83 protein-coding genes and 6 tRNA genes are annotated in these 115,343 nt (G+C 52.0%); 34 read left to right on the forward strand and 55 right to left on the reverse strand.

Translation table 11 applies throughout. From position 1 onward, the window contains the following. Positions 1–411: 411 nt before the first annotated feature. From nifJ to NW747_RS00885, 7 genes are all read left to right on the forward strand, one after another. Positions 412–3,939, forward strand: a complete 3,528-nt coding sequence (gene nifJ / locus NW747_RS00855; RefSeq protein WP_273188265.1) for a pyruvate:ferredoxin (flavodoxin) oxidoreductase — start codon at positions 412–414, stop codon at positions 3,937–3,939. Between the two features lie 164 nt (positions 3,940–4,103). Continuing rightward, the gene (locus tag NW747_RS00860; RefSeq protein WP_273187561.1) at positions 4,104–4,721 is read left to right on the forward strand and encodes a GTP pyrophosphokinase; all 618 of its coding nucleotides are present in this window, start codon (positions 4,104–4,106) and stop codon (positions 4,719–4,721) included. A gap of 16 nt (positions 4,722–4,737) precedes the next feature. Next, entirely contained in the window at positions 4,738–5,415 is a 678-nt protein-coding gene (locus tag NW747_RS00865; RefSeq protein WP_273187563.1) for a response regulator transcription factor, read from the forward strand. Further along, the gene (locus tag NW747_RS00870; protein WP_273187565.1) at positions 5,412–6,695 is read left to right on the forward strand and encodes a sensor histidine kinase; all 1,284 of its coding nucleotides are present in this window, start codon (positions 5,412–5,414) and stop codon (positions 6,693–6,695) included. The genes NW747_RS00865 and NW747_RS00870 overlap by 4 nt, the downstream gene beginning before the upstream one ends. Before the next feature lie 1,114 nt (positions 6,696–7,809). Continuing rightward, entirely contained in the window at positions 7,810–8,766 is a 957-nt protein-coding gene (gene panC / locus NW747_RS00875) for a pantoate--beta-alanine ligase (protein WP_273187566.1), read from the forward strand. A gap of 2 nt (positions 8,767–8,768) precedes the next feature. Then, on the forward strand, positions 8,769–9,152 hold the full coding sequence (gene panD / locus NW747_RS00880) for an aspartate 1-decarboxylase (RefSeq protein ID WP_273187568.1): 384 nt from the start codon (positions 8,769–8,771) through the stop codon (positions 9,150–9,152). Between the two features lie 134 nt (positions 9,153–9,286). Then, positions 9,287–10,249, forward strand: coding sequence for a bile acid:sodium symporter family protein (locus NW747_RS00885; RefSeq protein ID WP_273187570.1), 963 nt, complete (start codon positions 9,287–9,289; stop codon positions 10,247–10,249). A 553-nt stretch (positions 10,250–10,802) separates the two neighbouring features. Here the strand turns inward: NW747_RS00885 and NW747_RS00890 are convergent. The 17 genes from NW747_RS00890 to NW747_RS00970 form a co-directional block, all read right to left on the reverse strand. Next, positions 10,803–11,669, reverse strand: a complete 867-nt coding sequence (locus tag NW747_RS00890) for a YihY/virulence factor BrkB family protein (RefSeq protein ID WP_273187572.1) — start codon at positions 11,667–11,669, stop codon at positions 10,803–10,805. A 160-nt stretch (positions 11,670–11,829) separates the two neighbouring features. Beyond that, positions 11,830–12,639: a DAPG hydrolase family protein gene (locus NW747_RS00895; RefSeq protein WP_273187574.1), complete on the reverse strand. Its 810-nt coding sequence runs from the start codon at positions 12,637–12,639 to the stop codon at positions 11,830–11,832. A gap of 169 nt (positions 12,640–12,808) precedes the next feature. Next, positions 12,809–16,552: a phosphoribosylformylglycinamidine synthase gene (locus NW747_RS00900; protein ID WP_273187575.1), complete on the reverse strand. Its 3,744-nt coding sequence runs from the start codon at positions 16,550–16,552 to the stop codon at positions 12,809–12,811. 1,746 nt (positions 16,553–18,298) lie between these two features. Next, positions 18,299–19,591, reverse strand: coding sequence for an IS110 family RNA-guided transposase (locus NW747_RS00905; RefSeq protein WP_273186860.1), 1,293 nt, complete (start codon positions 19,589–19,591; stop codon positions 18,299–18,301). A 379-nt stretch (positions 19,592–19,970) separates the two neighbouring features. Beyond that, a complete protein-coding gene (locus NW747_RS00910) occupies positions 19,971–20,717 on the reverse strand; it encodes a hypothetical protein (protein WP_273187577.1) in 747 nt (248 codons plus the stop codon). After that, positions 20,714–21,496 (reverse strand): hypothetical protein, encoded by a 783-nt coding sequence (locus NW747_RS00915; protein ID WP_273187578.1) that lies wholly within the window; start codon positions 21,494–21,496, stop codon positions 20,714–20,716. Before NW747_RS00915 ends, NW747_RS00910 begins: the two co-directional genes overlap by 4 nt. 163 nt (positions 21,497–21,659) lie before the next feature. Continuing rightward, on the reverse strand, positions 21,660–23,123 hold the full coding sequence (locus NW747_RS00920; RefSeq protein WP_273185646.1) for an ISLre2 family transposase: 1,464 nt from the start codon (positions 23,121–23,123) through the stop codon (positions 21,660–21,662). Positions 23,124–24,629: 1,506 nt separating this feature from the next. Beyond that, positions 24,630–28,772, reverse strand: a complete 4,143-nt coding sequence (gene rpoC, locus NW747_RS00925) for a DNA-directed RNA polymerase subunit beta' (RefSeq protein ID WP_273187581.1) — start codon at positions 28,770–28,772, stop codon at positions 24,630–24,632. A gap of 23 nt (positions 28,773–28,795) precedes the next feature. After that, positions 28,796–32,605 (reverse strand): DNA-directed RNA polymerase subunit beta, encoded by a 3,810-nt coding sequence (gene rpoB, locus NW747_RS00930; protein WP_273188266.1) that lies wholly within the window; start codon positions 32,603–32,605, stop codon positions 28,796–28,798. Positions 32,606–33,480: 875 nt separating this feature from the next. Continuing rightward, complete coding sequence (gene recO, locus NW747_RS00935) at positions 33,481–34,146, reverse strand: DNA repair protein RecO (protein WP_273187583.1); 666 nt, start codon at positions 34,144–34,146, stop codon at positions 33,481–33,483. Beyond that, on the reverse strand, positions 34,130–35,494 hold the full coding sequence (locus NW747_RS00940; protein ID WP_273187585.1) for a hemolysin family protein: 1,365 nt from the start codon (positions 35,492–35,494) through the stop codon (positions 34,130–34,132). Before NW747_RS00940 ends, recO begins: the two co-directional genes overlap by 17 nt. Positions 35,495–36,583: 1,089 nt before the next feature. Then, complete coding sequence (gene era / locus NW747_RS00945) at positions 36,584–37,492, reverse strand: GTPase Era (protein ID WP_273187587.1); 909 nt, start codon at positions 37,490–37,492, stop codon at positions 36,584–36,586. A 17-nt stretch (positions 37,493–37,509) separates the two neighbouring features. After that, positions 37,510–37,911, reverse strand: a complete 402-nt coding sequence (locus NW747_RS00950; RefSeq protein ID WP_273187589.1) for a cytidine deaminase — start codon at positions 37,909–37,911, stop codon at positions 37,510–37,512. Beyond that, positions 37,901–38,392, reverse strand: coding sequence for an rRNA maturation RNase YbeY (ybeY, locus tag NW747_RS00955; protein WP_273187591.1), 492 nt, complete (start codon positions 38,390–38,392; stop codon positions 37,901–37,903). The genes NW747_RS00950 and ybeY overlap by 11 nt, the downstream gene beginning before the upstream one ends. After that, positions 38,376–39,377 carry a PhoH family protein gene (locus NW747_RS00960; RefSeq protein ID WP_273187593.1) on the reverse strand — a complete coding sequence of 334 codons (1,002 nt, stop codon included), beginning with the start codon at positions 39,375–39,377 and terminating at the stop codon, positions 38,376–38,378. Before NW747_RS00960 ends, ybeY begins: the two co-directional genes overlap by 17 nt. A gap of 19 nt (positions 39,378–39,396) precedes the next feature. After that, positions 39,397–40,347: a tRNA modification radical SAM protein MnmL/YtqA gene (gene mnmL, locus NW747_RS00965; protein ID WP_273187595.1), complete on the reverse strand. Its 951-nt coding sequence runs from the start codon at positions 40,345–40,347 to the stop codon at positions 39,397–39,399. Positions 40,348–40,500: 153 nt separating this feature from the next. Further along, on the reverse strand, positions 40,501–41,964 hold the full coding sequence (locus tag NW747_RS00970; RefSeq protein ID WP_273187597.1) for an ISLre2 family transposase: 1,464 nt from the start codon (positions 41,962–41,964) through the stop codon (positions 40,501–40,503). An 853-nt stretch (positions 41,965–42,817) separates the two neighbouring features. On the opposite strand from NW747_RS00970, the gene NW747_RS00975 reads away from it, so the two are divergent. The 3 genes from NW747_RS00975 to NW747_RS00985 all read left to right on the forward strand — a co-directional run bounded on the left by NW747_RS00975 (position 42,818) and on the right by NW747_RS00985 (position 44,653). Further along, positions 42,818–43,102 (forward strand): type II toxin-antitoxin system RelE/ParE family toxin, encoded by a 285-nt coding sequence (locus tag NW747_RS00975; protein WP_273187598.1) that lies wholly within the window; start codon positions 42,818–42,820, stop codon positions 43,100–43,102. 14 nt (positions 43,103–43,116) lie between these two features. Continuing rightward, entirely contained in the window at positions 43,117–43,413 is a 297-nt protein-coding gene (locus tag NW747_RS00980; protein WP_273187600.1) for a HigA family addiction module antitoxin, read from the forward strand. A 787-nt stretch (positions 43,414–44,200) separates the two neighbouring features. Next, positions 44,201–44,653, forward strand: a complete 453-nt coding sequence (locus tag NW747_RS00985; RefSeq protein WP_008860014.1) for a hypothetical protein — start codon at positions 44,201–44,203, stop codon at positions 44,651–44,653. A 231-nt stretch (positions 44,654–44,884) separates the two neighbouring features. Here NW747_RS00985 and NW747_RS00990 read toward each other — a convergent pair whose 3' ends face one another. The 10 genes from NW747_RS00990 to mtaB form a co-directional block, all read right to left on the reverse strand. Further along, positions 44,885–45,595: a hypothetical protein gene (locus NW747_RS00990; RefSeq protein ID WP_273187602.1), complete on the reverse strand. Its 711-nt coding sequence runs from the start codon at positions 45,593–45,595 to the stop codon at positions 44,885–44,887. A gap of 30 nt (positions 45,596–45,625) precedes the next feature. Then, the gene (locus NW747_RS00995) at positions 45,626–46,099 is read right to left on the reverse strand and encodes a hypothetical protein (protein ID WP_273187604.1); all 474 of its coding nucleotides are present in this window, start codon (positions 46,097–46,099) and stop codon (positions 45,626–45,628) included. 155 nt (positions 46,100–46,254) lie between these two features. Then, entirely contained in the window at positions 46,255–49,515 is a 3,261-nt protein-coding gene (locus tag NW747_RS01000) for a type III restriction-modification system endonuclease (RefSeq protein WP_273187606.1), read from the reverse strand. 14 nt (positions 49,516–49,529) lie between these two features. After that, positions 49,530–51,344, reverse strand: coding sequence for a site-specific DNA-methyltransferase (locus tag NW747_RS01005; RefSeq protein ID WP_273187607.1), 1,815 nt, complete (start codon positions 51,342–51,344; stop codon positions 49,530–49,532). After that, the gene (locus NW747_RS01010; RefSeq protein WP_273187608.1) at positions 51,304–51,444 is read right to left on the reverse strand and encodes a hypothetical protein; all 141 of its coding nucleotides are present in this window, start codon (positions 51,442–51,444) and stop codon (positions 51,304–51,306) included. Before NW747_RS01010 ends, NW747_RS01005 begins: the two co-directional genes overlap by 41 nt. A 2-nt stretch (positions 51,445–51,446) precedes the next feature. Next, positions 51,447–52,166, reverse strand: a complete 720-nt coding sequence (locus NW747_RS01015; RefSeq protein ID WP_273187610.1) for a DUF4391 domain-containing protein — start codon at positions 52,164–52,166, stop codon at positions 51,447–51,449. Continuing rightward, positions 52,166–55,441, reverse strand: coding sequence for a helicase-related protein (locus NW747_RS01020; protein WP_273187611.1), 3,276 nt, complete (start codon positions 55,439–55,441; stop codon positions 52,166–52,168). The genes NW747_RS01015 and NW747_RS01020 overlap by 1 nt, the downstream gene beginning before the upstream one ends. A 494-nt stretch (positions 55,442–55,935) precedes the next feature. Further along, a complete protein-coding gene (locus NW747_RS01025; RefSeq protein ID WP_273187613.1) occupies positions 55,936–56,157 on the reverse strand; it encodes a hypothetical protein in 222 nt (73 codons plus the stop codon). A gap of 3,121 nt (positions 56,158–59,278) precedes the next feature. Then, on the reverse strand, positions 59,279–59,635 hold the full coding sequence (locus NW747_RS01030) for a histidine triad nucleotide-binding protein (RefSeq protein WP_273187614.1): 357 nt from the start codon (positions 59,633–59,635) through the stop codon (positions 59,279–59,281). A gap of 2 nt (positions 59,636–59,637) precedes the next feature. Continuing rightward, positions 59,638–60,960 carry a tRNA (N(6)-L-threonylcarbamoyladenosine(37)-C(2))-methylthiotransferase MtaB gene (mtaB, locus tag NW747_RS01035; RefSeq protein WP_232217339.1) on the reverse strand — a complete coding sequence of 441 codons (1,323 nt, stop codon included), beginning with the start codon at positions 60,958–60,960 and terminating at the stop codon, positions 59,638–59,640. A gap of 894 nt (positions 60,961–61,854) precedes the next feature. Between mtaB and NW747_RS01040 the strand changes: the two genes are divergently transcribed. After that, positions 61,855–63,297 (forward strand): ATP-binding protein, encoded by a 1,443-nt coding sequence (locus NW747_RS01040; RefSeq protein ID WP_273187615.1) that lies wholly within the window; start codon positions 61,855–61,857, stop codon positions 63,295–63,297. Positions 63,298–64,187: 890 nt separating this feature from the next. Here NW747_RS01040 and NW747_RS01045 read toward each other — a convergent pair. Further along, a complete protein-coding gene (locus NW747_RS01045; RefSeq protein WP_273187616.1) occupies positions 64,188–65,735 on the reverse strand; it encodes an autotransporter outer membrane beta-barrel domain-containing protein in 1,548 nt (515 codons plus the stop codon). A 1,302-nt stretch (positions 65,736–67,037) separates the two neighbouring features. Between NW747_RS01045 and upp the strand changes: the two genes are divergently transcribed. Then, positions 67,038–67,661 (forward strand): uracil phosphoribosyltransferase, encoded by a 624-nt coding sequence (upp, locus tag NW747_RS01050; RefSeq protein WP_008860004.1) that lies wholly within the window; start codon positions 67,038–67,040, stop codon positions 67,659–67,661. Between the two features lie 71 nt (positions 67,662–67,732). After that, entirely contained in the window at positions 67,733–68,791 is a 1,059-nt protein-coding gene (locus tag NW747_RS01055; RefSeq protein ID WP_273187618.1) for a macro domain-containing protein, read from the forward strand. 459 nt (positions 68,792–69,250) lie between these two features. Here NW747_RS01055 and NW747_RS01060 read toward each other — a convergent pair whose 3' ends face one another. Both NW747_RS01060 and NW747_RS01065 read right to left on the reverse strand, forming a co-directional pair. Next, positions 69,251–69,841, reverse strand: coding sequence for a vWA domain-containing protein (locus tag NW747_RS01060; protein ID WP_008860002.1), 591 nt, complete (start codon positions 69,839–69,841; stop codon positions 69,251–69,253). A gap of 192 nt (positions 69,842–70,033) precedes the next feature. Further along, complete coding sequence (locus tag NW747_RS01065) at positions 70,034–71,458, reverse strand: hypothetical protein (protein ID WP_273187619.1); 1,425 nt, start codon at positions 71,456–71,458, stop codon at positions 70,034–70,036. A gap of 109 nt (positions 71,459–71,567) precedes the next feature. Here NW747_RS01065 and rarD point away from each other — a divergent pair, with 109 nt between their 5' ends. After that, on the forward strand, positions 71,568–72,464 hold the full coding sequence (gene rarD, locus NW747_RS01070) for an EamA family transporter RarD (RefSeq protein WP_273187621.1): 897 nt from the start codon (positions 71,568–71,570) through the stop codon (positions 72,462–72,464). Between the two features lie 1,011 nt (positions 72,465–73,475). Then, entirely contained in the window at positions 73,476–74,036 is a 561-nt protein-coding gene (locus NW747_RS01075) for an NAD(P)H-dependent oxidoreductase (RefSeq protein ID WP_273097186.1), read from the forward strand. A gap of 70 nt (positions 74,037–74,106) precedes the next feature. Here the strand turns inward: NW747_RS01075 and tuf are convergent, their stop codons facing one another. From tuf to truA, 18 genes are all read right to left on the reverse strand, one after another. Beyond that, a complete protein-coding gene (tuf, locus tag NW747_RS01080) occupies positions 74,107–75,294 on the reverse strand; it encodes an elongation factor Tu (RefSeq protein WP_273187623.1) in 1,188 nt (395 codons plus the stop codon). A gap of 199 nt (positions 75,295–75,493) precedes the next feature. Then, a tRNA-Met gene (locus NW747_RS01085) sits at positions 75,494–75,570 on the reverse strand. A gap of 1 nt (position 75,571) precedes the next feature. Then, positions 75,572–75,647: transfer RNA gene (locus tag NW747_RS01090), tRNA-Thr, on the reverse strand. A 27-nt stretch (positions 75,648–75,674) separates the two neighbouring features. Next, positions 75,675–75,750: transfer RNA gene (locus NW747_RS01095), tRNA-Met, on the reverse strand. Positions 75,751–75,755: 5 nt separating this feature from the next. Further along, a tRNA-Tyr gene (locus NW747_RS01100) sits at positions 75,756–75,840 on the reverse strand. A gap of 3 nt (positions 75,841–75,843) precedes the next feature. Further along, positions 75,844–75,919: transfer RNA gene (locus NW747_RS01105), tRNA-Thr, on the reverse strand. A 336-nt stretch (positions 75,920–76,255) separates the two neighbouring features. Further along, a complete protein-coding gene (locus NW747_RS01110) occupies positions 76,256–76,498 on the reverse strand; it encodes a DUF951 domain-containing protein (RefSeq protein WP_008859997.1) in 243 nt (80 codons plus the stop codon). A 47-nt stretch (positions 76,499–76,545) separates the two neighbouring features. Then, positions 76,546–77,616 (reverse strand): hypothetical protein, encoded by a 1,071-nt coding sequence (locus NW747_RS01115; RefSeq protein WP_273187625.1) that lies wholly within the window; start codon positions 77,614–77,616, stop codon positions 76,546–76,548. A 136-nt stretch (positions 77,617–77,752) separates the two neighbouring features. After that, complete coding sequence (whiA, locus tag NW747_RS01120) at positions 77,753–78,685, reverse strand: DNA-binding protein WhiA (protein WP_273187626.1); 933 nt, start codon at positions 78,683–78,685, stop codon at positions 77,753–77,755. Beyond that, positions 78,685–80,037 carry a gluconeogenesis factor YvcK family protein gene (locus NW747_RS01125; protein ID WP_273187628.1) on the reverse strand — a complete coding sequence of 451 codons (1,353 nt, stop codon included), beginning with the start codon at positions 80,035–80,037 and terminating at the stop codon, positions 78,685–78,687. The genes whiA and NW747_RS01125 overlap by 1 nt, the downstream gene beginning before the upstream one ends. A 6-nt stretch (positions 80,038–80,043) precedes the next feature. After that, on the reverse strand, positions 80,044–80,949 hold the full coding sequence (gene rapZ / locus NW747_RS01130; protein ID WP_008859993.1) for an RNase adapter RapZ: 906 nt from the start codon (positions 80,947–80,949) through the stop codon (positions 80,044–80,046). Positions 80,950–80,952: 3 nt separating this feature from the next. Beyond that, the gene (locus tag NW747_RS01135) at positions 80,953–81,762 is read right to left on the reverse strand and encodes an HAD family hydrolase (protein WP_273187629.1); all 810 of its coding nucleotides are present in this window, start codon (positions 81,760–81,762) and stop codon (positions 80,953–80,955) included. Between the two features lie 583 nt (positions 81,763–82,345). After that, positions 82,346–83,374, reverse strand: a complete 1,029-nt coding sequence (locus NW747_RS01140) for a threonine aldolase family protein (RefSeq protein WP_273187630.1) — start codon at positions 83,372–83,374, stop codon at positions 82,346–82,348. Between the two features lie 172 nt (positions 83,375–83,546). Further along, on the reverse strand, positions 83,547–84,743 hold the full coding sequence (locus tag NW747_RS01145) for a pyridoxal phosphate-dependent aminotransferase (RefSeq protein ID WP_008859990.1): 1,197 nt from the start codon (positions 84,741–84,743) through the stop codon (positions 83,547–83,549). Between the two features lie 307 nt (positions 84,744–85,050). Then, a tRNA-Ser gene (locus NW747_RS01150) sits at positions 85,051–85,142 on the reverse strand. Positions 85,143–85,520: 378 nt separating this feature from the next. Continuing rightward, a complete protein-coding gene (locus NW747_RS01155) occupies positions 85,521–86,732 on the reverse strand; it encodes an MFS transporter (protein WP_040380191.1) in 1,212 nt (403 codons plus the stop codon). Positions 86,733–86,895: 163 nt separating this feature from the next. Continuing rightward, positions 86,896–87,819 (reverse strand): LysR family transcriptional regulator, encoded by a 924-nt coding sequence (locus tag NW747_RS01160; protein WP_273187632.1) that lies wholly within the window; start codon positions 87,817–87,819, stop codon positions 86,896–86,898. Positions 87,820–87,855: 36 nt separating this feature from the next. Beyond that, on the reverse strand, positions 87,856–88,590 hold the full coding sequence (truA, locus tag NW747_RS01165) for a tRNA pseudouridine(38-40) synthase TruA (RefSeq protein ID WP_273187633.1): 735 nt from the start codon (positions 88,588–88,590) through the stop codon (positions 87,856–87,858). 282 nt (positions 88,591–88,872) lie between these two features. Here truA and NW747_RS01170 point away from each other — a divergent pair, with 282 nt between their 5' ends. The 5 genes from NW747_RS01170 (at position 88,873) to NW747_RS01190 (ending at position 92,916) form a co-directional block, all read left to right on the forward strand. Continuing rightward, positions 88,873–89,256: a hypothetical protein gene (locus tag NW747_RS01170; protein WP_008859986.1), complete on the forward strand. Its 384-nt coding sequence runs from the start codon at positions 88,873–88,875 to the stop codon at positions 89,254–89,256. Continuing rightward, entirely contained in the window at positions 89,256–90,542 is a 1,287-nt protein-coding gene (locus NW747_RS01175; RefSeq protein ID WP_273187634.1) for a M18 family aminopeptidase, read from the forward strand. The genes NW747_RS01170 and NW747_RS01175 overlap by 1 nt, the downstream gene beginning before the upstream one ends. Positions 90,543–90,722: 180 nt before the next feature. After that, entirely contained in the window at positions 90,723–91,517 is a 795-nt protein-coding gene (locus NW747_RS01180) for a carbon-nitrogen family hydrolase (RefSeq protein ID WP_273187636.1), read from the forward strand. Between the two features lie 36 nt (positions 91,518–91,553). Next, positions 91,554–92,189, forward strand: coding sequence for a hypothetical protein (locus NW747_RS01185; RefSeq protein WP_273187637.1), 636 nt, complete (start codon positions 91,554–91,556; stop codon positions 92,187–92,189). 67 nt (positions 92,190–92,256) lie between these two features. Beyond that, entirely contained in the window at positions 92,257–92,916 is a 660-nt protein-coding gene (locus NW747_RS01190) for a Flp family type IVb pilin (RefSeq protein ID WP_273187639.1), read from the forward strand. A 48-nt stretch (positions 92,917–92,964) separates the two neighbouring features. Here NW747_RS01190 and NW747_RS01195 read toward each other — a convergent pair whose 3' ends face one another. From NW747_RS01195 to NW747_RS01205, 3 genes are all read right to left on the reverse strand, one after another. Further along, on the reverse strand, positions 92,965–93,468 hold the full coding sequence (locus tag NW747_RS01195) for a transporter (RefSeq protein ID WP_273187641.1): 504 nt from the start codon (positions 93,466–93,468) through the stop codon (positions 92,965–92,967). Between the two features lie 634 nt (positions 93,469–94,102). Next, a complete protein-coding gene (gene typA / locus NW747_RS01200; RefSeq protein WP_008859980.1) occupies positions 94,103–95,923 on the reverse strand; it encodes a translational GTPase TypA in 1,821 nt (606 codons plus the stop codon). A gap of 257 nt (positions 95,924–96,180) precedes the next feature. After that, on the reverse strand, positions 96,181–97,281 hold the full coding sequence (locus NW747_RS01205) for an MBL fold metallo-hydrolase (RefSeq protein ID WP_273187643.1): 1,101 nt from the start codon (positions 97,279–97,281) through the stop codon (positions 96,181–96,183). 196 nt (positions 97,282–97,477) lie between these two features. On the opposite strand from NW747_RS01205, the gene nadE reads away from it, so the two are divergent. Continuing rightward, positions 97,478–99,364 (forward strand): NAD(+) synthase, encoded by a 1,887-nt coding sequence (gene nadE, locus NW747_RS01210; RefSeq protein ID WP_273187645.1) that lies wholly within the window; start codon positions 97,478–97,480, stop codon positions 99,362–99,364. A gap of 212 nt (positions 99,365–99,576) precedes the next feature. Here nadE and NW747_RS01215 read toward each other — a convergent pair whose 3' ends face one another. Next, positions 99,577–100,296, reverse strand: a complete 720-nt coding sequence (locus tag NW747_RS01215) for a class I SAM-dependent methyltransferase (protein ID WP_273187647.1) — start codon at positions 100,294–100,296, stop codon at positions 99,577–99,579. A gap of 830 nt (positions 100,297–101,126) precedes the next feature. Here NW747_RS01215 and tet(W) point away from each other — a divergent pair. The 11 genes from tet(W) to NW747_RS01265 all read left to right on the forward strand — a co-directional run bounded on the left by tet(W) (position 101,127) and on the right by NW747_RS01265 (position 109,446). Continuing rightward, entirely contained in the window at positions 101,127–103,046 is a 1,920-nt protein-coding gene (gene tet(W), locus NW747_RS01220) for a tetracycline resistance ribosomal protection protein Tet(W) (RefSeq protein ID WP_033126273.1), read from the forward strand. A 50-nt stretch (positions 103,047–103,096) separates the two neighbouring features. Next, complete coding sequence (locus NW747_RS01225) at positions 103,097–103,864, forward strand: class I SAM-dependent methyltransferase (protein ID WP_002586626.1); 768 nt, start codon at positions 103,097–103,099, stop codon at positions 103,862–103,864. Between the two features lie 171 nt (positions 103,865–104,035). Next, entirely contained in the window at positions 104,036–104,458 is a 423-nt protein-coding gene (locus tag NW747_RS01230) for a sigma-70 RNA polymerase sigma factor region 4 domain-containing protein (protein ID WP_002586616.1), read from the forward strand. Continuing rightward, positions 104,451–104,663 (forward strand): helix-turn-helix domain-containing protein, encoded by a 213-nt coding sequence (locus NW747_RS01235; protein WP_002586615.1) that lies wholly within the window; start codon positions 104,451–104,453, stop codon positions 104,661–104,663. Before NW747_RS01230 ends, NW747_RS01235 begins: the two co-directional genes overlap by 8 nt. Positions 104,664–105,160: 497 nt before the next feature. Beyond that, on the forward strand, positions 105,161–105,559 hold the full coding sequence (locus NW747_RS01240) for a plasmid mobilization protein (RefSeq protein ID WP_002596229.1): 399 nt from the start codon (positions 105,161–105,163) through the stop codon (positions 105,557–105,559). Then, positions 105,531–106,202, forward strand: coding sequence for a relaxase/mobilization nuclease domain-containing protein (locus tag NW747_RS10350; protein ID WP_472924490.1), 672 nt, complete (start codon positions 105,531–105,533; stop codon positions 106,200–106,202). Before NW747_RS01240 ends, NW747_RS10350 begins: the two co-directional genes overlap by 29 nt. After that, on the forward strand, positions 106,151–107,155 hold the full coding sequence (locus NW747_RS10355; protein ID WP_472924491.1) for a relaxase/mobilization nuclease: 1,005 nt from the start codon (positions 106,151–106,153) through the stop codon (positions 107,153–107,155). The genes NW747_RS10350 and NW747_RS10355 overlap by 52 nt, the downstream gene beginning before the upstream one ends. Before the next feature lie 10 nt (positions 107,156–107,165). Then, a complete protein-coding gene (locus NW747_RS01250; protein WP_425386754.1) occupies positions 107,166–107,531 on the forward strand; it encodes a cysteine-rich VLP domain-containing protein in 366 nt (121 codons plus the stop codon). Positions 107,532–107,603: 72 nt separating this feature from the next. Further along, positions 107,604–108,398, forward strand: a complete 795-nt coding sequence (locus NW747_RS01255) for a replication initiator protein A (protein ID WP_006356266.1) — start codon at positions 107,604–107,606, stop codon at positions 108,396–108,398. After that, positions 108,395–109,237, forward strand: a complete 843-nt coding sequence (locus NW747_RS01260) for an ATP-binding protein (RefSeq protein ID WP_002596233.1) — start codon at positions 108,395–108,397, stop codon at positions 109,235–109,237. Before NW747_RS01255 ends, NW747_RS01260 begins: the two co-directional genes overlap by 4 nt. A gap of 14 nt (positions 109,238–109,251) precedes the next feature. Then, complete coding sequence (locus NW747_RS01265; RefSeq protein WP_002596234.1) at positions 109,252–109,446, forward strand: transposon-encoded TnpW family protein; 195 nt, start codon at positions 109,252–109,254, stop codon at positions 109,444–109,446. 64 nt (positions 109,447–109,510) lie between these two features. Here the strand turns inward: NW747_RS01265 and NW747_RS01270 are convergent, their stop codons facing one another. Next, on the reverse strand, positions 109,511–109,711 hold the full coding sequence (locus NW747_RS01270; RefSeq protein WP_002596235.1) for a hypothetical protein: 201 nt from the start codon (positions 109,709–109,711) through the stop codon (positions 109,511–109,513). 225 nt (positions 109,712–109,936) lie between these two features. Here NW747_RS01270 and NW747_RS01275 point away from each other — a divergent pair, with 225 nt between their 5' ends. Next, positions 109,937–111,553, forward strand: a complete 1,617-nt coding sequence (locus NW747_RS01275; RefSeq protein ID WP_002596236.1) for a recombinase family protein — start codon at positions 109,937–109,939, stop codon at positions 111,551–111,553. A gap of 77 nt (positions 111,554–111,630) precedes the next feature. On the opposite strand, the gene NW747_RS01280 is transcribed toward NW747_RS01275, so the two are convergent. Further along, a complete protein-coding gene (locus NW747_RS01280; protein ID WP_273187658.1) occupies positions 111,631–111,828 on the reverse strand; it encodes a thioredoxin domain-containing protein in 198 nt (65 codons plus the stop codon). Between the two features lie 182 nt (positions 111,829–112,010). After that, the gene (cshA, locus tag NW747_RS01285; protein ID WP_273095204.1) at positions 112,011–113,525 is read right to left on the reverse strand and encodes a degradosome RNA helicase CshA; all 1,515 of its coding nucleotides are present in this window, start codon (positions 113,523–113,525) and stop codon (positions 112,011–112,013) included. A 586-nt stretch (positions 113,526–114,111) separates the two neighbouring features. Between cshA and NW747_RS01290 the strand changes: the two genes are divergently transcribed. Beyond that, positions 114,112–115,290, forward strand: coding sequence for a M20 metallopeptidase family protein (locus tag NW747_RS01290; RefSeq protein WP_273187660.1), 1,179 nt, complete (start codon positions 114,112–114,114; stop codon positions 115,288–115,290). Positions 115,291–115,343: the final 53 nt, after the last annotated feature.

Raw genomic sequence — 115,343 nt, forward strand, 5'->3', positions numbered from 1 at the left:
GTTTTGACAGAAAGGCGATTTCTGTCATGAATTCCGGGAATCATTCATAAAATCCTGTTTCGCAGAAATGAGAATTCTGTCAACGAATCCGCTTCCCTTGTGAAAAGATTGACTTTATCCTATAATAGTGATGTGTCTATCAGGGCGCAGCCTGCATGTACAGTGCTTCTTGATTTGTATAGAACGAAGTCCGGACATCTATGCATATTTATCATAGAACTATTGTACATAATTTCCAGGCATCTTGCAAGAGAACGTGATGAAAAAGGGATGTCCCTTCCGGATTTCTGCCTTACCTGCTTCGGCAGCAGGAGCCTTCCTTCTTCCATATCCTGCAGGTATTTTCAAAGAAAAGCAGAACCCTGTTTTTCGCAAAAAGGAGTTGTTGATTCTGTGAGAAAAGTAAAAACAATGGATGGGAATACAGCTGCAGCGTATATTTCATACGCTTTCACTGAAGTAGCTGCTATTTACCCGATTACCCCTTCCTCCCCCATGGCGGAATCGGTAGATGAATGGGCCGCCCACGGAAAGAAGAACATTTTCGGCGATACGGTTCACGTTGTGGAAATGCAGGCCGAAGGCGGCGCTGCCGGCGCTTTTCACGGCTCTCTCCAGAGCGGTGCTCTGACCACCACCTATACCGCATCCCAGGGCATGCTCCTCATGATTCCGAACATGTATAAAGTAGCAGGGGAACTGCTGCCGGGCGTATTCCACATCGCTGCCCGTGCACTGGCCAACCATGCCCTCTCCATTTTCGGCGATCACCAGGACGTCATGAGTGCCCGTGCCACCGGCTGCGCCATGCTGGCAGAAGCCAATGCCCAGGAAATCATGGACCTGGCCGGCATTGCCCATCTGGCTGCCATCAAAGGACGGGTACCTTTCATCAACTTCTTCGACGGCTTCCGTACAAGCCATGAAATCCAGAAGGTGGAAGTCCTGGACTATGATGAACTGGCTCCTCTCATTGACCAGAAGGCTCTGGCCGAATTCCGTGCCCGCGCCCTCAATCCGGACCATCCGGTCATCCGCGGCACTGCAGAAAACCCGGATGTCTATTTCCAGCACTGCGAAGCAGCCAACCCCTTCTACAATGCACTGCCTGACATTGTCCAGGACTACATGGACAAAATCAGCAAACTCACCGGCAGAAGCTACCACCTCTTTGACTACTACGGTGCTCCCGATGCTGACCGCATCGTCATCGCCATCGGCTCTGTCACCGATATCTGCAAAGATGTCACCGATGCCCTGAACGCTCATGGCGAAAAGGTAGGCGTTCTCAATGTCCATCTCTATCGCCCCTTCTCTGTGAAACATTTCCTCTCCCAGATTCCGGAAACCGTGAAGAAAATCGCTGTTCTTGACCGTACCCGTGAACCCGGTGCCATCGGCGAACCGCTCTATCTGGATGTGGTTTCCGCCATCGCTTCCTCCGGCCGCTCCATCAAAGTATGCGGCGGACGCTACGGCCTTGGTTCCAAGGACGTGATTCCGGAAGATATTATGGCCGTCTATGAACACCTGAAAGAAGAAACACCGCGCCATAACTTCACCCTGTCCATCAACGACGACGTAACCGGCCTTTCCCTTGCGCCGGTGCCGGTACCGGAAATGCCGGGCAAGCTCGTTTCCTGCAAATTCTGGGGCTTTGGCAGTGACGGCACCGTAGGCGCCAACAAGAGCGCCATCAAAATCATCGGCGACCACACAAACCTCTATGCCCAGGGCTACTTCGCCTATGACTCCAAGAAATCCGGCGGCGTCACCATTTCCCACCTCCGCTTCGGCGAAGACCCCATCAGGAAACCATACCTTATCCGCAAGGCTGACTACATTGCCTGCCACCGTCCGTCCTACATTTATAAATACGACCTTCTCCGCGGCTTCAAGCCCGGCGGCATTTTCCTTCTGAACTCCCCCTGGAGAAAAGAAGACCTGGAACGGGTACTCCCCGCTGCCATGAAACGGAAACTGGCTGCCCTCCACGCCAGATTCTACATTATCGATGCCTTTGAAATCGCCAAGAAAATCGGTCTTGGCGGCCGTATCAACATGATCATGCAGGCTGCCTTCTTCCACCTCACCCACATCATTCCCGACGAAGATGCAGTGAAGTACCTGAAGGAATCCAATGAAAAATCCTACGGCAGAAAAGGCCAGAACGTGGTAGACATGAACAATGCCGCCGTAGATGCAGGCATGACAGGCATGGAAGAAGTGGAAGTACCGGCTTCCTGGGAACATGCCACCACCGGCGGCTCCATTGCCAGAGTGGCCCGTCCTGATTTCGTCAAGAACGTGTGCGACGTCATGAACCGCCAGGAAGGGGACGATCTCCCTGTTTCCACCTGGAAAGGTCTGGAAGACGGCACATTCCCCTCGGGCACTTCCAAGTACGAACGCCCTGCTGCTGCCATCAATATTCCTGAATGGATTCCGGAAAACTGTATCGAATGCAACCAGTGCTCCGTGGTATGCCCCCATGCCACCATCCGTCCGGTTCTGGTAACAGAAGAAGAAGCAGAAAAAGCACCGGAAGGATTCATTGTGAAGGAATTCAGAGGCCCCGTAAAAGGCCTGAAATTCCGCATCATCATCGATCCGGAAGACTGCTATGGCTGCGGCATCTGCGCCAACACCTGCCCGGCTCCCAAGAAGGCTCTCGTCATGAAGCCTGCGGAAACCCAGCTGTCCAAGCAGAACCTCTGGGACTACGCCATGAAGCTGCCGGCCCGCAAGAACCCGCTGGGCAAAGGCAACCTCCGGAGCGCCCAGTTCGAACCGACCTACTTCGAATTCTCCGGCGCCTGCGCAGGCTGCGGCGAAACACCCTACATCAACATGGTAACCCGCCTCTTCGGCGACCGCATGATGATTGCCAATGCCACCGGCTGCTCCTCCATTTACGGAGCCAGCTCCCCCTCCATGCCTTACACAAAGAATGCCAAAGGCCAGGGACCGGCATGGGCCAACTCCCTCTTTGAAGATAACGCAGAATACGGTCTGGGCATGCATCTGGGCGAAGCCAAACTTCGGGACCGCCTCACCGGCAAACTGAAAGAAGCTCTCCCATCTGCCGATGACACCGTAAAGAGTGCCATCGAAGAATGGCTGGACAAGAAGGACGTCGGAAACGGCACCAGAGACAGAGCAGACAAACTGGAAGAAGCCCTCACCGCAGAAGTGGCCGCTCATCCGGAATACAAAGAACTGCTGGACCTGAAAGACCACTTCGTCAAGAAATCCCAGTGGATCTTCGGCGGCGACGGCTGGGCCTATGATATCGGCTTCGGCGGTCTGGACCAGGTACTGGCTTCCGGCGAAGACGTGAACGTCCTCGTACTGGATACCGAAGTGTATTCCAATACCGGCGGACAGTCCAGTAAATCCACCCCGGCTGCTGCCATTGCCAAATTTGCAGCTTCCGGCAAGAAGACCAAGAAGAAAGACCTGGGCATGATCGCCGTTTCCTACGGCTACATCTACGTAGCCCAGATCGCCCTGGGTGCTGATATGAACCAGGCCTTCAAAGCCATCAGCGAAGCAGAAGCCTATCCGGGACCGTCCCTCATTATCGCCTATGCACCCTGCATCAACCACGGTTTGAAAGCAGGCATGGGCAAATCTTCGGAAGAAGAAAAGAGAGCGGTGGAATGCGGTTACTGGTGCAACTGGCGCTACAACCCCACCCTTTTGGAACAGGGAAAGAACCCCTTCCATCTGGACAGCAGGGAACCGAAAGGAAACTTCCGGGACTACCTCATGGGCGAAGTCCGTTTCGCATCCCTTGCCAAACTCTTCCCTGACAAAGCAGAAGAACTCTTCGAAAAGACAGAAAGAGACGCAAAACAGCGCCGCGAAAACTACGTCCGTATCCAGAAATCCTACGATATGGAAATCGAAGCAAGAAAAGCAGCTGAAAAGAAATAAACAGCTCAGTGAAAAAGCCATGGCTCCGGCCATGGCTTTTTTGCGTGCCCTGCTGACTGCCTAAATAACGCCAGTTTGGAATTGACCACAGACCGAAATTTATAAAATTCCTGTTCTTTTCATGGTATAATATAGAATATTATTTTTAAGAAAGAGACATTCCCATGAACGAATCCATATACGGCGCCTGGAAGGACGCGCTGCCCCAAGTCCTTCACTCCCTGGTTTCCCAGATTGAAGATTTCAACGAAAAACGAAAGGAAGAAACAGGAGAAGCAGCCTATGAACACCTGATTTACCGCATCAAATCGGAAGAAAGCATGCGGGACAAGTGCCGGAGGAAAAACCTTCCCGAAACTCCCTCTTCCGCCCTCTATGACATTCACGATGCCATCGGCATCCGCATCGTATGCTGCTTCCTCAATGACATTTACGAAAATATCGATTTCATCCGCTCCCTCCCCGGCTGCACCATTGTGAAGGGAAAAGACTACATCAAAAACGCCAAACCCAACGGCTACCGCAGCTACCACCTCATCGCCCGGCTGGAAGCGCCCCTGGAAGACGTGAAAGGCAACAATCCCGGCCATTTCTTTGTGGAAATCCAGCTTCGCACCATTGCCATGGATTCCTGGGCCAGTCTGGAACACCAGATGAAGTACAAGAAAAACATCAAAAATCCGGAAATGATTACGCGGGAACTGAAGCGCTGCGCCGATGAACTGGCATCCTGCGACCTGTCCATGCAGACCATCCGGAACCTTATCCGTCAGGAACATTAAGAATAAAGGAGAACCTATGCGTATACTGCTTGCTGAAGATGAAAAAGATATGGCCGACGTGCTGATAGCCATTATGAAACACCAGGGCTTCGATGTGGACTGGGCAGAAAACGGGGCGGTGGCCGTGGATCTGGCCTCCCGCACCAACTATGACTGCATGGTCTTTGACATTATGATGCCCGTGAAAGACGGCATCACCGCCCTGAAGGAAGTCCGCGCAGCCGGTGATGTGACACCGGTGATTATGCTCACCGCCAAATCCGAAGTGGATGACCGCATTACCGGCCTGGACGCCGGTGCCGACGATTACCTTACCAAACCTTTTGCCATCGGAGAACTGCTGGCCCGTATCCGTTCCCTCACCAGAAGAGGAAAAGACTTCACCCCCTCCACCCTTTCCGCCGGCTCCACCAGTCTGGACACGGAAGAGCAGGAACTTTCCGCCCATAATTCCATCCGCCTTTCCGGCAAGGAAACGAAACTGATGAAACTCCTCATGCTCCATCACGGCAAACCTCTCTCCACCTCCTACATCTTCCAGAAAATCTGGAGCGGAGAAGAAGGGGTCGATGAAAGCGTGGTGTGGATTTACATTTCCTACCTGAGAGAAAAACTGTCTGCCATCAACTCAGACCTGGCCATTACCGGGGAAGAAGGAAAAGATTTCAAGCTGACCCTTCGGGAGGAGCCATGAACCTCATCAAAAAACTGCGCCGCCAGTTCATCCTTCTGGCCACCCTGGCCATATTCATTATCGTGGCCGGCGCCCTGGGCCTCATCAACATGATGGGTTTCTACGCCGTGCGGGAGCACTGCCTGGACACCATGACCTATATCACCCAGAACGGAGGCACCATGCCCTCCCGCTACCATCCTGCCGATACCGCCTCCTGGGGAAAAGACTTCTTCCCCGGCATCACCTGGCCGGAAGATACACCGGAATTTGCCTACCAGACCCGCTACTTCTCCCTTCGCCTTGACAGCAGCGGCCGCATCACCGCAGTCAACGTAAAAAACATTGTAGCCTTCTCTGAAGAACAGGCCGTGGAATTTGCCAGAATCGCCCTTGCTTCCCCCTCGAACAGCGGCTTTCTGCAGAAAAATAAAGCCCGCTACGGCTTCATGAAAACCACCCTCGAAGACGGCTCCACCCTGCTTGTCATTCTGGACTGCACCCGTGAATTCTCCGACGTGCACACCTTCCTCTCCTACTCCGTATGGTTCGGCTTCTTCTGCATCATCCTCTATGTCCTGATTTTCGCCTTCCTCTCCAAGCGGGCCATCGCCCCCTTCGTCAAGAACCTGGAAAACCAGAAACGATTCATCACCAACGCCAGCCACGAGCTGAAAACACCGCTGGCAATTATTTCTGTCAATGCAGAAGCCATGGAAATGATGAACGGCAAAAACCAGTGGACCGAGGGCATTATCAAACAGGTGCGCCGCATGTCCGGCCTCATCAGCCACCTCATCCTCCTCTCCAAAGCCGGCGAAGCCACCAGGGCCCAGCTCCAGTTCCTCTCCTTCCCTGTAAAGGATATGTTTGCCCGCCTGAAAGAGGACTTCGACCTTCTGGCCAAAGACCAGGGAAAGAAACTGACCCTTTCCGCAGAAGAAGGGCTGACCGTCAAAAGCGATGAAAAATATCTCTCCGAAATCCTCCACATCCTTCTGGACAATGCAGTGAAATACTGCGACGACGGCGGCACCATCCTCCTTTCGGCAGAAAAGGGAAAAAAGAAAGACACCCTCCGCCTCTCCGTATCCAACGACTACAAAGACGGCAAAGACGTGGACTACAGCCGCTTCTTTGAACGGTTCTACCGAAACGACGAATCCCACAACAGCAAAAAGACAGGCTACGGCATAGGCCTTTCCATAGCCCGGGAACTCTCCTCCCTCCTCTCCATTCCCCTCACTGTAGAATATAAAGATGGAAGGATCGCCTTCGTCATGGTAGTAAAGACGAAATAGTACGGGAGTGTTCAGAGGGTTGCGGATTACCCTTGGACACACCTTCGATGTGAGGGTTCTTAAGATGGACCGGCCTGACGGCCGGAAGGTTCTTAAGTTTGACGGAGCCTTTGGCCCCGAGGGTTGTGGTGGCGGCTTCGCCGCAGATTTTAAAAAGGGGCGCGGCTCCGCCGCGGGTTGTATAGAAAGGTTGCATCGCTTCGCTCAGGGGGCGACAGCGGCTCTGCCGCTGAGGGTGGCGGATTGCCCTTCGGGCAATGCTTATAAAATCAGCGTTACGGGATTGGCTTTATGGGTCATATAGCTTGATACGCATTACGATGATGAGCCACCTCCGGTGGCTTTCCCCCCTTTGGTGCCTTACGGCACCACCTTCCCCCCGCTGAGCGGTGGGACAATAAAGCTCTGAAAAACAATCCTTTCATAAGTCGCTCACAGCATAACGGAGCTTTATAGTCCCCTGTGGAGGTCCTGCATAGGACCTCCAAGTGGGGCGAAGTAAGGCGCCTAGCCTGCCCATTAAGGCGCTTTCATTTTGCCGCCCCACCGAACTGCGGGGGAAAGGTGGTGTCGCCAGCCACCAAAGGGGGAATGCATTTCCGACGCCCGCAGGGTGGTTGTATGGTTTTCGCTGCCCCAGGCAGCGGCATATAAAACTCCCCTCTGAACCAGCCTGCTCTGTGGGCTGAACCCATCGTTCGGTGCGCAGCACACGAACGATAGAACCTGGTCGCCGAGAGGCGCCTGAACCCTCACGTCCCATAGGGACGTGTCCCTCCTTGACAATTTCTCTGGAAGGTAGTATCCTTTCTTTTGGAACATATACCTGTATCGGGCGCATAGGGGCATCTCCCTGGGGAGAGCTTAAAATGACATGGACAGGCTCGCAGTTGATACCTGTTTCCTGATTATGACTGCACAGTATCTTCGGAGCTGCAGCGGTTTTCCGGAAAGGACACGGGTTTGCGGATATGGTTCCACAAAATTCATATCGCTTGGATTGTAATAACCGAGACGAATGCAGAGATTTCAAAACAGCGGGCATCCTTTTCGGATGCCCCTTTTCTTTTCCCGGGGACACGGACTTGAAAGCCAGCCGTTTTCTGGAGAAATCATGTCACAAAGCGCATTCTTTTTGGAGTGCGCCTTTTTTATTGAAATCCTGTCCCGTTGTTGCAGAAAAGCAGTTGGGAAATTTTCCCGGGAAGGACGGCAGAACATGATTCTTTGCCACAAAATCAGCGAATTGAAGGAATTTGTACACCAGTGTAAGAAAGAGGGAAAAACCATTGGTCTGGTCACCACCATGGGCGCCCTTCATGAAGGCCACGCTTCTTTAATCAAAGCGGCCCATGCAGAAAATGATGTCACCATTACCACCGTTTTCGTAAACCCCACCCAGTTTGGTCCCAATGAAGACTATGCCAAGTACCCCAGAACCCTCCCCCATGACATGAAAATCGCAGAAGCTGCCGGTGCAGACCTTCTTTTTGCCCCCAGTCCGGAAGAAATGTATCCTCATAAGGATCCCACCTGGGTAGAAGTATGCGGTCCCATTACCAAAGTTCTCTGCGGACGCACCCGCCCAATCCATTTCCGCGGCGTAGCTACGGTATGCACCAAGTTCTTCAACCTCACCGAATGCGACCGCGCCTACTACGGTCTGAAAGATGCCCAGCAGACCCAGGTCCTCCAGCGTATGGTGGAAGATCTTTTCATGAATGTAACCCTCCGCATGATGCCTATCGTCCGTGAAGCAGACGGTCTGGCCAAAAGTTCCCGGAACGTTTACCTTTCCCCGGAAGAACACAAGGCAGCCCTGGTGCTCTCCAGAAGTTTGAAACATGCCAAGGAAGCCTTTGACAAAGGCGAAAGAAGCAAGGCAAAGCTCATTGCCCAGGTTACTGATGAAATCAAATCGGAACCCATGAGTGACATTGACTACGTAGAAATGTACGGCATGCCCGGTCTCACAGAACTGGACGATACCTTGACGGGGAAAGCCCTTCTGGCAGTAGCTGTGAAATTTGGCAAAACAAGACTGATTGATAACGTAGTACTGGAGGCATAATCATGATGTATACAATGATGCACGGAAAAATCCATAGAGCCACGGTAACCGAAGCCAATCTGGAATACATGGGAAGCATTACCATCGATGAGGACCTTATGGATGCCGCCGGCATCCTGCCCGGTGAAAGGGTGCAGATCTGCAATAACAACAACGGCGCCCGTCTGGAAACCTACACCATTCCCGGCAAACGGGGAAGCGGCGTCATCTGTCTGAACGGCGCTGCCGCCCGCTGCACCGCCATCGGCGATATTGTCATTATCATCGCCTATGCCCAGATGGACGAAAAAGAAGCCCGCACTCTGGTACCCAAAGTCGTGATGGTAGACGAAAAGAACCATCCCATCAAAACAAGGGGTTCTGAAAAAGAAAGGGAAATCGGCTGATTTCCTTTTCCCTTCCTCCATTCCTTCGCATCAGAAGAAATGCATCTCCAAATCCATTCATTGATACATCTTCCTTCCGGACCTGTCCGCGAAGGCATACTCCCGGAAGGAATTCATCCATAAAGGAGTTTCCCATGATTGATAAAATCATTCGTATCTGTACCCGCTACATGGCAGTAGGCGTGATACTGGCCGGCATCTTCGGCATATTCTTCCCATCTGTCATGAAGCCTCTTTCCCCTTATATTCCCATCATGCTGGGCATCATCATGTTCGGCATGGGCATGAGCCTCACCCCCGGCGATTTCCGCAACGTGTTCAAACAGCCGAAAAATGTGGCTCTGGGAAGCCTTCTCCAATTCGTCATCATGCCGGCCCTGGCAGCGGTCCTCATTAAAATTTTCGCCCTGCCTCCGGCTATCGCCATCGGTGTGGTACTGGTAGGCTGCTGCCCCGGCGGCACGGCATCCAATGTGATTTCCTACATTGCCCATGCTGACGTGGCCCTCTCCGTTTCCATGACCATGGTAAACACCATACTGGCCCCCTTCGTGACCCCTTTCCTCATCTGGCTCATCGCCGGCGCCTGGGTGGATATCAGCTTCACCGCCATGATGATTTCCATCATCAAAATGGTGCTCCTCCCCCTGCTGGCAGGCGTAGGATTCAACTACTTCTTCCCGAGACAGGTCGCTAAGGTGACAAAGGTCATGCCCATGCTCTCCGCCCTGGTCATCATCTTCACCGTAGGCTGCGTAGTATCCCTCTCGGGCCGCACCATTCTGGATAACGGCCTCATCATCCTGGCCGTCGTCATCCTCCACAACCTGGGCGGCATGGCCCTGGGCTTCTTCTGCGCCCGGAAATTCGGCATGACCAAGGCCCAGATCCGGGCCATGGCCATCGAAGTAGGCATGCAGAACTCCGGCCTCGCCTCCACCCTGGCCCTCATGTACTTCACCGCCGCCGGCGGCATCGCCGGTGCCATCTTCTCCGTATGGCACAACGTGTCCGGCTCCCTCTTCGCTTCCTGGTGCGTAGGACGGGACGAAGAAGAAATGGAAACAAAGACCGCTGTCCAGATGCAGGTGAAATAGTCATAAACGCTGGTAAAAAAACAGTGCTCCCCTTTTTTCGGGAAGCACTGTCTTTTTTTTGGACACGCTTTTTGGACACGCCTGCGGCGTGAGGGTTCTTAAGATGGACCGGCCGTTGGCCGGAAGGTTCTTAAGTTTGACGGCCTTTCAGGCCGAGGGTTGTGGTATCGCCCTTCGGGCGATGAGTATAAAGTCAGCGTTACGGGATTTGCTTTCAGTGTCATATGACATGATAAGCATTACGTCGATCAGCCACCTTCGGTGGCTTTTCCCCCCTTTGGTGCCTTACGGCACCACCTTCCCCCCGCGGAGCGGTGGGACAATAAAGCTCCGCGGAGGGAAGCCGTTACACGAGCGGAGCGAGGTTGGCCTGTTTTCCGACGCCCGCAGGGCGGTTGTAAAGGTTTTGTACAAACTGGCGCCTTCTATAAATTTAGAGGCGCCCTCCACAACCCTCAGCGGCATAGCCGCTGTCAAACTTAAGAACCCTCGGGGCCACAGCCCCGTCAAACTTTAGAACCCTCAAGCCCGTCAGGGCTTGTCCATCGCCCTATCAACCCTTAAGCCCGTCAGGGCGCTCTCTTTCCACTGTTTCTCCCCAGGTTTCTATGAGTTCGCCGCCGGCAATAATGACCATGGCGGCCAGGTGGAACCAGATGAAGAGGACCACCAGGCCGATGAGGGAGCCGTAGGTCAGGCCCATGGAGGATACGTGGAGGATATAGTAGCCGTAGGCGGCGGTGAGGCCGATCCAGATGAGGGTGACAAGGAAGGCGGTGGGAATGACACGGTTCCAGTCGGACCGTCTGCCCGCCGGTGCGTATTCGTAGAAGGCGGCCAGGGAGAAGGCGATGATGACGAAGGGAATGGCAAATTTGGCCACTGTCCAGAGCTGGAGCAGCATGTCGGGGACGTGGAAGTAGTAGGCAATGGCATAGACCACGGCATTACCGAAGACGATGAGCCCCAGGGACAGGATCATGGCGAAGGAAATGAAGAGGGTGAAGATAATGGATTTGGCGTTTACCCGCAGGTAGGACTGCTTGTTCCGGTCGCCGTACACCGCCAGGTCTGTGGAGCGGATCAGGGTGTCCACTCCCTGGGAGGAGGTCCACAGGGCACCGGCAAGACCGATGAACAGCCATATGGAGCTTCGAGCCTGGATGATACGGAGGATGTTCGTTTCCATAGCGGCTGCCACATCGGCGGGCAGGTAGGAAAGGAGATTCAGTATCACATGGATCTGGGGCGCCGCAAAGAAGAGCATACTGTTCACCAGAAAGATGAGGAACGGAATGAGGCCCAGGATGAAATAATAGGTAGCTTCTGCGGCCAGGGCCGTTACGTTGTCATCGTTAAACCGCTGAATGAAGCGCTTGATAAAAAACATGGCGCTGCTGTCCGTGCTTTTCGGTTCCATGGTATGCCTCCTTTCCGTCCTTGAATGACATGGGAAAAATGAGGGCCTCACCGGTGTGCCCCGGATTTTATAGAGCCTTTCCCTGATGCCTTTTAATAACAGGTTTATAAGCCTTTCTTACCTGTATTGTAACAGTTCCATCCGTTCTTTCCTATGGGATTTAAAAATTATCCCTGTTTTCCCGATACACATCGGGCAGTATGGCAGCCAGATTGGTAAATTCTTCAATGCTGTGGTGATAGAGTCCGCGGGCTGCTTCTGCCGGGATTTCTGCGCCTTCCGGCAGGGTTTTCACAATGCGGCCGTCCACCCAGCCGAAGCCGATCCAGAAGCGGGAGCAGAAAAGGATGCCTTCCTTATAGGGATACCATTTGTGGGTCATGGCGGCGGCTATCCGGCTTTTGCCGATGGCGCACACCAGGGAAGCGCATTTCCCCTTTCCCACCAGTGATTCGTCATAGCCGAAGTCAGAGGGTCTTTTGAAGCAGAGCTGCAGAAATTCGGGGCCTGCGCCGGTATCTTCCATAATGTAATGGTCCACGCCCCAGGTCTTTTCTTTCATGGGAACCCGGGGGTCCAGCACATAGGCTGCCCTGTCTGCTCTGGCGAAGTAATGGTCTTTGGGGTCCCAGATTTTGTATCTGAGGTCGCTTCCCACACTATGCCAGAGAAACCACCAGTCCATCATGTCCACCGTCACACCGGGCATATAGGTCCTGTTGGCCACAAAACCGGTACCGTCAGGACATACGCCATATCCCGTCTGGCAGTAACCTTCTGCTTCATCTTCTCCGGTAAGAAACAGATTCTTTTTGTCAAAAGGCACCACCCGGTGCTGCACTTTGTCCAGAAGGGCCCGCTTTTCCGCAGGAACCGGGGCCATGTCTCTTTCGAAATACTTGAAATAGGGTAAATCCCGTTCTTCTTTTGTGACGGCTGCTTTTTCGCCATATTTTAAAATTCTGCTCATTTCTCTATGTTCACTCCCTGTCTTTTCCCTTTCTTCTTTCAATATATCACAATGCAAATGACAGTCAAATTCTTTATCCGCTGCTGGAGGAAAACTTCCTGTCCCTGCAAAGAGCCATGAAAAAACTGTGGCAGAAGGGACCCTTTGCCACAGCTTTTCATGTCGTCAATCAGCCTTTGAAATATTTCACGCCGGCCTCGAAGAGGGGCTGGTATTTATTTCCGCAGATATTTTTGGCAATGTTCTCGCCGCGCCGTTCGGTGTGGCCCATCTTGCCCAGCACTCTGCCGTCGGGACTGGTGATGCCTTCCACAGCCCAGGAGGAGCCGTTGGGGTTGAAGCGGCTGTCATAGGTGGGATGGCCTTCAAAGTCGGTATACTGGGTCGCAATCTGGCCATTGGCGGCAAGGGCTTTGATCTGTTCATCGGAAGCGATGAAGCGGCCTTCGCCGTGGCTGATGGCGATGCTGTAGAGGTCTCCCGGCTTGCAGAGGGAAAGCCAGGGGGACTTGGTGGATACCACTTTGGTAGTAACGAAGCGGGACAGGTGGCGGCCGATGGTGTTGAAGGTCAGCGTAGGCGCGTCACTGGTGAGAGGCTTGAATTCGCCGTAAGGTACAAGGCCCAGTTTGATGAGAGCCTGGAAGCCGTTGCAGATGCCCAGGGCCAGGCCGTCTCTTTCATGGAGGAGCTTGTCCATGGCTTCTTTCAGCATGTCGTTGCGGAATACGGCGGCAATGAATTTACCGCTGCCGTCCGGTTCGTCGCCGGCAGAGAAGCCGCCGGGGAACATGACGATCTGGGCATGGCTGATGCGCTCTGCCATTTCTTCTACCGATGCCTTCAGTTCTGCAGAGTCCCGATTTCTAAAGATGAAAATATCGGAAACGGCGCCGGCCCGTTCAAAGGCCCTGGCACTGTCCACTTCGCAGTTGTTGCCGGGCATGGTGGGGATGAAGACCCGGGGCCGGGGCAGGTTGGTATGCACGTAGAACTGGGGAATGGCGGATACTTCCGGAAGAACAGGAGCCGGCTTTTCGATGCTTGCCGCCCTTCTTGGGAAAATGGAATCCAGCGGTTTTTCATAGGCAGTAAGGAGATCGGCAAGGGAAATAGTTTCGCCGTAGGCTTCCATGGTCTTTCCGCCCACAGTACCAAGAATCTTGGTATGCGGTTCTTTAGCAAAGCGCTCCGCTTCTTCCGGCGTGGTTTCTACAATGATGGCACCATAGAAGTTGCCGAAGAATTTGGGAAGCGGCAGATTTTCCGTAAAGCGGATGCCCAGGCCGTTGCCGAAGGCCATCTTCGCTGCTGTCACAGCCACGCCACCATGGTCCACAGCCTTCATGGCAGCCACATGGCCTGCCTTCACTTCCTGATAGAGGAAGTCAGCGTGTTTCTTGAATACATCAAGGTCCGGCATGCCTTCCTTGTCCTTAGGCATACCGAAGAGGACCAGCACGTCCCCTTCCTTCTTCAGTTCCTGGCTCACTGCTTCCGATGCTTTGCCGGGAGCAATAGCAAAGGATACCAGCGTCGGAGGTACGTGGATATCATTGAAGGTGCCGCTCATGGAATCCTTGCCGCCGATGGCACCAAGACCCAGGGCTTCCTGCATGTGGAAGGCTCCCAGAAGAGCTGCTGCCGGCTTGCCCCAGCTTGTTTTATCTGTCAGTTTTTCGAAATATTCCTGCAGTGTGAGGTAAGCCTTTCTCCAGTCAGCCCCCATGGCCACCAGACGGGTGACGGAAAGAAGGACCGCATAGACAGCCCCGTGGAAAGGACTCCAGGTGGCCAGATCCGGGTCAAACCCGTGGGCCATGAAGCTGGCGCTGTCGGTTTCTCCCTTTCTCACCGGGAACTTGGCTGCCATGCCGTCGGCCGGCGTCTTCTGGTACTTTCCGCCGAAAGGCATGAGCACCGTGCCGGCGCCGACAGTGGAATCGAACCGTTCAGACAGTCCCTGCTGGGAGCAGTTGTTCAGATCCCCCATGGCGGAAATCCAGGCATCCTTTACGGAAGGAACAGCTTTGGGATGGAAATACCCTTTGTCATCGGGCTTTGCAATATGGGCAGCTCTCACCTGCTGGGCGCCGTTGGTATCCAGAAAGGCTCTGGAAATATTGACAATAGGCACCCCTCTCCACTTCATCACCAGCCGTTTCGTATCGGTTACATCGGCAATGACTGTGGCTTCCAGGTTCTCTTCTGCTGCATAGCGGATAAACTGGTCCGCATCTTCCTTCTTCACCACCACTGCCATTCGTTCCTGGGATTCAGAAATAGCCAGTTCCGTGCCGTCAAGGCCTTCATATTTTTTCGGCACCTTGTCCAGGTTGATATCCAGTCCGTCAGTGAGTTCCCCCACTGCCACAGATACGCCGCCGGCACCGAAATCATTGCACCGCTTAATGAGACGGGTCACCTCGCCCCGGCGGAAGAGGCACTGAATCTTTCTTTCTGTCAGAGGATTGCCCTTCTGCACTTCTGCGCCGCAGGTTTCAATGGATTCCGTATTCAGTTCCTTGGAAGAACCGGTGGCGCCGCCCATGCCGTCACGGCCGGTCCGTCCGCCTACCAGAATCACCACATCTCCCGGCTGGGGCGTCAGGCGGATCACATGGTCCGCAGGAGCTGCGGCCACCACCGCACCGATTTCCATACGCTTTGCAATAAATCCCGGATGGTAGTATTCCTTCACTTCCCCTGTAGCCAGACCGATCTGGTTGCCATAGGAACTGTACCCTTTGGCTGCTTCAATGGTAATCTTCCGCTGGGGGAGCTTGCCCGGCAGAGTCTCGGAAAGAGGCGTCCTGGGGTCGCCGGCACCGGTGACGCGCATGGCCTGGTATACATAGGAACGGCCCGAAAGCGGATCCCTGATGCAGCCGCCAAGGCAGGTGGCAGCGCCGCCGAAAGGTTCGATTTCCGTAGGATGGTTATGAGTTTCATTCTTGAACAGAAGAAGCCAGTCCTCGCTGCCGTTTACCGTATCGATTTTCACCTTGATGGTGCAGGCATTCACTTCCTCCGAAGCATCCAGATTATCCAGCTTTCCTTCCTTCCGGAGAGCCTTCACAGCCGCCGTGGCCATATCCATAAGGGTCACCGGGCGCTTCGTATCTTTTCCGTAAATATGGATCCTCGTCTCTTCGTATTCCCTGAGCGCTTTGGAAATAGGAGCGGTAAAAGCACCTTCCTCCACATCAATGTCGGTGAGCTTCGTGGAGAACGTGGTATGACGGCAGTGGTCGGACCAGTAGGTGTCCAATACCCGGATTTCCGTCACCGTGGGATCCCGTTTTTCCTCATCCCGGAAATAATCGCGGATCATGGCCAGATCCTCATGGCTCATGGCAAGACCCATGGAAGAAATCAGATCATCCATCCCCTTATCATCCAGATTTCTAAGGCCTTCCACCACCGGCACCGGCTTGGGGTCCTCAATGGGAAGATCCAGCGTTTCCGCAGGAGCCAGAGAAGCCTCCCTGGATTCCACCGGGTTCACCAGGAACTTCACGATCTTCTCCCGGTCCCCTTTTTCAAAATGGCCGTGGAACGCATACACCAGAGCGCAGCGCACCCGGGCGCCATCCTTTCCCGTCACAATAGCAAGGCACTGCTCAGCCGAGTCCGCCCGCTGATCATACTGCCCCGGCAGGAACTCCACGCCCAGCACCAGGTCCCCCTTCGGAAGAGCTGTCTCTGTATCATCCACCGGAGGTTCGGAGAACACCGTAGCCACTGCCTTCTCATAATCCTCATCCGTGAGGCCGTCCACATCGTAACGATGGTAAATGGCGGAATCAGAAATCCGATCCCCCAGCACCTCCCGAAGCTGGCGAGTCAGACTTTCCTCCCCCTGGCGGAACCCTTCCTTCTTTCTTACATACAAACGTCTGATATCAGACAAGTTCAACACTCCTTCCCCTGATTCCCAAAGACGCAGACCCTGCGCCCTGTGAAATGAATGCATACGTTAGAGCCTGTAAATACATCATTATATTACCACAATTCCCACGGCTTCGCACCGAAAAAGCAAGAAAAGGGCCGCTCTGCGGCCCCGGGTTCAGAAGGTTCAGAGGGTTCGGCCTGCCTTTGGCAGGCTAGTTCAAAAGGGTTCAGAGGGGAAGGTTCTTAAGATGGATGGGCCTTCGGCCCAAGGGTTCTTAGGTTTGACGGGGCCTTTGGCCCCGAGGGTTGTGGTATCGCCCTCTCGGGCGATGAGTATAAAGTCAGCGTTACGGGATTTGTTTTTCTGTATCATATGACATGAAAACAATTCTGTTGACTGGCTCGCTGCGCTCGCCACCAAAGGGGGAAACTGCGGAATGGTACATGAAATATATGACTCTCTGTTTTTTCCCTCATATCTCTCGTTTCCCCTTGAGGGGAAGTCCCGCGAAGCGGGAAAGGGTGTACGGGGCAGAGCACCGGTAGGATGCTCCATCGCGGTCCTGACCGCCAATCGGCGGCCCCCCGAGCGAAGCGATGCACAGCGAACACATTTTGCACTAGCGAACTGGATTTGTAGGGGAGCATCAGCGACCTGAAAATCCAGTGAGTCAGTGACAGCAGTGGGTGAGGGAGCGCTAGCAACGCGCAAAATGTAGTGAGTCGTTTCCCCTTTAGGGGGGCGATAAGACATAGAATAAGAATACCATAATCATTCTTACCACCGTCCACCCCTTCGCCACTTCGTGGCCCTCTTCCCCTAAAGGGGACGCAAGAACGTTACGGGATTTACCTTTCTGCATCATATGGCAAAATAAGCATTCTGCTGACTGGCTCGCTGCGCTCGTCACCCCCTATCCGGCTGCGCTGGACTTCCCCCTGTTCAGGGGGCAGAATAAAACACCGCGAAGCAATCCTTTCATAAGTCGCTCACAGCATAACGGAGCTTTATAGTGCCCCCGCTTGCGGGGGAAAGGTGGTGGCACCAGCCACCAAAGGGGGCTCTCCCTCGCCCGAAAGGGCGGTTGGCCTGTTTTTCCACGGGCGAAGCCCGGTTGTAAAGGTTTTATCATAAGAGGGCGCCTTCCATAAATTTAGAGGCGCCCCACCACAACCCTCGCGCCAAAGGCGCGTCAAACTTAAGCCCCTTAAGAACCTTCAGCCCATCGGGCCTGAACCCTCAAGCCCAACAGGGCATGTCCATAAGCCGCCAAAGGCGGCATAAAAAATGGCGCCCGAAAGGGCGCCCACCTCGCCAGCGCAGCGATACTATATACCTCCCGAGGGCGGAGCCCTCAACCCGCCTGTAAGGCGTCAGCCGATCACAGGCAGAACCCTGGCAGCCCAGGGCCAAAGGCCCGGCGGCTGGCTCAACCCTCACGCCCGTAAGGGCGTGTCAACCTTCGGGAATACCGGCAAGCGCCGCCCCGCCGACTGGTATTTATCGAGAGATGATTCACTACCGGCGTATACTGCGCGTATTCTGCATAGAATGCGCGAGTCGGCCAAAGTTGGCCCTTAGCCTGCCCATAAAAGGGCCTTCCTTTTAATTGGTCGACCGACGATCCTTCGTTTCACTCAGGATTCTGGTCATAGGTCAAGTCTTTTTTTTGAAGAAATTTATTATTTTTTCTTAAAAAAGTGTAACCTTAACACACCACCGGGTAAATTGATTTTTTCGAATATATTCCGGCGTTCGATCTTTCTATTCCAACGTTACCATTACTTTGTTATCGGAATACAGCTGATGTTTATCCAGTAATGTAAAGATCAGCCGGACGATCTTTCGAGCAACGAGATTGAGTGCGGCCCTGTATGGAAATAGGGTCTTACGACTGCGAATACGTTCATATGCCTCGCGATATTTAGCGCTGTAGTTTATGATCTGTCCTGTAGCTAAGAGCACATAATAGCGGAGATACACATCACCGGCTTTTGACAGATGCTTAACCGGGCTTTCTGATTGACCGGATTGCTTTCCTCTCCAGGTTAATCCTATGTATTTAGCTAGGGCATCATCGGTTTTGAACCGCTTGATATCGCCAATTTCCGCTAGGAGCCCTCCGGCTATGACTGGTCCGACGCCGTCGATTGACAGCAGGATCTGATATGAGTCGCTTGAAAAACTTTTGGCCATTGTCTCAATGGACTTGTCCAATTTCTTTATTGCAGCCTCAAGAGAGTGTATAATGAAAAAGGACACGGATAATCCCGAAGTCAGTGGCTCATAAACCCTTTTGTCCAACCGATAGGAATTGCGGGCTGCCTTCTTCACTTTTTCGACGACATCTAAAGGATGGGAAAATCTTCCGTGTCCTTTTTCTGTGATGAAATTGAGCAGTTCCTCATCGGACAGACTGAGGATTTCATCAGGGCCCTGAAAGGTTGTCAGCAGCTCCTGGCAGGTGGTGGTCCATACATTACAAAAGGGATTCTCTCCTGTCATAAGTCCGCTGCATTCAAGGTAGATGCTGTTTCCGGTCGAGTTCTTCACTATTCCCATGAGTTTGGCGATGCGGAATCTCAAACGTGTAAGTACCCGCAAGCCAAGCAGTTCTGGCCCTTTCCAAGGGCGTGACCGGATTTTGTTGGAACGCGCATAATCGGCAATAACCATGGCATCGACATAGTCGTCTTTCCCTACATCCGTAAAAGTTTTCTTGTAAGCATGAATCTCTTTGGGATTAACGGAATAGACGATGGCTGGGATGTGTCCGTTAAAATGTGCAACGGACAGAAATGTTGCCAGGTGAAAAGAATAAACCGAAGTAGCCTCTAACGCAATGACAACCTGTATGACATCAGGATAGAATTTCAAGAAGTCACTGACTTTTTCGACAATTCCTACAGATCCAGCAGGAGTGTTAGGAGCGGAAAAACGCAGATGCGCGTGCCCAGGATGGTCCTCAGGGGAAAAAGGCATCGCATGCACAACGTTCTCTTTCATCGAAACGTCTATACCAACAAACAAAGAATGGAGTAATTCATATTGTTTCATAATCGCACCTCCTTCCTGGCAACATTCATGAAATAGGAGAAGGAATCCTGATCTCAAACTCCCTCTAAAATCTCGTTAATAGGCAATCACCCGTGGAGGTAAATCGTTTACTGGAAGAAGCTCCGCCCGGGGCCGCAAATTCTGAAGTAGGCAGAATGGGAGAAAGAGCCAGGCGAGAATACTGAGCTGGCGGTAGAACCGCAGGATGACTTGGTCGTCTTCTGAGCTATTCCATGTTACTTTCATCGTAGCACCAGGATTCCCTACCCATCAAGATGGGCAATGGAAGTATTTGACTTCATGCCCTACACATACTATACGAGGATGACGAGTGGGAGGCGGGGCTCCCCAGCCACTAGCCACCAGCCACCAGCAACCCTCAATCCCCAAAGGGGCTTGTCTTCCCCAGTATCACTCCCAGGTCTCTGTATCCTCCTGCGCCGAGGAGTTCTTCTTTGGCCGCTTCTTTGGCCAGGTCGTCGATGGCGTAGACCAGGGGGCCTTTGCCTTCGTCAGGAGTGAAAAGCATGAGGACGTCCAGTTTTTTTCCGTCGGCGCTGGGGAAGAAGTAGGCCCGGCTGTACATGGGGAGGATGAGGCCTCCAGCATTGTAGGTAATATGGGCGCCGGCGGTGAAGACGTAGGCTTCATCGGCAGTGAGGCGGCGGAAGGGTTCGATTTCCGAGATGTCCGCACTCACGTTCTGCTCTGCCACTTCCCCCAGGGCATTGACGGCCAGGCTCATCACTGTTTTTTCCATGTTCACCCGAAGGGGCGATGCAGGATTCAGCAGGGCCCGGTTCAACCGGGTCAGTCCTTCCCACTGCTCTTCTCCCAGATTCATGCGGAAATAGGGGCGCATCTCTTCCGCCAGCTGCCGGGGCAGTTTGGCCTGCACGATATAGCCGGAGGAAAATTTCTGGGACCGTTTTCTGATAATGGAGAGCTGTCCCATGTGGTAGGGAATCTCTCCGCCCCCAAAGCTTAAGCTCTGGGTCTCTGGAATGTCTTTATAGATGAAATTTTTAGAAAGAGTCTTCCCTGTCAGGGAGGCTATGTCATAGGCTGAGGCACTGCCGCCGGCCAGAATCAGGGCTGCCAGGATCCATGGTACCAATCTTTTCATTTGCTGCTCCTTTTCAACTGATACAGTCCGTAAACCAGGGAATCGCCCAGGGCATCCGCCGCTTCGTGACTGCCATTGACTTCAATCAGGTAGTACCGATTTCCTTCTTTATAGAGGGAGGTGTAAACCCAGAGCGGATAGGACAGACCTTTTTCATTGGTAATAATCACCTTGGCCTCCTGGGACCAGTGATAGGTGCCATCGCCGTCCCGGAAAGCATGCCAGGGATTGAAGGTCAGTATCTTCACCGCCCGGCTGCCGTCTCCCTTTTCTTTCATCATTTCATCCAGAAATCCCTGAAATTCGGCAGTGGAAATCTTGGGCATGCCGAAGAGAGAGGTAGGGCGGCCGGCATCTTCCCGGAAAGCATCCCGCCAGAAAAGGGCGGCCTTCCTGCCTCCTTCATGGAAGAAATCGTCCTCGGTGCCGGAAAAGACAAATACCGCCGCCGTATAAGTGCCGGAAACGGTCCGTTTCACCAGCTGGTACAGATGAAGAGAGTCGTAGGGATAAGGCGCCTTCTCAGGATAAAGATTCATGCCTGGCGGCACGGCAAGCATGCTCCACATGAGTGCTCTTGCCGTCTTTCCGTAGCCCTTCTTCTTCGTTTCTTTTTTAAACAAATCCATCATCACATTATCTTTCCCGTCGGTAATGGAAATCCGGCTGTCCAAAGGCAGCGTGCCCAGACCGGCAATGGTCAGGTCCTCCGCCATGGCCGCCTGCCATCCGCCCATGAGCAGCGATGCCGCCAGGACTATATTCCTAAGCTTTTTCATAGAAGCTCCTTCTCTATCAATAGAGGCGTCGCGCCTGTTTTCTTTTTATTGTAGAGAAAAACAGGGAAATTCTCAAGAGGGAGTTGGACACGCGTAAGTGTCAAGTTTTCCTCGGTAATTCATTTGACTGTCGATAATTACTATCTCCGTGGCTTCGGTTTTATCAGTATTTCTGTATAGCTCTGGCCAGTCTCCCCATTGGTGAAGAAGAAGCTCCATAAACGCCTATACGCCCCTCCAGGCATCCTGGCCTATAGTTTCTCATTTTGCGCTTCTGCACCTCACTCCGGACATTCTGGGCGATTTTACGCTCTGCCTGCACCGCAGCCTTGTGCATGGCTCTATCCATCTTTTTGTAGCTTTTCCCATTAGCATGGTACAGGAGAGCTGCTGTAAGTGTTTTATTCTTCCGGGCGGTTAATACCCAAACCATACACTCCATTCCCTCGCTGGACCAGCTCCGTCCCTGCCGCTTCATGCGATAGCTGTAGAACCGGTGATTTGTTTCTGCAGTCCCCAGATGAATCTCTGTATGGATGCCGCGCTGACTTAGGCTGGGGATATAGGGGGCATTTCTCTCCAGATAGCTCTGCAGCTTGTCTACCTCCTCTAAATCCGCCTCTGTTCGGGCGCAGCTCCGGGCAGTATCCATCCATACGGGAATCTGTTTCATAATATCGTCGGTCTGGTGAAGTTCTCGGATAATACGGTCTATCAGTTTCCTGTTGCAGAAGCTGAGCCGGGTCCGGATCTTTTCATGCACATGATAGCAGTCGCGGAAGTGCTGGTGATCTAGGCAGCCTTCTACTATTCGCTCAAAGTCCTGAAACTGGTATCCGGACCCTCCATCCCCATTCGACAGCACTGTGGTCTTAGACAGGTCATAGTGCCCAAGCAGATAGCTTCTTACCATTGCAAAAAGTTCTTTTCTGCTGGTAGATGCAAAGCAGCGAAGTCCTACCAGTTCTGTCCTGTTGCCATTTTTCCTGACTCCCTCATATACCTGGAGGCGGTGCACTTCCGAAACGCCGCCTTTCTCCTTGTTCTTGAGTACAATTCCATCTCCTTCAATCGCTATAATTTCCGGCTGTGTCGGCTTTTCAACCTTTTCCTCTTCTGCCAATGTTTTTTCGTAAGCCTTTGCCTTCTTACCGGCATAATTCTTGAGTGAGATAACGGACTGATGGGAGATGGTAATCCCTGCCAGGCTTTGCAGGAGTTCGCTGGCACTTCGAGATGTGGTAATTGCGACAGCCTCGACAATCCGCTCAATCATTCCCAGGCTGTAGTGCTTTCTGGGTTCAAAGCCCATTTTGCGGTCCAGGGGATAGAAGCTCTTCCCATCTTTCTGCAGAAGTCTTCGGGTATAGGTCAGCTCTCCATAGCGACAGTAAATCGTCCGGGAGTCCCGGCGCGCTACACGCCACCTCTGTGCCTTGTAAATCTGATACAGCTCGGCATCAATACGCTCCAGAGCCATAGCTATAAGCTGACAGTTCATTTCTTCGAGCCAATGAGTTAGCTTCCTTTCAGACTCAATAGAATCATCAGATTCCTTGATGATAGAAATGACTGCTCCTATTGCATTTTCACTCCAAATTTCTCCAGTTTTTGTTATAATATCCATGAGGAAAGCCCTTTCTTTGTTTTATTCTTTGCCACGGAAATTATAACATTTCCACTCAAGGGGAGGCTTTCCTCTTTTATTGTTTCTGGAAAAATTCCCTTACCGAGTAAAATTTTACACTAAGTGGACACGCGCCTTCGGCGCGAGGGTTCATAGGGTTCAGAGGGTTCAAAAGGTTCAGAGGGGAAGGTTGACGGGGCTTCGCCCCGAGGGTTGTAGCCGCCTGACGGCGGCAGGTTGTGTTCGCTGGCGCTCAAGGGGCAACAGCGCCTGCGTCGCTGAGGGTGGTGGATTGCCCTTACGGGCAATGCTTATAAAGTCAGCGTTACGGGATTGGCTGTCTGTGTCATAGGTGACACAATATCCAGTGCCACCTATTTTCTCGTTTCCCCTTGAGGGGAAGTCCCGCGAAGCGGGAAAGGGTGTACGGGGCAGAGTACCGATAGGATGCTCCATCGCGGTCCTGACCGCCAATCGGCGGCCCCCTGATCAAAGCGATGCACAGCGAACACATTTTGCACTATGCGAACTGGATTTTTAAGGGAGCATCAGCGACCTGAAAATCCAGTGAGTCAGTGACAGCAATGGATGCAGGAGCACCAGCGACGCACAAATCATAGTGAGTCGTTTCCCCTTTAGGGCGATAAGACATAGAATAAGAATATCATAATCATTCTTACCACCGTCCACACCGACTTCGCTGGATGGCGTCTCACTGGATTCGCGGGTCGCGGGGCTCCCCTATGAATCCAGTTCGCTTGCACACCCTTCGCCACTTCGTGGCCCTCTTCCCCTAAAGGGGACGCAAGAACGTTACGGGATTGGCTTTCAGTGTCATATGGCATGAAAACAATTCTGCTGACTGGCTCGCTGCGCTCGCCACCCCCTATCCGGCTGCGCCGGACTTCCCCCTATGCAGGGGGCAGAATAAAGCTCTGAAAAGCAGTCCTTTCATAAGCAGCTTACAGCATAACGGAGCTTTATAGTCCCCTGTGGAGGTCCTGCATAGGACCTCCAAGTGGGGCGAAGTAAGGCGCCTAGCCTGCCCATTAAGGCGCTTTCCTTTTGCCGCCCCACCGAACTGCGGGGGTGGCAAAGGAACTGGATTCGTAAGGAGCCGTAGGCAACTGAGAATCCAGTGACACGCTTCCCAGCGGGGCGGAAAGGTGGTGGCGCCAGCCACCAAAGGGGGATCTCCCTCGCCCGAAAGGGCGGTTGGCCTGTTTTCCCACGGGCGAAGCCCGGTTGTAAAGGTTTTATCATAAGAGGGCGCCTTCCATAAATTTAGAGGCGCCCCACCACAACCCTCGCCCCTAAAGGGGAAACGACTCACTATGATTTGTGCGTCGCTTTGCTCCTTCAAATCATGTTCGCTGTGCACGCCAGAGGCGCGTCAAACTTTAGCCCCTTAAGAACCTTCGGCCCATCGGGCCGTCAACCCTCAAGCCCCAAAGGGGCGTGTCCATAAAAAAACAGCCCCTTGAAAGGAGCTGTTTTTTTATGATATTATTCCGCTTTTTCTTCAGCTGCCGGCGGTTCGTCGTTGTGAACCACTTTGAGCTTGCGGTAGCGGGACATGCCGGTACCGGCAGGAATGAGTTTGCCGATGATGACGTTTTCCTTGAGACCCAGGAGAGGATCTTCCTTGCCTTTGATAGCGGCTTCGGTAAGTACTCTGGTGGTTTCCTGGAAGGATGCGGCGGAGAGGAAGGAGTCGGTGGCCAGGGCTGCCTTGGTGGTGCCGAGGAGCAGGTTTTCACCAATGGCTTTCTTTCTGCCTTCGTCTTCGAGGCGTTCATTGGTGCCGCGGTATGCGACGATATCTACGGTTTCGCCGGGGAGCCAGCCGGAGTCTCCGGGATCTATGATCTTGATCTTGCGGAGCATCTGGTGAACGATGATTTCAATGTGTTTATCATTGATTTCTACGCCCTGGCTTCTATATACTTTCTGTACTTCTTTAACGATATAGTTCTGGGTAGCCTGTACGCCGAGGACTGCCAGGATATCGTGAGGGTTGACGTTACCTTCAAAGAGGCGGGTGCCTGCTTCGATGTGCTGTCCGTCCTGTACGGAAATCTTTTTGGCCACCGGAATCTTTTCACTTTCCGTTTCCTCATCGTTGGTGATGTTGATGATCTTAACGTTGGGGTTGTCTTCAGCGGAGGTAATGGATACGGTGCCGGCGATGCGGGAAATGGTAGCATTGCCTTTCGGTTTGCGTGCTTCGAACAATTCTTCGACACGAGGAAGACCCTGTGTGATATCTTCTGCGGAAGCAACGCCGCCGGTATGGAATGTACGCATGGTGAGCTGGGTACCAGGTTCGCCGATGGACTGGGCGGCGATGATGCCTACGGCTTCGCCGATTTCTACATGGCGGCCGGTAGCCAGGTTTCTGCCATAGCATTTAGCGCAGACGCCATGAGCGGAGCGGCAGGTAAGGATGGAGCGGACTTTGAGCTTGTCGTAGTGTTTTTCGATTTCAGCTGCCTGGTCATCGGTGATTTCTTCGTTTTTCTTCGCGATGATTTCGCCGGTGTCAGGGTTCACCACATCTTCCAGCGGGCAGCGGCCGGCAATGCGGTCTGCCAGGGATTCGATGGGCTGTCCGTTTTCTTCGATCTTGCTGACTTCTACGCCTTCCATCTGGTCCATACGGACTTTGATGAGAGGAATGTCGGAGGAGAGAATGGTTTCTGCAGCTTCCGGAGTGATTTCGGTGCCTTTCGGAAGAACCAGGTTTCCTTTGCGGTCATAGGCGTCTTCTTCCAGTTTCTTTCCGGCAAAGTGGACGGTGAGGTGGTGGCGCATAGCCCGGTTGTATTCGGCTACGGCGTCAGCGGTGCCCAGGTTGAAGGTCTGCTGTTTTTCAGCTTCTTCGCCTTCAGCGGAGGGGATGATGACTTTGACTTCTTCCACCAGGTGGTGGTTCAGAAGAGTCACATCGTCGGCGTCCAGGGTCTTGCCTTTCACCAGAAGGATGTCGCCGTTTCTTCTGTCAATGACGTCTTCGTCAAGGACAGCCCCCAGAAGGTGGGGCTTCAGGGTCATAATGCGGTTCTTCACTTCCGGCTGGGAAGCGATGATGCTCTGTTCTCTGTCGAAGTTCAGCACCTGTACGTCGCAGTCTTCTTCGCGGACGATGACGTCCTGGGAAACGTCGACCAGACGGCGGGTCAGGTAGCCGGAGTCTGCCGTACGGAGTGCGGTGTCGGCCAGACCTTTACGGGCGCCGTGGGAGGAGGTGAAGTAATCGAGGACGGTGAGGCCTTCGCGGAAGTTTGCCTTAACCGGCAGTTCTACGGTCTTACCGGAGGTATCGGCAATGAGGCCGCGCATGCCGGCCAGCTGTCTGATCTGGTTATCATTACCACGGGCGCCGGACTGGGCCATCATGGTCAGCGGGTTGAATTTCACCATGGAGCTCTTCATGGCAGCACCTACTTCGTCTGTCTTCTTGCTCCATACTTCAACGACTCTTCTGTATCTTTCATCGTCGGTCATGAGGCCGCGGCGGAAGAATTTCTTAATCTGTTCTACCTTGGCATCGCCGTCTGCCAGGATCTTATCCTTTTCAGGCGGTACGGCTACGTCGTAGATGCCGATGGAAATGCCGGAAACCAGGGCGTAGTGGAAGCCCAGGGCTTTGACGGAGTCCAGAAGGTCGCCGGTGGCTTTGAAGCCCAGTTTCTTGAAGCAGTCGTTTACGAGCTTGCCCATCTGCTTCTTGCCGATGGTGATGCCCAGACCGTTGTTCACTACTTCGTAGGTCTTTCCGTTTTCGTCTACTCTCTTTTCATGGCGTTTGTAGAAGAAACGGAGTTCCCTTGGAATGGCGTAGTTGAAAATCAGACGGCCAGGGGTGGTGATGACCAGGTCCTTGTCATCTTCATTGAAGCCGTCGGGACGGTCTTCTTTGGGGATGCGGACTTTGATGAAATCGTGGATGCGGATTTCATGGAGGGCATAGGCCAGCATGACTTCGTCGTATCCGGTATAGGCGTGGAGGCGGGAGGTGTCCATTTCATCTTCTGCCTTTTTCCACTGTTTCATGGGGTCAAATTTCGCATTGGGGTTGGCTGCTTTTTCTTCCGGTGTGAAATCGACTTTCGCATCGTTGGCCGTTTCCACAATGGTGAGGTAGTAGGAGCCCAGAATCATATCCTGGGAAGGAATAGCTACCGGTTTGCCATCCTTGGTGGAAAGGATGTTGTTAATGGAAAGCATGAGGGTTCTGGCTTCGGCCTGTGCTTCCACGGACAGCGGCAGATGGCAGGCCATCTGGTCGCCGTCGAAGTCGGCGTTGTAGCCCGGGCATACCAGGGGGTGCAGCTTGATGGCACGGCCTTCCCAAAGGATGGGTTCGAAGGCCTGGATGCCCAGTCTGTGCAGGGTAGGCGCACGGTTCAGGAGTACCGGATGTTCTTTGATCACATCGCCCAGTACATCCCAGACTTCGGGAGCCAGTTTATCTACTTTCTTACGGGCAGCTTTCAGGTTGTTGGCTACGCCTCTCTTGATGAGCTCATGCATAATGAAGGGCTTGAAGAGTTCGATGGCCATTTCCTTCGGCAGGCCGCACTGGTACATTTTCAGTTCAGGACCCACGACGATTACGGAACGACCGGAGTAGTCGACACGTTTACCGAGGAGGTTCTGACGGAAACGGCCCTGCTTGCCTTTCAGCATATCGGACAGGGACTTCAGGGGACGGTTGCCGGGGCCCGATACGGCTCTGCCGCGGCGGCCGTTATCGATGAGGGCATCCACTGCTTCCTGGAGCATACGTTTTTCGTTGCGGATGATGATTTCCGGAGCGCCCAGTTCCATAAGCCGTTTCAGGCGGTTGTTTCTGTTGATGACTCGGCGGTACAGGTCATTCAGGTCGGAGGTGGCAAAACGGCCGCCGTCGAGCTGGACCATCGGACGGAGGTCCGGCGGAATGACCGGAAGGACGGTGAGGATCATCCATTCCGGTTTGTTGCCGGAGTGAAGGAAGGCTTCCACTTCTTCCAGACGGCGGATGCATCTCACTTTGCGCTGGCCGCTGCCTTCTTCGATTTCCTTCTTGAGGGCTGCTTCCAGTTTCGGCAAGTCCAGTTCCTTCAGCAGTTTCTGGATGGCTTCTGCGCCCATCTGGGCCTTGAAGGAGCCGGGGCCGAATTTAGCTACAGCGTCCTGGTATTCCTGTTCGTTCAGCACCTGCTTCTTCAGAAGGTCTGTGCTGCCGGGGTCAAGGACGATATAAGCTGCGAAATAGAGGACTCTTTCCAGCTGGCGGGGGGAGATTTCAAGAATCAGGCCGATGCGGGAAGGGGTGCCTTTGAAATACCAGATATGGGATACCGGGCAGGCAAGAGCAATGTGGCCCATTCTTTCACGACGCACCTTGGAGCTGGTCACTTCTACGCCGCACTTGTCGCAGATGGTGCCTCTGTAGCGCATTTTCTTGTACTTGCCGCATTTGCATTCCCAGTCCTTGGTTGGTCCGAAAATCTTTTCACAGAAGAGACCGTCGGTTTCTGCCTTCAGGGTTCTGTAGTTGATGGTTTCCGGCTTGGTCACTTCGCCGTGGGACCATTCAAGGATCTTTTCCGGAGAGGCGATACCGATTTTCATGGAATCAAATTCGTTTACATCTAACAATTGGGTTCTTCTCCTTTCCGGGTTTATTCATCCTGGCCATCATTGTGGCCGGTTTCATTGTTCATATCCGTTTCGCCGAATCCTGCTTCTTCGTCGGTGGGAGCATTGGCTTCGGCTTCCAGGGTATCGTTGAAGGAGGCTACATCATTGTTGTCGGCAGCTGCTCCGCCGTTCATGGATGTTTCCATGGCATTTCTGGATTCAGTGACTGCACTGTCCCCTTCCATGGCTTCCTTCACTTCGTCCCGGTGCCAGCGTTCGCCGCCGCCGTAACCCTGTTCCAGATCGCTTTCGTCCAGTTCCTTCAGAACCACTTCATCCCCGTTTTCATTGAGAATCCGTACGTCCAGTCCGATGGACTGCAGTTCTTTCATGAGGACCTTGAAAGATTCCGGAACGCCGGGGCTCGGAATGTTTTCGCCCTTTACAATCTTTTCATAGGCCTTCACACGACCGATGACATCATCGGACTTCACTGTCAGGATTTCCTGCAGGGTGTAGGCTGCACCGTAGGCTTCCAGTGCCCAGACTTCCATTTCGCCGAAGCGCTGGCCGCCGAACTGTGCCTTGCCGCCCAGTGGCTGCTGGGTAACCAGGGAGTATGGACCGGTGGAGCGGGCATGAATCTTATCATCAACCAGATGATGGAGTTTCAGCATGTATTTCCAGCCGATGGTGACCTGGTTGTCCAGTTTTTCACCGGTACGGCCGTCATAGAGGTCGGTCTTGGCGTTGGCCGGAAGTCCGGCTGCCTTCAGGGTAGCTGCCAGGTCTTCATCGCGGCAGCCGTCGAAGACAGGCGTTGCAATGTGGATGCCCGATTCTGTAGGTTCAGGCATGCCGTATTTTTCAAAATCATAGCCGCAGTCGATGAGGCGCTGCTTCATTTCTTCGTACTGGTCAGAGCCCTCTCCTGCTTTCAGGGCTGCGCGGATTTCTTCGCCCAGCATATGGCAGGCCCAGGACAGATGGATTTCCAGAATCTGGCCGATATTCATTCGGGACGGTACGCCCAGGGGGTTCAGTACCAAGTCCACCGGACGGCCATCGGGAGTGAAAGGCATATCTTCCACCGGAAGGATTCTGGAGCATACGCACTTGTTGCCGTGACGGCCGGCCATCTTGTCGCCTTCGCGGATCTTACGTTTCTGGGCAATGTAGACACGCACCAGTTTGTTCACGCCGGGAGCCAGTTCGTCGCCGTTTTCACGGGTGAATACCTTCACGTCCACCACCTTGCCGAATTCGCCATGGGGCACGCGCAGGGATGTATCGCGGACTTCTCTTTCCTTGTCGCCGAAGATGGCGCGCAGAAGTCTTTCTTCCGGAGTCAGTTCGGTTTCGCCCTTCGGTGTCACCTTGCCTACCAGGATATCGCCGGGCCGTACATCAGCGCCTACCATGATAATGCCGTTTTCATCCAGATATTTCACAGCGTCTTCGGAAACGGAAGACAGCTGGCGGGTAATTTCTTCTTCGCCCAGCTTGGTATCTCTGGCGTCGCATTCGTATTCTTCAATATGGATGGAAGTGTAGAGGTCATCCTTGCAGAGACGTTCGGAAATCAGTACGGCGTCTTCGTGGTTGTACCCTTCCCAGGATACGAAGGCTACCAGTACGTTGTGGCCCAGAGCCAGTTCGCCCTGGTCCGTTGCCATGCCGTCAGCCAGGGTGTCGCCCTTTTCAACCCTTTCGCCCTTGAATACGGTGGGGCGCTGGTTGATGCAGGTGGACTGGTTGGAACGCATGAACTTAATGAGGTCATAGGTGTCAAGCTCGCCATTGTCTGCGCGGACAATGATCTGGCGGCCTGTTACTCTTTCCACGGTGCCGCCCCTCTTGGCGAGGATGCAGACGCCGGAGTCCTGGCCTGCCACCCATTCCATACCGGTGCCTACCAGAGGCGCTTCCGGACGGAGCAGCGGCACAGCCTGGCGCTGCATGTTGGCGCCCATGAGGGCACGGTTCGTATCATCGTGTTCCAGGAATGGAATGAGGGATGTACCGATGGAGACAACCTGCTTTGGAGATACGTCCATCAGGTCTACTTCTTCCGGTTCTGCTTCCAATACATCGGGGCCGCGGCGGCTTGCCACATTCTTATGGATGAAATGGCCTTCCGCATCCAGCGGTTCCGAAGCCTGGGCAATGATCTTGTCTTCTTCGATATCGGCGGTGACATACTTTGTTTCGTCGGTTACGTGGTATTCCTTAACGCCGGTCTTGGGATCTTCCGACTTTTCGATAATGCGGTACGGGGTCTCGATGAGACCGTACTTGTTGATGATACCGTAGTTGGACAGAGAGGAAATCAGGCCGATGTTAGGACCTTCAGGGGTTTCTACCGGGCACATACGGCCGTAATGGGAGTAATGTACGTCGCGGACTTCGAACCCTGCTCTTTCACGGGACAGACCGCCGGGGCCCAGAGCGGACAGACGGCGCTTATGGGTCAGTTCAGCCAGCGGGTTTGTCTGGTCCATGAACTGGGACAGCTGAGAGGATCCGAAGAATTCCTTGATAGCTGCCACTACAGGGCGGATATTCACCAGAGCCTGGGGAGTCATCTTGTCCTGGTCCTGGGTAGTCATTCTTTCACGAACCACTCGTTCCATACGGGTGAGGCCGATGCGGAACTGGTTCTGCAGAAGTTCGCCTACGCAGCGAACGCGGCGGTTGCCCAGATGGTCGATATCATCGCTTCTGCCGTAGCCCTGCATCATGTTCAGCAGGTAATCGATGCAGGCAATAATGTCGCACCGTTCCAGGATACGGTAATTATCTTCCCTGTTGCCGGAAGAGCAGATCACCTTGACCGGTGTGCCGTCATCCTTCTGCGTCATCACTTCCACCTGGTCGAAGGAAGAGAACACGCCGCTTTCCTCGATACGGGCAATAGCATCATCATCAATGAGGCTGTTGGCTTCAATCACCACTTCGCCGGTTTCCGTATTCACGATGGGGCCATCGGTCTTATGACCGCGAAGACGGTTCTTCCAGGCCAGCTTCTTGTTCAGTTTGTAGCGGCCTACCTTGGCCAGATCGTAACGACGGGGATCATAGAAGAAATTGTTAAGCAGCGTAGTACCGGATTCTTCCGTAGCCGGTTCACCGGGGCGCAGCTTGTGGTAGATTTCAATGAGAGCGGACTTGCGGTCCGTGGTATTATCCTTCTCCAGCGTCCTTTCAATGTGGATATCATGATCGAAAAGATCAAGGATTTCCTCATTGGAAGAATAGCCCAGGGCACGGACAAGAACAGTCACCGGCATCTTGCGGTTTCTGTCGATACGAACGGAAATGGAACCTGACGGATCCGATTCCAGTTCGATCCAGGCACCGCGGTTCGGAATGAGCTGGGCACTGTAGATTTCCTTATCGAAAGCGTCCCTTTCCTTCTTGTAGTACACGCCGGGAGAACGGACCAGCTGGGAAACGATGACACGTTCAGCACCGTTGATGATAAACGTGCCGGTATCGGTCATTACCGGGAAATCACCCATGAAAAGATCATGTTCCTTCAGCTCTCCGGTCTCCTTGTTTTCCAGGCGCACCTTCACATAGAGAGGAGCCGAATAATTGACATCCTTTGCCTTGCACTGTTCGATATTGTACTTGCCTTTGCCGAAATAGTAATCGCCAAAGTGAAGCGCCCACTTATGTGCGCTGTCCTCAATTGGGGAAATATCTGCAAATACATCCTTCAGCCCTTCCCTGCAGAACCATTCATAGGACTTCGTCTGCAGATCGAGCAAATGCGGCATTTTCAGAACTTCCTGTGATCTGGCATAGGTGTATCTCTTCTTCTTACCAACCTGCACAGGTCTGAACATCTTGCTTTTGGGCATTCCTCGCCTCACCCTTTCGTTTCAAAACAGGGCCTCCAGGAAAGGTTCCTCCTGTCAGCCTATATACATACCTTATAAATAAAATAAAAAGGAACGGTTGCAAAGGTAAATTTTACTACATTTAAAGACACAATGCAAGGATTCGTTCCTCATTTATACCAAAAACTTTTGAATAACACAGTTAAGATATTTTCTTTTATAGAATTTTTTATGCCTGCTATAGAAATTTTCTTGCGTAGAAATTTCCTATTGCATTTTCAGCACTTTTTGTTCCAGCCAATTCTAGCATTGCAGGAGGGAAAAAGCAATAGGGAATAGGGCCACTCTGTGGCCCGGGTTCAGAAGGTTCAGAGGGTTCAAAAGGTTCAGAGGGAAAGGTTCTTAAGATGGATGGGCCTTCGGCCCAAGGGTTCTTAAGTTTGACGGGGCCTTTGGCCCCGAGGGTTGCGGATTGCCCTTCGGGCAATACTTATAAAGTCAGCGTTACGGATTTACCTTTCTGCATCATACGTCATGAAAAGCATTACGGTGATCAGCCACCTCCGGTGGCTTTCCCCCCTTTGGTGCCTTACGGCACCACCTTCCCCCCGCGGAGCGGTGGGACAATAAAGCTCCGCAAAGCAATCCTTTCATAAGTCTCACTACAATAAGCACGAGTTATTCTGCCCCCGCTTGCGGGGGAAGTCCCGCGAAGCGGGCAAGGGGGAATGCATTTCTGACGCCCGCAGGGCGGTTGTATGGTTTTTTCATAAGAGGGCGCCTTCTATAATTTAGAGGCGCCCCACCACAACCCTCAGCGGCATAGCCGCTGTCAAACTTAAGAACCCTCGGGGCGATAGCCCCGTCAAACTTTAGAACCCTCAAGCCCCAAAGGGGCTTGTCCTCATAAACGCCCCTTTCGTATGCATCCTGATATCGCACACCCTTTCCACGAAGTTTTCCACGTAGGCTGCTGCTTCATGGAAGGTTTTTCTGTTGATGGGACGGGAGAAAGGGCCCTGCCAGCGGTAGTCCCGGAAGGCGGCAAGGAGGGAGAGGGCCTCGGGGGAGAGGTGGTTTTCTTCCGCTTCTTCCGGCGAGGCGGCGTCGAAGCCGGACTGGGCCAGGAGTTTCACCGCCGTCATGAAGCAGAGAGGAAGGCTGTTTCTTTTTCCTCCCATAGAGCCTGCCTTGAGAAGGGTATCATAGGCGCCGTCGTCTTTTTCACCCTGGGGGAAGAGTTTTTCGGACAGCTCTATGACGTAGAACCAGTAGGCCATGTCTTCATAGGGAAGTTTCATCATATCGAAAAGAAGGTGTCCCTCGTATTGGGAAAGAAGGGCGTATTCCCCTTCCACCGAGGCGGTATAGCGGATGAGGGAGAAGGGAGCGGTGAGGCCGCTGCCGCAGCGGGCCATCACGGTCCTTGGCAGGGACATGACCATGCGTCCTTTCTGCATGGTAAAAAGAGAGAGGGTCTTTCCTCCCTCTCTCCCTTCTCTGCTATGGAGCACAATGGCTTCTCCGCTCTCAATCTTCCTTGTCATGGCTTTCTTCCTTTCCCGATGGCGCCAGCTTTTCCGCCCGCACCCGGACGATGCGGAAGCCTTCCATGCGAAGCACGGAGAACCGCCAGCCTGAGAAATCCACGTGGTCCCCTACTTTGGGGATTCGTTCCAGATGGGAGAATACGAAACCGCCGATGGTGGCGTTCATATCCTCGCCGGCCAGGTCGATTTCCAGCCGGTCCGATACGTCTTCCAGAATGACGGTGCCGTCGAATTCGTAGGTGCCGTCCTTCATGCGCAGGATTTCATAGGGCGTGGTATCCACGGACTGGGGAATCTCGCCGATAAGCTCTTCCACCAGATCCTCCAGGGTCACCAGCCCCGAAGTACCGCCATACTCGTCCACCACCACCGCCAGATAAATGCGGCGGTTCTTCATGAGCTGCAGAAGAGAAGGCGCCGGCATCACCTCCGGTACCGTGAGGATTTCCCTCATAATGGTTTTAATATTGGACTGTCCATGGAGAAGGCTTTCCATGAAATCCTTCACATGGATGAACCCCAGAATCTGGTCCTTATCATCCATGCACACCGGATAACAGGTATGGTGGGCCTTGGAAATCATACGCCGCATGGTTTCTATGTCATCATTATAATAGAGCACCACCATATTGTTTCTAGGAATCATTACATCCCGTACCATGAGGTCGAAGAAATCGAAGGAATTCTTAATGAGGGTATTCTCCAGCGCATTCAGCCGGCCGCTCCTGTTGCTTTCCTCCACGATGCAGCGGATTTCATCTTCCGTATAGGTGAAATTGACTTCGTTCCTGAAAGGAATCTTGTTATGCCGGAAAATGCGGCGCACCAGGAAAAGCCCTGCCTGCACAAGGGGATGGAAAAGACGGCGGTTCCAGTGCACCACCCACCGGTGGGACGCCAGAATAGGCAGCGGCTCCACCAGGGCATGGGTACCTGGGTAAAGAATGGTGCCCGTCCAGAAAAGAAGGACCAGCACCACCACCGCTGCCGCCAGAATGAGATTCACCGCCCAGGACAGATCCTCTCCCATCAGGGCAAGAAGCAGATGGCGTCCGCTCTCCGCCATACCCAGCAGGCTGATGGCGAAAATACCGCAGTAAATGACAAATGCTACCTGGGTGCCGCCCAGAATCTGGCTGGTGCGCTGGTAAAAAGGAGCCACCTTTCGGATCAGCTCCGGATCCTGCTCATCATTGTCCTCTATGTACTTCTTCCGCATGCGGGCAAAGGAAAAATTGACCAGCGTATTCTTATAATTAAAAAATGAAGCGGCCAGCGCTGCTGCCAGAGAAAGCACCAGCCACTGTATATCGGTAGTAATAGGACATTCCTCCTTGGATAACACGCCTGCGGCGTGAGGGTTCTTAGGATTGACCGGCCTGACGGCCGGAAGGTTCTTAAGTTTGACGGCCTTTCAGGCCGAGGGTTGTGGTGGCGGCTTCGCCGCAATTTTTAAAAAAGGGACGCGGCTCCGCCGCAGGTTGTATAGAAAGGTTGTATTCGCTTCGCTCAGGGGGCGACAGCGGCTCTGCCGCTGAGGGTGGCGGATTGCCCTTCGGGCAATGCTTATAAAGTCAGCGTTACGGGATTGGCTTTATGAGTCATATGGCATGATAAGCATTCTGGTGATTGGCTCACTGCGTTCACCACCAAAGGGGGAAACAGCGGAATGGTACATGAAATATATGACTCTCTGTTTTTCCTCTCCATACTTCTCGTTTCCCCTTGAGGGGAACGCCTCGAAGAGGCAAAGGGTGTACGGGGCAGAGCACCGATAGGATGCTCCATCGCTATCCTGACCGCCAATCGGCGGACCCCTGAGCGAAGGGCGATAAGACATAAAATAAGAGTATCATAATCATTCTTACCCTCGTACATCCCTTCGCCACTTCGTGGCCCTCTTCCCCTAAAGGGGACGCAAGAACGTTACGGGATTTACTTTTCTGCGTCATAGGGCTTGAAAAGCATTACGGTAATCAGCCACCTCCGGTGGCTTTCCCCCCTTTGGTGCCTTACGGCACCACCTTCCCCCCCGCGGAGCGGTGGGACAATAAAGCTCTGAAAAGCAGTCCTTTCACTCAACGCATAGCGAAGAATAAAGTCCCCCCACCGGGGGGAAGGTGGTGGCGCCAGCCACCAAAAGGGGTGCATTTCCTCGCCCGCAGGGCGGTTGTATGGTTTTCGCCGCCAAAGGCGGCATAAGAAATGGCGCCGAAGGCGCCCACCTCGCCAGCGCAGCGGTACTATATAACTCCCGAGGGCGGAGCCCTCAACCCGCCTGTAAGGCGAAGCCGATCACAGGCAGAACCCTTGGCGCCCAGGGCCAAAGGCCCGGCGGCGCCATCAACCCTCACGCCCGTAAGGGCGTGTCAACCTTCGGGAATACCGGCAAGCACCGCCCAGGTCCCGGTCCCTCACGCCCCAAAGGGGCGTGTTACTTATGTTCCTTATATCCCAGTTCTCTCAGAATATAATCTTTATTCTTCCAGTCTTTGGTGACTTTCACCCACAGGTCCAGGAACACCGGGGCGCCGATGAGGTTCTGGATTTCTTCCCGGGCTTCCTGGCCGGCGGCTTTGAGGACGCTGCCTTTTTTGCCGATGATGATCCGTTTCTGGGAGTCCCGCTCCACGTAGATGGTGCAGCGGATGTAGACTTTGCCGTTCTCCCTTTCGGAGAATTCTTCGGTGTATACGCCGATGGCGTGGGGCACTTCGTCTCTGGTGCGGGTGAGAAGTTTTTCTCTCACGATTTCCTGGACGATATTTCGTTCCGGCTGGTCAGTCACCATGTCGTCAGGGAAGTATTTCGGTCCTTCGGGCATGTATTTCACCACGCACTTCATGAGCTCATCCAGGTTCTCCCCGGTTTTGGCGGAGAGGGGGATGATTTCAGCGAAGGGGTAGATTTTGCTGTACTGTACGATTTTCTTCAGCACTTCTTCTTTGGAAATGAGGTCCGTCTTGGAGAGGGCCAGGATGGCCGGCACTTTCCGGTCCTTCAGAAGGGAGAGGATGTAGCGGTCGCCGGCGCCCAGGGGATCGTTCACGGCGCAGAGGAAGACGATCATGTCCACCTCGTCCAGGGCGTCCATGGTGCTCTGGCGGATGGCTTCGCCCAGTTTGCTCTGGGGCTTGTGCATGCCCGGGGTATCCAGGAACACTACCTGGGCATTGTCGCCGTTCCACACGCCGGTGATTTTATTTCTCGTAGTCTGGGCGTGGGCGGAGACGATGGAAATCTTTTCTCCCAGAAGGGCATTCATGAGTGTGGATTTTCCCACATTGGGCCGGCCCAGCAGGGCAGCGAAGCCGGAATGAAATTTAGTTTCTTTGTCTGTCATGGATTCTCCTTATTGAGTCAGTGTTTCAGTTCTTCAGCCCTGAAGGAAGAAGGAAACAGTTCTTCCAGGGTATAGGTGCGATAGTCTTCAGGTGACTTTCCGCAGATGATGAGGGGCACATGAAATTCGGACAGCACCTGGCGGCAGATGCCGCAGGGCATGGTGTAGTCCTCATGGCTCCCGATGATGGCGATGGCGGTAAAGTCCCGCTGTCCATCAGCCACGGCGCTTCCCAGGGCATTCCGTTCCGCGCAGAGGGCGGCGCCGTAGGAAACGTTTTCCACATTGCATCCGGCATAGATGGTGCCGTCTTTGGCCATCAGGGCCGCTCCCACGGGATAGCGGGAGTAGGGAGAGTAGCTTTTCTTCCTGGCCTCCTCCGCCTTTTCCAGAAGGCTCTGGATGACCTCAGCCTTCATGTTCCGCTTCCAGCTTGCCTTCGGTCATCATGCGGGTAATGCCGCAGGCGCCGAGGATGTCTTCCTCCGCCTTTCTCATGGCCTTCTTTTCGTCCGGATCGTAATGGTCATAGCCCAGGATATGGAGGAAACCGTGCACCGAAAGATAGGCCATTTCCCTTTCCTTGCTGTGGCCGAATTCCTTCGCCTGTTCCACCGCCCGGTCCAGGTTGATGACGATATCGCCCAGAGCCTTTTCCTCTTCCGGAATATCGTCTTCCCCTTCGTTCAGGGCAAAGGAAAGGACGTCGGTGGGCGCATCCACATGGCGGTAGTCCCGGTTCAGCTCATGAATAGTCTCCCCGTCGCAGATGAGCACGCTGATTTCCGCATCCTCCGGCACCTTCTGGAGCTCGGCCCCCTTCTCCAGCACCTTATGAATCAGTGCTTCCAGTTCCTTACTGTAATATTTCATATCGCTGTAATTAATCGTGATTTCCATGGCTGCTGCCTCCGTTTTTATTTCTTTTCCTAGCATCTTCCTCATAGGCATGGATAATGGCGGCCACCAGGTCGTGACGCACCACATCGTCCTCTGTGAAATGAACCTGTCCGATATCCTTCACCCCGCCGAGCACCCGGAGAGCGTCGATGAGTCCGCTCTTCACATGGGGCGGCAGGTCGATCTGGGTCACGTCGCCGTTAATCACCATTTTGGACCGGAACCCCAGACGGGTGAGGAACATTTTAATCTGCTCCACCGTAGTATTCTGGGCCTCGTCCAGAATGACGAAAGACTTCTCCAGCGTGCGTCCCCGCATATAAGCCAGCGGCGCCACCTCGATCTGCCCCTTCTGCTGGAGCCGCATGAACTCCTCGGGGCCGAACATATCCAAAAGGCCGTCGAAGAGAGGACGCAGATAGGGATTCACCTTCTCCTGCATATCGCCAGGCAAAAAACCCAGCTTCTCCCCCGCTTCCACCACCGGGCGCACCAGGATGATGCGCTGCACATCGTGGTTCCGAAGGGCAAAGGCCGCCAGGGCCACCGCCAGGTACGTCTTTCCCGTACCTGCCGGGCCGATGCCGAAAGTGATGGAATTCCTCCGGATGGCGTCCACATAGAACTTCTGCCCCAGCGTGCGGGGACGGATGGGATTGCCGCTCTTGGTGAAATTGATAATATCCTCTTCCATATCCTCCAGAAGCTGCTCTTTTCCCTCATCCATAAGGCGCATCACCAGCCGCACCTGCCGCTCCGACAGGCGGATACGCTCACGCACCATGTGGCGGAGCCGCTCCACCACATGAACCGCCTGCTCCACCGCCTCATGGTCTCCCTTCATGCGGATGAGATTTCCCCGGCCCGATATATCAATGCCGTAATGGTCTCCCATGACCTTAAGATACGAACTGTCTCTTTCAAAAATATGGGACGCTTCCTGCGAATCCCTGATGAGTATTTCTTCTACCCGTTCCGTAATCATTTTCCTTTCATGAACCCTGTCACTTCAAAAACCGCTTCACTGCCCTGCCGTCCAGATAATGGCAGCGGCAGCCCTGGGTAATATTTCTTTCCTCCAAAAGCCGGTCGATGCGGTCCTTCACTTCCCACCAGGGAGAGCCGCCGTTCACAGTAATCGTATTTCCACCCGACGCCCGGCCTACCATGCGCTGCACCACGATATCCTTCCGGAGATAAGAAAGAAAAAGCACCGCCCGCTCCATGTACTCCTCCATAGGAAGAAGCGAGACCTCCCCCTTCTCATACATGTCTGCCAGCTTCGTCCCCTTCACGATGTAAAGAGAATGAAGCTTCACCTCCGTCACCGGCAGCGCGGAAATAATCTTCGCCGTCTCCGCCACATCCAGCCGGTCATCCCAGGGAAGATCAGCAATCACATGGGTGCAGAGATCGAAGCCATACCGCCCGATGCGGAGGGCCGCATCGATAAACTCCGCCAGCCCGTGGCAGCGGTTCAGCACAGAAAGGGTGTGCACATTACTGCTCTGGAGCCCCAGCTCCACCGTCACATCCTTCCCATACCTCAGCGACGCCTCCTTCAGCACATCCAGGTACGCCTCATGAATGCAGTCCGGCCGGGTAGACACATCCACCGCCACCACCGCCGGATGACTCATGGCCTCCTCCACCCAGCTTTTGAAATCAGACAGAGGGGCATAGGTATTCGTAAAATTCAAGAAATAAGCAATAAACTTCCGCGCCTTGTACTTCGGCCCCACATGAGCCATACTCCGGTCCAGCTGGCGGGTAATACCCATGCCCACCGCCTTCGTCTCATAATCAGCGCCGATGGACCCGCAGAAAATACAGCCCCCCGACGAAAGACACCCGTCCCGGTTCGGACAGGTCACCGGAAGAGACACAGGGATCTTGTACACCTTCTCCCCGTACCTCTCCTTCAGATAATCAGAATAATTCCTGTAACGCTCCATACATCTCCTGTACTTCAATAAACAATGAGTCAATTTAATTATATAACAAGCCGGAAAGAATTGCACATGGGACGCGGGACGCGGTAAGTGTCAAGTTTTCCTCGGTAATTCATTTGACTGTCGATAATTACTATCTCCGTGGCTTCGGTTTAATCAGTATTTCTGTATAGCTCTGGCCAGTCTCCCCATTGGTGAAGAAGAAGCTCCATAAACGCCTATACGCCCCTCCAGGCATCCCGGCCTATAGTTTCTCATTTTACGCTTCTGCGCCTCACTCCGGACATTCTGGGCGATTTTACGCTCTGCCTGCACCGTAGCCTTGTGCATGGCTCTATCCATCTTTTTGTAGCTTTTCCCATTAGCATGGTACAGGAGAGCTGCTGTAAGTGTTTTATTCTTCCGGGCGGTCAATACCCAAACCATACACTCCATTCCCTCGCTGGACCAGCTCCGTCCCTGCCGCTTCATGCGATAGCTATAGAACCGGTGATTTGTTTCTGCAGTACCCAGATGAATCTCTGTATGGATGCCGCGCTGACTCAGGCTGGGGATATAGGGAGCATTTCTTTTCAGATAGCTCTGCAGCTTGTCTACCTCCTCCAAATCCGCCTCTGTTCGGGCGCAGCTCCGGGCAGTATCCATCCATACGGGAATCTGTTTCATAATATCGTCGCTCTGGTGAAGTTCTCGGATAATACGGTCTATCAGTTTTCTGTTGCAGAAGCTGAGCCGAGTCCGGATCTTTTCATGCACATGATAGCAGTCGAGGAAGTGCTGGTGATCCAGGCAGCCTTCTACTATTCGATCAAAGTCCTGAAATTGGTACCCGGAACCTCCATCCCCATTCGACAGCACTGTGGTCTTAGACAGGTCATAGTGCCCATGCAGATAGCTTGCTACCATTGCAAAAAGTTCTTTTCTGCTGGTAGCTGCAAAGCAGCGAAGTCCTACCAGTTCTGTCCTGTTGCCATTTTTCCTGACTCCCTCATATACCTGGAGGCGGTGCACTTCCGAAACGCCGCCTTTCTCCTTGTTCTTGAGTACAATTCCATCTCCTTCAATCGCTATAATTTCCGGCTGTGTCGGCTTTTCAACCTTTTCCTCTTCTGCCAATGCTTTTTCGTAAGCCTTTGCCTTCTTACCGGCATAATTCTTGAGTGAGATAACGGACTGATGGGAGATGGTAATCCCTGCCAGGCTTTGCAGGAGTTCGCTGGCACTGCGAGATGTGGTAATTGCGACAGCCTCGACAATCCGCTCAATCATTCCCAGGCTGTAGTGTTTTCTGGACTCAAAGCCCATTTTGCAGTCCAGGGGATAGAAGCTCTTCCCTTCTTTCTGCAGAAGTCTTCGGGTATAGGTCAGCTCTCCATAGCGGCAGCAAATCGTCCTAGAGTCCCGGCGCGCCACACGCCACCCCTGTACCTTGTAAATCTGATACAGCTCAGTGTCAATACGCGCCAGGGCCATAGCTATAAGCTGACAGTTCATTTCAGTGAGCCAATGAGTTAGCTTCCTTTCAGACTCAATAGAATCATCAGATTCCTTGATGATAGAAATGACTGCTCCTATTGCATTTTCACTCCAAATTTCTCCAGTTTTTGTTATAATATCCATGAGGAAAGCCCTTTCTTTGTTTTATTTGTGCACGGAAATTATAACATTTCCACTCAAAGGGAGGCTTTCCTTTTTTATTGTTTCTGGAAAAATTCCCCTACCGAGTAAAATTTTACACTAAGCGGGACGCGCCTTCGGCGCGAGGGTTCTTAAGATGGACCGGCCTGCGGCCGGAGGGTTCGTAAGTTTGACGGGGCCTTTGGCCCCGAGGGTTGCGGATTGCCCGTAGGGCAATGCTTATAAAATCAGCGTTACGGGATTGGCTGTCTGTGTCATATGTGACACAATATCCAGTGCCACCTATTTTCTCGTTTCCCCTTGAGGGGAAATGCCACGTAGTGGCAAAAGGGTGTACGAGGCAGAGTACCGATAGGATGCTCTATTGCTATCCTGACCGCCAATCGGCGGCCTCCCTCGCCTTATGGTCCTCTCCCCTTGCAAGCTTGGACACACCTACGGTGTGAAGGTTCTTAGGATTGACCTGCCTGACGGCCGGAGGGTTCTTAAGTTTGACGGCCTTTCAGGCCGAGGGTTGTGGTGGCGGCTTCGCCGCATGTTTTATAATGCCGCCTGTAGCGGCGAAAGCCGAAAGCCTTTTCCCTCGGGCGCAGCCCGGTTGTTAGGTTTTTTCATAAGAGGGCGCCTTCTATAAATTTAGAGGCGCCCACCACAACCCTCAGCGGCAAAGCCGCTGTCAAACTTAAGAACCCTCGGGGCGTTAGCCCCGTCAAACTTTAGAACCCTCAAGCCCCAAAGGGCTTGTCCATTTGAACCTTCATGCCCCCATTTCCAGAGCAGCTTTCCTTTTAACTACCTCTTTGACATGTATACGTCATGCAGGTATAATGTAGTTATGATAAAGACTTTCGCAGATAAGGAAACTGAAAAGATTTATAATCAGCAGTTTTCAAAAAAACTTCCACAGTCCATTCAAAGGATTGCCCTAAGGAAGCTGATGATGCTTGATAATGCGGAAAGGTTAGAAGATTTACGGGTTCCTCCCGCTAACCATCTGGAATTGCTTCATGGAAACCGGGCAGGACAATACAGCATACGCATCAATCAGCAATACCGCATTTGCTTTATCTTTGAAAACAGTGTAAGCAGAAACGTAGAAATCGTTGATTACCATTCATAAAAGGAGTGAAAAAAATGGACACATATATTCCTGTTCCCAAAATCAGTGAAATTCTCCTGCAAGAATTCATGAAGCCCATGGGAATCAGTGCCTACCGCCTGGCAAAAGATATCCATGTCCCCGTTTCCAGAATACAGGCCATCCTGGCGGATAAGAGAAAAATCACCGTAGATACCTCTCTCCGTCTGGGTAAATACTTCGGCGTGTCAGACCGCTACTTTCTGAACCTGCAGGATGATATCGACATCCGTAAGGCTCGGGAAACCATGCGAAAAGACCTGGAATCCATCAAAACCATACAATATGCATGAATCAAAAGAGCTGTGAAGAAATGAACGATATTTTCTCACAGCTCTTTTGATTCATGCTGATTATCTATTTTATTCCATTCATAAGTTGTACTACAATAAGCACGGGTTATTCTGCCCCTGTGGAGGTCCTGCATAGGACCTCCAAGTGGGGCGAAGTAAGGCGCCTAGCCTGCCCATTAAGGCGCTTTCCTTTTGCCGCCCCACCGAACTGCGGGGAAAAGGTGGTGGCGCCAGCCACCAAAGGGGGAATGCCGGACTGGTACATGAAGTATATGACTCTCTGTTTTTCTCCTCAAATTTCTTGTTTCCCCTTGAGGGAAAATGCCACGTAGTGGCAAAAGGGTGTACGGGGCTGAGCAGCGATGTGATACTCTATCGCTATCCTGACCGCCAATCGGCGGCCTCCTGAGCGAAGCGATGCACAGCGAACACATTTTGAAGGAGCGGAGCGACGCACAAAATGTAGTGAGTCGTTTCCCCTGTGGGGCGCAACCTTTCTGCACAACCCTTGGCACCAAGGGCCGGAGGCCCGATGGATGCCATATGCCCCTCTGCGCCGCAGGCGCAGGCCCCTTCGGGAATACTGGCAAGCATCGCCTAAGTCCCGATCCCGATCACGATCACGACCGCGCCGAAAGGCGCCTGAACCCTCAAGCCCGCAGGGCTTGTCCCTTTGAACCCTTAAGCCCAACAGGGCATGTCCATAAGTTGCCTTATTGAAATTTCTGAATACATATAGTAAAATATAAATATAGAATCATAATATATTTCAAAAAGGAGGTCCATTATGGATACCAAAGGAAAAGGCTTGCTCTACGAAATGAAAAACGGTTACCCCATCACCATGTCTGAAGAAGAATACAAGGCGAAAGAAAAGGAAATCCGCTCCATCGCCTCTGATCTCTACGTCAATATGGACGTACTGGATCTTGTGGAAAAAGACTACAAACTGAAACTCCTGGTCCTCTCCATGGCCTCCTACTTCGGCTTCGACCGGGCCACCGGCGAAGACCTCCTCCAGGCCGCCCATCTCACCTGCCCGGCAGAACTGAACCCCATGAAATACTTCTTCATGAAAGCCGGCTGGACCCCCTACTACCTGGAATACACCTTCAAAGAAGACCTGGGCACCCACTTCCATGAAGTCATGGATACCTTCTACACCGACGTGGAATTCTACATGGACATGTCCGAACACCTCCAGTACGTCCGTCTCCCCAACGCCCTCCGGGTCATTTGAGGAATGCCTTGGGCTTGAAGGTTCATAAGGTTCAGATGGTTCAAAGAGTTGTGGGCAAGAAGCTCCGATACCAATATCTCTGCCAGTCGCATCCTTATATAATACAGATCCGCTAAACTCATTGCCTCTTTCATTCTTATTTCATTTTCTACATAAGAATATAATAATAAGCATGAAAATCGGCTTTGCCTCTTCCACCGCCAAAGAGCCCCTCAAAAGAGAGGCTCTTTTTTAGTCATCTATGGTATAAGAAGAAATCAAAATCATATTGGTAAAATCCGGCATGAAAACTGTAATAAAACTACCGGATTTACCTGCTCCTATATGCCCCTGCCTGAACCATGGGATAGCAATGGTTCCATCATCAAGACCACGAGCCGGTTTGTGAACACCGATGAATGCCATTCTAAGGGACTGGTCTTTGTACATGAACCTCATGGGCCGCAGTTCCCCGTTTTTAATAATAAAGAAACGATAATCCACAAAGCTGAAAGACATCTGCTTCGTTGTCACCAGCATATCCGGCTGTCCATCTTCTCCCTGGATCACATAAACTCCACCAATATAGGTTGGCGCTGTCACATTAATGAAATCAGGGCGAGTCACATCCATTTTCTTTCCAAAAAGCTGGACATACTGGATTTCTGCTGACCTGTTTCCCGGAGCAGACAGATAGGCATTATAAGGATATGCTTTATAAACCTGATCAGTATCTCTTCCATAAAGCCAGGTAAAATGTTTTGCTCCTACAAACATTTCATTGTCTCCAATTATGTATACACTATAGATTTTGCCATTTTCATCATGCATCACAAAGGACTTCCGGCCCATTTCCATAGCCATTGTATCAGGCATTACCGCCTGGGCTGCATGAACTTCATGGCCTGCAGGGAGGAAAAACAGGGCCAAAATGATGGCGTAAAACACTTTCCATAGCTTCATAATATCTACTCCTTTGCACTTATCACCGGATTATACAAGTTTCTTGTTCGGAAATGACAGATATTTGAATGCTCCGGAAATATTAAGCGTCATTTCCCCAAAGGAGAAGCGGGCCGTGAAATTTCCGGTTTCATAATCTACCGATTCCACATACGCCCTGCCCAGACGTTTGTGCTGTATCCACTGTCCATCTATCAGCGCCAAAGCCCTTTGATCACGCATGCGAAGCTGTACCAGGGTCTCGTTATCAAGGACCTTCCGCAAAGGAGCTTTCGATGATAAATTTTCCCTTCGGTCGAAAGCTCTGTCTCTTCTGCCTCTGCCTTTTACCCTCTTTAATTTCTTATCTACATTCTTCTTGATTACGCCTTTCTTTCCACTCCCCTGCTTCTTTTTCTTCTTCTTTTTCCGCCGATGTGCATTCACATAATCCCAGTAGGAATCATAGCCTCTTTCCTTCCATGTTGGATGCCAGATATGATAACCGCGGCCAAACTGTGCCATATGCTCCCCCTCTTTCCATGACGAATATATTTGTTATTTTTATTATACAATATGGCTATGCCAGAATCTGTCACTCACAAATATCTTTTAAATAAAGAGACAAAAATACCGGACCGCAGGTTTTGCAGTCCGGTATTTTCAGAAATAAACCGGCATCAGTCACCTTTTACAAGCAGCTCATTGTCAAAGGCATAGGGAACAACATATTCGACGACGGTCTGACCATAAGCAACTTTGATAAGATGTTTCGTCATGTCCTGAGCAACGACGATGCCAATGCCATAGTCCTGACTTTCGACTTTCATGCCGGTATGAAGGTCTTTCAGCGTCAATCTGCTGCCCTTTGGCTTTTCTACATATTTCGGAAGCACAGAAGATTCCCCTTCCGGTTCCTCTGTTCCATAACACTGGGGCGTATTATTGACCACATTGGAGAAATCGATATAATCTGATTCCGTTTTGAAATGGATGCCTGTGTGCAGTGCCTCAAAATGTTTTTCCCCACATTCGATTTTAGCGTTTTCAGAAATTCTCCGTTTCGTCTTGTCTACTGTCCCTTTAGTTTCAACGATGAAATAGAGTTTTTCCTGCCCATCATCATCAATGACTGCCGCCCAGTCCGGATTATAGGATCCCAGGGGTGTCATGATTTTAAACCAGTCCGGCAGTTTCACATAGAGTTTCACCGACTCATCCCGTTCAAAGGACCTGGCAAAGCTGCGTTCCACTTCGCTGTCATAAACAATATAATCATAGACAGATTTAGTAGCCCGGCACATATTTTCACCCAGATATCCCTTCAACTCCTCATTCAGGAAAAGTTCCTGGGAATAATAGGCGGTATCTCCGATACGCCTGTACTTGATACCATCCATAATAGCTTCATTCATTACCTGCCTGATACGGTTGGCCGCCTCTTCCATATACTGCTGTGGATTACGGGTAAATTGGGAAAGGGTTCCGCTTTCAGTGAGAATCTTAGCCAGTGTTTTCCTTGTAAGATTTGTCTGGTTCTGGAGGTACATGAGAATATCCGGAAGAGGAAGTGTATCTGTATCCAACAGTTCTTCTTTTTTCCTTTTTTTGATTTCCGCATGAACTCCTGCATCCGTGATTTCTACATCTGATTTCTCGTACATCAGCTGAGGCTTGGTGACGACGAGGTCTTCCAGAGCCTGCGCCGCATGGTCAATGAGGCTGCTGCTGTCAAAATTCACGTGATATACCGTTTTATATTTTATCTTATCCCACAGTTCTTTGAACTCCGGACTCAAAATCCGCTGTTTCCGCGCTCGGGCCTGGGTACGGTTCTTATTCTTATGGACAAAGCCAAAGCCTTTCGCCGTGCGCTTACAGATGTCAAGAATTCTATCCTTTAATGGAAGAAATTCCGGAGGAATGACAAGGGTATCATTCTTTAGCGCTTTTTGCATGATATCCTGGATTTTTCCGTCTTTGTCCAAGTATCCATACTGTTCCATCTGTTCATACAGCTGCTTCGACTTAGCTTCTCCCAGAGGATGCTCTTTCCCGGAATCATCAGCTACGGGAATCCGTGCAAAGATATGGGGTTCCATAACACCAAATTTGATACCTTCATCCACTTCATATTCATGCTGGAGTTTTTCTGCAAACTTATCGTAGCTTTCATTAGCCATAACGGTCAGAATATTCACATTGGGATCCCGTATCCGCTTTCCATCCTGATCCACGCAGAGACGAAGCCCCCGGCCAATTTCCTGCCTTTTCTTGATTTCGCTCTTTGTATCATTCAGTGTACATATCTGGAAAACATTGGGGTTATCCCAACCTTCCTTTAATGCGGAATGGGAAAAAATAAAACGTACTGGGCAGTCAAAGGAAAGAAGTCTCTCCTTATCTTTCATAATCAGGGTATAGGCACTGTCATCTGCCTTTGTATTACCGTTGGTGTCCTTCCACAGGGCATCATCAGCCTGTTTTTTACCGCCTTTTCCATCTACCGCAAAATACCCTTCATGCACGCTTTCTACCGGGTCATCCCGGCAGTAGAGATGAGCATATTTAGGCTTGGCAATCAGCGCATTGTACTCTTCTTCAAAAATCTGTCCGTAGCGGCCATTTTTTCCTTTTTGAGAAGAGCGGTAATTACTGACTCGGTCAAGGAAGAAAAGGGACAACACCTTGATTTTCATATTCTGCTTCGCAAATTCCAGTTCCTTATCGAGATGTTCTTCGATGGTCTTACGAATCATCTTGCGCTTGAATTCGATATCCTCACCATCACCGATAGGCTTATCTATGCGGAGCACCGTATCTTTATTGGTAAAACTGACATACTCTTCCCCTTCGCCGCAGTAAATGTCATCGATCTGGTAACCGTCGTACACATCACGGCCGCCGGATTTCTCATAGAAATCATCTCCCGGCCTTACGGTGACTATTTTTCGCTTCACCGCACCTTTTTTATCCTGCCAGTCTATTTCCACACGGGCCTTGATTTCTTTCTTATTAGAAACGCTCTTTAGACAGAAATAAGCCTCATTATGATTTTCCAGAGACACAAAGTCGGCCACTTCGATCTGCTTCACCAGTCCCTTACGGAAGCTGTCCACCGCATCCAGTTTATAAATCAGGTCATGATGTTCGCGGTGCGTGGCAGAATAGCGGAATACACACAGAGGATGAAGCCTTGCAATGGCTTTATGGGATTTTTCCGTACTGTCTGCTGACTGGGGTTCGTCGATAATAACGATGGGATTCGTGCCTGCCAGTACATCAATAGGTCTGGCACCGCCAAATCCTTTTTCATCCAGTACCCGGTTGATGATATTAGCCTTGCCCTGGGAACCGTCCTCTTCCACATCCTTCCGGAAAGCATCGATGTTCATGAGCATAATATTCAGATTATTGTCCCGTGCATACCCAAGGATATCCGCTACCCTGTCACCGCTGTACACAAAATAATTATAGGGCAGTCCGTTATAAAGACGATTGAAATGAAGCCGGGTGATTTCCATAGTCTTCAATACGCCCTCTTTGATTGCCAGACTGGGGACCACGATGACAAATTTATTGAAACCATACCGGCGGCTCAGTTCCAGGGCTGTCCTAAGATATACATAGGTTTTCCCTGTGCCCGTTTCCATCTCAATATCAAAATCGTACCGGCCGTCAACCATGGTTTCCGTCTGGCGGATGCCGTTCCGAAGCTGCACCTTCCTCAGATTCTTCAAAATCTGGTCGGAAGAGATCAAAAGGCGGTTTCCATAGCCCATGTCCTCCATAAAATCGGAAGACCCTTCCCCATTATTCGAGGACGCGGAAATAGTAAAATTGGACTCTGCCTGGGGCTGCCCTTCAAACAAATCCACTGCAGCTGCAATGGCCTCCTCCTGGTAAGGAAGGTTGGACTCAAAATGTAAGCGTAAACTCATCTCTCGCGCCCTCCTTAAATGGTCAGGAAATCCACGGGATCCAGCCCCTCACATTTGAGCATTTCCCTTACATTGGTTTTGTCCGCATCCCTGTCAAAAGCATTATCCCGGAAAACTACTTTCCATGTTTCCGGTGACAGCTCCTGGTGAAGTGCAGTCAGCACTTTCGCCACATCTTCATTAACATGGTCATCCAGACAGATGAAAAGGGCGCCCATGCCGATGCTGTAAACGGTATGTCCATCCCTCTCCAGCTTCTCCACCGGGCAGGAAAGGTCAATGCCCGTTTTCAACATGATTTCATAGACCACATCCTCTTCCGTTCGTCCTTCTACAAAATTGTCCACATAGTCCCAAAGAGACTGTGCCAGGTCCTTTTTATCCGGGTTCCAGCGCTTGATATTGGAACTGTCCAGCCGGAAAACCTTGAAGCCCGTATCCGGTGCTTCCTGATTTTTTTCTTCTGCTTCCTTTTCAATAAGAGCTCCGGCACGACGAATACGTTCTTCGCCAATATCACATATGGTCTGGAAGCCATTTTCTCTAGCTGAAGAATTTTTAGGTGTTTCCGCAGGGATTTGCACCAAAATAAATTTTTTATGTCCATTATCTTTTATATTTTCCATAAAAACGGCATGCGCCGTCGTTCCTGATCCGGAAAAGAAATCAAGAATCGTATCATCAAGACCCGCATTAGACAAATAAATGAGCTTTTGAAGGAGGCTGGTCGGTTTCGGTTTATCAAACATGACCGTTCCGTTAAAAAGCTTCATGACTTCCGCAGTCCCATTTCTGGTGGTGCCGACCCTATCTGAGCTAAACCATGAAGTATCAACAGACCCCAATTCACACTTTTCCGCATAGAAAGATTTAAGTTGTGGCCTGCCTTTACCGTCTTGCCCCCAAACAATTCTATGATCAGCCAGATATTTTTTAAAGGAACGCTCCTCCGTTCTCCAATGTCTACCCTTAGGCGGCCAGAATTCCTCGCCGGTATTTGGATTTTTTATGGCATAGGTCAGGTTCTCCCTGACATTAGGTGCATCAAACGGATCAGCTTTCCATAGTCCCCTCGGATCATTATCTGGATTAGAAAAATTACTTACATCCAGAGGCAAAGGTCTCACCACAAAATCATCTTTTTTATGCCATTCTGTAAAATTGCTTGCTTTTAATCGGCGATTCTGTTGCCTGCGTTTTCGTGCATAGGCACAGATATATTCATGGTTAACGCTGAAATCTGTATCATTTTGTACAGAAGCTCTAGACTGCCAGGGAATTTCTGCAACTAAATTTTCTTCTCCGAAAATCTCATTGCAAATCTGTTTTAAGTTATCAATTTCATTATCATCTATAGAGATAAAAATAACGCCGTCATCAGTAAGCAGATTTCTGGCCAAGCGAAGGCGGGGGTACATCATATTGAGCCAGTTGGTATGATATCTGCCACTAGATTCCGTATTAGCTGAAAGGGCCTTGCCCTCTGCATCCACCTGTCCGGTAACCTGTTTATAGTTCTCAATATTATCTTTAAAATCATCCTTATAAACGAAGTCATGGCCGGTGTTGTAAGGTGGATCGATGTAAATCATTTTTATGGCCCGATGATAGCTTCTCTGGAGTATTTTCAATACTTCCAGATTATCCCCTTCTATATACAAGTTTTTTGTAGCGTCCCAGTTTTTACTTTTCTCAGGGCAGGGGCGAAGGGTGCCCATAGACGGAGTCTGGGAAATATGAAGGGCTTTTCCCTTTCCATTCCAGGTAAACTGGTACTTTTCCCTGGCATCATCTACGTACCCCCCCCAGAATTTGTCGGAGTATATCAAAATTTATTTTCCCTTCTTCAAAGGCTTCCGGAAAATCCTGTTTCATCTTTTTCAGATTTTCTTCCAAAATATCTAATGATGTTCCTTTCAATTCTGCCATGATTATTCTCCTTCTTTCATCTGCTGTAATTGGGCTTTCAGTTTTTGTTTCAGTTTTTGTATTTCCACATTCAGGGTTACCCGCCGGGCAAAGCGGTCTTCTTTTTTCAGCTGTACTCTTTTTCTATCGATTTCTTTTTCCAGTTCTTCCATGGAGTAGAGAAACTTTCTTGCTTCTGTCCCGTCAGTCACATGGATCATGCCCTTTTGGGCCGCCAGGTACTTTGAGAAAGTATCCAACAGTTCCGTATAGAAATCGTAGAGATTCGTAAATCGGACTTCCGAAATAGCAAAGGGCGCCTGATTTTCATCCATCCATTCTGAATGGACCATATTTTCCAATACCATCTGGGAAGGATTAGAAGGATTCACGTGCTCACCTGTCATCCACAGCTGCCATTTTTCTCCATAAAGGAAGAAAAGCATCATGGGGTAAGGAATGGCATGCATGATGACTTCCGCCAGTCTGGAAGGAATCTTTTCCCCTTTCACTGTTACCAATAGAACCACCACGGACGAATAGTCCCGGATTTTGTCCTTGTAAACAGGTATGTTAATCGTATCCGGTTGGAAGGCCGCATAAAGGCGAATGGTTGAAATGAAACTGTCAAAGCTGCGTTTGTCAGCTGCGCTCATCTGCACATTTTTAAAAAACAGTGTTTTGTATACCGGTTTGTCCACTATGCATGTCCCCGGTATTTTCATATTGTCTAGAAATTCCATCACACAGCCTCCAAAATAAGGAATGCTTCCAGAGTAAATCCGGTGGATCCTCTAATGCCACCGGTTATTTGAAGGCCGCCTCGGGAGAAAAGGCTGGCCATCCCTTCCTCTTCTTTAAAACCTGATGCCTGGGAGTAGGCCTGCCTGAGAAGGGAGGCATAGTGATCCATAAGCCTTCCCTCTTTTGTTTCAAGGTTCCATTTTTCTAAAGCTTCGGCATCCGGCTTCACCGCACCATGGCACAATCTTTTCATCAGATCCAGTACTTTTTTGGAATTGGGAACATCCCACTGTACTTTTCCATCATCAGTTACATAAAGAAGAATATAAGGTGTAAAGGGATTCATACCCTTTTCTTTTGCCTTATCCCTTTCATCTTTCAGCAGAAAGATAGCCCCCGGTGTGATTCCTGTATCCGATGCAACACCTATGACCGCATGAAGTCCACAAGGTGCCGCCGGCAGGATTCTTCCATTTTCTCTCATGAATCCGGCCAAGTCCATCCGAAAATCATTGTACGTCAAATCGGTAATGGAAATGTTTCCGGAAATATCTTCCAGATCCAGCACCTGATGTTTCAGCTGTTCCAGCTGGGTCCTGCGGTATTCCAGGTCATGCATTTCTTCGCTGCTGTTTTCTTCAATCACATTTTCTTCTCCTGTAGCAGATACATCAAGGAGAACCATGCGCCCCCGTACTCGCTTTTCCAAACTGATATATTCTTCCAGATTTTCCATAGGCCAGAAATTCACAAGCTGGATGGCCTTATTTCGAGAGCCAATGCGGTCAATACGTCCAAATCGCTGGATAATGCGGACCGGATTCCAATGGATGTCATAATTAATCAGGTAATCGCAGTCCTGGAGATTCTGCCCTTCAGATATACAGTCCGTAGCAATGAGGATATCAATTCTGTCAGTTACGCCGGGCATAGTTGAAGATGCTTCCTTGGAGATAGGTGAGAAAAGGGTCAACAGAGTACTCATATCCGTTCTGCTGGTGAATTTTCCAGACACCTTCATGCTTGTGCGGTTTCTGCCGGAGCCAACAATCACCGCCTGATGAAGTCCAAGACTTTGGGATAGCGGCAGCAGGTTATCATAGAGATAATTGGCTGTATCAGCAAAGGCGGTAAATATGATGATTTTTTTATTTCCCTGATTGATGGGATGAGTCGTTTTCTCCCGGATGATATTTTTAAGTGCTTCCAGTTTTTCATCTCTCTCTGCTGTTACCTGCTCTGCCAATAACAGTATGCTAGCCAGTTTCTTTCTGTCTTCCTGCAGATCTGGTATCCAGCGCAAGGCATCGATATCCTGGAATAGTACTTTCACAGAGCTGCCCCAGGCCAGTGTCTCAAGGGCAGAGTCATCTTCATCGAAATCGCTTATATGAATAGATGGATCAAAGATTCCTTTCTGCTTCTGCATCATACCAAGGGCCATGTCAATTTTATCCATGATACGCCGTACCGTATCTGCAAAGGAGTGGATAGATGACTCCATCCGTTTCAGCATGCCCACTCGAATGAGACCGATAAGCTGCTGCTCCCGGTCCAACTGGGTAAATCTGGATTTCCCCTTATTGACCTTCGTATCATATCTGCTGGCATATTCAGTAAGTTTTGACAGTTTAAGATAAGCCATGGGTGAATAAACGGCCAGGGTGAGTCCTCTGATTTCTGTATTGATATTTTTTATGTCAGGGAATTCTTTCTCCCTATCTATACCGGGATATAGATTGATCGGGGCCAACCGCTTAGGGAATGTTCCTATTTCAGAAGAGTCATAATATTTACTGATATGTTTTCTTGAGCGAGCAATGGTCAGTATGTCCAGCAAGCGGAAGTAGGACGGATTACGGGCAGACATGAGGCTTACGAATGAGTTGGTCGATTTATCTATGTTCTGTGTCTTATTCCACTGGTTAAACACTGTCTGTGCCAGTCGTAATACATTTTCAATACTGCTAATGCCCATGTCTTGGAGGGCTATATCATTTCCTTCTGTAATAAAGGCAATCTGGTTCTTGATATCGTTCATCCTGTTATTAACAGGGGTAGCGGAAAGCATAAGGACCTTCGTTTTTACTCCTGCTTTGATAATATCATTCATGAGCCGCTGATACCTGGTCATATGGCCTTTGGTAGGAACGTTATTTCTGAAATTGTGGGATTCATCAATGACCACAAGATCGTAATTTCCCCAGTTCATGCCTGCCAGATCAATATCTCCAGACATACCGCTGGTTCTGGAAAGGTCAGTATGGTTAAGCACATCATAGTTAAAGCGATCCTGTACCAAAACATTGCGAACATCATTCCGGGTATAAATGGTCCAGTTATCGCGGAGGCGTTTGGGTGCCAGAACAAGGACCCGATTATTTCGAAGTTCATAGTATTTTATCACTGCAAGAGCGGTAAAGGTTTTCCCCAGCCCTACGCTGTCCGCCAGAATGCAGCCATTGTATTTTTCCAGCTTACTGATAATACCCTTGGCCCCATCCTTCTGAAAGCTGTAAAGTTTATTCCAGATGACTGAATTGTAAAAGCCGGTTTGTGCAAATCGGTCATCCATAATGTCGTCCAGATAATCCTTGAAAATTCGATAAAGGGTAATGGCATAAATAAACTGGGGCGGTTGATCTTCATATAGCATCCGCAATGAATCAAGAATCTGTTCCTTGATATCTATCACGCGGCTTTTATCTTCCCAGATCCGGTCAAACATGGAAAGAAACTGTCTCGTGTATGCTTCCCCGTACATGGCCACGTTAGCATCGGTTCTAGCAGAAGAAATGGTTCCTAAGCCGCCAGATGTCATATCGACTGTTCCCTGCACAACGGCAGAACCCTCTCCATTATCCGCCAGCAGCATATGCATGGCTGCTGGATTATCACCCCGGAATCCGCGAATAGAAAGTTTTCTTTTCACCCATTTCGCACATTCCCTGGCTATGTACGACTGCGTAAGACTATCCAACAATTCTTTTTCATCTTTGTCCCCACCAATTAAGTTCCGTCTCAGAGCCTTTGCCTCTGTCATATCTTTCTCAGACATAGCAAAGGAAGAATCTGTCAAAATCATGCGGACTTCAGGAATAGAAGACAGTTCTTTTTTCAGCGCATAAAAAGAATAGATTGTGAAATAAGAGGAAATGATAGAAAGTTTCGTATCTTTTCCCATCCATTTCCTAATCTCATCGACCACTCTTCCGTTGTTTTTATTATCAAGGATCTTGGGAGACTGCATAGCATAGCCTTTCTGCCGTTCCACTGCAATGACTCTGTCCTAAAAACCGGACGAAACTTAAAAATCTAACAATTCTATTGTAGCATGAATTTCTGCCCATCATGCCATTGCCATACATTTTATATTTCATCATGAAATACTTGTATCGCCACCAAATAAAGATTCAATCCTCTTCACTAACTGCTTCAAAACCTTTATATCATTATAGCAAATAGCAATGTCAAAGATTGACATTCTCAAAACATTCCCTAAAAAATCTGAATAGACTAATCTGCATAGCAAAAAGGCACAGTAAACAAATCTGCGCCTTTTTCATGCCACACAAAAAAACAGTAGGCCTATCAGGGGAGTATCCAGGTAAGTCCAACCAATGAATCAGGCATCTGCGCCCTGGCTCTCCCACATAGGTGGGTGCTGCTCGATACTTGGACGGTCGGGGAAAGCATGGGAAGGCCCTTTACTGTGCAGACTAAGGGCCAACTTTTCCCGACTTGCGTATCCCAAGCAGTATACGAACACTAAATGAGGAAAATCCTGCGATTGCTCTTCCTTATTGCTTTTTTGTCTTCTGTTTTGCCTTTTCTACTGTCTATTGCTTCTGTCTGTAACCTGCCGGGTTTGGGAGAAGAGAGGTTTGAAAAAATGGAATTTCCTGACTTCTTCCCTGCCCCCTTCTCTACCGCGGATGTGGAAAAAGGCATTAGGAAAATGGGATGTATCATCTCATGAGGTCTTTTCATTCCTCTGCTGCTAATATCGCAGAAGTCTCACTTCTTTGACCCCTTGGATGGAAATTTTTTTAATTCTATTTTCTTGAACCTATCATCGCCGCTACCACAGAGCTGCCTTTCGGCAGCAGGGCAAAGATATCTGCGCACTATGGAGAATCTGAGCCGAGAAATCCTCCTGCCACCATGCTGCGTGTACCATTAAAGCGTGAGATTTTTCCACTCCGCTCTGCTCCGATCGAAATGACGGTGAGGCGGAATAGAAAATCTTTTGAGGGGAGGTTGTAAAAAGGAGGGGCTTATGCAATATAAATGTATGGAGATGCAAATCAGGAAACTCCATGGAAGGATTCTATTTCCCATCTGTCATGTATATCGCGATGATTCCGGCCGGAATGCAGCTTTGACAGAAAGGAAGCAAAAATCCCTGTATACAGGCTTCTGGTTTTCCTCCCGCTCCCCTGGCGCCGGGGAAGCGAAACGGATTCTGCAGATTCGTAAAAATATGATAACCCATCGCAAAAGCACGGATACCATCCACATACAGCATGAGCCCGCATTCCCGGACGACAAGAGCAGGGTTGACGCAGGATTTTCCTGTGATTTAGCGTTGCCGCCTGATTTCAGGGAAGCACTAATTAATTCACAGAGTCTGCCTTTATAAGAATTTTTATGCACTGCTGCGTCATGGGATTCCTTAAATAGCTCGCTATTTGCGTCATCCCATTCCTTGCATTGCATAAAAATTCAAGAATAAAAACAGACAATGATTTAATTAGCGCTTCCCTAGAGGCCCGCCATACTGACTGGCTCGGATACCATCCGTGTTTTTGTGCTGCCTTTTGACAGCATGGAAAAAAGCAGCCCTTCATGGACTGCTTTTTTTCATTGTAAAAACTCCTGATTGGTCCCATACTTATGCACGGTAGGGCGTCAAGGCATCTGCTTCGATGAATCGGCCAGGGATAGCCGCCTAAGCGGAATGTCTGTGTCGTCAAGGAAGAAAAGATACGCTATATTGCCACCAGGATGTCTAGCAGGTCATGCCTCAGGAGTTTTTATGGAGTTTTCGGCGCGCCGGAGAGGAGAAATTCATGAAGGTTTTAAGTCTCTCCTCCCCGCTTCCATGGATTGTGCACCGCGGGAATTGGAAAGCCCTTTCGCCAGGCCTTTTCGCCTCTCTAGTCATATAGTCGGGGAGACTGGGTAGATGTATCAGTCAGGGATTTGTTGATATGCCCTTGGACACACCTTCGGTGTGAGGGTTGACGGGGCTTCGCCCCGAGGGTTGTGGCCGCCTGATGGCGGCAGGTTGTGTCCCCACAGGGGGCGACAGCCCTAACGGGCTGAGGGTGGTGGTGGCGGCTGCGCCGCAATTTTTAAAGCCAGCGTTACGGGATTTACTTTCGGTGTCATAGGCAAAATAAGCATTACGGTGATGAGCCACCTCCGGTGGCTTTCCCCTCTTTGGTGCCTTACGGCACCACCTTCCCCCGCGGTATCGGTCGGGAGACAAAAGGAAAGCGCCTTTATGGGCAGGCTAGGCGCCTTACTTCGCCCGACTTGCACATCCTATGCAGGATGTGCACAGTGGATAATAAAACTCTGAAGAGCGGCCCGCAAATCAAGTTTTCTTGCCACCGCAAGGGAACGCAAGGACGTTATGTGATTTACCTTCCTGTCTCCAGTAGTAAATGGCGAAGTGCCAAAGTCTCTTTTCTGGGGGCTGCTTCATTCACATGGGCTGCCTATGTCTGTGTTTTCGTGCTGTCCTTTTTATAGTGAAGAAAAAAGCAGCTCCCCATGAAGCTGCTTTTTCACCACAAAGAAACCCGGTGCCTTCCCATCCCCTATGCCCAATGAGTTCGGTGTCTGCATGGTCTACGGCCGCTGCTGCACGAAGTGCGACGGCGCGCGCCATACATGAGTCTCCCGTCATTTCTGCCGAGATAGATGTTAAGTCCTGGATTTCTCTGCTGTTTTTCCAGTTGATACTGAATTTTTACCTTTTTCCGGAAAAGGTGAGGGGGAAAAGGCGGTACCATCTTTTGATGTCCCCTGCCCCGTCCTTTCATTTCTTATGCGCAACTTGGAAATATACGGAGCCGGTTTCCTCAAAACCGCGGGCCTTTCATGTCCCTCTACTATATAAGTAACGGCAGGTCCTCATTTTTGAAAAGAAGAGGAAAATTTTTTTAAATTCTATACTGGAAAAACCTGTGGTATCAGGATTCAAAAGGGTTCAGAGGGTTCAGAAGGTTCAAAAGGTTCAAAAGGTTCATAGGGGAAGGTTGACGGGCCTACGGCCCGAGGGTTGTGGCCGCCTAACGGCGGCGGGTTATATTCGCTTCGCTCAGGGGGCGACAGCGCCTGCGGCGCTGAGGGTGGCGGATTGCCGCAGAGCGGCAATGCTTATAAAGTCAGCGTTACGGAATTGGCTTTATGAGTCATATAGCATGAAAAGCATTCTGCTGACTGGCTCGCTGCGCTCGCCCCCCCTTTGGTGGTTGCGCCACCACCTTTCCCCCGCAAGCGGGGGCACTACAACCCGTGCTAAACTTAGAGTCACTTATGAAAAAATAGCCTCACGGAGCTTTATTCTGCCACCGCTTGCAGGGGAAGTCCCGCGCAGCGGGCAAGGGGGAATGCATTTCCAACGCCCGCCAGGGCGGTTGTATGGTTTTCGCCGCCAAAGGCGGCATAAAAAATGGCGCCCGAAAGGGCGCCGTACCTCGCCAGCGCAGCGATACTATATAACTCCCGAGGGCGAGAGCCCTCAACCCGTCCGGGAGGCGTCAGCCGGTCCCGGACAGAACCCTTGGCGCCCAGGGCCAAAGGCCCGGCGGCGCCATCAACCCTCGCGGCGAAGCCGCGTCAACCTTCGGGAATACCGGCAAGCACCGCCTAAGTCCCAGTCCTGATCCCGACCACGCCACAGGCGCCTGAATCCTCAAGCCCCAAAGGGGCTTGTCCATCCCTCACGCCCGCAAGGGCATCATAAAAGGGCGCCTTCTATAATTTAGAGGCGCCCACCACAACCCTCAGCGGCAAAGCCACTGTCAAACTTAAGAACCCTCGGGGCGATAGCCCCGTCAAACTTTAGAACCCTCAAGCCCGTCAGGGCTTGTCCACATCACTTATCTTCCGGGAATGGAGGCCATCCCATTTCTTTGCCGCCGATAATGTGGGCGTGGAAATGGAAGACGGACTGTCCGGCTTTTTCGCCTGTGTTGATGACGAGGCGGAAACCGCTTTCCTTGAGGCCTGCTTCCAGGGCGATTTTCTTCACTACCAGGAAGAAATCGGCAAAGTTTTTGTTGTATTCTTCATCGAAAGCGAGGATGTTGTCCACGTGTTTCTTCGGAATCACCAGAATGTGCACCGGTGCGCAGGGTTCGATGTCCTTGAAGGCATACCAGTTTTCATCTTCATAAACTTTGGTGCTGGGGATTTCACCGGCAGCGATTTTGCAGAAAATACAATCAGCCATTCTTATTCCTCCTCTGCTAACACGCCTGACAGGCCGTCTTCTGTAATGGTATCGATCCTGACAGGATACATTTTTCCTCTTTCTATATGTGAATCCCTGATGGACACGCGGATGTATTCATCTGAAAGGCCTTCAAAGAATCCATCCTTTATTTCTTCCGCCAGTACGTGGACTACGCGTCCCATGAACTGTTTTCTGTAGTCCAGGGCGATTTCTTTTTCCAGTTCCTGTACCCGGTGCACTCTTTCTTTTTTCACCTCATTGGTCACCTGGTTGGGATAGGATGCCGCCGGCGTGCCGGTGCGGCGGGAGTATGGAAATACGTGGATGCCGGAGAATCGGATTTCTTTCAGTGTTTCCAGGGTTTCCTGGAAATTCTCTTCCGTTTCGCCCGGGAAGCCGACGATCAGGTCGGTGGTCAGGGCAATGCCCGGTACTTTGGCCCGCAGTTCGGAAATGAGTTTCTTGAACTGCGGCAGCCGGTAGTGGCGGTTCATGCCTTTCAGCACGGCGTCGGAGCCGGACTGGATGGGCAGGTGGAGATGGCGGCATACTTTCGGTTCGTTCTGCATGATGGAAATGAGATCTTCTGAAAGTTCCACGGATTCCACCGATCCCAGACGGATGCGGAGAAGGTTTGGAATCTTCACCAGCTCTGCCACCAGGGTGGCAAGGGAGGTGCCGTCGTGGAGGTCTTTGCCATAGTTTCCAAGGTGAATGCCTGTCAGCACCACTTCCCGATAGCCCTGGGCAGCCAGTTTCCTGATTTCATCCACCGCATCTTTCTGGAGACGGGATTTCAGCTTTCCCCGGGCGTAGGGGATAATGCAGAAGGTACAGTAATTGTCGCAGCCTTCCTGGACCTTCACAAAGGCCCGGGTCCTGACTTCACCGGACACGTCGACGGACATGTTTTCAAAGTGATCCACTTTCATAATGTCCACGGTCTCATTGAGCGGCTTCCTGTCGGTGCGGCCCATGGCTTCTTCCACATAGTCCACAATGTGGGAGCGGTTCTGGACGCCTACAATCACGTCCACGTCCCCCATCTTTTCAAATACCTCCGGCGCCAGCTGGGCATAGCAGCCGGCTACGGCGATAATGGCGGAGGGATGGGCCCGGCGGATACGGCGCACCATCTGCCGCGATTTCCTGTCACCGATGCTGGTGACAGAGCAGGTGTTGACTACATACACATCGGCATCTTCGTCTTCCCCTGCCTGGGTGTACCCGTTCCTGATAAAGAGGGTACGCATGGCGTCACTGTCGTACTGGTTGACCTTGCAGCCAAGAGTCAGAAAGGACACCTTTTTTCCTGAGTTCAAATTATTATTTTCCATGAGTTCATTATAACACGGGGGAAAGAAAAGAAGAAAGGGTGCATTGGGTTCAGAAGGGAAGGTCCTTAAGATGGACCGGCCTGCGGCCGGAGGGTTCGTAAGTTTGACGGCCCTTCGGGCCGAGGGTTGTGGTATCGCCCTTACGGGCGATGAGTATTATAATGCCGCCTTTCGGCGGTCACGTCCACATCGAATATCATAATCATTCTTACCCTCGTCCACCCCTTCACCACTTCGTGGCCCTCTTCCCCTAAAGGGGACGCAAGAGGCGTTACGGGATTTACTTTCAGTGTCATACGTCATGAAAAGCATTACGGTAATCAGCCACCTCCGGTAGCTTTCCCCCCTTTGGTACCTTACGGCACCACCTTCCCCCCCCGCGGTATCGGTCGGGCGACAAAAGGAAAGCGCCTTTATGGGCAGGCTAGGCGTCTTACTTCGCCCGACTTGCACATCCTATGCAGGATGTGCACAGTGGACAATAAAGCTCCGCAAAGCAATTCCTTCACTCAACGCATAGCGAAGAATAAAGTCCCCCCGCCGGGGGGAAGGTGGTGGCGCCAGCCACCAAAAGGGGTGCATTTCCCTCGCCCGCAGGGCGGATGTAAAGGTTTTATCATAAGAGGGTGCCTTCTATAATTTAGAGGCGCCCCACCACAACCCTCAGCGGCAAAGCCGCTGTCAAACTTAAGAACCCTCGGAGCGATAGCCCCGTCAAACTTTAGAACCCTCAAGCCCGTCAGGGCTTGTCCATAAGGGGCTTGTCCCAATAGTGAAGTTCATGAAGTTTAATAGTGAAGTCATAGTGAAGTTGATAGTGAAGTTAGTATGAAGTATAATGGAAGCAGTTCATGATATGCTCTTGAAGGAGGTAGTTCCATGCTGTTAGAGGAGCTGATACCTGATGCCGGTTTAGAAGATTACAAGACCGAATACAAACGTCAACTTAACCGGGATGATATTTTGAGCTGGCTGAAAACAGCAGCCGGGTTTGCCAATGCTGATGGTGGAGACCTGTATGTGGGAGTGGATGATGAAACTCATACCTTACTTGGCTTTGACCGTCACGGTGCCGATAAAGAGCGAAATTATTTCAACAGTCAGGTGAATGAACATTTAGTACCCCGTCCTGATATTCGTATAGAATTTCTGCGGTATAACATCAGGAACCAGGAGCGTTTTATCCTGCATATTATAGTGAAAAGTTCCGCTGTCAAGCCAGTTATCTTGAAATACAAAAACGTACCGGCCATTTATATGCGCCGGGATGGCTTTACTAACGGTGCCACCTATGAAGAAATTATAGAAATGAGTATCAAAAGCCAGCACGCCGAGTTTGATACTCTTCCTTCAGACCGCCTGTACCAACGGGAAGATTTTACCGGCCTCTTGTCTTTTTTCAAAGAGCATAACAATGGCAGAGAGTATACAGACAAGGCGCTGCAGTCTATCGGCTTTTTCAATGAAAAGGGCATATTGGCCAATGGCTCAGTACTGTTTGCCGATGATTACGGAGGCAGTAAAACAGACATGACCTGCTCTGTCTTTTCCGGTTTCAACAGAGGAAGCGAACGTATTGTCACGGTCAACAGGTTTCATGGAAATTTGATTCAGGGTATATCATATGCCTGCGACTTTGTTTCCCAGCGGATGAATCACTCTATTATCAAAACAGATACGGGGCGTATAAATCTGGATGCCTATCCTGCCCGTGCTGTTTTTGAAGGGGTCGTCAATGCGGTGGCTCACCGCGATTATTTCCTGGATGGCACGCAGATTCAAATCGATATGTTCCGTGACCGTCTGGAAATCTCTTCGCCTGGCAGCTTTTACCGTGGAGCCCCATTTGAAAAGACCTACAATCTGTCCTCCATTATTTCCAAAAGAAGAAATGAACTGATTTGTTCCGTACTGGTGGCTTGTAATGTAATGGAGGCCGCTGGAACGGGCTTTGACAAGATTACGGAAGACTATGCAGGAGCAGATGCTAACCATAAGCCTTATATCTTTTCAGCTTCAGATCATTTTACCCTGGTTCTGCCGGACTTAACCTACGATAAGGGTGTTCTCCCCTCGGATAGTGAAAGACTTGAGTTCGTTCCTCCCCGCAGCGGGACAAAGTATGATGCATCCATTCTCATGTATTGTTTCGGTCAGGCCAGAAAAGTGACTGACATTGCAGAACATCTCGGTCTGAGCCCTTCTTCTTATTTCCGTAAAAATATTTTGAACCATTTGATAGAGCAAAAATATCTATTAGAAAGTAAAAAGGGACGTTCCAGATATTATCAGACGAATCCCAATTCTGTCCGTTTGAAATAATGCCGCAAATCCAAATGCCTGCCATGAGAATATGGCAGGCATTTTTGATTGCAGCTGCTCCGCCTTTAGACACACCTTCGGTGTGAGGGTTCTTAAGATGGACCGGCCCTTTGGACCGGAGGGTTCTTAAGTTTGACGGCCTTTCAGGCCGAGGGTTGTGGTGGCGGCTTCGCCGCAATTTTTAAAGTCAGCGTTACGGGATTTGCTTTCTGGGTCAGATGGCATGATAAGCATTACGATGATGAGCCACCTTCGGTGGCTTTTCCCCCCTTTGGTGCCTTACGGCACCACCTTCCCCCCGCGGTATCGGTCGGGCGACAAAAGGAAAGCGCCTTTATGGGCAGGCTAGGCGCCTTTCTTCGCCCGACTTGCACATCCTATGCAGGATGTGCACAGTGGACAATAAAGCTCCGCAAAGCAATCCCTTCACTCAACGCATAGCGAAGAATAAAGTCCCCCCGCCGGGGGGAAGGTGGTGGCGCCAGCCACCAAAAGGGGTGCATTTCCTCGCCCGCAGGGCGGTTGTATGGTTTTCCTCGGGCGAAACCCGGTTGTCCGGTTTTCGCCGCCAAAGGCGGCATTTATACTGGCGCCCCCAAGGGCGCCGTACCTCGCCAGCGCAGCGATACTATATAACTCCCGAGGGCGGGAGCCCTCAACCCGCCTGTAAGGCGAAGACGATCACAGGCAGAGCCCTGGCAGCCCAGGGCCAAAGGCCCGGCGGCTGGCTCAACCCTCACGCCCGTAAGGGCGTGTCAACCTACGGGAATACCGGAAAGCACCGCCCAGGTCCCGATCCCGACCGCGCCGAAGGCGCCTGAACCCTCAAGCCCGTCAGGGCTTTAAAACGCCAAAAAGCGGCGCTTTCGCGCCGCCTGATTTCTATTTCCTTATGCCTTCATCACTGTGCCGTCGGCCAGTTTGATGGTATGTCCGTTATAGTTGATGGTGCCCAGGTTGGAAACCGTGGTAACTTCGCTGTCTTCAGTGAGGTCCCAGGTGGAGCCTGCTGCAATGAAGATGTCCGCATTGGTGTGGTAGGCATCGCCGTTCTGGGCGTTGGGAACGATGTGGATGGCGCCGGTCCATACGGAGCCATCGGTGATGTTCATGTTTACGTCAGAAATGGAGTCTACCAGAATATTGCCGGTGAGGTTCTGTTTCACCAGTACGATCTGCACGTGGCCGCCGTTGCTGCCGGCTTCTCCCCAACCGAAGGAGCCGTCGTTGCCGGTGACGGTGAATACGGGAAGGGTTCCATCCTGCTGGATGGTGGTATTTTCCAGGGTCACTCTGCCATGGGTGCTGGTGATGTAGAACATGCCGCCTTTATGGGAAATAAGGGTGGAGTCTTTGGCGTTGAACTGCTGGGTGCCCATGGTGCCGATGGCTGATTCATCGGAATAGAGAACGATGTTGTAGGGCACGGAGTTGGTTTCATTGCCTTCCAGGGTGGAATTTTCCAGAGAGAGGGTATTGTTGTTCTTCACCACAGCTGCCTTGGTGGCCTGGGCGTTCACGGTGCTGCCGGTCAAAGTGACATCGCCGCTGCTGTATACGCCGTGGGATTCCTGTCCGGTGGTGGTGAAATGGCTGTTTTCAGCCAGGATGATGCCGCCGTTTTTGGAAACTTTGATGGCCGGGGAGCCGTAGCCTGTGGTGGAGGCCGTAGTGCCAGCCAGTTTCATCATGGCTTTTTCAGCCGCTTCTGCAGCAGGCGCGAAGTTTCCTGTGGTATCTACGGTGGAATCGGTGAGATTGATGTAGGTCCCCTTGCTGTAGCCATAGGCTGCGGTGGCTCCGTTTCCGGTGGTGGAAATCTTTGTATCGGAGAAAGCGCCGTGGCCGCCGTGGGTCACCAGGAGGGCGGCGTTTTTGCCGTAGAGGTCGGAATTGGTGACGTCGTCCACGTCGCCGGATTTGGTGATGGTGTCTCCTTTGGCGCTGATGTAGGCCATGGATACGCGGAGGGCGTTTTCATCAGCCTTGGTGGAGGTGTAGGTCATGCCGTCATAGGTGCCGTCGCTGTCGATTTCGTTGGCTGTATCCCCCTGGTCGGCGGTGTACTTGGCTGCCGGCGCCGGTTCGGGCTCAGGCTCCGGTTCCGGCTCCGGCTCAGGTTCCGGTTCCGGAAGAGGCTCCGGCTCAGGAGCAGGTTCTACTACCGGCTTCGGCGCTTCCGGGGAAAGGTTCTTGAAAGTGCCCGATTCCACCGATTTTTCTACATCCGGAAGGGTGAGAGACAGACCTTTCAGCAGTGCGTCGGTGTAATTCACCTCCGGCGCTTTGGCAGCTGTGTCCCCCGTCTGGGCAGCCGTATCGGCTTCCTTCAGTGCATTCACCACCGGTGTAGATGGTTCTTCTGCCCATACAGAGGGAGCTCCAGCGCCGGCCATAGCCAGAACGCAGAGAAGAGCAGCGATTTTACTATGTTTCATATATGTCCTCTTTTCTAAATAAAGGTCCCATAAACCTATGCTATCATAATCCAATGTTTTTATTGTACATCAAATACCAGTGGTTGTCATGTGATTTTTGCGGGGGGGGGGACAAGCGAGGGCGAGAAAGTTCATAGAGTTCAGAAGGTTCAAATGGGAAAGGTTCTTAGGATTGACCGGCCTGCGGCCGGAGGGTTCTTAAGTTTGACGGCCCTTCGGGCCGAGGGTTGTGGTGGCGGCTTCGACGCAGATTATAAAAAGGGGCGCGGCTAGCGCCGCGGGTTGTGTAGAAGGGTTGCGTCGCTTCGCTCAGGGGGCGACAGCGCCTGCGGCGCTGAGGGTTGTGGTATCGCCCTCTCGGGCGATAAGTATTATAATGCCGCCTTTCGGCGGTCACGTCCACATCGAGTATCATAATCATTCTTACCCTCGTACACACCGACTTCGCTGGATGGCGTCTCACTGGATTCGCGGGTCGCGGGGCTCCCCTATGAATCCAGTTCGCTTGCACACCCTTCGCCACTTCGTGGCCTCTTCCCCTAAAGGGGACGCAAGAACGTTACGGGATTTACCTTTCTGTATCATATGGCATGAAAAGCATTACGTCGATCAGCCACCTCCGGTGGCTTTCCCCCCTTTGGTGCCTTACGGCACCACCTTTCCCCCGCGGTATCGGTCGGGCGACAAAAGGAAAGCGCCTTTATGGGCAGGCTAGGCGCCTTTCTTCGCCCGACTTGCACATCCTATGCAGGATGTGCACAGTGAACAATAAAGCTCCGCAAAGCAATCCCTTCACTCAACGCATAGCGAAGAATAAAGTCCCCCCGCCGGGGGGAAGGTGGTGGCGCCAGCCACCAAAAGGGGTGCATTTCCTCGCCCGCAGGACGGTTGTATGGTTTTATACAAACTGGCGCCTTCTATAAATTTAGAGGCGCCCTCCACAACCCTCAGCGGCATAGCCGCTGTCAAACTTAAGAACCCTCGGGGCCACAGCCCCGTCAAACTTTAGAACCCTCAAGCCCGTCAGGGCTTGTCCCTATGGCGCCCTACAACAACCCTCGCCCCTAAAGGGGAAACGACTCACTATGATTTGTGCGTCGCTTTGCTCCTTCAAATCATGTTCGCTGTGCACGCCAAAGGCGCGTCAAACTTAAGCCCCTTAAAAACCTTCGGCCCAGCGGGCCGTCAACCCTCAAGCCCGACAGGGCTTGTCCATGGCTTGTCCATGGCGGCCTTTTCTTATTTGTGTTAAAATAGGAACGGTAAAATTCGTTGATGTATATATTATTGAGGGAGGCCATTATGCAGATTCATATTATCGATCATCCGCTGATTCAGCACAAGCTCACCATTATGCGTTCCAAGAGCACCAGTTCCGGCGAGTTCCGCCGTCTTTTGAAGGAAATCACCCTTCTTATGGGCTATGAACTCACCAGGGATCTGCCGCTGGAAGATGTTGAAATCGAAACGCCCCTGGAAAAGGCTCATGGCAAAAGGGTGGCCGGCAAGAAGGTGGGCATTGTCCCCATTCTCCGCGCCGGTTTCGGCATGGTGGACGGGCTTCTGGACCTTATGCCTTCTGCTCGTGTCGGTGTCATTGGTCTGTACCGGGATCCGAAAACTGCAAAGCCTGTGGAATATTACTGCAAACTGCCGGATGTGGAGAACCGTGATTTCATTTTGGTAGACCCCATGCTGGCTACCGGCGGAAGCGCTGTGGCTGCCATCGATATGATGAAGTCCCGGGGCGTGAAGAATATCAAGTTCATGTGCCTGGTAGCTGCTCCGGAAGGGGTGGAAGTAGTGAATGAAGCCCATCCGGATGTGCCCATTTTCACAGCTTCCCTGGATCGCCAGCTGAATGACCACAAGTACATTCTCCCCGGTCTGGGAGATGCAGGGGACCGCATTTTCGGAACGAAGTAAAATCTATATCATGAGAAAGCCCGGCGTGCCGGGCTTTTTTCACCCCTGTTTTTGCAGAAGGAGGGATATGTATGCCTTTTTTCATTTCGCGGGACGATATTACCACCCTGAAAACCGACGCCATCGTGAATTCAGGAAATCGGGAGCTCCGAATGGGCGGCGGGGTGTGCGGCGCCATTTTCAAGGCGGCCGGCGCTGAGGAGATGGAAAGGGCCCTTCAAGGCCTGGGCCCCATCAGCATCGGCGATGCGGTGGCAACGCCGGGATTTGCCCTGCCTGCCCGGTATGTCATCCACACGGCTGGCCCCATTTACCACGGGAGGAAAGAGGAGCGGGATCTTCTGGCATCCTGTTATCGAAACAGTCTCCTACTGGCGGAAAAAATGCACCTTTCATCCGTCGCTTTCCCTCTGATTTCCTCCGGCATTTACGGCTATCCCGTGGAGGAAGCGGAGCAGGTGGCATTGGATGCCATCCTCAGCTTTTTGGAAACCCACGACATGACGGTATACCTGATTATCCTGAAGGAAAGGGCTCGAAAGGCCATGGTCTACAGCAGGCTGTCCTATTTCCTGCAATCCCATGAGGATATGGAGCCGGCATTCGGAATTTCTATCCCTTCCAAAGCGCCGGCCGTTGAACGGGACTCCCTATGCTTTGACGTCCTTGCAGATGAAGCACCGTCACAGAGGACTCGCCGCCGGAAAAAAGGGCCCCGCAAAGCACCGGTCCATGACCTATCCCTCCCTGCGTCCGGTCCCATTCCCGATGAATTTCTTCGCACCGAAGAGTCTTTTTCCCATGCCCTTCTCCGCATGATTGATGAAAAGGGGCTCACGGATCCTGAGGTCTACAAGGGCGCCAATCTGGACAGAAGGCTTTTCTCTAAAATCAGGTCGAATGAAAACTACAAGCCCCGGAAGAATACCATCCTTGCCCTGGCTGTTTCCATGGACCTTTCGGTGGAGGAAACGGAAAATCTTCTGAAAAAGGCGGGCTACACCCTGTCAAGAAGCCTCACAGGAGACCTCATCGTCCTTTTCTACCTGCAGCGGGGAAAACCGGATATTTATGAAATCAACGAGGCTCTTTTCCACTTCCACCAGCCCCAGCTGGGAAGTGCGTTATAACAAAAAGACTGTGAAAAGATGATTCCCATTTTTTCACAGTCTTTTTGTTATGAAATTTCCTATACGGCATGAAGCAGTGGCGTTTCAACGCGGCAGGAAACTATCCGGCAGGAGATTTCTCGACTCCCTTTCACTGACTCCATGAAGCATATGCGTCAATTCGCCGCTGACCTCCGCTCGAAATGACAGGGAGCGGGAAAGCACTGTGCGTCATAAGCTGCCAGGGACGAATGACGCACGTACTCTCCCTGCTTCATTGTTATTTCGACCGCAGCGAAGTGAGTGGAGAAATCTCACTCCCGAGTGGAACAACCCCCATTGTGGCAGGAGATTTCTCGACTCAGAGTTTCAATAGAGCTCATTTGCCTTTCCCCTCATCACGACATACAGCCCCGCTCGAAATGACAGGGAGCGGGAAAACATTGTCTGTCATAGCAGCAGAAAACCCTTTCCAACAGCTTATTTCATTCCTTTCCGTATGGCTTCCAGGCACTCATCCACAATGACCATGTTTTTGGCAATGCCCGCCGGGGTGCGCTGGAAGGCGTAGGCACGGTCTTCGTCGATGCCCATGCGGTCTGCCGTTTCTTTCACGTCAATGTCGGCGCCGGAGAAGATGAAGGTCCAGCCCATTTCCTTTCCTTTGCTGATGAGCCTGTGGATATCATTCCAGCTGAAGCGGGTGCTTGCGTTTTCACAGCCGTCGGTGGTAATGAAGAAAACCACATGGTCCGGGCGGGCGTCCTTCGGTTTGTGGGAAAGGAGCTTTTCCATTCTCCGGATACTGAGCCCCACGGCATCCAGCATGGCGGTGCATCCGCCTGCCACATAGTCCTTTTCTGTCATCGGCGGCACGTGGCTGATATCCTCTCGGTCGTAGACCATATCCATGGTCTGGTTAAAAAGAACGACGGTCAGATAACAGGTGCCAGGCAGCTTCTTCTGCTTTTCTATCATGCCGTTGAAACTGCCGATGGTGTCCGATTCAAATCCCGACATGGAGCCGCTCCTGTCAATAATGCATACCAGTTCTGTCATTTCCTGCTTCATAGTTCTCAGTCCTTTCTGAAATATTGGTATCTCTGTACGTATGATAGCAGAAAAAAAGGCACCGATGGTCGCCCGGGAAGCGACATTTACCGGTGCCTTGAAAGATGATGGGATTCCTGTCCGACTCGACTCCCCTCGAAATGACGGTAAGGCGTCTGACCTTCTGACCGTCTGATTGTCTGACATCCCCGCCTATTTCTTCAATACCGTCAGTGTATGGCCATTGGTCACGATTTTTCCTTCGCTGCGAAGGGTATGGACCGTGGAGTCGGCGGTCATGTTCCAGGTGGCTCCTTTTTCGATGGTCAGGTCTGCGCCTGCGTCTTTGTCATGTCCCTGGTCATTTGTCTCCTGAAGCAGGGCGCCGTCCCAGCGGGAGTTTTTGCCGAGGGTCATGGAAAGGTGGGAAATGGAATCCACCAGGATATTTCCTTCCATCTGCTGGTTTTGGACGGTGAAACGGGCTCTGCCCCCATTGGCGCCAGCCTTTCCCCAGCCCCGGGAGCCGCTGTTTCCGGAGATCCGAAGGAGAACGCCATCGGGGTCTTCGTTTTGGATTTTTACGTTATCCAGCTGGATGGTGCAGTCCGTATTGGTGACGTAGAAAACATCTCCTTTATGGGACAGGAGGCTGCCCCCTTCCATGGAGAAGGCGGAGGTGCCTTCTTCCGCATCGCCGCTCATGGACTGGTAAATCATGACGGTGTGCACATTTTCTTCCTTAATGGTTTCCCCTCCCATCACCCGGGTATCTGCCATATTCCCTTCCATGCGGCAGTTTTTGAGGGCAATGCTGTTTTTCCCTTCAATCACGGCCCCTTCGGAGCGGGAAGCGGAAAGGTCGGCCCCCTCTATCGAAATACGGGCAGTGGAGTAAACGGCCGGCGAGCCGTATCCTTCGGTGCGGAAGGTGCCTCCTTTCACCAGCACCGTACCGCCGCCCCGGTCAGAGCGGATGGCGGCGGAAGAATTGCCGGCGGTGGAAACGTTGACGTTTTCCGCCTCCATGAGAGCACCGCCGGTGGTCTGCAGGCCGCCGGAATGACTGCCTTCGGTGGTAATGGTCACATTCTTTGCTGAAATCATGGTGCCCTTACCGTAGCTGAAAAGGCCGTTGCCATTGAGAGCGGCGCTGTGGACAGCCGAATCCTCCACTGTCACCCGGGCGCCGCCGGTGGCCAGAAGGGCCGCATTCATGCCGTAAAAATCGCCGTTTTCGGTGCTGGAGGAAGTGCCTTCCTCTTTCATGATTTCCACATTTTTCAATGTCACCAAAGCGCCGGTAATGCGGAGAGCGTTTTCATCATTGCCGGTGGATCCGAAGACCTGATCTTCCAGCACGCCGTTTTCCGTCACATTTCTGGCGGCGCTGCCCTGAGAGACCTGGTCCGGCAAGGACGGGGCCTTTCCTTTTTCTGCGGCCCCGGGGCGGGATGCCGAATCGGATGGAACGGCCACTTTGGTAATGGTAATATCCTCTACCCGATTCTGCAGATTCCAGGTCATGGCATCGGAAAACCGCCGGGGCAGGACATCGCCATTTTTATCGGCGGCCCGGGCCCATCCGTTGGAAAGAAGAAGGGCACAGGCCAGAAGAACTGTCATTTTATATTTCATAGCGCTCACTCCTTATACTGCCTGATTTCCTGTATTATAACATACTGGCTATGGACCCATTTCAGGGATATAATGGTATCACTACGATTCAAAAAGGGAGATGGTTCACATGACCGAATACAAAAAGGGGCTCCTGGCAGCCCTTGCCTGCTACATCCTCTGGGGTGTGCTTCCGCTGTACTGGAAACTGCTGGAAGGCACCGGCGCCTACGAAATCCTGGCGCACCGCATTATCTGGTCTTTCGTCTTCATGGCCCTCCTCCTGGCGGCGCTGGGCATGGGTTCCCTCTTTCGGAACACAGTAAAGGACCTTTGCAGCCATTCCCTCAAAGGAGCCCTCATGGTATCAGCCTCCCTCTTAATCACCGCCAACTGGTGCATTTTCATCTGGGCCGTCACCCATGACCACATCGTGGACTCCAGCTTCGGCTACTATATCAATCCCCTGGTGAGCGTACTCCTCGGGGTCTTCCTCTTCCACGAAAAACTGTCAAAGCTGAAATGGGCCTCCATCGTCATCGCTTTCCTCGGCATAACCGGCATGTCCATAGAACTGGGCCGTCTCCCCCTGATTTCAGTGGGCCTCGCCCTCACCTTCGCCCTCTACGGCGCCGCCAAGAAGAAACTCCATATCAACCCTTTCATCAGCATCACCCTGGAAGCACTTCTGGTGCTGCCCTGGGCCCTGGGATATGCCCTATGGCTCTATGATGCCGGCGAAGGCCACTTCCTTGCGGGCAGCGCCATGACAGACGGGCTCCTCATAGGTGCCGGCATCGTCACCGCCGCACCCCTGGTTCTTTTCTCCACCGGCGCCAACCATCTCCCCTTAAACGTACTGGGCTTCTGCCAGTACCTCTCCCCCAGCCTCTCCCTCCTTCTGGGCATCTTCCTCTACCACGAACCCTTCAGCACCGTGCAGCTTGCAGGATTTGCCACCATATGGACAGCCCTCCTGGTCTTCTCCCTCTCCGATTTCAGAGAACAGAGGAGAAAAGGTTCTTAATAGGGGCTACTCTGTGGCCCGGGGTCATTGGACACACCTTCGGTGTGAGGGTTCTTAAGATGGACCGGCCTGCGGCCGGAGGGTTCTTAAGTTTGACGGCCTTTCAGGCCGAGGGTTGCGGATTGCCGCTCTGCGGCAATGCTTATAAAGTCAGCGTTACGGGATTTACTTTCTGTGTCATATGACATGCTTCCCACCGAGCAAGGTGGTGGCGCCAGCCACCAAAGGGGGACACACCGAAATGGTACCTGAAGTATATGACGCCCTGTTTTTTCCCTCATATCTCTCGTTTCCCCTTGAGGGGAAGTCCCGCGAAGCGGGAAAGGGTGTACGGGGCAGAGCACCGATATGATGCTCCATCGCGGTCCTGACCGCCAATCGGCGGCCCCCTAAGCGAAGGGCAATAAGACATAGAATAAGAGTATCATAATCATTCTTACCCTCGTACATCCCTTCGCCACTTCGTGGCCCTCTTCCCCTAAAGGGGACGCAAGAACGTTACGGATTTACCTTTCTACATCATATGGCAAAATAACCATTCTGCTGAATTATCTGCCTTCGGCAGATACACCCCCTATCCGGCTGCGCCACCAAAGGGGGAATGCATTTCCTCGCCCGCAGGGCGGTTGTATGGTTTTAGCCGCCAAAGGCGGCATAAAAAATGGCGCCCGAAAGGGCGCCGTACCTCGCCAGCGCAGCGATACTATATAACTCCCGAGGGCGGGAGCCCTCAACCCGCCTGTAAGGCGAAGCCGATCACAGGCAGAACCCATGGCGCCCAGGGCCAAAGGCCCGGCGGCGCCATCAACCCTCACGCCCGTAAGGGCGTGTCAACCTTCGGGAATACTGGAAAGCACCGCTCGGGTCCCGGTCCCGGTCCCGATCCCGACCGCGCCGAAGACGCCGTCACCCCTCAAGCCCCAAAGGGGCTTGTCCCATTTCCCTCTTTCTCCTTTTCTATGCTACAATATAGACAGCTTTGAATCATGTTGATAAAAGGAGGTCCTGTGTATGTCTAAGATTCTTGTTGTTTCCGGTCATCCCCGTCTGAATCAGTCTCTGGCCAATAAGACCATTCTGGAAACGCTGAAGGATAAGGGGGCTGATTTCACTCTGCTCCGTCTGGATGAAGAAGGGTTTGCACCCCAGGTGGAGAAGGATCAGGCTCTTTTGAAGGATGCGGATATCATTGTTTTCCAGTTCCCCATTTTCTGGTACTCCTATCCTTCTCTTATGAAGCACTGGGTGGAGGAGGTCTTTGCCCACGGTTTTGCCTATGGCACCGGCGGTACGGCGCTGAAGGGGAAGAAGTTCCAGATTTCCTTTACCACCGGTTCCCCTGCCAGTGCGTATAGGACCGGCGGTCCCAATGGCCATCCCATGGAGGATTTCCTTTATAATTTCCAGCAGATCGCTGCGCTCTGCGGTATGGAGTATGAGGAACCGATTTATACCAATGGCTGTGCTTTCATTCCCGGTGTCAGTCCGGAATCCGTGAAGGAAAGGGTGATTAGGGACTGCAGGGCCCATGGGGAAAAGCTGGCGCAGCGGCTGGAAGAACTGGCAAAATAAAGCGGCCGATTCACTTCATGATGGCATTAAAAAAGAGCTCCTTTTCAGGAGCTCTTTTCTGATGGGCGGATTATTTTGCAATCTTAGCTACAACGCCTGCGCCAACGGTACGGCCGCCTTCGCGGATAGCGAAACGCTGGCCTTCTTCCATAGCGATCGGGGTGATGAGCTTAACTGTCATTTCGACATTATCGCCAGGCATGCACATTTCGGTGCCTTCCGGCAGGGTGATGTCGCCGGTTACGTCGGTGGTTCTGAAGAAGAACTGCGGACGATAGCCGTTGAAGAACGGGGTATGACGGCCGCCTTCATCTTTGGTCAGTACATATACCTGAGCGGTGAATTCGGTATGGGGATGAACGGTGCCCGGTTTAGCAAGTACCTGGCCGCGAACGATGTCCTTACGGTCAATGCCGCGGAGCAGGGTGCCGATGTTGTCGCCTGCCATAGCCTGGTCCAGAGTCTTTCTGAACATTTCTACGCCGGTTACAACGGTTTCGGTCGGTTTTTCCTGGAGGCCGACGATTTCAGCTGCGTCGCCTACTTTAACGGTACCGCGTTCTACTCTGCCAGTAGCAACGGTGCCACGGCCGGTGATGGTGAATACGTCTTCGACAGGCATCAGGAACGGTTTATCGGTATCGCGCTGAGGAGTCGGGATGTAGTCGTCTACAGCCTTCATGAGGTCGCGAATCTTCTGTTCATCTTCTTTGTTGCCATTGAGGGCACCAAGAGCGGAGCCAACGATAATCGGCACTTCATCTCCCGGATAGCCATATTCAGTCAGCAGGTCTCTGATTTCCATTTCAACGAGGTCGATCAGTTCGGGATCATCAACCTGGTCAGCTTTGTTCAGGAATACTACGATAGCCGGAACGCCTACCTGTTTAGCCAGGAGGATGTGTTCACGGGTCTGGGGCATAGGACCATCAGCTGCAGATACTACGAGGATAGCGCCATCCATCTGAGCTGCACCGGTAATCATGTTCTTTACATAGTCAGCGTGCCCTGGGCAGTCAACGTGTGCATAGTGACGTTTTTCGGTTTCATATTCAACGGTGGAGGTGTTGATTGTGATACCACGAGCTCTTTCTTCCGGTGCTTTATCAATGGAAGCATAATCCAGGAAGTTAGCTTTGCCTTCTTCAGCCAGTACCTTGGTGATAGCGGCGGTCAGGGTTGTTTTACCATGATCGACGTGGCCGATGGTGCCGATGTTAACATGCGGTTTTGTTCTTTCATAATGAGCTTTTGCCATTTCTTTCTCTCCTTATACAAAAAAGAATTTGCAAAAATAGATTTGCGCTTTTCTTATTATACATTGAAAGTCAACGGGAAACAAGAAATCAGCGCAATTCCATATGCATTTTCGGAAATAAAATGCTTTCTGCTATCTGCCCGAAAGGACAGATAACAGTAAAAAGAGCTCTCCAACGAGAACTCTTTTCTACGGTGTTTGGTGGCGGCTCAGAGATTTGAACTCCGGACACAGCGGGTATGAACCGCTTGCTCTAGCCAACTGAGCTAAGCCGCCATGGAGCTGATAACCAGGATTGAACTGGTGACCTTATCCTTACCAAGGATACGCTCTACCAACTGAGCTATATCAGCACATCTATATATAGGAAGTAATTAACATGGTGGCGGGGGCAGGACTTGAACCTGCGACCTTCGGGTTATGAGCCCGACGAGCTACCAACTGCTCCACCCCGCGATATTTGGTGGGCGGAATAGGATTCGAACCTATGAAGGCAAAGCCGGCAGATTTACAGTCTGCTCCCTTTAACCACTCGGGAATCCGCCCATATGGAGCTGGCAATAGGACTTGAACCTACGACCTGCTGATTACAAATCAGCTGCTCTACCAACTGAGCTACGCCAGCACGCAAGTGACGAAATATATTATAAACAATTTCATTCAGCTTGTCAAGAACTTTTTTCATTCTTGTTTGCTCGCTCAGAGGTTTGTCCTCATCACGTTTATAGATTATACCATCAGGAGTCCTCTCTGTCTACCCCTTTTTTACAATTTTTTTGAAAAAGGTTTACGAAGAGGATGGGACATGATGAAACGCCGCTGTCCCAAGCCGGAGAGGAAACCTTTTGCCCATAGTTTCCTGTTGCCATGATACGCCACGGCCCTAAGCCGGACAGGAAACCTTTCACAAACAGTTTCCTGCCGTTATGATACGCCAATGCCCCGCGACGGACGGGAGTTCCTACCCTTCCGTAGATTCTTCGCTTCTCTCTGCCAAAGGGGTGTCCTTGGTGACGTCGCGGTTTAATACCTTTTTGGCGCCTTTCAGGAATTTGGGGCGGGGAATGAGGACGATATGGCCGCAGCCCCGGCATTTAATCCGCATATCGCTGCCCAGCTGCAGGACTTCCCATTCCTGGCTTCCGCAGGGATGTTTTTTCTTCATCTGTACAATATCGCCGATACGAAACTGAATAAATTTCATTTTGGATCTCCTTTGTTGAAAACAGATAGGGAGCAGCTGCCAGCTGCTTATTTCCGGTCCAGGGATTCCTTTTCCGGCACCATGAGGAAACGGACCGGCAGGTAGGTGGCGCCGGCGGGAATGAAGCGGATATAAAGGTCCTTCCCCATGTCCCAGGTGCCGCAGGAAATATAGTCTCTTTCGGTGCCGTTTCCAAACCAGCGCCGTCCCAGGCGGTCATCGGTGCGGTATACCCGAAGGAGCCGCGGGTTGGTGCCGATCTGGAAGGTCCCCATGTACACGCCGCCCTGGGCGTTGATATATAGATTATACTTCCCGCTACCGCTGTTGTGAAAGGTCACATGATAGGTGATGCCGTAGTCTCCTGTGTTTTCCCTTTCCACATGGCTCATTTCATCCTGCCCTTTCTGGAAGGGATAGGAATTGCCGATGGAAATGTCGGCAGGTCCTTTGGCAAAGTCCCAGGTTTCGTTTTCCAGGTAAATATCTCTGGCAAAGGTGCCTCTCATTTCATGGGTATCCGGCGGGAGGGGAAGCGCTGTGTCCAGAGCCTTTTCCAGGTCTTTCATATCGCCATCGGGAAGGATGGCGGTGCCCAGGGTGACGGGCTTCTTCGTTTCGATTTCCACCATGCCGCTGACCAGGTCTTCCTCGGCAATGCCATGGGGATCATCGTCAAAAAGGATGGTTTTCTTTCCCGGAAGAAGCGTAACCGTTTCCGGCTTTTCTTCCTCTCCCACTGCTTCCCGGAAGGACAGGGTAGCGCCGGTGGGGATATAGCTGCTGCTGGCATCGCCTTTGATCCGGCGGTTCACAGTGATGGGCTGTTTCTTGTCTGATTTGGCGTACACCAGCACCCGGGCAGGGCCGCCGGTTTCATTCACATGGTAATAATAGACCCGTCCCTTTCCGGGAGCGGCGGTGCCTTCATAAAGAATGCCTGCCTGGTCTGCATACTCCGGGCAGTCGGAAAAAATCAAAGTGCCTTCTGCCTTCGTCTGTTTCAAAGGAAGGGTGGTATAGGTTTCATCCACCGGAGACGATGCGAAAGCAGTCAAGCCGCCTGCCATGGTCATGGCAGCGGCGAGGGATGCAATAGATTTTTTTAATATGGACATGGGTTTACTTCTTTTCTGTATGTATTTCCTTTGCTATGTTAAACATTCCATGGACGGTAAAAGGTCCAGAGGGCTGTGGTGGCGGCATCGCCTTTGGGGCGATACCTGTAAAGCCTGCTTTACCTGCTTTTTCCCCTCAGCCCGTTTTTCCGCTTTCTTCCATGGTCTGTACCAGGGATTCTATTTTTTTGAAGCGGTGGGCCAGGCCGGACTTGGTAATGCCGCAGATGGCTGCCAGTTCGGAGAGGCTGGCGTTGGGATGGGAGAGCCGTACTTCGCAGGCTTCCCGGATTTTGGGAGACAGGGAGGAAAGGGTATTGCCCTGCAGGAGCCGCTGCACCATGTGGGTCTGGTGAACGGCGGCATCCACTGTTTTCTGGAGGTTTGCGGTTTCGCAGTTCACCTGGCGGTTCACCCGGTTTCTCATGTCTTTCACCACCCGCACGCTTTCAAAGTCCAGGTAGCTCTGGCTGGCGCCTACGATCTGGAGAAATTCGGACACTTCGTCTCCGTCTTTGATATAGACGATGTAGTCGTTCTTCCTGTCGGTCATGCGGGCGTTCATGCGGAAGAAGGCCATGGTTTTGACGATTTCTTCTGCAAACCGCAGAGACTGGGTCACCATTTCCAGATGGTAGTCACTCTGGGGCCGGCTGACTGAACCGCCGCCCAGGAAGGCGCCGGCCAGATAAGCCCGTTTTTCTTCGCTGCTTTCCAGAAAGGGGCTGTCGTCTACGCCGGCCATGGGGGAAAGACCCATGGTGTTCAGGAAGGACAGGCCCATTTCAGAGGGCTGTACCACCAGGGTGTATACGTTTTTCTTCCGCAGGCGTCTTCCCTGGCGCACCATGGCGCTGGGCATGAAGCCGAAATCCTTTTTCAGGTACACCAGCACCCGCCGGGCTACGGCGCTGTTGCCGGTGGAAAATTCAAGGCCCCAGCGTCCCCGGGATCCGGTAACGAATGAACCGCTCATGCGCAGAAGGGCCAGAAGCTCCGCTGTGCGGCAGGCTTTATCGTCCCGCTGGATGCGGGCCAGTTCATTCTTCACCTGTTCTGTAAATGACATTAATGACTCCTCTTCAAATAATCTTCCAATGCTTCCTGCGCAATATTGGCGGACAGCAGGTTGTGAATGCGGATGATTTCATTGGAAAGCACTTCCGTGTCCTGCACGGCGCCCCGGTTCGGCCCCAGAAGGTCTGCTTCAATGAGGGAGGCTCCCAGGGATTCCACCTTCTTCCTGTCAATGGTGACGGGGAAGGCATGGACTTTTTCATATTTCCGAAGCACTTCCGGAGAGGGGGTGCCGTTGTTGGCCAGGACGAAATCCACCACCCCGCCGCCGATATGGTCTACCAGGGCTTTCAGATGGTCCCCCACCGTATAGCCTGTAGTTTCCCCGGGCTGGGTCATGACGTTGCAGATATAAAGCACCGGAGCGCCGCTTTCCCTGATGGCCGAAAGGATTTCCGGCACCAGGAGATTGGGCAGCACCGATGTGTAAAGACTTCCCGGCCCCAGGGTAATGAGATCCGCTTCCCTGATGGCCTCCAGGGCATCGCCCACGGCCATGGGCGCCTTAGGTATCGTGGTCATGCGGACGATACGCACATCCCGCCCGATTTTTTCAGGATAGGCAGAAATTTCCGATTCCCCTTCCACAATTTCGCCGTCGGACATTTTGGCCCGGAGGCGCACTTTCTGGGAGGTGGCAGGCATGACCTGGCCGCGGATATTGAGAACCTTGCTGGCCGCTTCCAGAGCGTTCTGCACGCTGCCGAACTGCTTAATCAGGGCTGCCAGGAAAAGGTTTCCCAAGCTGTGCCCCGCCAGTTCCCCTTCGCCGCCGAAGCGGTACTGGAAGATCTGCTCCAGCACCGTTTCCTTGTCAGCCAGGGCCACCAGACAGTTCCGAAGATCCCCGGGCGCAATGATTCCCATTTCCTCCCGAAGCCTTCCGGAAGAGCCGCCGTCATCGGCTACGGTAACGATGGCGGTAATATTGGATGTTTTATTCTTCATCCCCCGGAGCAGCATGGACAGTCCATGGCCGCCGCCGATGGCCACCACCCGGAGTCCCCGGGACAGCTCCATGCGGGACAGGAGCTTCTTGGACACTTCCTTCTGGTCCGGTGCCAGCAGTTCCACCAGCCGCTTCATGAGCTTCCTCACGGCGGTGGTCATAATCCATAAACCCAGAATGACAAAGAGGGTGCCGCAGACCGCCAGGAACGTATAGCTGTAGCTTCCTGTCATCTGGAAAGCCAGCCCCAGCATTCTTTCTTCCATGATTCCGAAAATCTGGTAGTTCAGAATCAGTGTGGCGCCGAAGACCAGGAGGAGGATCCCCACTGAAAACAGGACCATCCAGCGCTTAATCGCCAGTCCCGGCCGAAGCCACTGCATGAAATGTTTCATCAAACCTCATCCTTCCGAAGAATCTGTCACATCATGCTCTATATGATTTCGGTGCAGGTCCCGGTGTTCCACGTTCACATGACCGAACTTTTCTTTCAAATGGCTGCCCAGTCTTTCCGTCACAAAGACAGACCGGTGCATGCCTCCGGTGCAGCCGATGGCGATGGTGAACTGGGTTTTCCCCGCTTTTTTGAAATGGTCCACCATGAAGTCCATGAAATCGTACAGTTTCCCCAAAAATTCCCGGGTCACCGGCGCCTTTTCAATATAATCAGCCACTTCCTTCACCCGGCCGGTGGAGTACTTGTACTCCGGCACGTAGAAGGGGTTGGGCAGGAACCGGACATCGATCACCGTGTCTGCATCGATGGGGATGCCGTACTTGAAGCCAAAGGAAAATACGGTAATCTGCATGTCCGTACCGCTGCCGTCCACGCCGAAGCGGCTGGACAGATATTCCTTCAAATCGCCGGTTTTCATGGCGGTGGTATCCACGATCACGTCCGCCTGGGCCCGGATACCTGCCAGGATCTTCCTTTCCTGGGCAATGCCTTCCTGGATGCGCATATTTTTAGCCAGGGGATGCTGCCGTCTCGTTTCCATGTACCGCCGCACCAGGGCTTCATCAGAGGCCTCCAGGAAAACCACTTCATGGGGAATGCCCCGTTTCTTCAGTTCATCCAGCGCCTGGGGCAGGGCATCAAAGAAGGAACCGCCCCGGATATCCGTCACCACTGCCACATGGCGCGTATTGGATGTGCTTTTCCAGCAAAGGTCCGCAAACCGCGCAATGAGCACCGGCGGCAGGTTATCCACGCAGTAATAGCCCATATCTTCCAGTTTCTGCATGAAATTGGTCTTACCGGCTCCGCTCATGCCGGTAATAATAACAAAGCGGAAATCGTCCTGCATGGTTCATCCCTCCAGTACATATTTTTCAACAGCTCTGGCCACACCGTCCTCATTGTTGGACAGAGTTTCGTGGGCAGCGGCTTTTTTAGCGCTTTCCGAAGCATTGGCCACGGCAAAGGACCAGGGGGTCATGGAAAGCATGGATACATCATTGTTCCCATTGCCAAAGGTCATCACATGGTCTGTGGGAATGCCCCAGGAACGGGCCAGCTCCTCCACAGCCCTGCCTTTGGAGCATTCCCGGTTATTCATTTCAAAGAAGAAAGGCTTTGATTTCACCTGGTTCACCAGGGATCCATATTTCTCCTTCAGGAAATGTTCCACCCCCTTCATCTTTTCCCCGTCATATTCGCAGACCAGAATTTTCGTAGGCGCCTTCCGGGGCGTCCAGAAATCATCCCCTGCCACATGAGCCTTCACGGCGCACTGCTTCTCATACTCGTCGGTGCGCCAGTCCCGGAAAGGCACATAAAGCTCATCGTCAATATAGGTATGGGCATACCAGCCATGGGCTTTGATATCGGAAAGGATGGAAAGGGCCCTGTCCTTTTCAATGCGCACATCCCTTATGATTTTTCCGCTTTCACAGAGCCCTGTCATGGACCCGGTGTAGCAGATCACCGGCACATCGCCAAGGCCGATGGCCTTCCCCCAGGGACGGGCCGCCTGGAACATGCGCCCCGTGGCAATGACGATCCTCACGCCCCGGGAAAGAGCCCGGGCCAGTACCTGTTTCGTGTAGTCCGAAACGGAAATATCATCCCGTAAAAGGGTATCATCCAAATCAATGGCAATCATTTGTATAGAAGACATGGTATGCTCCTTGTAATCAATAAAGGGTTCCGCCCTTACGGGCGAAAGGGGCGCGGCTCCGCCGCGGGTTGTGTAGAAGGGTTGTGAAGAGAAAGGTTCTCAAGATGGATGGGCCTTCGGCCCAAGGGTTCTTAAGTTTGACGGGGCCTTTGGCCCCGAGGGTTGCGGATTGCCGCTCTGCGGCAATGCTTATAAAGTCAGCGTTACGGGATTGTCGTTATGGGTCATATAGCTTGATAGGCATTTTGCTGACTGGCTCGCTGCACTCGCCTCCCCCTATCCGGCTGCGCCGGACTTCCCCCGCAAGCAGGGGCAGAATAAATCGCTCTATGCTTTCCTGTAGAGACATGGCTCCATTGCTAAGCACCCATAGTCCCCCCGCCGGGGGGAAGGTGGTGGCGCCAGCCACCAAAAGGGGTGCATTCCCCTCGCCCGCAGGGCGGTTGTATGGTTTTATACAAACTGGCGCCTTCTATAATTTAGAGGCGCTTCACCACTATTATACCATAGGAAGAAACGCCCGAAGGCGTGGGCGGAATCAGCAGGAGGGGAATGAAGAAAAGAAATTTTTCCCCTCTTTCTATTAGAGCAGCTTGATCAGTGCTTCCGTTTCTTCTTCGGTGGTAGCCCAGGAGGTGGCAATGCGCATGACCACTTTGTCTCCTTTATTTTCCCAGAATCCCATTTCCACTTTTTCGGAAAGGCGCCGGGCCTCTTCGTGGGTAAGGGTCAGGAAAATCTGGTTGGTGCTGTTTCTCACGTCCTGGACGTATCCTTTTTCATCCAGGGCCTGTCGGATGCGGTCAGCCATTTCATCGCCGTTTCTGCCCAGCTTTTCATAAAGGCCGCCGGTGAAGAGGGTGTCGAACTGCAGGCCTGCTGCCCAGCCTTTAGCCAGAAGGGCGCCGTGCTGTTTCACCATGGTGAAGAAATGGGGCACTCTCCCTTTTTTCGGGAATACCACTGCTTCTCCCAGAAGGGCGCCGCACTTGGTGCCGCCGATGTAGAAAACATCGGTGAGGCTTGCCAGATCCTTAAGAGTCACGTCATTTCCCCGGGCGGAAAGGCCATAGGCCAGGCGGGCGCCGTCTACGTAGAGCGCCAGTTTCCATTTCCGGCATACCCCGCTGATTTCCCGGAGTTCCTTCAAACTGTAAAGAGTGCCATATTCAGTGGGCTGTGAAATATAAACCATGGCAGGCATGACCATGTGTTCATGGTTCTCATCGTTCCAGTAGGTATCTGCCAGACTGTCAATGTCTTTGGCCCTGATTTTTCCTTCTTCCGAAGGGACTGCAAGCACCTTGTGGCCGCCGTATTCGATGGCGCCTGCTTCATGGACAGATACATGACCTGTAACAGCGGCAATGACTCCTTCATAGGGCCGAAGCATGGTATCAATGACAGTGGCATTGGTCTGGGTGCCTCCCACCAGGAAGTACACCTCTCCCTCCGGCGTTCCGGCGGCGGTTCTGATTTTCTCCCTGGCTGATTCCGATATCTCATCGGAGCCATAACCGGTGAATTTCTTTCCTGAAAGTGCCGCCAGTCTTTCTATAATTTCCGGCGCTGCCGTTTCCATGTAATCGGAAGCAAAATATAATTTTTCCATGGTTGTACCTGCCTTTTCTTTTTGCCCTATTGTATATCACAGAGAAGAGTCTCTGCAAATCGTTTTCTGCGGTCATGAATGGCAATCGACCCACACCGATCAGGAAATTTCATAGCAAAAAGGCCGTGAAAAATGGGCATCCATTTTTCATGGCCTTTTTGATTTCATCTAATCAGATTTTTCTCCCCGGATAGGCTTTCAGTCCTTCTCCCAGAAGATGGATGGCTTTCTTCAGGTCATCGCAGTTCAGCACATAGGCCAGGCGGGCTTCATCCACCCCTTTGCCCGGTTCTGCATAGAAACCGTTGCCCGGGGCGATCATCACAGTTTCCCCGTTTTCGTCAAAGTCCTTCAGAAGCCAGATGGCAAATTTTTCCGCATCATCCACCGGCAGCTTCACCATCACATAGAAGGCGCCCTTGGGGTCCGAGGAAATGACGCCGGGAATGGCAGCCAGGCCGGCAGCAATGGTATCACGCCGTTTCTTGTATTCCTGGTTCACCGCTTCCAGATAGGATTTCGGCGTATCGTAGAGAGCGGCTGCTCCCACCTGTTCCACCGTAGGCACACAGAGGCGGGCCTGGCAGAATTTATTAATCTGGGTGGTAAAGTCATCATTCTTGCAGAGCAGGCAGCCGATGCGGGCACCGCAGGCGCTGTACCTCTTGGATACGGAATCCACGATAATGAGGTTGTCTGCCAGATCGTCATAGGTGCCAAAGCTGGTGTAGGCGCCGTCATAGACAAATTCGCGGTATACTTCATCTGCAATGAGGGCGAGGCCATGTTTCTTAACCACCGCCGCAATCATGTCCATTTCCTTCTTGTTATATACCACACCGGTGGGGTTGCCGGGGTTGGTCAGAAGAATGAGACGGGTCTTGTTGGTAATATACTTTTCCACCGTTTCCTGGTCCGGCAAACGATATCCCGTTTCAGCGCTGGTAGGAACCGCTCTGACATGGGCGCCGGCAATCTTGGCAAAGGAATTATAGTTGGCATAGAAAGGTTCAAACACCAGGATTTCGTCCCCCGGGTCGCAGAGCGTAAGAGCTGCCAGTTCCAGGGCTTCACTGCCGCCGGAAGTGATAAAAATGTTCTTTTCGCTGTACTCCATGCCCCACTCTTTATAATACTTCTGAATCTGGTGAATGAGGTGCATGTCCCCCTGGGAAGGACCGTAGGCTACCGTCTTTTTATTGAAACTGCGGATGGCTTCCATAAACTGGGGCGGTGTTTCAATATCGGGCTGGCCGATGTTCAGATGATAAATCTTCTTGCCTGCCTTCTCGGCTTCTACAGCGTATGGTCCCAGCCTGCGGATAGGAGAAGTGGTTAAGCTTAATGCTCTCTGTGAAATCTTCATCATAATCCCTTCCTGTTTTTCAAAATAGTATTCCATAAAACACAGAATTACACCTTCATTATATACCCTTTTTGATATTCCGCCATCTGAAAATTTCATAGAGGAATCGGAGAAAAGAAAAAGGCTGTCCCATGGACAGGCAGCCATCATGGAAATCTCTAATGGTCACCGAGCCCTGAAAAATATAAATAGCAGAAGAGGCAGAGGGAAATGATATCTGCCGTGCTTTCAGTCCCCCTTCCTAAATATCCGCCCCTTTCTCCGGAGAAGCACGAAAAAAGCTCTGTCATTTCTGACAGAGCTTCTGCTGTGGCGGAGAGAGGGGGATTCGAACCCCCGTGACGGTATTCGCCGTCAACATGATTTCCAATCATGCACCTTAAACCGCTCGGACACCTCTCCATGCTGCTTATTCCTGGCCTTGCGGCCAGCGCCTTGTTGTTTTCATCAGTGGTTGACTGACTTATGTAGTATACCAACGGATACATCATATGTCAAGCATTTTTTGAAAATTTTTTTGATGAAATGATTTTATAGCTGAAAAAAGGTTTCCTGTGGTGGTAAATCCCAACCGTCCCGCGCCGGATAGGGAACTTTTTCACAAATAGTTTCCCATCGCTATGAAACACAATGATCCCATGCCGGACAGGAAACTTTTCGCCAGGGTTTTCCCATGATAATGAATCCCCGCTCCCCCGCGCAGGAAAACGCACTCCATGAAAAAATACGCGGGAAAATAATTGATATTTTCCCGCGTATTTCTTCGCCTGTTTTCTGGGCTTATGCTTTTTCTACAGAACCGGCTTCATGGCTCTGGCGCAGGTTACGGCGCCATGCATAGAGGCCATAGTACAGGAAGGCGCAGGCAGCCGAGCCTACTCCTACCAGGGAATAAATGCCGGAGAAGCCCAGGGGACCTTTGAAGGCGCCCAGAATGTAGGGGCCTACGCCAAGGCCCAGGTCCAGCATAACGAAGTAGGTGGATACGGCCACGCCGATGCGGACTTCGTCTACCAGTTTCACGCAGATGGCCTGTCCATTGGACATGAAGGTGCCGTAACCCAGTCCTACAAAGACGCCGGCCACAAGCATTTCCCAGCTTCTGGTGGTAATGGACAGAAGCAGAAGGCCCACTGCCAGGCACAGGAAGGTGGGGTACATGACGAAGTCTTCGCCTTTCTTGTCAAACATGACACCTGCTACAGGACGGATGATGGTGACCGACAGGGCATAGACCACAAAGAACAGGGTGCCGGCGGTCATGAGATGGAGTTCAGACGCATAGGTGGCCAAAAAGCTGAGGACGCTGGAGTAGCAGAGGGCTACGAAGAAGCCTACGATGGCAATGCCCATGACCTTCGGTTCCAGGAAGCTGGAAAGAGAAATTTCTTTCAGCTGGGCCCGGCGCTCTTCGGTAATCCGGATTTCATCCACCTTCATCACAAAGGCAGCCGCCAGGCAGGCAAGGACCACGGCCACGCAGAACATAATAATGATGCGGAAGGAGAAGAACTGCTGCATAATCATGCCCAGGAAGGGTCCGATGGCAGCTGCCAGGCTCATGCTGAGGGCATAGTAGTTGATGCCTTCGCCCCGCCGCTCTTCCGGAATCATGGCAGATACGATGGTACTGGTGGCGGTGGAGGCAATGCCGTAGCCAATGCCGTTTAAGAAGCGCACCCCATACATGAGGGGCAGGGAATCGACAGCAAAATACATGCAGGTGGTTACCAGGTAGAACAGAATACCGCCGTAGAGCATCTTTTTGCGGCCGTAAATTTCAACGGACCGGCCTGCTGCCAGCCGCGCTGCCAGGGTGCCCAGGACGAAGATGCCTGCTGCCAGTCCCGCCTCGCTTACCGTGGCGTTCAGGGAGGAGATGGCTTCAGAAGCGATGATTACCACCAGCATATAGTAAATAATGTAAATCAGGAAATTAACAAGGGTGTCCAGAATGAACCCCCGGGTCCACAAACGTGGTTTGACTGCCATAATAAAAATCAACCTCTTTCTTGCAGTACATGGGAATAAAACGTTCTTTTCGCAGGGTTTCTGCGAAACACAGACCCCATTATACAAGCCTTTCCCCTTCTTGTATAACAGATAAAAAAGATGGGTGTTATCGCGAAAAGCGATAACACCCAGGGGGCCAGAATCATTTTTCTTTGATGGTACTGCTTGGGAAGCTGGCCAGTATCTGGTTCACATAGTCCTGTATCAGGCGGGCTGCCGGATGGTCCTTCCGATAAATGAGGTAGCCCTCTGCCTGAAGGGGCACCTCCAGGGAATAAATCCCTTCCCTATGGCCCAGGGCCTTCAGCAGACGATCCGGCAGCAGGGCACCGGCTTCATTTTCCTGGCAGTAGTGGATAATGGCATAGGGCGAGGACAGTCTGGCGGAAATCCGGTATTTCATGGGAATATCCATAAAGTAGTCCGTATAAATCCGGTTCATGTAATAGCTGGAGGGATAGAGTACCAGGGGACGCTCCAGAATCTCCTCCCTGGTCAGCGGTTGATCCCCCATATCCATGCGGGGCCCGTAGTACACCATGTTATCCCGGCAGAAGCGGACGATGGCATAGTCTTCCAGACTGGCCCCGTCGGGAAGACTTTTTTCCACGAAGTAGGTGGAAACCACGTCCAGCCTGCCTTCTGTCATGGCCTGATGGATCTGGTAGGTGGGCATATCGAAAACATTCAGCTGCACATTGGGATGAAGCTCCCTGAAACGGGCCACGTGACGGTTCATCTGGATATCTCCCAGAGAGCGGAGGATGCCAACATTCAGCTCCACCGGTTCTTCCACCGCCGGTCGGGTATCATCCACGATTTCCCGAAGTCCCTCCATCCACTTCCGGATGCGGGGAAGAAAACGCTCCCCCTCTTCCGTGAGATGGCTGCCCCGGGGAGACCGCTCAATGAGCTTTACCCCCAGGACGCACTCCAGATGCTTGATCTGGGCGCTGAAGGCGGACTGGGTAATATTGGCTTCTCTGGCAGCCCGGGCGAAATTGCCTGTCCTCCCATAGATGATAAAGCACTCCATCTGCTCAATGGTTGGTAAATTTTCCCGCATACCATCCTCCATACATGAAATACAGACTTTCCGAAATCAATACACCACTTCCACCAGAGCCAGTCCCTGGGGCGGCGCCGTAAAGCCTGCCGCGCTCCGGTCCTTTGCTTCCAGAATGGCAGGCATCTGTTCAGCCATCTTCTTTCCTTCCCCTATTTCCACCAGGGTGCCGGTGATGATGCGGATCATATTCTGCAAAAAGCCGCTGCCCCGATAGTCTATGCCAAGCTCGCCGCCGGAAAGGGAAAGGGATATATCAGATATGGTTCGGACGGCGGATTTCTTGAAATGCCTGTTGCCGCAGAAAGAAGTAAAATCATGGGTCCCTGTAAGAAAAGCGGCGCCCCGCCTCATGGCCTCCACATCCAGCGCTTCTCCCAGCTGCCACACATAGCGGCGGCGGAATACATCTTTCTCCGCCCCTACCCGGATACAGTAGCGGTAGTGTTTTTCCACCGCCGAAAAGCGGCTGTGGAATCTTTCATCCCTGATTGCAAGGCCATGAATGGAAATATCATCAGGCAGAGCCCGGTTCCAGGCATCCTGCAGCATTTTCAGGTCATATTCCTCCTGCAGATGGACATTGGCATACTGCCCTAGGGCATGGACACCGGCATCGGTCCGTCCGGCACCGATCACCTGTCCCTTGGCCCCGGTAATCCTCTCCAGCGCGTCCTCCAGTTTCCCCTGGATCGTGTCCTTCGTCCTCGTCTGCCGCTGCCAGCCTTCATAGCGGCTTCCGTCATAGGAAACAATAAATCCGTAATTCATGATGGGCCCTCCTTTGTTTGCTTTACTGTCTATTATAGCATAGAGGAAAGGTCCAGCAGGTGGCGGCGCTGCCTCGGGCTATGAATCTGGCAGGCAGCCTGTGCGCAGGACTTTAACCCCTCATGGAAAATGCAGAGAAGACGCGAAAGACCGGCAGCAGGCAGTGGTTACAATCCTGCTGCTTCCTGAATCTCTTTTTGTCTTTTCTTCTCATATGTTATAATAATATAGATTTCATTATGGTAACGGGAACTGATTTTTCCCGGGAAAGTGAGTAGCCCTATGAAAAAAATGATGATTGCCCTGGGCCTGGCTGCTGCCATTGCCGCAGGCTCCATGACTGTTTCTGCTGAAAATTACTGGAAATATAACGATACCATTTCCATCGACATGGACGAAACCAAAGTCAAGACCACTACCAACGGCCACGAAATCCTCCATTTCGTAGCTGTGGAAGCCATCGACGGCGGCACCTGCACTTACACCTATGCCTATGACCGCACGGCCGGCACCATTCAGGTGGTAGAAATGGAAAAGGAAACAAACACCCTCCACTATACCAGCAATTTCACCCCCACCTCCATCAATACCAATAACCCTGTCATCCGCGCAAGAGCCCAGATGGCAGAAGCCGTATACCAGAGAAAGGTGAACCATAAGAAATAATGAACGCGGAAAAGCCGGAAACAACAGTAGAAGTAGGTGAAAACCTCATTCATTTCATCGCCCGCTCCCCCTCCGTATTTCATGCAGTACACGGAGTGAAGGAAGCCCTCCTCTATTCCGGATTTACGGAAATCCGGGAAGAGGACCCCTGGCACATTGAAAAAGGCGGAAAATATGTGGTCACCAGAAACGGCAGCGCCCTCATCGCCTTTACGGTACCGGAAGAAGGAGCCCGTTCCTTCCATATCATGGCTTCCCATGCCGATTCCCCCTGCTTTAAAATCAAGGAAAATCCGGAAATTAAGGAAGGCCCCTACGTGAAGCTGAACGTAGAAGGCTATGGCGGCATGATCATGTCCACCTGGCTGGACCGCCCCCTTTCCGTGGCCGGGCGGCTCATTGTCCGTGAGAACGGCCATCTGGCCCAGAAGCTGGCAGCCGTAGACGGCACCATGCTGGTCATTCCTTCCGTAGCCATCCACATGGACCGGAACGTAAACCACAAGAAGGACTGGAATGTACAGAAGGATCTTCTTCCCCTCTACGGCCTTGCCACGGAAAAGACCTCCTTTATGGACGTCATTGCCGCTTCCGCCAACGTGAAGACAGAAGATATTGTGGCCCATGACCTCTACCTTTACAGCCGGGTGCCCGGCACCATCTGGGGAGAAGAAAAGGAATTCATTTCCTCTCCGAAACTGGATGACCTGCAGTGCGCCTTTGCAGCCTTCCGCGGATTCATGCGGGGCAAAAAAGAAAAGCATATATCTGTATACGCCCTCTTTGATAACGAAGAAGTAGGGAGCGGCACCGCCCAGGGCGCCGGTTCCCCCTTCCTTGCCACCGTGCTCCAGAGGCTGTCCTATTCCCTTGGCTTCTCCTACGATGAAACCATGGCCATGACTGCAGGAAGCTTCATGATTTCCGCCGACAATGCCCACAGCGTCCACCCCAACCATCCGGAATATGCGGACCCCGTGAACCGCCCTGTCATCAACGGCGGCATCGTCATCAAGTACAATGCCCAGCAGCGCTACGCCACCGACGGTCTTTCAGCTGCCCGCTTCAAGGAACTGTGCCGGGACCTTTCCATTCCTGTGCAGACCTTCACCAACAGGAGCGACAACCCCGGCGGCTCCACTCTGGGAAATATTTCCAATACCAAAGTATCCATGCCCACCGTGGACATCGGCCTTGCCCAGCTGGCCATGCATTCCTCCTACGAAACGGCAGGCACTCTGGACACCGCTTACCTGGTGAACGCGTCCATCCGGTTCTTCGATTAAGAAAACCTCCTTCGGGAGGTTTTTTCGTAGTCCATCGTTCGATGATATAATGAAAGAAAAGGGCAGGGGGCTGTGAGCCGGAGACACTATAAACCCGGACAGGTAAGTTCCCCCCCGCTTTCGAGAACACATCCTAACCGCTCACCAGTACACCAGTATACTATCACAAGGAGGTTATCCATGAAATTACGAATCGCACTGCTGCAGATGCATGTAGAAATGGGAAATCCCAAAGTCAATTTTGCTCATGCCAGAGACATGATGGAAAAGGCCATGGAGAAAAAGCCAGACATCCTGGTGCTTCCGGAGACCTGGAACACCGGTTTTTTCCCTAAGGAAAACCTGTCCCTGCTGGCCGATGAAGAAGGAAAGGAAACCTGCAGCCTTCTTTCTTCCATAGCCGCCTCCCATGGGGTGAACATTGTAGGCGGCACCACTGCCGTGAAAGTGGGACAGGATATTTACAACCGGTCCTATGTATTTGACCGCAAGGGAGACCTGGTCACTTCCTTCGACAAAATGCATGGCTTTTCTCTCTCTGGAGAGCCCGGGTATTTCCGCATGGGAAACCATCTGTCCCATTTTGAGCTGGATGGTCTTTCCTGCTCCATGGCCATATGCTATGACATCCGTTTCCCCGAGCTCATCCGCCGGGAAGCCCTGATGGATGTAGACCTTTTCTTCGTCCCCGCTGCCTGGCCTAAAATCAGGAACCATCACTGGGTCACCCTGAACCGGGCCCGGGCCATTGAAAACCAGTTCTACATGGCCTGCGTAAACCAGGCCGGAAAATCGGGAGATACGGAATATGCCGGCGAATCCCTTCTTCTTGACCCCTGGGGCGAAGATATATGCCATCTGGAAGATGATGAAGATATCGCTTTCGGCCGGGTGGATACCGATGTGATTCATGAGGTAAGAAGCCGGATTAACGTATTCCGCGACCGCCGCCCTGACTGGGACAAAGTAGAATAAAATCCATTCGTAAGGAAAAAAACCGGAGGATTTACCATGAAGAGCCCAATACCTCCCGGGAAGAAGGGGCAGAACCTCATAGAATATGCCCTTCTCCTGGCCATCATCACTTCCATCGGTTTTTACATATATGATCAGAGCGGCCCGGTTCCGTCCATTCGTACCGTTTTTAACCAGGCAGACAGTCTTTTAAAAACCGGCGCCCGCATTTCCTCTCCTGACTACAAGCCATTTCTTGCTTCCATCAGTTCCGCCATCAGAAAGGGTACCTGGTCCCTGAAGGAAAATGAATATGTCCATTCCGGCACCAGGGCTGGAGACGCCCTGGCGAAAAAGCTGGGCATCCCCTATGCAGAAGGCGACGCCTGGTCTCTGGGAAGACTGACAAATAAGAAGACAGACCTTTACGTCCTGGTTTACTATTCCGCTGCCGACAACGGCAATTATCCTATTTCAAAATTCAAAACCGGATGGGACGTCTACGGCCCCGGCGATTCAAAACTGGCCTCCCACGGGAAACCCCTTCCCGTAGCTCATGTAACCAAGTATGGATTCAATCCGTCCACCGGAGAGGAAAGCAATGAGTATGTGCGAAGCTCCGCCGTCTTCGGTTACGGCACCACAGGCATGGTGGTAAAAGGGCCGGAGGGGAAAAATACAGTCCGCACATAACAGGGATAGACAGAAAAGGATTCATAGGATAAAATGATGAAATCATAAGGAAGAAGAGGTGAATTTTATGGGCAGAAAAGGACAGCCATTCCGTGAAAAAGGGCAGAATCTCATCGAATACGCCCTTCTTCTGGCCATTATCGTGGGCATCGGTTTTCTGATTTACCAGCAGAGCTTCATGGGCGATTCTATCCGCACCGTGTTTAACAATGCAGGAAATCTTATGGAAAATGGGGCGTCAAAGAGTTCGTCAAAAGAGGAGGAAGAGCCCCTTTCCATTCCCGACCTGGTGGGCAAAGCCGTTGCAGAGGGAAACAGCGGACTGGGTGCTCTCCTGAATACAGGTTCCACCCATTACATCTATTCCGGTACTGCGGAAGGAAATCAGGTGGCGCAGGCGCTCAACGTTCCTTTCCATGAAGGAGACATCTGGTCCATTGGACGGGAAGTAACTGCCCAAAACAATTACTACGTCTTGGCCTACTATTCTGCCGCCCAAAACGGCCCTGTTTCCAAGTATGCCAGCAGCGACCCCGGCTGGAACTGGCGAGTCACCAGCAGCGGCGGTACATCCTCCCAGTCCGGTGATCCTGTTACCGTTCCTGCCCAGTACTATGTTTACGACCCGGCCACAGGAAAACAGATTACTTCAGGCTACTACAGCTCGCATAAGAAAGCCTACCTGGTATATGCACCGGGCAGTGGAAAAGATTATACGATCCGATAATAAAAAAACGGCGCTTCCCGGGAAGCACCGTTTTTTCGCTGTCAATTTTCAGAAATGGTAATTCAGTCCTACGCCTACGCCGCTTTCGTTATCCACGTCGTCTCTGTCATAGTAGGTATAGTTCACATCGATATCAAAGGCTGTAGGCACCAGGTCCAGTTTCAAACCCGCCTTGTACTGTCTCTCTTCGCTGGACACAAGAAGCCCTGCATAGGCATCCAGAGGACCCAGCACATTGGCTTTCCCTTCGATGAGGCCAAACATTCTGGCATCCCTGTCGTAGTAGTTCCGGTTGCCGGCGCCTACGTAGAAATGGCCGATTTTGTACTTGGCATATACGTCCGTTTCATTGCCCCGGTTGTTCCAGTGACGGTATTCCGCGCCTACGGCCACCTTGGGAATCGGCTTCACTTCGATATGGGCGCTGTGAATGCCGTCGGCAGCACTGTTGTACCCATACCCCGCTTCCGTATCCATAATGTCGCCAAAGGCGCCGGCCATGCCTGTGCCTGCCAGTGCCAGGACGGCGGCCATACATAAAATCTTTTTCATAGAGGTCCTCCTTTCCAAATAGAATCTATATACTTTTATTATATACTATGGAGCCTGAAAAATTAAGGGCTTTTGAGAAATTGGATATCCTGCCCCATCGTCATTTCAAAATGAAGCGAATAACACAAGTGCTGCTCCGCCGCGCTGTCATTTCGAGGGCCGGAAGCGGAGCATGGAAATCTCCCTCCTCCATGGTACAAGCCCCGCTTCGGCGGGAAATCTCTCGACTCAGAGTTTCAAAGGAGTATAATACTTTCAGTCTCATTCCGGCATGCCGCTCTGCTCGAGATGACGCGGCGGCGGGCCACTCTACCGTCATTTCAAAATGAGGCGAATAACGTAAGTGCTGCCCCGTCACACCGTCATTTCGAGCGCAGCGTAGCGGAGCCGAGAAATCCCCCTTCTCTATGGTACAAGCCCCGCTTCGGCTGGAGATCTCTCGACTCAGAGTTTCAATGATGATAAACACATATACCATCCATTCCGGCATGCCGCTCCGCTCGAGATGACGCGGCGGCGAGCCCTAACTGTCATTTGATTAAAAGCCCAAGAGTCATAGAAGAAAATATGGCAGTAAAAAAAGAACGGCCCCCTGAGGGTAACCGTTCTTTTTTATTTCATAGTATCAGGCCTATTACTGCTGGCTCTTCTTTACATTTGCATTCTTATAGCGGGCCTGGCGGGAAAGAACCATCTTTCTCATACGGATGCTCTTAGGTGTTACTTCCACCAGTTCGTCATCATTGATCCATTCCAGCGCCGATTCCAGGGTGAACTTGCGGCATGGAGGCAGCTTGATGGCTTCATCGGAGCCGGAAGCACGGGTGTTGGTGAGGTGCTTCTTCTTGCAGGGGTTCACGTCCATATCCTGGTCTCTGGAGTTTTCGCCCACGATCATGCCTTCGTATACTTCAACCCCCGGTTCCAGGAAGAGTTCGCCTCTGTCCAGAATGGAGTTCAGGCCGTAAGCCGTGGTAACGCCTGCTTCAAAAGCAACCAGGGAGCCTCTGGTTCTTTCAGGAATATCGCCCTTGTAGGGTGCATAGCCCTGGAATACATGGTACATAATGCCGGTGCCTCTGGTGGTGGTGAGCAGTTCATTTCTGAAGCCGATGAGGCCGCGGGCAGGGATGGAGAATTCCATCTTCATGTAGCCGGCCAGTTCTTCCATGGAAATCATTTCCGCTCTTCTGGGGCCAAGGCCTTCCATAACAGCGCCCATGAATTCCTGCGGCACTTCAATGGTCAGTCTTTCCAGCGGTTCGCACTTCTTGCCATTGATGACTTTGTAAATAACCTGGGGTTTGGAAACTTCCAGTTCAAATCCTTCACGGCGCATGGTTTCGATAAGCACGGAGAGATGGAGTTCGCCGCGGCCGGACACCTTGAAAGCATCGGATGTATCGGTGTCTTCTACGCGAAGAGCCACATTGGTTTCGATTTCCTTGTAGAGACGGGCACGGATGTGACGGGAGGTCACGAAGTCCCCTTCCTTGCCAGCAAAGGGGCTCTTGTTGACATGGAATACCATGGACAGGGTCGGTTCGTCGATGTGGATGGACGGGAGGGCTTCCGGATTGGCAGCATCGGCTACGGTTTCACCGATGTTGATATCCTTGAAGCCTGCCATGGCGATAATGTCGCCGGCTTTGGCTTCCTGTACGGGAGTCCGTTTCATTCCCTGCCAGGTGAAGAGGGAGCCGATATGGTCGCTGCGGATCTTGGTGCCGTCAGTGATGGCTACCGGCATGCCCTGTTTGGCGGTGCCCCGGGTCAGACGGCCGATGGCTACTTTACCCAGATAATCATCGGCTTCCAGGGTGGTCACCATAACCTGCAGGCCGCCGTCGGGATCCACATCGGGGCAGGGGCAGTATTTAAGAATGGCATCGAAGAGGGGTCCCAGGTCCTTGCCTTCATCATTCATATGGAGCTTGGCAATGCCGTTTCTGGCAGAGCAGTAAATCAGCGGGAAATCCAGCTGGTCATCATCTGCTTCCAGTTCGATGAAGAGGTCCAGAATTTCGCCTTCCACGTCAGAAATACGCTGGTCCGGACGGTCGATCTTATTGATGACAACGATCGGTTTCAGCTTATGTTCCAGTGCCTTTCTGAGAACGTACTTGGTCTGGGGCATAGGGCCTTCATGGGCGTCTACCAGAAGGAGCACGCCGTCTACCATGTTCAGGATACGTTCCACTTCGCCGCCGAAGTCAGCATGCCCTGGGGTATCAACGATGTTGATTTTAACACCATTGTGCATGACGGAAGTGTTCTTTGCCAGAATGGTAATGCCTCTTTCCCTTTCCAGCGGGTTGGAGTCCATGACACGTTCTGCCACTTTCTGGTTGTCCCTGAAAACATGACTCTGTTTCAGCATGGCATCGACAAGAGTCGTCTTGCCATGGTCGACATGGGCGATAATGGCAATGTTGCGGATATCTTCTCTTTTCATTCTTTCTTTTTCCCCCTCGGGTACTATAAAATCAATGTATCTCTGCTATTATACCACAAAGATGCAAAGCTTTTCATATCTAGAAAATACAATTCATTATACCATGGTTTTTCCTGTTTGAGAAGATTTTTTATCTTCCTTCCGGAAGAAAAGCTGCCAAAGGGCTGTGGAAAAATCTCTGCCCTTTATCCACAGCTCCCTGGCGCGAAGCGCAATTCCTGCTGTCAGGGTGAAGGTTTTCATTCTTTATGAAATTGTCACTTCATCATGTTCCACCATTCCCTGAATTGCTGGGTATCATCGCCTATATGGACGGCTTCCCCGATTTCCGGGGTCAGAAGGCGGAAGGATTTACCTTCCGCCGCCAGTTTCATTCTTTCATAGGGCTCCTGCCAGGTGTGGGTGGAGAGGGCGTATTTACCATTGTGGCAGGGAATGAGCGCTCTGGCTCCGATTTCCTCCGCTGCCTTTGCACTTTCCTCCGGCAGCATATGGACAGAGTGCCAATTTTGATTATACTGGCCGTCTTCCATCAAAGCCAGGTCAAAGCCGCCGAACTGCTTTCCCATGTCCCTGAATCTTCCGTCATAACCGCCGTCGCCGCTGTAGTACACCTTCCGATTCGGCGTAATGAAGGCAAAAGAAACAGGAAGGGTCTGGTTCCTTTTGAGCAGGCGCCCGGAAAAATGGCGGGTAGGAAGTACCCAGACAGAAAGACCATCCAGCTTTACCTCTTCATTCCAGTCGGCTTCATGGATTTTGGAAAGGGGATAGCCCCATTTTTCGTAATAGCCTCCATTTCCAAGGCCCGTCACCACATGATGTACTTTCGGTTCTATTTTCTTCACGAAATCATAATCCAGATGATCCCAGTGATCATGGGACAGCACCATGACATCCAAATCATCGGGAATGTCCTCCGGACCGTACACATTGCTCCCGTCAAAGGCTCTGTCGATGAACGGAAAAGGCGAAGCGTACAGGGAAGATACGGGGTCAATAAGTATTTTCTTTCCGCCCAGCTGCATATAGAAAGAGGAATGCCCCAGCCACACCACCACATCGTCCCATGGGGGAATGGATTTCAGGTCTTTTTTCTCCTGAACCATGGGATCCTGAGGAATATTCACGCCGGCGGCGGGGAACAAGAAGGACTTCCAAAAGGATATGTCCGCTGTCACTTTTTCATGGGGCATCTCCGGATGGAATTCACCGTCCCTGTAATGAGGTGACGCTTCGATGCGCGCCTTCCTTGCCGGCGTCATCAAAGGATCCATTTCGTCCCGGTTGATAAACCAAAAGCCCGCCAGCAGGAGGCAGGCTGCCCCCAGGGCTGAAATTTTGATCAAAGAAAGCATAGGTTCTCCTTTCATAGGGAAACGATGATGGAATCAGTGCATCCATGGAGCCATATAATCGAGCCATATATTTTATTATACCGGTTAAAGCTCGATGCAAGTCAATCTATGATTGAGGAAATAAAAGATTTACAGGCCTGCTTCCTGCCTGTACAATGGAGAAAAGAACAAGATTTCATGGAAAAGAGGCTTTGTCATGATAAAAATTGCCACCGCCCAGATCGATGTGATTCCCGGAAACATCCGGGAGAACTGGAAACAGATAGAAGAGGAAATCGAAAGAGCCCGAAAGGCAGGAGCCCATATGCTGGTGCTTCCGGAAATGTGCCTCACCGGCTACCTCATCGGCGATTTGTGGGATCAAAACGCTTTTCTCCGGGAATGCGAAGCCTATAATGAAAAAATAGCGGCCGCCTCCCGGGACATCACCATCCTCTGGGGCAGCTGTGCCATAGACTGGGAAAAGACAAACGACGACGGCAGGCCCCGGAAATACAACGCCGCCTTTGCCGCCGCCAACGGTCATTTCCTGACTCCGGAAAACGGCAGGCATCCTTTTGTTATTAAAACCCTTCTTCCCAATTACCGCTGCTTCGATGACCGCCGCTACTTTACCTCCCTTCGCCAGGAGGCCCTGGAAGAGGGCCTTTCCTTAGAAGAGGCGCTGACGCCCTTCCTCCTTCCTGCCGGCGGCGAAACCATTCGCACCGGTGTCCTTCTCTGCGAAGATAGCTGGGATGAAAACTACAGCCTTTCCCCCATGTCCATTCTGGCTAAGAAGGATATATCCCTTTTCCTCAACCTGTCGGCCTCCCCCTTTACCCTGGGGAAAAATGAAAAGCGGCACCGCATGCTGGGCGATGCCCTTTCCAAACTCCGCATCCCCATGATTTACGTCAATCAGCGGGGCCTGCAGAATAACGGAAAAACCTGCTATACCTTCGACGGCATGACCGCCGCCTATGATAAAGAAGGGACCCTCATCGCTGAAGCCCGCCCCTATGAAGAGCCCCGCTGCCTCTTCCTTTTCGACAGAGCCTCCGAAAATCTCATGTCTGAAAAGCCCATGGCTCCCTTCCAGGGCAGCATGCTTCTTCCTGCCCTCCGTTACGGAGTCAGAAAATTCCTTTCTGCTATCCACGTGGACAAGGTGGTGATCGGCGTATCCGGCGGCATTGACTCTGCCGTAAACGCTGCCCTCTACCGTTCAGTGCTGCCCAAAGATCATCTCCTTCTGGTGAATACGCCTACCCGTTTCAATTCAGAAATGACAAAGGACCTGGCCAGAAAACTGGCCGATCATCTGGAATCCCCCTATCTGACCATTCCCATCGGTTCCTTCATCGATGAAACGGCCCGGGCCCTGGAAGGACTTCCTGTGGGAAAAGGGAAAATCCATCTCACCGGATTTATGAAAGAAAACATGCAGGCCCGGGACCGGAGCAGCCGCATCCTTTCCGCGCTCTCCGCCGCCTTCGGAGGCATCTTCACCTGCAACGCCAATAAAACGGAAATGACCGTAGGCTATGGCACCCTCTACGGCGACCTGGCCGGCGCCCTGGCAGCAACGGCGGATTTGTGGAAATACCAGATCTATGAACTGGGCAGGGCCCTGAATGAATGGTACGGGCAGGAAGTCATTCCCGAAGGGATTTTCACCGTAAAACCCAGTGCCGAACTGTCGGAGAACCAGGATGTCACCAAAGGCCTGGGGGATCCTCTCATTTACGAATACCATGACTATTTGCTGAAAAGCTTTGTAGAACCCTGGCAGAGAAATACACCGGAGGACATCCTTGCCTGGTACAGAGAAGGAACACTGGAAGAGCATCTGGGCTGTTCCGTAAAGGTAGAAGACCTCTTTCCCACCCACGCCGCTTTCATTCAGGACTTGGAGCGCTGGTGGAACCTTTTTGCAGGATTTGCCGTAGCCAAACGAATCCAGGCGCCGCCCCTCATCGCCATCAGCCGGCGTCCCTACGGCTACGATCTTCGGGAATCCCAGGTAAGCCCCTACTATACAGACCGATATCTGGAAATGAAGAGAAGCATGGTGGAGGTCGTAAAAGGTTCTGAAGTTTGACCGGCTGCGCCCGAGGGCCGCGGCGTCGGCTTTGCCGGAGTTTGATACATTTTCGTCATATCCCAAAAGGGGCTGTGAAGAAATGATGACCATTTCTTCACAGCCCTTTTCCCATGTCAAAACTCCTGATTCCTCCATACGTATGCAGTGAAATAAAGGAAAAGCAGGTCCGCAGATGAAACCATGGGCCTCTGCTTTCTACCGTCCCCCTTCTATTTCACCGCCCTGATGCAGAAAAGAGGCAGTGGGTCGTAGTCCCATTCTTTGGACAGGTGCACAAGAGGGCGTATATCCTCTTCCCATGTGACGGAAGAAAAGCCCAGAAGCCGCAGCCGTTCCACATCCCAGGCCGGCCGGCTGTGGGTGCTGATACGGATGGAGTCCTTCAGTTCCTGGCAGGTCTCTATAAGACTTTCCGCCACACCGTGGTGCGCATTTTTGGTAAGTTTCGCAGCGGCAGTGAAATCCATGGGACCGTAGTTGGAGTCCATATTCAGAAGGACGCCCCCTTTTTTCAAAGCCCTCTGCCAGGACGCATAGGCCCTGGGCACATCGGGCAGGTTCCAGGTCACATTGCGGGTCACAATGGCATCAAAGCTGCTTACCGGAAAGGGCAGGTTCATCACATCGCCCTGCACGAAAGAAATTGAAACTCCCGCCTTTTCCGCATTAGCCGCCCCCTCTTTCAGCATGGAGGCAGAGAAATCAAGGGCTGTCACCCTGCATCCTGCCTTTGCCAGGATAATGGCAAGGAAGGCAGGCCCCGTGCCTGCATCCAGAACACGAAGAGGTCTTCCCTTCGGAAGCCTTTCCATCAGGAACCTTTCCCAGGCCCTGCTGTCCGGCCCGGACAGTTCCTTTTGTCTAAGACTGCTGTAGCCGCGGCTCCGCTCATTCCAATAGCCTCTGTTCTTCTCCTCGAAATTGTCCATCCCATTTTCCTTTCTTCCACAGCGAAAAGGCCGTTTCCTCTGCGAAACGGCCTTAGGCTTTTACAGGTCAAGCCTTCCGTGCTTCCTCAAATACGTTCCTCACCGCTTTTTCAATGGTATCGTAGTCCATACCCGGTTTGGCTTCAAAGTACTTCTTCCCCTCAATGAATGCTCATGTACGGTAAGGAAGCAAGCAACCGAAAACAAGAGATAGACCGCCAGCACTACACTATTCCGAACCAAAGACCAAAAGATAAGCATTGTGGGAAAATCTAAACTTTTGGATTTTCCTACAATGCCGACTACGGCGGAATCCCTCCCACTCCTTATATATTTCTTTCTGTATACATTGAATTTGTATTTAGTAAAATGCAGACAACACCACGGATCGGCTTTTGGCTGGACAATTCCAACCAAACACCGCAGCAGACAGTAGAAACCATTCTGAACGTTAGGAAGCCGGTATGATTGTTACATATAAGGGGAAGAAAAATTTCTTTTAGATACTTGTTTTCCTAAAACTGATGTGATATAATAATTCAAATCCAGAAAAGGAGTAAAAAATATGCGGCAAGGTATTCTTAAATAAAACTATAATCAAATAGTGGGAACAAAGGATTATGATAGTCCCTTTTGTAGGGGCTTAGTTTTTTGTACCCAATTTAAGAATACTTTTGCCTTATCAATTTTGACATATCCCCAAAAACAGCACTCACAAACAGGTGTATGCTGTATATGTGTATGTCCGCAAATTATCATCCCCAGTGGTAAAAGTATTTTACTGCTGGGGATTTTTATGCCCTTCGGGGCAGTAAAGGGAGGACAATCACATGAAAATAATCAATATTGGAATTCTTGCCCATGTAGACGCTGGAAAGACGACCTTGACGGAGAGCCTGCTATATGCCAGCGGAGCCATTTCAGAACCGGGGAGCGTCGAAAAAGGGACAACGAGGACGGACACCATGTTTTTGGAGCGGCAGCGTGGGATTACCATTCAAGCGGCAGTCACTTCCTTCCAGTGGCACAGATGTAAAGTCAACATTGTGGATACGCCCGGCCACATGGATTTTTTGGCGGAGGTGTACCGCTCTTTGGCTGTTTTAGATGGGGCCATCTTGGTGATCTCCGCTAAAGATGGCGTGCAGGCCCAGACCCGTATTCTGTTCCATGCCCTGCGGAAAATGAACATTCCCACCGTTATCTTTATCAACAAGATCGACCAGGCTGGCGTTGATTTGCAGAGCGTGGTTCAGTCTGTTCGGGATAAGCTCTCCGCCGATATTATCATCAAGCAGACGGTGTCGCTGTCCCCGGAAATAGTCCTGGAGGAAAATACCGACATAGAAGCATGGGATGCGGTCATCGAAAATAACGATAAATTATTGGAAAAGTATATCGCAGGAGAACCAATCAGCCGGGAAAAACTTGTGCGGGAGGAACAGCGGCGGGTTCAAGACGCCTCCCTGTTCCCGGTCTATTATGGCAGCGCCAAAAAGGGCCTTGGCATTCAACCGTTGATGGATGCGGTGACAGGGCTGTTCCAACCGATTGGGGAACAGGGGAGCGCCGCCCTATGCGGCAGCGTTTTCAAGGTGGAGTATACAGATTGCGGCCAGCGGCGTGTCTATCTACGGCTATACAGCGGAACGCTGCGCCTGCGGGATACGGTGGCCCTGGCCGGGAGAGAAAAGCTGAAAATCACAGAGATGCGTATTCCATCCAAAGGGGAAATTGTTCGGACAGACACCGCTTATCCGGGTGAAATTGTTATCCTTCCCAGCGACAGCGTGAGGTTAAACGATGTATTAGGGGACCCAACCCGGCTCCCTCGTAAAAGGTGGCGTGAGGACCCCCTCCCCATGCTGCGGACGTCGATTGCGCCGAAAACGGCAGCACAAAGAGAACGGCTGCTGGACGCTCTTACGCAACTTGCGGATACTGACCCGCTTTTGCGCTGCGAGGTGGATTCCATCACCCATGAGATCATTCTTTCTTTTTTGGGCCGGGTGCAGTTGGAGGTTGTTTCCGCTTTGCTGTCGGAAAAATACAAGCTTGAAACAGTGGTAAAGGAACCCACCGTCATTTATATGGAGCGGCCGCTCAAAGCAGCCAGCCACACCATCCATATCGAGGTGCCGCCCAACCCGTTTTGGGCATCCATCGGACTGTCTGTTACACCACTCCCGCTTGGCTCCGGTGTACAATACGAGAGCCGGGTTTCGCTGGGATACTTGAACCAGAGTTTTCAAAACGCTGTCAGGGATGGTATCCGTTACGGGCTGGAGCAGGGCTTGTTCGGCTGGAACGTAACGGACTGTAAGATTTGCTTTGAATACGGGCTTTATTACAGTCCGGTCAGCACGCCGGCGGACTTCCGCTCATTGGCCCCGATTGTATTGGAACAGGCATTGAAGGAATCAGGGACGCAGCTGCTGGAACCTTATCTCTCCTTCATCCTCTATGCGCCCCAGGAATACCTTTCCAGGGCTTATCATGATGCACCGAAATACTGTGCCACCATCGAAACGGCCCAGGTAAAAAAGGATGAAGTTGTCTTTACTGGCGAGATTCCCGCCCGCTGTATACAGGCATACCGTACTGATCTGGCCTTTTACACCAACGGGCGGAGCGTATGCCTTACAGAGCTGAAAGGATATCAGGCCGCTGTCGGTCAGCCGGTCATCCAGCCCCGCCGTCCAAACAGCCGCCTGGACAAGGTGCGCCATATGTTTCAGAAGGTAATGTAAAGATACATAATCGTCAAGACGGCAACAATCAGAAGTTATGGAGGGTAACAATGGAATATAGTAAGGAAGATTTAATGGAAGCAAAAAAGCAAATTTGGGGAGTGGGAGAGAACATGGGAACAGAGGAAAGTAAAAAAATCTGGGAGGAGAACGCACAATTTTGGGATAATGCAATGGGTGACGAATCTAATGAATTTCACAGAGAGGTAGTGCGTCCCAAAGTAACGGAACTTCTATCTCCTAATCCTGCGGATTACATTTTGGATATTGCGTGTGGCAATGGAAATTATTCTTCGTATCTTGCACAAAGAGGCGCTTCGGTTGTCGCTTTTGATTACAGCAAAAAAATGATAGAATTGGCTAAAAGACGGCAATCACAATATGCAAAACAAATTGAATTTTGTGTGGCGGATGCGACCGATAGAAAAAGTATATTAGAATTAAAAAGAAATCGAGCCTTTACGAAAGCAGTTTCTAATATGGCAATTATGGATATTACGGATATTGAACCACTTCTTATGGCTGTTTATGAACTGTTGCAGGAAAGCGGAATTTTTGTCTTTGCAACGCAACACCCTTGTTTTGTCACGTTGACTGAAAAATATATGACACCGCACAGTTACTATGATATAGCGATTGAAGGGCAACCGAAAGAGCAGATTTATTATCATCGTTCCATACAAGATATTTTTAACCTTTGTTTTAGAGCTGGATTTGTCATTGATGGATTTTATGAAGAATGTTTTAAAACCAACAAAGAAATTCCTATGGTAATGATAGTAAGGCTTAAGAAGGTAAAACGTGATAGCTTAAAATAAATTCAAGTTTGTCGGGTAAATAGCAAACCCAGCCGAGCCAGTCAACGGTCAAGATGAACGGCGCATATGCGCAGCCGTTGACAGCCCCGCCCGCCTTTGCTGGTAGGCAATCAAGGGGCGACAGCAAGAAGTGCCACCGCCCCGCACTATTATTCAGAAAGGGGAATTTCCATGACCGACCAGATAGCCTATCAAGAATATATCCAGCGCAGGTACAACGCCTTTTGCAAGACTGTTATCCGCTGTGCCGCCTTGGACAAGATTTTGAAGCTTAAACGGCAATGGGAACGGCAAGTTTCCCTTGACTATCTGATGAACGAGAAGTTTGTCCAGTTTGCCGCGTCGGAGCCGGACGAGGAATACCCATTTACCGTCTGCGGTCAGACCGTCCTGCTCTGCAACGCCGCCCTTGCCGACGCGATCTCTGTTTTGCCGGAGCAGACGCGGGAAGAAATCCTGCGCTATTACTTTCTGCGCCAGCCGCAGCGCGTGATCGGCGCGTGTATTGGCCGGTCACGCAGCACAGCGGGGCGGCATATCCAGCTTGCCTTGCAGCGGCTACGCGAAGAAATGGGGGTGAGCCGGTATGAGTAGACTTCTCCCCTATGAAACAATCCTCAAAGCCCGTGAGGGCGACCCAGAAGCCGTGAACGCTGTCCTGCTCCACTACGCCGGATATATCCGCTATTTCTCAAAAGTGAACGGGCAGGTCAACGCCGAGGTGGAGGACTATGTAAAGCAGCGGTTAATTGACTGTCAATTCAAGTTCCGGCTTGACGAACCACCGGACAAGTCATAAAAACTGAATACCAGCCGCCACCGACGCGGCCAGCGAAAGCAGTAAGTCTTGAAAAAGATTTACTGCTTTTTTTGTTGTCCGGCTCCGCTCCCGGCCATTTTGCCCCCTGCCGGTTGTAGTAGTAAGCGAGGAGGGAATTTTTCTGCCCTGGTGTTTGGCATTTGGAGCATTTACCCGTAGTAGAGGGCAAAGAGAAAGGATTTCTCCAACACCGGGTAGAAACCACTGCGTCCGGTGTCATTTTAGCGAAAGCGGGCAGGAATGCCCTTTACAGGATTAGTAGTAGCAGAAAAAGAGAAACAAACTTTTGTGGTTGCAGTTTTCCAAAAAAGTGGCGGACGGAAGTGAGAGAAAGTTTGCAGTCACGGAGAGCAAGTTTCTACCACGGTGCCAAAATCCGCAATTCTGCAGTTTTGCCCCTCGCGGGAAACTTGTTGGGGAGTGCCTTCCCCAAACCCTGCTCATGCGCCCTTACGGGCGAGAAAGGAGGTCACACCATGCGAAAGAAATACAACACGCCCCACCGCAGCCGCGTTGTGAAAACCCGGCTGTCCGAAGATGAGTATGCCGACTTCACAGCGCGGCTTGCGCCCTATGGTATCAGCCAGTCCGAATTTCTCCGGCAGGCGATACGGCGGGCGACCATACGCCCGGTTGTCCATGTGTCGTCGGTCAATGACGAGTTGCTTTCCGCTGTCGGGAAGCTGACAGCCGAGTACGGCAGGATCGGCGGCAACCTCAATCAGATTGCCCGGTATCTGAACGAATACGGCGTACCCTACAACACCCTTTCCGGCGAGGTACGCGCCGCCATATCCGACCTTGCCGTCCTCAAGTATGAAGTCCTCAAGAAAGTAGGTGACGCGGTTGGCAACACTCAAGCATATCAACTCTAAAAACGCCGACTACGGAGCCGCCGAGCAATATCTTCTCTTTGAGCATGACGAGTTTACCATGAAGCCCGTCCTTGATGAAACCGGCAGGCTTATCCCCCGCGAGGACTACCGGCTGTCCACGCTGAACTGCGACGGGGAGGATTTTGCCGTTGCGTGTATGCGGGCCAATCTCCGCTATCAGAAAAACCAGCGGCGGGAAGATGTGAAAAGCCACCACTACATCATCAGCTTTGACCCGCGGGACGGGCCGGACAACGGCCTGACCGTAGACCGGGCGCAGGCGTTGGGGGAACAATTCTGTAAAGAGCATTTTCCCGGCCACCAGGCCCTTGTCTGCACCCACCCGGACGGGCATAACCACAGCGGCAACATTCATGTGCATATCGTCATAAACAGCCTGCGGATTGAGGAAGTGCCGTTCCTGCCCTACATGGACAGGCCGGCCGATACGAAAGTCGGCTGCAAGCACCGATGTACCGACGCTGCCCTGCGCTACTTCAAATCCGAAGTCATGGAGATGTGCCACCGGGAGGGGCTTTATCAAATCGACCTCTTGAACGGCAGCAAGAACCGCGTCACCGACCGGGAGTATTGGGCGCAGAAAAGGGACAGGCCGCGCTGGACAAGCAGAACGCCCCCATGATTGCCGATAGTATCACGCCCCGGCAGACCAAGTTTGAAACGAACAAGGAGAAGCTGCGGCAGACCCTACGGAAAGCCCTTGCCACCGCCGCCAGCTTTGACGAGTTTTCCTCTCTGTTGCTGCAGGAGGGTGTGACCGTCAAGGAGAGCCGGGGGCGGCTTTCCTACCTCACGCCGGACAGGACAAAGCCAATTACCGCCCGGAAGCTGGGCGACGATTTTGACCGCGCCGCTGTCTTTGCCGTTTTAGAGCAAAACGCCGCCAGAGCAGCCGAAGCGCCAGCCAGATCCCCCGATCCCCCACGCACCATAAAAGACCGCTTGCAGGTTGCCAGAGCCGAGATAGCCGCCCCGAAACAGGACGGAGTGCAGCGGCTTGTGGACATTGAGCAGAAAATGGCCGAGGGCAAAGGCCGGGGCTATGAACGCTGGGCGAAGATACACAATCTGAAGCAGGCCGCCAAAACGCTGTCCGTCTACCAGCAATACGGCTTTACTTCCCCGGAGCAGTTAGAAGCCGCCGTTGACACCGCCTATCAGAAAATGCGCCAGACCAGCGGCGAACTGAAAGCACTGGAAACGAAGCTGCAAGGGAAAAAGAAGTTGCAGCGGCAGGTGTTGGCCTACGCCCAGACCAAGGCCGCCCGCGACGGGCTGCGGGCACAGAAATCCGAGAAAGCCCGCGCCGCATACCGGCAGGCCCATGAGAGCGATTTTATCATAGCCGACGCAGCAGCCCGGTATTTCAAGGCGCATGGCATTACCAAGCTGCCCGCCCGGAAAGCGTTGCAGGCCGAGATCGAGCAGCTTATCTCCGAGAAAGACGGCCTGTATAACACCTATCACGAACAGAAACAGCGGTTCAAGGAGTTGCAGACCGTCAAGCGGAACATCGACCAGATTTTGCGCCGGGACGAGCCGCACCGCAGAAAGGAGCAGAGCCATGAGCGATAACCTGCCCCACATGGACTACCGCCAGCACCGGCGGGCGCGGCGGCTGGTACATGAGTGCTGTAACTACGATGAGGGGAACTGCCTGCTATTGGACGACGGGGAGCCTTGCGTGTGCGTCCAGAGCATTTCCTTTTCCCTCATGTGCCACTGGTTCCGTGTGGCTGTCCTGCCCCTTGACGGGGAGCTGGCCGCAGCCCTCTTGTGCCGGGGAAGCCGGAAACGGTGTGCCGTCTGCGGGGCGGCCTTTGTCCCCAAATCCAACCGGGGAAAATACTGCCCCGACTGCGCCGGGCGCATGAAGAAAATCAAAGCCGCCGAGAGAAAGCGGAAACAAAGGCAGAGATGTCACGCTTTAGAGCCTTTCAAACCCGCATAAATCAAGGCTTTTTTCGTGGGTGTCAAAGGGTACGCGATACATTTATCCTTTTCCCCCGGAAACGGCGTTTTAATGCGTGACAATACGCCAAAATCAACCCGAACACAGGGAGGTGATCCTATCGCTGATTATATCAGGGCAGACACGCGGCTGCCCGCCTATCTGCCGTATCCCCGTTTCCTGCTGAAAATGGAGATTTCACAGACCGCCAAGCTGCTGTATTCGCTGCTGTTAGACCGTTCCACCCTCTCCCAGAAAAACAAGTGGCTGGACGACGAGGGCAGGATTTATATTATCTATCCCATCGCGGAGATAGCAGAAATACTGGATAAAGGCAGCACCACCATCAAGGGGGCGCTTAATGAACTGGACACGGCGGGGCTGTTGGAACGGGAACGGGGCGGCTTCTCCGCACCGAACCGGCTTTATGTCAAAGTACCGCCAGTGCCACAGGTACAGTTTTCAGACCAACTGATGGCCGGAAGTCCGCCCCTCATAGAGCCGGAAAACCGTCCTACTGATGGTCAGAAAACCGACCTTATGATGGTCGGAAAACCGTCCCCTAACCAAACTACTATAAACAACCTTACAGAGAGCCAAACAAAGGGAGTGAGTGGGGGGCCGTCCGCGCCCTATGGCCGATATGGAAATATTTTTCTGTCACAGACCGAATACGACGAGTTGCAGGCAGAGTACCCTGACAGGCTGGAACGGTTCATCGAGGAAATGAGCCGCTACCTTGCCGCCAACGGGAAAAGCTACCAGAACTATGCCGCCGCCCTGCGGATATGGGCGGGGAACGACAAAAAGGAAGCCCCTAAAAAGGGCATACCAGACTACTCATGCAAGGAGGGCGAGAGTTTATGAAGAATGAAATCAACGCGGTTTTGGAGAATATGACGACCACCATCCCGGAGCCGGAGGACTACACCGGCGAGGACGGTTTACTGTACTGCGGCAAGTGCCGCAAGCCGAAAGAAGCCTATTTTGCGCCGGATAAGGCCGCTATCTTCGGGCGCGACCGCCACCCGGCAGAGTGCGACTGCCAGAGAACCGCCCGCGAGGAACGGGAAGCCGCCGAAAAGCGGCGCAGACACCTTGACACCGTGGAAGAACTGAAACGCCGGGGCTTTACCGACCCCACCATGCGGGACTGGACTTTCGAGAACGACAACGGCAGGAACCCGCAGACCGGGCTTGCCCGCCGGTATGTGGAGCATTGGGAAGATATGCGGACAGACAATATCGGCTGCCTGTTCTGGGGCGGCGTAGGCACCGGCAAAAGCTACCTTGCAGGCTGTATCGCAAACGCCCTCATGGAGAAAGAAATCCCCGTCCGCATGACGAACTTTGCTCTTATCCTCAATGACCTTGCCGCCAGCTTTGAGGGGCGCAACGAGTACATTTCCCGCCTTTGTCGTTATCCGCTGCTGATCCTTGACGACTTCGGCATGGAACGCGGGACGGAATACGGGCTGGAACAGGTGTTCAATGTGATTGACAGCCGTTACCGCAGCGGCAAGCCGCTGATCGTCACGACCAACCTTACGCTGGACGACCTGCACAACCCGGAGGACACCGCCCATTCCCGGATTTATGACCGCCTGCTTTCCATGTGCGTCCCGGTACGCTTTACCGGCGACAACTTCCGGCAGGAAACCGCCAAGCGGAAAATGGAGAGCATGAAGAAACTGATTACCGACTGAAAGGAGTATTGCCTATGGCAGATAACAAGCAGCACGACACCCGCACCACCCGCCGCCCTGACTGTGTGACGGAAATCCGCATGGGCAATTCCGTCCTTGTCGTGTCCGGCTATTTCAAGAAAGACACCACAACCACAGCCGCCGACAAAATGGCGCGGGTACTGGAAGCGGAAGCCGCTGCTACACAGGAGCCGACTTATCCGGCGTGAACCGGGGCATGGAAAAGCGGCCATGCCAGGGAGCATGACCGCTGGAACGAAAATCGGAAGTGCTTTAGCAATTCTTAATCTCATTCTCTATAAAATAATTTGCAATTTCAAAGGCTTTTATTCTTCTCTTTGCCAATGTGATTTGTGATTTATAACGCTCGGAATTATCCTTTGATTCAAATGTTTTTACTGTTTCTCTTAGCTTGTGCAGAGTTGAATCAATTTGCCTTTTGGCCGCGGTTAATTCATCTATTGTATACTTCATGTTTTCTCCTTTAACTTCTGATTTTTTTGTTAAATCAGAGTATACCACGGAGTTATGAACTTTTCTACTGCAAATATGGGACGACAACCCATACCATAAAAATCGGAAAATTGAAAAGCTGTAAAGAAGCAAATTTAACGCTTTTGCCGCTGTACAGCCCCCGCCGTTCCGTGGTACAATGAAACCACGGAATAGTGGGGCTGGCTGTCGGAAACGGAGGATTTTATGTTAAGACAAGCCACCCAAAACCTCATTACCGCCCTTTATCCGAGATTGTCCCACGAGGATGAATTGCAAGGCGAGAGTAATTCCATATCGAACCAAAAAAGGATACTCGAAACCTACGCAAAACAGAACGGCTTTACCAATCTGCGCTGGTACACCGACGACGGTTTTTCCGGCGCGAACTTCCAGCGGCCCGGATTTCAAGCCATGCTTGCGGACATTGAAGCCGGGAAAGTGGGTACGGTCATCGTCAAGGACATGAGCCGGTTAGGGCGAAACTACTTGCAGGTAGGGTTTTACACGGAAATGCTGTTCCCTCAAAAGGGTGTGCGTTTTATCGCTGTCAACGATAATGTGGACAGTGCCAGCGAGGGCATGGACAACGATTTTACCCCGCTGCGAAATCTGTTCAATGAATGGCTGGTGAGAGATACGAGCAAGAAAATCAAGGCAGTGAAAAAGTCAAAAGGCATGAGCGGCAAGCCTGTTACCAGCAAGCCGGTTTACGGCTATGTGATGGACGAGGACGAGAATTTTATTATAGACGAGGAAGCCGCCCCGGTGGTGCAGCAGATTTACCAGCTTTGCCTTGCCGGGAACGGCCCGACCAAGATTGCCCGTATGCTGACGGAGCAGCAAATCCCCACGCCGGGGACGCTGGAATATCAGCGGACAGGCAGCACCCGCCGTTATCACCCAGGCTATGAGTGCAAATGGGCGACCAACACCGTCGTTCATATCCTCGAAAACCGAGAGTACACCGGATGTCTGGTGAACTTCAAAACGGAAAAGCCTTCTTATAAGGTCAAGCACAGCATAGAGAACCCCGTCGAGAAGCAGGCCATTTTCGAGAACCACCATGAGCCGATCATCGACAAGGAAACATGGGAACGGGTGCAGGAGTTACGCAAACAGCGCAAACGCCCGAACCGCTACGATGAAGTGGGGCTGTTCTCCGGGATTTTGTTCTGCGCCGACTGCGGCCATGTGCTGTATCAGCAGCGGTATCAGAACAAAGACCGCAAACAGGACTGCTACATCTGCGGCAGCTACAAGAAGCGCACCCGCAACTGTACGGCGCACTTTATCCGCACCGATCTGTTGACCGCTGGTGTCCTGGCAAATCTCCGGCAAGTGACCGAATACGCAGCCAAGCATGAGAGCCGGTTTGTGAAACTACTTGTCCAGCAGAACGAGATCGGCGGCAAGCGAAAGACCGCCGCAGCCATCAAGCAGCTTGAACAGGCGCAGGAACGCATTTCTGAAATCAGCCGCATTATCAAGCGGCTGTATGAGGACAATGTAAACGGCAAAATCAGCGATGAGCGTTTCATGGAACTGTCGGCTGACTACGAAGCCGAGCAAGCGGAGCTGAAAAAGAGAGCCGCCGCCCTGCAAGCCGAACTGGACAAGTCACAGGCAGCTACCGTCAACGCCGAGAAATTTATGGGCATTGTCCGCAAGCACCTTGCCTTTGAAGAACTGACCCCCACTCTCTTGCGGGAAATGATCGAGAAAATTGTGGTGCATGAGTGCAGCTATGATGAGAACGGCACCCGCAGGCAGGACATTGAGATTTATTACAGCTTTGTCGGCAAGATTGACTTGCCCGAATAACCGCCCGACCTATCCGACACAATGGCCAAGTGTCGGATAGGAACGGCAAAATTTTTTGCACTTCTATTGCTTCTTTATCACACATAAGCAAAAAGGCTGGGCACGTAGTAGTAGTCCTTTCCATAGGGCGCTGCCAGGTCCGGCTGGGTGGTTTCATCGATTTCCTCCACCCTGATATCTTTGTATGGTTCTTCTTCCTGCAGAAGGCTAATGGCCTTTCTGGCCTTAGCGCAGTAGGGACAGCCGGGAATTTTAATCATAATCACTTTTTTCATAGGACAGCCTCCTTTATATTCACTTCTATGAATATAGAATACACTATGTCTCCTTTTTTAACAAGTCTTTCGGCTGAACGGGCAAAAAGGACCGCAAAGCAGCCTGTGCCAGGACAGGCGCAGGTGTCATGTCCCGGCCCACCATAAAAGCAGGAAGGGCACCTTCCCTTCCTGCTTTTCTATCAGTTTTCCCTGAAGTAGGGTTTGAAATTGGATTCGTGAATGTTTTTGCCGTTATTCTGACGGGGCTGGCCGGAATGGCTGTCGAAACGGCGCTGCCTTTTGCCTTCAAAGCGGCGGCCGCCTTCAGAATTTCTTCTTCTCCGGGGACGGTCTCCATCGAAGTGACGGCGGGGAGCTCCTTTGCGTCTGCGGAAATTGGGCATTTCTTCTGTAATCTTGACCGGTGTCACATCAGGCTGTTTGGTGAGCAGCTTGATAGCAGCAGCCACCAGGGATACAGAGTCCACATCATTCAGGAGGTCTTCCGCGCTTTCTCTGTATTCTTCCAGACCGCCGCCCTGGGCCGTATCGGAAAGGCTTTCAATGGCCGCTTTCTGGTTGCCTTCGATGACTTCGGAAAGGGTAGGGACAGACCGTCTCTTGATGCGGCGGCGGATAACTCTTTCAATATCCCGGAGCTGCCCCATTTCCCTGGAAATGACGAAGGTTACTGCCAGGCCGGTCTTGCCTGCGCGGCCGGTACGTCCTACGCGGTGTACGTAGATTTCCGGATCCTGGGGCATATCGAAGTTGTATACATGGGTCACACCGGAAATATCAAGGCCTCTGGCTGCCACGTCGGTGGCTACCAGGATATCAATGGTGCCTTCTTTGAACTGGCGCACCACAGTGTCCCTTTTCTGCTGGGACAGGTCGCCATGAAGACCTTCTGCCATGTATCCCCTCTTCTTCAGGGCTTCCGTCACTTCATCGCATCTTCTCTTGGTACGGACGAAAACGATGGCCAGTTCCGGATCCTGCATATCCAGCAGGCGGCAGAGGGCATCAAATTTCTGGCGGTCCGGCAGTTCGATGTATTCCTGTTCGATGAGGTCGATGGTCACAGTGGCTGCTTTGATTTTCACCAGTTCCGGATCTTTGAGGAAAGTCTCAGCCAGCTGGCGAATCGGTTCCGGCATGGTGGCGGAGAAAAACATGGTCTGTCTTTCTTCCGGAATGCCGGCCAGAATGGTACGGATATCGTCGATGAATCCCATATCCACCATTTCGTCCCCTTCGTCCAGCACAAGGACCTGCACATGGGACAGGTCAATGGTGCCTCTCTTCATATGGTCCATGAGGCGGCCCGGAGTGGCTACGATAATGTTGGGGTGCTTCCGGAGAGCTTTGAACTGTCTTTCAATATCCTGCCCGCCGTAAATGGGAAGGGCATGAATGGGAAGGTACTGGGCCAGATGGTTGATTTCCTCGGCAGACTGGATGGCCAGCTCCCTGGTAGGGGAAAGGACAACGGCCTGGGGTCCCGGCTTGGATGTGTCAATCCTTTCCAGGATGGGAATGCCAAAAGCCGCCGTTTTGCCGGTGCCTGTCTGGGCCTGGCCAATCAGGTCCTTTCCGGTGAGGGCAATAGGAATGGCTGCCTTCTGGATGGGACTTGGTTCCTCGAATCCCATATCCTCCACGGCCTTCAGTATTTCCGGCGCAATTCCCAATTCTTTAAATGTGTCGTACATGTTTCCTCCTGTATGCGTTCATGGGTACGCGGGCATGATGCCCAATGATAAGTAAAAGCAGGTCTTTGATATAAATAATACCTATATATCGGAAAGAGCTGACCAAGTCAGTTCCTTTCCGGTATATCTTCCCGGTTTCCTACCGGGGCATTAAGGAAGCACTGATTGATTCACAAAGTGAATGAATCAGCGCTTCCTAAAAAAAAGAGAACGCCCCATGCGTCTCTCCCATGATTCAGATCTATGATTGTCCGTTCTCGCTGGATGCCTGCATATTATTATCATTATATCATACTTTGTCGAAATCCTTAAGAAATATTTTCTCCGCTGCTTCCGCCTTCTTCCCGTGCTGTTCTTCACCGGCAGGTGCCGGTTTCGTCTTTTTGATAAAAAATTTCCCTTTCCCTCTTGCATATATATTCGTAAAGTTGTATTATTATTTCAATCCAATTTGCACACGTTTTTGTATTTTCATTGTATTTTACGAAAATTCGCTAATTCTGCTACAGTTTTATCTTTTTAAAATGAATAAGTATTCAATCATATGCAAAAACGTCAATTAAAGTCAGGAAAAGAGGTCGTCTCAATGATGTACGAAAAAGAAGTTAAGGAAAAAGTCACAGCCATTCTGCCACAGGTGGTGACCTGGAGACGACATTTCCATGAATATCCGGAACTCTCCGGAAAGGAAGTCAAAACTTCAGCCTATATCCAGGATGTTTTCAAAAATCTGGACATCCCCTATGAAACAGGATTTTTCCAGAATGCCGTATTGGGCATCATCAAAGGCAGCCATCCGGGAAAGACGGTAGCCCTCCGGGCCGACATGGATGCCCTTCCGGTAACAGAGCTTACAGGTCTTCCCTTTGCTTCCAAGAATGAAGGGGTCATGCATGCCTGCGGCCATGACGGTCACATGTCCATCCTTCTGGGGGCTGCCGCCGTACTGAATGAAATGAAGGATCAGATTCACGGCACTGTGAAAATCGTTTTCCAGCCGGCCGAGGAGGAAGCGGCCATCGGCGGCGGCCGCCACATTGCAACCAGCGGGAAGCTGGACGATGTATCGGAAATTTACGGCCTTCATGTATGGCCGGAGCTTCCCACGGGCCAGGTGGGATTAAAGCCCGGTGCCCTCATGGCGGCATCCGATCGTTTCTATGTCCATATCAAAGGGAAATCCACCCATGCTGCCCAGCCTCATAACGGCACCGACGCCCTGGTGGCGGCAGCTCATTTCATCATTGATGTACAGTCCCTGATTTCCAGGGAAATGAACCCCATGGACAATGTGGTGTGCACCATCGGCCTCATGAATGCGGGCACTCGTTACAACGTAGGTGTAGAGGATGCTTATCTGGAAGGCACCTGCCGTACCTACCGTCCAGAGCTTCGGGACAAGATGGAAGCAAGGCTGGGGGAAATCCTGAAAGGTCTGGATGTCATGTTCCACACCCATTCGGAGCTGAACTATGTCAGAGGCCACAGCGCCACCATCAATACACCGGAAAAGATTGATTTCCTGAAGAAAGTGGGAAAAGCCTACCTGGGAGAAGAACATATCACAGAGCCAGAGTTCCCATCCATGTGCGCGGAAGACTTCTCCTCCTACCTTGAAAAATTCCCCGGCGCCTTCTTCTGGCTGGGTACCGGCGACGGAAATACGCCGGCCCTGCACAATGCATCCTTCGCCATCAATGAATCCATCCTTCCTCTGGGCATCACCCTGGAAGCAGCTGCTGCCCTGGAGGCCCTCTCCCGATGAGAATGGTTCTCTCATAAACCATATATTCAGATTCCAAAAAAGTTAAAAACATA

Origin of the sequence: Dialister succinatiphilus (assembly GCF_928721695.1) — a bacterium.
Taxonomy (GTDB): domain Bacteria; phylum Bacillota; class Negativicutes; order Veillonellales; family Dialisteraceae; genus Dialister; species Dialister succinatiphilus.

Coding starts and splice junctions, on each gene's coding strand:
- truA (WP_273187633.1), bottom strand. CDS start 88,590: ATGAATTACGGATTTATTGTTTCCTATGACGGAAGCCGCTATGAAGGC.
- NW747_RS00920 (WP_273185646.1), bottom strand. CDS start 23,123: ATGGATATTATAACAAAAACTGGAGAAATTTGGAGTGAAAATGCAATA.
- NW747_RS00915 (WP_273187578.1), bottom strand. CDS start 21,496: ATGAAAAAGCTTAGGAATATAGTCCTGGCGGCATCGCTGCTCATGGGC.
- rpoB (WP_273188266.1), bottom strand. CDS start 32,605: ATGTTCAGACCTGTGCAGGTTGGTAAGAAGAAGAGATACACCTATGCC.
- NW747_RS01280 (WP_273187658.1), bottom strand. CDS start 111,828: ATGAAAAAAGTGATTATGATTAAAATTCCCGGCTGTCCCTACTGCGCT.
- whiA (WP_273187626.1), bottom strand. CDS start 78,685: ATGTCATTTACAGAACAGGTGAAGAATGAACTGGCCCGCATCCAGCGG.
- NW747_RS01235 (WP_002586615.1), top strand. CDS start 104,451: ATGAGTAGACTTCTCCCCTATGAAACAATCCTCAAAGCCCGTGAGGGC.
- NW747_RS00860 (WP_273187561.1), top strand. CDS start 4,104: ATGAACGAATCCATATACGGCGCCTGGAAGGACGCGCTGCCCCAAGTC.
- NW747_RS00970 (WP_273187597.1), bottom strand. CDS start 41,964: ATGGATATTATAACAAAAACTGGAGAAATTTGGAGTGAAAATGCAATA.
- NW747_RS01185 (WP_273187637.1), top strand. CDS start 91,554: ATGAAGAGCCCAATACCTCCCGGGAAGAAGGGGCAGAACCTCATAGAA.
- rarD (WP_273187621.1), top strand. CDS start 71,568: ATGACCGAATACAAAAAGGGGCTCCTGGCAGCCCTTGCCTGCTACATC.
- NW747_RS01155 (WP_040380191.1), bottom strand. CDS start 86,732: ATGGCAGTCAAACCACGTTTGTGGACCCGGGGGTTCATTCTGGACACC.
- NW747_RS00885 (WP_273187570.1), top strand. CDS start 9,287: ATGATTGATAAAATCATTCGTATCTGTACCCGCTACATGGCAGTAGGC.
- NW747_RS00995 (WP_273187604.1), bottom strand. CDS start 46,099: ATGGCACAGTTTGGCCGCGGTTATCATATCTGGCATCCAACATGGAAG.
- NW747_RS01025 (WP_273187613.1), bottom strand. CDS start 56,157: ATGAAAAGACCTCATGAGATGATACATCCCATTTTCCTAATGCCTTTT.
- NW747_RS00980 (WP_273187600.1), top strand. CDS start 43,117: ATGGACACATATATTCCTGTTCCCAAAATCAGTGAAATTCTCCTGCAA.
- NW747_RS00985 (WP_008860014.1), top strand. CDS start 44,201: ATGGATACCAAAGGAAAAGGCTTGCTCTACGAAATGAAAAACGGTTAC.
- NW747_RS01040 (WP_273187615.1), top strand. CDS start 61,855: ATGCTGTTAGAGGAGCTGATACCTGATGCCGGTTTAGAAGATTACAAG.
- NW747_RS01000 (WP_273187606.1), bottom strand. CDS start 49,515: ATGAGTTTACGCTTACATTTTGAGTCCAACCTTCCTTACCAGGAGGAG.
- NW747_RS01060 (WP_008860002.1), bottom strand. CDS start 69,841: ATGAAGCAGGAAATGACAGAACTGGTATGCATTATTGACAGGAGCGGC.
- NW747_RS01290 (WP_273187660.1), top strand. CDS start 114,112: ATGATGTACGAAAAAGAAGTTAAGGAAAAAGTCACAGCCATTCTGCCA.
- NW747_RS01135 (WP_273187629.1), bottom strand. CDS start 81,762: ATGTCTTCTATACAAATGATTGCCATTGATTTGGATGATACCCTTTTA.
- NW747_RS01255 (WP_006356266.1), top strand. CDS start 107,604: ATGCGTGACAATACGCCAAAATCAACCCGAACACAGGGAGGTGATCCT.
- NW747_RS01030 (WP_273187614.1), bottom strand. CDS start 59,635: ATGGCTGATTGTATTTTCTGCAAAATCGCTGCCGGTGAAATCCCCAGC.
- NW747_RS01265 (WP_002596234.1), top strand. CDS start 109,252: ATGGCAGATAACAAGCAGCACGACACCCGCACCACCCGCCGCCCTGAC.
- NW747_RS01055 (WP_273187618.1), top strand. CDS start 67,733: ATGCCTTTTTTCATTTCGCGGGACGATATTACCACCCTGAAAACCGAC.
- NW747_RS01270 (WP_002596235.1), bottom strand. CDS start 109,711: ATGAAGTATACAATAGATGAATTAACCGCGGCCAAAAGGCAAATTGAT.
- NW747_RS01180 (WP_273187636.1), top strand. CDS start 90,723: ATGAAATTACGAATCGCACTGCTGCAGATGCATGTAGAAATGGGAAAT.
- NW747_RS01015 (WP_273187610.1), bottom strand. CDS start 52,166: ATGGAATTTCTAGACAATATGAAAATACCGGGGACATGCATAGTGGAC.
- recO (WP_273187583.1), bottom strand. CDS start 34,146: ATGACAAGGAAGATTGAGAGCGGAGAAGCCATTGTGCTCCATAGCAGA.
- NW747_RS01075 (WP_273097186.1), top strand. CDS start 73,476: ATGTCTAAGATTCTTGTTGTTTCCGGTCATCCCCGTCTGAATCAGTCT.
- NW747_RS00950 (WP_273187589.1), bottom strand. CDS start 37,911: ATGAAGGCTGAGGTCATCCAGAGCCTTCTGGAAAAGGCGGAGGAGGCC.
- NW747_RS00990 (WP_273187602.1), bottom strand. CDS start 45,595: ATGAAGCTATGGAAAGTGTTTTACGCCATCATTTTGGCCCTGTTTTTC.
- nifJ (WP_273188265.1), top strand. CDS start 412: ATGGATGGGAATACAGCTGCAGCGTATATTTCATACGCTTTCACTGAA.
- NW747_RS01230 (WP_002586616.1), top strand. CDS start 104,036: ATGACCGACCAGATAGCCTATCAAGAATATATCCAGCGCAGGTACAAC.
- cshA (WP_273095204.1), bottom strand. CDS start 113,525: ATGTACGACACATTTAAAGAATTGGGAATTGCGCCGGAAATACTGAAG.
- NW747_RS00865 (WP_273187563.1), top strand. CDS start 4,738: ATGCGTATACTGCTTGCTGAAGATGAAAAAGATATGGCCGACGTGCTG.
- NW747_RS01125 (WP_273187628.1), bottom strand. CDS start 80,037: ATGAAACATTTCATGCAGTGGCTTCGGCCGGGACTGGCGATTAAGCGC.
- NW747_RS01205 (WP_273187643.1), bottom strand. CDS start 97,281: ATGCTTTCTTTGATCAAAATTTCAGCCCTGGGGGCAGCCTGCCTCCTG.
- nadE (WP_273187645.1), top strand. CDS start 97,478: ATGATAAAAATTGCCACCGCCCAGATCGATGTGATTCCCGGAAACATC.
- NW747_RS01140 (WP_273187630.1), bottom strand. CDS start 83,374: ATGGAAAAATTATATTTTGCTTCCGATTACATGGAAACGGCAGCGCCG.
- mnmL (WP_273187595.1), bottom strand. CDS start 40,347: ATGGAGCGTTACAGGAATTATTCTGATTATCTGAAGGAGAGGTACGGG.
- NW747_RS01260 (WP_002596233.1), top strand. CDS start 108,395: ATGAAGAATGAAATCAACGCGGTTTTGGAGAATATGACGACCACCATC.
- NW747_RS01170 (WP_008859986.1), top strand. CDS start 88,873: ATGAAAAAAATGATGATTGCCCTGGGCCTGGCTGCTGCCATTGCCGCA.
- NW747_RS01010 (WP_273187608.1), bottom strand. CDS start 51,444: ATGGCAGAATTGAAAGGAACATCATTAGATATTTTGGAAGAAAATCTG.
- NW747_RS01250 (WP_425386754.1), top strand. CDS start 107,166: ATGGACTACCGCCAGCACCGGCGGGCGCGGCGGCTGGTACATGAGTGC.
- NW747_RS01115 (WP_273187625.1), bottom strand. CDS start 77,616: ATGTCCATATTAAAAAAATCTATTGCATCCCTCGCCGCTGCCATGACC.
- panC (WP_273187566.1), top strand. CDS start 7,810: ATGTCACAAAGCGCATTCTTTTTGGAGTGCGCCTTTTTTATTGAAATC.
- NW747_RS01275 (WP_002596236.1), top strand. CDS start 109,937: ATGTTAAGACAAGCCACCCAAAACCTCATTACCGCCCTTTATCCGAGA.
- NW747_RS00895 (WP_273187574.1), bottom strand. CDS start 12,639: ATGAGCAGAATTTTAAAATATGGCGAAAAAGCAGCCGTCACAAAAGAA.
- NW747_RS00870 (WP_273187565.1), top strand. CDS start 5,412: ATGAACCTCATCAAAAAACTGCGCCGCCAGTTCATCCTTCTGGCCACC.
- NW747_RS01240 (WP_002596229.1), top strand. CDS start 105,161: ATGCGAAAGAAATACAACACGCCCCACCGCAGCCGCGTTGTGAAAACC.
- NW747_RS01065 (WP_273187619.1), bottom strand. CDS start 71,458: ATGAAATATAAAATGACAGTTCTTCTGGCCTGTGCCCTTCTTCTTTCC.
- tuf (WP_273187623.1), bottom strand. CDS start 75,294: ATGGCAAAAGCTCATTATGAAAGAACAAAACCGCATGTTAACATCGGC.
- panD (WP_273187568.1), top strand. CDS start 8,769: ATGATGTATACAATGATGCACGGAAAAATCCATAGAGCCACGGTAACC.
- ybeY (WP_273187591.1), bottom strand. CDS start 38,392: ATGGAAATCACGATTAATTACAGCGATATGAAATATTACAGTAAGGAA.
- NW747_RS00905 (WP_273186860.1), bottom strand. CDS start 19,591: ATGAAACAATATGAATTACTCCATTCTTTGTTTGTTGGTATAGACGTT.
- NW747_RS01195 (WP_273187641.1), bottom strand. CDS start 93,468: ATGAAAAAGATTTTATGTATGGCCGCCGTCCTGGCACTGGCAGGCACA.
- NW747_RS01175 (WP_273187634.1), top strand. CDS start 89,256: ATGAACGCGGAAAAGCCGGAAACAACAGTAGAAGTAGGTGAAAACCTC.
- rapZ (WP_008859993.1), bottom strand. CDS start 80,949: ATGCAGGACGATTTCCGCTTTGTTATTATTACCGGCATGAGCGGAGCC.
- NW747_RS01215 (WP_273187647.1), bottom strand. CDS start 100,296: ATGGACAATTTCGAGGAGAAGAACAGAGGCTATTGGAATGAGCGGAGC.
- NW747_RS01190 (WP_273187639.1), top strand. CDS start 92,257: ATGGGCAGAAAAGGACAGCCATTCCGTGAAAAAGGGCAGAATCTCATC.
- NW747_RS01160 (WP_273187632.1), bottom strand. CDS start 87,819: ATGCGGGAAAATTTACCAACCATTGAGCAGATGGAGTGCTTTATCATC.
- NW747_RS00890 (WP_273187572.1), bottom strand. CDS start 11,669: ATGGAACCGAAAAGCACGGACAGCAGCGCCATGTTTTTTATCAAGCGC.
- NW747_RS01225 (WP_002586626.1), top strand. CDS start 103,097: ATGGAATATAGTAAGGAAGATTTAATGGAAGCAAAAAAGCAAATTTGG.
- upp (WP_008860004.1), top strand. CDS start 67,038: ATGCAGATTCATATTATCGATCATCCGCTGATTCAGCACAAGCTCACC.
- era (WP_273187587.1), bottom strand. CDS start 37,492: ATGACAGACAAAGAAACTAAATTTCATTCCGGCTTCGCTGCCCTGCTG.
- typA (WP_008859980.1), bottom strand. CDS start 95,923: ATGAAAAGAGAAGATATCCGCAACATTGCCATTATCGCCCATGTCGAC.
- NW747_RS01110 (WP_008859997.1), bottom strand. CDS start 76,498: ATGAAATTTATTCAGTTTCGTATCGGCGATATTGTACAGATGAAGAAA.
- NW747_RS01145 (WP_008859990.1), bottom strand. CDS start 84,743: ATGATGAAGATTTCACAGAGAGCATTAAGCTTAACCACTTCTCCTATC.
- NW747_RS00960 (WP_273187593.1), bottom strand. CDS start 39,377: ATGATTACGGAACGGGTAGAAGAAATACTCATCAGGGATTCGCAGGAA.
- NW747_RS01045 (WP_273187616.1), bottom strand. CDS start 65,735: ATGAAACATAGTAAAATCGCTGCTCTTCTCTGCGTTCTGGCTATGGCC.
- NW747_RS00910 (WP_273187577.1), bottom strand. CDS start 20,717: ATGAAAAGATTGGTACCATGGATCCTGGCAGCCCTGATTCTGGCCGGC.
- NW747_RS00975 (WP_273187598.1), top strand. CDS start 42,818: ATGATAAAGACTTTCGCAGATAAGGAAACTGAAAAGATTTATAATCAG.